The sequence below is a fragment of the Allobosea sp. P2_B12 genome (assembly GCF_056404835.1).
In genome coordinates this window covers 334,384-448,228 of record NZ_JBFUDG010000003.1, presented here as the reverse complement: position 1 = coordinate 448,228, position 113,845 = coordinate 334,384, and the positions used below count along the sequence as shown (strand labels likewise).

The 113,845-nt window shown below is 66.6% G+C and carries 97 protein-coding genes and 1 tRNA gene (2 of these 98 running past the window's edge); 55 read left to right on the top strand and 43 right to left on the bottom strand.

The genetic code is table 11. From position 1 onward, the window contains the following. The 5 genes from AC1DYU_RS10945 to AC1DYU_RS10925 form a co-directional block, all read right to left on the bottom strand. On the bottom strand, positions 1 to 1,473 hold the 5' portion of the coding sequence (locus tag AC1DYU_RS10945) for an ABC transporter ATP-binding protein (protein WP_476791631.1). It extends 156 nt beyond the left edge of the window; only the first 1,473 of its 1,629 coding nucleotides appear in the window; it begins with the start codon at positions 1,471 to 1,473; its stop codon lies beyond the left edge, outside the window. Continuing rightward, complete coding sequence (locus tag AC1DYU_RS10940) at positions 1,470 to 2,609, bottom strand: ABC transporter permease (protein ID WP_476791746.1); 1,140 nt, start codon at positions 2,607 to 2,609, stop codon at positions 1,470 to 1,472. Before AC1DYU_RS10940 ends, AC1DYU_RS10945 begins: the two co-directional genes overlap by 4 nt. Before the next feature lie 40 nt (positions 2,610 to 2,649). Continuing rightward, entirely contained in the window at positions 2,650 to 3,735 is a 1,086-nt protein-coding gene (locus AC1DYU_RS10935; protein WP_476791630.1) for a microcin C ABC transporter permease YejB, read from the bottom strand. Positions 3,736 to 3,877: 142 nt separating this feature from the next. Continuing rightward, positions 3,878 to 5,746 (bottom strand): extracellular solute-binding protein, encoded by a 1,869-nt coding sequence (locus AC1DYU_RS10930; RefSeq protein ID WP_476791629.1) that lies wholly within the window; start codon positions 5,744 to 5,746, stop codon positions 3,878 to 3,880. Between the two features lie 197 nt (positions 5,747 to 5,943). Beyond that, a complete protein-coding gene (locus tag AC1DYU_RS10925) occupies positions 5,944 to 6,483 on the bottom strand; it encodes a c-type cytochrome (protein WP_158485643.1) in 540 nt (179 codons plus the stop codon). Positions 6,484 to 6,704: 221 nt separating this feature from the next. On the opposite strand from AC1DYU_RS10925, the gene AC1DYU_RS10920 reads away from it, so the two are divergent. From AC1DYU_RS10920 to AC1DYU_RS10910, 3 genes are read left to right on the top strand one after another with little or no spacing between them, the layout of a single operon-like run. Continuing rightward, a complete protein-coding gene (locus AC1DYU_RS10920; RefSeq protein WP_476791628.1) occupies positions 6,705 to 7,445 on the top strand; it encodes a 3-deoxy-manno-octulosonate cytidylyltransferase in 741 nt (246 codons plus the stop codon). Between the two features lie 24 nt (positions 7,446 to 7,469). After that, positions 7,470 to 8,324 carry a prephenate dehydratase gene (locus AC1DYU_RS10915; protein ID WP_476791627.1) on the top strand — a complete coding sequence of 285 codons (855 nt, stop codon included), beginning with the start codon at positions 7,470 to 7,472 and terminating at the stop codon, positions 8,322 to 8,324. A 3-nt stretch (positions 8,325 to 8,327) separates the two neighbouring features. Then, entirely contained in the window at positions 8,328 to 9,005 is a 678-nt protein-coding gene (locus tag AC1DYU_RS10910) for a VOC family protein (protein WP_476791626.1), read from the top strand. On the opposite strand, the gene nudC is transcribed toward AC1DYU_RS10910, so the two are convergent. The 5 genes from nudC to AC1DYU_RS10885 form a co-directional block, all read right to left on the bottom strand. Then, a complete protein-coding gene (gene nudC / locus AC1DYU_RS10905; protein WP_476791625.1) occupies positions 9,002 to 9,958 on the bottom strand; it encodes an NAD(+) diphosphatase in 957 nt (318 codons plus the stop codon). The genes AC1DYU_RS10910 and nudC overlap by 4 nt on opposite strands. Before the next feature lie 78 nt (positions 9,959 to 10,036). Beyond that, the gene (gene mmsB, locus AC1DYU_RS10900; RefSeq protein WP_476791624.1) at positions 10,037 to 10,924 is read right to left on the bottom strand and encodes a 3-hydroxyisobutyrate dehydrogenase; all 888 of its coding nucleotides are present in this window, start codon (positions 10,922 to 10,924) and stop codon (positions 10,037 to 10,039) included. Positions 10,925 to 11,037: 113 nt separating this feature from the next. Further along, the gene (locus AC1DYU_RS10895; RefSeq protein WP_476791745.1) at positions 11,038 to 12,186 is read right to left on the bottom strand and encodes an isobutyryl-CoA dehydrogenase; all 1,149 of its coding nucleotides are present in this window, start codon (positions 12,184 to 12,186) and stop codon (positions 11,038 to 11,040) included. 19 nt (positions 12,187 to 12,205) lie between these two features. Continuing rightward, entirely contained in the window at positions 12,206 to 12,745 is a 540-nt protein-coding gene (locus tag AC1DYU_RS10890; RefSeq protein ID WP_158485649.1) for a hypothetical protein, read from the bottom strand. Between the two features lie 38 nt (positions 12,746 to 12,783). Further along, positions 12,784 to 14,280 (bottom strand): CoA-acylating methylmalonate-semialdehyde dehydrogenase, encoded by a 1,497-nt coding sequence (locus tag AC1DYU_RS10885; protein WP_158485650.1) that lies wholly within the window; start codon positions 14,278 to 14,280, stop codon positions 12,784 to 12,786. Positions 14,281 to 14,405: 125 nt separating this feature from the next. Between AC1DYU_RS10885 and AC1DYU_RS10880 the strand changes: the two genes are divergently transcribed. Then, positions 14,406 to 15,314 (top strand): LysR family transcriptional regulator, encoded by a 909-nt coding sequence (locus tag AC1DYU_RS10880; protein ID WP_476791623.1) that lies wholly within the window; start codon positions 14,406 to 14,408, stop codon positions 15,312 to 15,314. A gap of 64 nt (positions 15,315 to 15,378) precedes the next feature. Here AC1DYU_RS10880 and AC1DYU_RS10875 read toward each other — a convergent pair whose 3' ends face one another. Both AC1DYU_RS10875 and AC1DYU_RS10870 read right to left on the bottom strand, forming a co-directional pair. Further along, a complete protein-coding gene (locus AC1DYU_RS10875; RefSeq protein WP_476791622.1) occupies positions 15,379 to 17,124 on the bottom strand; it encodes an ABC transporter permease in 1,746 nt (581 codons plus the stop codon). After that, on the bottom strand, positions 17,121 to 18,110 hold the full coding sequence (locus AC1DYU_RS10870; protein ID WP_476791744.1) for an ABC transporter substrate-binding protein: 990 nt from the start codon (positions 18,108 to 18,110) through the stop codon (positions 17,121 to 17,123). Before AC1DYU_RS10870 ends, AC1DYU_RS10875 begins: the two co-directional genes overlap by 4 nt. 234 nt (positions 18,111 to 18,344) lie before the next feature. Here AC1DYU_RS10870 and tal point away from each other — a divergent pair, with 234 nt between their 5' ends. Continuing rightward, positions 18,345 to 19,301 (top strand): transaldolase, encoded by a 957-nt coding sequence (gene tal / locus AC1DYU_RS10865; RefSeq protein WP_476791621.1) that lies wholly within the window; start codon positions 18,345 to 18,347, stop codon positions 19,299 to 19,301. A 14-nt stretch (positions 19,302 to 19,315) separates the two neighbouring features. Here the strand turns inward: tal and AC1DYU_RS10860 are convergent, their stop codons facing one another. Both AC1DYU_RS10860 and AC1DYU_RS10855 read right to left on the bottom strand, forming a co-directional pair. After that, positions 19,316 to 19,819 (bottom strand): hypothetical protein, encoded by a 504-nt coding sequence (locus AC1DYU_RS10860; protein ID WP_476791620.1) that lies wholly within the window; start codon positions 19,817 to 19,819, stop codon positions 19,316 to 19,318. Between the two features lie 108 nt (positions 19,820 to 19,927). Continuing rightward, the gene (locus AC1DYU_RS10855; protein WP_476791619.1) at positions 19,928 to 21,604 is read right to left on the bottom strand and encodes a thiamine pyrophosphate-binding protein; all 1,677 of its coding nucleotides are present in this window, start codon (positions 21,602 to 21,604) and stop codon (positions 19,928 to 19,930) included. 60 nt (positions 21,605 to 21,664) lie between these two features. Here AC1DYU_RS10855 and AC1DYU_RS10850 point away from each other — a divergent pair, with 60 nt between their 5' ends. Both AC1DYU_RS10850 and AC1DYU_RS10845 read left to right on the top strand, forming a co-directional pair. Next, positions 21,665 to 21,934, top strand: a complete 270-nt coding sequence (locus AC1DYU_RS10850) for a type II toxin-antitoxin system prevent-host-death family antitoxin (protein WP_158485656.1) — start codon at positions 21,665 to 21,667, stop codon at positions 21,932 to 21,934. After that, on the top strand, positions 21,904 to 22,287 hold the full coding sequence (locus tag AC1DYU_RS10845; protein WP_158485657.1) for a type II toxin-antitoxin system VapC family toxin: 384 nt from the start codon (positions 21,904 to 21,906) through the stop codon (positions 22,285 to 22,287). The genes AC1DYU_RS10850 and AC1DYU_RS10845 overlap by 31 nt, the downstream gene beginning before the upstream one ends. Before the next feature lie 9 nt (positions 22,288 to 22,296). Here the strand turns inward: AC1DYU_RS10845 and AC1DYU_RS10840 are convergent, their stop codons facing one another. The 3 genes from AC1DYU_RS10840 to amaB all read right to left on the bottom strand — a co-directional run bounded on the left by AC1DYU_RS10840 (position 22,297) and on the right by amaB (position 26,459). Further along, complete coding sequence (locus AC1DYU_RS10840) at positions 22,297 to 23,475, bottom strand: CaiB/BaiF CoA transferase family protein (RefSeq protein WP_476791618.1); 1,179 nt, start codon at positions 23,473 to 23,475, stop codon at positions 22,297 to 22,299. A gap of 118 nt (positions 23,476 to 23,593) precedes the next feature. Continuing rightward, positions 23,594 to 24,811, bottom strand: coding sequence for an acyl-CoA dehydrogenase (locus AC1DYU_RS10835; protein ID WP_476791617.1), 1,218 nt, complete (start codon positions 24,809 to 24,811; stop codon positions 23,594 to 23,596). A gap of 127 nt (positions 24,812 to 24,938) precedes the next feature. Further along, complete coding sequence (gene amaB / locus AC1DYU_RS10830; protein ID WP_476791616.1) at positions 24,939 to 26,459, bottom strand: L-piperidine-6-carboxylate dehydrogenase; 1,521 nt, start codon at positions 26,457 to 26,459, stop codon at positions 24,939 to 24,941. A 240-nt stretch (positions 26,460 to 26,699) separates the two neighbouring features. Between amaB and AC1DYU_RS10825 the strand changes: the two genes are divergently transcribed. After that, complete coding sequence (locus AC1DYU_RS10825; RefSeq protein WP_476791615.1) at positions 26,700 to 27,614, top strand: LysR family transcriptional regulator; 915 nt, start codon at positions 26,700 to 26,702, stop codon at positions 27,612 to 27,614. 90 nt (positions 27,615 to 27,704) lie between these two features. After that, positions 27,705 to 28,928: an NAD(P)/FAD-dependent oxidoreductase gene (locus AC1DYU_RS10820; RefSeq protein ID WP_476791614.1), complete on the top strand. Its 1,224-nt coding sequence runs from the start codon at positions 27,705 to 27,707 to the stop codon at positions 28,926 to 28,928. Positions 28,929 to 29,029: 101 nt separating this feature from the next. On the opposite strand, the gene AC1DYU_RS10815 is transcribed toward AC1DYU_RS10820, so the two are convergent. Continuing rightward, on the bottom strand, positions 29,030 to 29,803 hold the full coding sequence (locus tag AC1DYU_RS10815) for an alpha/beta fold hydrolase (RefSeq protein WP_476791613.1): 774 nt from the start codon (positions 29,801 to 29,803) through the stop codon (positions 29,030 to 29,032). Positions 29,804 to 29,959: 156 nt separating this feature from the next. Here AC1DYU_RS10815 and AC1DYU_RS10810 point away from each other — a divergent pair, with 156 nt between their 5' ends. After that, positions 29,960 to 30,466 (top strand): DinB family protein, encoded by a 507-nt coding sequence (locus tag AC1DYU_RS10810; protein WP_476791612.1) that lies wholly within the window; start codon positions 29,960 to 29,962, stop codon positions 30,464 to 30,466. A 17-nt stretch (positions 30,467 to 30,483) separates the two neighbouring features. Here the strand turns inward: AC1DYU_RS10810 and AC1DYU_RS10805 are convergent, their stop codons facing one another. Then, positions 30,484 to 31,026 (bottom strand): hypothetical protein, encoded by a 543-nt coding sequence (locus AC1DYU_RS10805; protein WP_476791611.1) that lies wholly within the window; start codon positions 31,024 to 31,026, stop codon positions 30,484 to 30,486. Positions 31,027 to 31,190: 164 nt separating this feature from the next. Here AC1DYU_RS10805 and AC1DYU_RS10800 point away from each other — a divergent pair, with 164 nt between their 5' ends. Further along, positions 31,191 to 31,823 (top strand): LysE family translocator, encoded by a 633-nt coding sequence (locus AC1DYU_RS10800; RefSeq protein WP_476791610.1) that lies wholly within the window; start codon positions 31,191 to 31,193, stop codon positions 31,821 to 31,823. Between the two features lie 73 nt (positions 31,824 to 31,896). Here the strand turns inward: AC1DYU_RS10800 and AC1DYU_RS10795 are convergent, their stop codons facing one another. Beyond that, entirely contained in the window at positions 31,897 to 32,850 is a 954-nt protein-coding gene (locus AC1DYU_RS10795) for a hydrogen peroxide-inducible genes activator (protein WP_476791609.1), read from the bottom strand. 129 nt (positions 32,851 to 32,979) lie between these two features. Between AC1DYU_RS10795 and AC1DYU_RS10790 the strand changes: the two genes are divergently transcribed. From AC1DYU_RS10790 to AC1DYU_RS10780, 3 genes are all read left to right on the top strand, one after another. Further along, positions 32,980 to 34,485, top strand: coding sequence for a catalase (locus tag AC1DYU_RS10790; protein WP_476791608.1), 1,506 nt, complete (start codon positions 32,980 to 32,982; stop codon positions 34,483 to 34,485). 190 nt (positions 34,486 to 34,675) lie between these two features. Then, positions 34,676 to 37,444: a tetratricopeptide repeat protein gene (locus AC1DYU_RS10785; RefSeq protein WP_476791607.1), complete on the top strand. Its 2,769-nt coding sequence runs from the start codon at positions 34,676 to 34,678 to the stop codon at positions 37,442 to 37,444. A gap of 117 nt (positions 37,445 to 37,561) precedes the next feature. After that, positions 37,562 to 38,761: a M20 family metallopeptidase gene (locus tag AC1DYU_RS10780; RefSeq protein ID WP_476791743.1), complete on the top strand. Its 1,200-nt coding sequence runs from the start codon at positions 37,562 to 37,564 to the stop codon at positions 38,759 to 38,761. A gap of 167 nt (positions 38,762 to 38,928) precedes the next feature. Here AC1DYU_RS10780 and AC1DYU_RS10775 read toward each other — a convergent pair whose 3' ends face one another. Together AC1DYU_RS10775 and otsB are read right to left on the bottom strand one after the other, a co-directional pair. Continuing rightward, positions 38,929 to 40,770 carry a glycoside hydrolase family 15 protein gene (locus AC1DYU_RS10775; protein ID WP_476791606.1) on the bottom strand — a complete coding sequence of 614 codons (1,842 nt, stop codon included), beginning with the start codon at positions 40,768 to 40,770 and terminating at the stop codon, positions 38,929 to 38,931. Positions 40,771 to 40,772: 2 nt separating this feature from the next. Then, positions 40,773 to 41,567, bottom strand: a complete 795-nt coding sequence (gene otsB / locus AC1DYU_RS10770; protein ID WP_476791605.1) for a trehalose-phosphatase — start codon at positions 41,565 to 41,567, stop codon at positions 40,773 to 40,775. Between the two features lie 313 nt (positions 41,568 to 41,880). Here otsB and otsA point away from each other — a divergent pair, with 313 nt between their 5' ends. From otsA to AC1DYU_RS10740, 6 genes are all read left to right on the top strand, one after another. Then, positions 41,881 to 43,452: an alpha,alpha-trehalose-phosphate synthase (UDP-forming) gene (gene otsA / locus AC1DYU_RS10765; RefSeq protein ID WP_476791604.1), complete on the top strand. Its 1,572-nt coding sequence runs from the start codon at positions 41,881 to 41,883 to the stop codon at positions 43,450 to 43,452. A 235-nt stretch (positions 43,453 to 43,687) separates the two neighbouring features. Beyond that, positions 43,688 to 45,955 (top strand): phosphoenolpyruvate--protein phosphotransferase, encoded by a 2,268-nt coding sequence (ptsP, locus tag AC1DYU_RS10760; RefSeq protein ID WP_158485675.1) that lies wholly within the window; start codon positions 43,688 to 43,690, stop codon positions 45,953 to 45,955. Positions 45,956 to 46,009: 54 nt separating this feature from the next. Next, entirely contained in the window at positions 46,010 to 47,092 is a 1,083-nt protein-coding gene (gene prfA / locus AC1DYU_RS10755; RefSeq protein WP_158485676.1) for a peptide chain release factor 1, read from the top strand. Between the two features lie 70 nt (positions 47,093 to 47,162). Then, complete coding sequence (locus tag AC1DYU_RS10750) at positions 47,163 to 47,441, top strand: hypothetical protein (RefSeq protein WP_476791603.1); 279 nt, start codon at positions 47,163 to 47,165, stop codon at positions 47,439 to 47,441. 20 nt (positions 47,442 to 47,461) lie between these two features. Beyond that, on the top strand, positions 47,462 to 48,301 hold the full coding sequence (gene prmC, locus AC1DYU_RS10745) for a peptide chain release factor N(5)-glutamine methyltransferase (protein WP_476791602.1): 840 nt from the start codon (positions 47,462 to 47,464) through the stop codon (positions 48,299 to 48,301). Positions 48,302 to 48,667: 366 nt separating this feature from the next. Continuing rightward, entirely contained in the window at positions 48,668 to 49,723 is a 1,056-nt protein-coding gene (locus AC1DYU_RS10740; RefSeq protein ID WP_476791601.1) for a DUF4167 domain-containing protein, read from the top strand. A gap of 63 nt (positions 49,724 to 49,786) precedes the next feature. Here the strand turns inward: AC1DYU_RS10740 and AC1DYU_RS10735 are convergent, their stop codons facing one another. Both AC1DYU_RS10735 and AC1DYU_RS10730 read right to left on the bottom strand, forming a co-directional pair. Then, positions 49,787 to 50,572: an MOSC domain-containing protein gene (locus AC1DYU_RS10735; RefSeq protein ID WP_476791600.1), complete on the bottom strand. Its 786-nt coding sequence runs from the start codon at positions 50,570 to 50,572 to the stop codon at positions 49,787 to 49,789. Positions 50,573 to 50,654: 82 nt separating this feature from the next. Further along, on the bottom strand, positions 50,655 to 50,999 hold the full coding sequence (locus tag AC1DYU_RS10730) for a DUF2293 domain-containing protein (protein WP_476791599.1): 345 nt from the start codon (positions 50,997 to 50,999) through the stop codon (positions 50,655 to 50,657). A gap of 180 nt (positions 51,000 to 51,179) precedes the next feature. On the opposite strand from AC1DYU_RS10730, the gene clpB reads away from it, so the two are divergent. Further along, positions 51,180 to 53,801, top strand: a complete 2,622-nt coding sequence (gene clpB / locus AC1DYU_RS10725) for an ATP-dependent chaperone ClpB (protein ID WP_476791598.1) — start codon at positions 51,180 to 51,182, stop codon at positions 53,799 to 53,801. 112 nt (positions 53,802 to 53,913) lie between these two features. Here the strand turns inward: clpB and metW are convergent, their stop codons facing one another. Both metW and metX read right to left on the bottom strand, forming a co-directional pair. Continuing rightward, positions 53,914 to 54,537, bottom strand: coding sequence for a methionine biosynthesis protein MetW (metW, locus tag AC1DYU_RS10720; protein ID WP_476791597.1), 624 nt, complete (start codon positions 54,535 to 54,537; stop codon positions 53,914 to 53,916). Positions 54,538 to 54,541: 4 nt separating this feature from the next. After that, positions 54,542 to 55,711, bottom strand: a complete 1,170-nt coding sequence (metX, locus tag AC1DYU_RS10715) for a homoserine O-acetyltransferase MetX (RefSeq protein WP_476791596.1) — start codon at positions 55,709 to 55,711, stop codon at positions 54,542 to 54,544. Positions 55,712 to 55,899: 188 nt separating this feature from the next. Between metX and AC1DYU_RS10710 the strand changes: the two genes are divergently transcribed. The 6 genes from AC1DYU_RS10710 (at position 55,900) to AC1DYU_RS10685 (ending at position 61,545) form a co-directional block, all read left to right on the top strand. Next, positions 55,900 to 56,736 carry a chorismate mutase gene (locus AC1DYU_RS10710; RefSeq protein ID WP_476791595.1) on the top strand — a complete coding sequence of 279 codons (837 nt, stop codon included), beginning with the start codon at positions 55,900 to 55,902 and terminating at the stop codon, positions 56,734 to 56,736. A gap of 160 nt (positions 56,737 to 56,896) precedes the next feature. Beyond that, on the top strand, positions 56,897 to 57,997 hold the full coding sequence (gene hisC, locus AC1DYU_RS10705) for a histidinol-phosphate transaminase (RefSeq protein WP_476791594.1): 1,101 nt from the start codon (positions 56,897 to 56,899) through the stop codon (positions 57,995 to 57,997). Beyond that, positions 57,994 to 58,944 carry a prephenate/arogenate dehydrogenase family protein gene (locus AC1DYU_RS10700; RefSeq protein WP_476791593.1) on the top strand — a complete coding sequence of 317 codons (951 nt, stop codon included), beginning with the start codon at positions 57,994 to 57,996 and terminating at the stop codon, positions 58,942 to 58,944. The genes hisC and AC1DYU_RS10700 overlap by 4 nt, the downstream gene beginning before the upstream one ends. An 84-nt stretch (positions 58,945 to 59,028) precedes the next feature. Then, a tRNA-Thr gene (locus tag AC1DYU_RS10695) sits at positions 59,029 to 59,104 on the top strand. Between the two features lie 222 nt (positions 59,105 to 59,326). Then, on the top strand, positions 59,327 to 59,878 hold the full coding sequence (locus tag AC1DYU_RS10690) for an OmpA family protein (protein ID WP_476791592.1): 552 nt from the start codon (positions 59,327 to 59,329) through the stop codon (positions 59,876 to 59,878). 230 nt (positions 59,879 to 60,108) lie between these two features. Continuing rightward, positions 60,109 to 61,545, top strand: coding sequence for an amidohydrolase family protein (locus AC1DYU_RS10685; protein WP_476791591.1), 1,437 nt, complete (start codon positions 60,109 to 60,111; stop codon positions 61,543 to 61,545). Positions 61,546 to 61,594: 49 nt separating this feature from the next. On the opposite strand, the gene AC1DYU_RS10680 is transcribed toward AC1DYU_RS10685, so the two are convergent. Next, complete coding sequence (locus AC1DYU_RS10680; RefSeq protein ID WP_476791590.1) at positions 61,595 to 63,610, bottom strand: acetyl/propionyl/methylcrotonyl-CoA carboxylase subunit alpha; 2,016 nt, start codon at positions 63,608 to 63,610, stop codon at positions 61,595 to 61,597. An 8-nt stretch (positions 63,611 to 63,618) separates the two neighbouring features. Further along, the gene (locus AC1DYU_RS10675; RefSeq protein WP_476791589.1) at positions 63,619 to 65,196 is read right to left on the bottom strand and encodes an acyl-CoA carboxylase subunit beta; all 1,578 of its coding nucleotides are present in this window, start codon (positions 65,194 to 65,196) and stop codon (positions 63,619 to 63,621) included. 243 nt (positions 65,197 to 65,439) lie between these two features. On the opposite strand from AC1DYU_RS10675, the gene AC1DYU_RS10670 reads away from it, so the two are divergent. The 3 genes from AC1DYU_RS10670 (at position 65,440) to AC1DYU_RS10660 (ending at position 68,484) form a co-directional block, all read left to right on the top strand. Beyond that, on the top strand, positions 65,440 to 66,618 hold the full coding sequence (locus AC1DYU_RS10670; protein WP_476791588.1) for an acyl-CoA dehydrogenase family protein: 1,179 nt from the start codon (positions 65,440 to 65,442) through the stop codon (positions 66,616 to 66,618). A gap of 112 nt (positions 66,619 to 66,730) precedes the next feature. Next, positions 66,731 to 67,381, top strand: coding sequence for a TetR/AcrR family transcriptional regulator (locus AC1DYU_RS10665; protein ID WP_476791587.1), 651 nt, complete (start codon positions 66,731 to 66,733; stop codon positions 67,379 to 67,381). Positions 67,382 to 67,440: 59 nt separating this feature from the next. Then, on the top strand, positions 67,441 to 68,484 hold the full coding sequence (locus AC1DYU_RS10660; RefSeq protein ID WP_476791586.1) for a histone deacetylase family protein: 1,044 nt from the start codon (positions 67,441 to 67,443) through the stop codon (positions 68,482 to 68,484). 38 nt (positions 68,485 to 68,522) lie between these two features. Here the strand turns inward: AC1DYU_RS10660 and AC1DYU_RS10655 are convergent, their stop codons facing one another. Further along, the gene (locus tag AC1DYU_RS10655) at positions 68,523 to 70,076 is read right to left on the bottom strand and encodes an acetolactate synthase large subunit (protein WP_476791585.1); all 1,554 of its coding nucleotides are present in this window, start codon (positions 70,074 to 70,076) and stop codon (positions 68,523 to 68,525) included. Between the two features lie 246 nt (positions 70,077 to 70,322). Between AC1DYU_RS10655 and AC1DYU_RS10650 the strand changes: the two genes are divergently transcribed. The 8 genes from AC1DYU_RS10650 (at position 70,323) to AC1DYU_RS10615 (ending at position 78,523) form a co-directional block, all read left to right on the top strand. Then, positions 70,323 to 71,285: an ABC transporter substrate-binding protein gene (locus AC1DYU_RS10650; protein ID WP_476791584.1), complete on the top strand. Its 963-nt coding sequence runs from the start codon at positions 70,323 to 70,325 to the stop codon at positions 71,283 to 71,285. A gap of 221 nt (positions 71,286 to 71,506) precedes the next feature. Continuing rightward, complete coding sequence (locus tag AC1DYU_RS10645) at positions 71,507 to 72,280, top strand: ABC transporter permease (RefSeq protein ID WP_476791583.1); 774 nt, start codon at positions 71,507 to 71,509, stop codon at positions 72,278 to 72,280. After that, positions 72,277 to 73,056, top strand: coding sequence for an ABC transporter ATP-binding protein (locus tag AC1DYU_RS10640; RefSeq protein ID WP_476791582.1), 780 nt, complete (start codon positions 72,277 to 72,279; stop codon positions 73,054 to 73,056). The genes AC1DYU_RS10645 and AC1DYU_RS10640 overlap by 4 nt, the downstream gene beginning before the upstream one ends. 142 nt (positions 73,057 to 73,198) lie before the next feature. After that, on the top strand, positions 73,199 to 73,978 hold the full coding sequence (locus AC1DYU_RS10635; RefSeq protein WP_158482838.1) for a FadR/GntR family transcriptional regulator: 780 nt from the start codon (positions 73,199 to 73,201) through the stop codon (positions 73,976 to 73,978). A 79-nt stretch (positions 73,979 to 74,057) separates the two neighbouring features. After that, positions 74,058 to 75,029 (top strand): sialic acid TRAP transporter substrate-binding protein SiaP, encoded by a 972-nt coding sequence (locus AC1DYU_RS10630; RefSeq protein ID WP_158483006.1) that lies wholly within the window; start codon positions 74,058 to 74,060, stop codon positions 75,027 to 75,029. Between the two features lie 129 nt (positions 75,030 to 75,158). Continuing rightward, on the top strand, positions 75,159 to 75,743 hold the full coding sequence (locus tag AC1DYU_RS10625; RefSeq protein ID WP_158482839.1) for a TRAP transporter small permease: 585 nt from the start codon (positions 75,159 to 75,161) through the stop codon (positions 75,741 to 75,743). Between the two features lie 7 nt (positions 75,744 to 75,750). Next, positions 75,751 to 77,157 (top strand): TRAP transporter large permease, encoded by a 1,407-nt coding sequence (locus tag AC1DYU_RS10620; protein ID WP_476791581.1) that lies wholly within the window; start codon positions 75,751 to 75,753, stop codon positions 77,155 to 77,157. A 148-nt stretch (positions 77,158 to 77,305) separates the two neighbouring features. Then, positions 77,306 to 78,523 carry a class I SAM-dependent methyltransferase gene (locus AC1DYU_RS10615; RefSeq protein ID WP_476791580.1) on the top strand — a complete coding sequence of 406 codons (1,218 nt, stop codon included), beginning with the start codon at positions 77,306 to 77,308 and terminating at the stop codon, positions 78,521 to 78,523. A 31-nt stretch (positions 78,524 to 78,554) separates the two neighbouring features. Here AC1DYU_RS10615 and AC1DYU_RS10610 read toward each other — a convergent pair whose 3' ends face one another. Next, positions 78,555 to 79,694 carry a citrate/2-methylcitrate synthase gene (locus AC1DYU_RS10610; protein WP_476791579.1) on the bottom strand — a complete coding sequence of 380 codons (1,140 nt, stop codon included), beginning with the start codon at positions 79,692 to 79,694 and terminating at the stop codon, positions 78,555 to 78,557. A gap of 86 nt (positions 79,695 to 79,780) precedes the next feature. Here AC1DYU_RS10610 and AC1DYU_RS10605 point away from each other — a divergent pair, with 86 nt between their 5' ends. After that, complete coding sequence (locus tag AC1DYU_RS10605; protein ID WP_476791578.1) at positions 79,781 to 80,860, top strand: citrate synthase/methylcitrate synthase; 1,080 nt, start codon at positions 79,781 to 79,783, stop codon at positions 80,858 to 80,860. 107 nt (positions 80,861 to 80,967) lie between these two features. Here the strand turns inward: AC1DYU_RS10605 and AC1DYU_RS10600 are convergent, their stop codons facing one another. The 5 genes from AC1DYU_RS10600 to hutI all read right to left on the bottom strand — a co-directional run bounded on the left by AC1DYU_RS10600 (position 80,968) and on the right by hutI (position 86,979). Continuing rightward, a complete protein-coding gene (locus tag AC1DYU_RS10600) occupies positions 80,968 to 81,534 on the bottom strand; it encodes a HutD/Ves family protein (RefSeq protein ID WP_476791577.1) in 567 nt (188 codons plus the stop codon). 166 nt (positions 81,535 to 81,700) lie between these two features. Beyond that, positions 81,701 to 83,368 carry a urocanate hydratase gene (gene hutU, locus AC1DYU_RS10595; protein ID WP_476791576.1) on the bottom strand — a complete coding sequence of 556 codons (1,668 nt, stop codon included), beginning with the start codon at positions 83,366 to 83,368 and terminating at the stop codon, positions 81,701 to 81,703. A gap of 52 nt (positions 83,369 to 83,420) precedes the next feature. After that, positions 83,421 to 84,227 carry an N-formylglutamate deformylase gene (hutG, locus tag AC1DYU_RS10590; RefSeq protein WP_476791575.1) on the bottom strand — a complete coding sequence of 269 codons (807 nt, stop codon included), beginning with the start codon at positions 84,225 to 84,227 and terminating at the stop codon, positions 83,421 to 83,423. Next, on the bottom strand, positions 84,224 to 85,759 hold the full coding sequence (gene hutH, locus AC1DYU_RS10585; protein ID WP_476791574.1) for a histidine ammonia-lyase: 1,536 nt from the start codon (positions 85,757 to 85,759) through the stop codon (positions 84,224 to 84,226). Before hutH ends, hutG begins: the two co-directional genes overlap by 4 nt. Further along, entirely contained in the window at positions 85,756 to 86,979 is a 1,224-nt protein-coding gene (gene hutI / locus AC1DYU_RS10580; RefSeq protein ID WP_476791742.1) for an imidazolonepropionase, read from the bottom strand. Before hutI ends, hutH begins: the two co-directional genes overlap by 4 nt. A gap of 113 nt (positions 86,980 to 87,092) precedes the next feature. Here hutI and AC1DYU_RS10575 point away from each other — a divergent pair, with 113 nt between their 5' ends. Then, positions 87,093 to 88,460 carry a formimidoylglutamate deiminase gene (locus tag AC1DYU_RS10575; RefSeq protein WP_476791573.1) on the top strand — a complete coding sequence of 456 codons (1,368 nt, stop codon included), beginning with the start codon at positions 87,093 to 87,095 and terminating at the stop codon, positions 88,458 to 88,460. 20 nt (positions 88,461 to 88,480) lie between these two features. Continuing rightward, positions 88,481 to 89,230 (top strand): histidine utilization repressor, encoded by a 750-nt coding sequence (hutC, locus tag AC1DYU_RS10570; RefSeq protein WP_476791572.1) that lies wholly within the window; start codon positions 88,481 to 88,483, stop codon positions 89,228 to 89,230. A 74-nt stretch (positions 89,231 to 89,304) separates the two neighbouring features. On the opposite strand, the gene AC1DYU_RS10565 is transcribed toward hutC, so the two are convergent. Then, a complete protein-coding gene (locus AC1DYU_RS10565; RefSeq protein WP_476791571.1) occupies positions 89,305 to 89,856 on the bottom strand; it encodes a hypothetical protein in 552 nt (183 codons plus the stop codon). Positions 89,857 to 89,873: 17 nt separating this feature from the next. On the opposite strand from AC1DYU_RS10565, the gene AC1DYU_RS10560 reads away from it, so the two are divergent. From AC1DYU_RS10560 to AC1DYU_RS10545, 4 genes are all read left to right on the top strand, one after another. Then, positions 89,874 to 90,269 carry a PRC-barrel domain-containing protein gene (locus tag AC1DYU_RS10560; RefSeq protein WP_476791570.1) on the top strand — a complete coding sequence of 132 codons (396 nt, stop codon included), beginning with the start codon at positions 89,874 to 89,876 and terminating at the stop codon, positions 90,267 to 90,269. 247 nt (positions 90,270 to 90,516) lie between these two features. Next, the gene (locus tag AC1DYU_RS10555) at positions 90,517 to 91,407 is read left to right on the top strand and encodes a transglutaminase-like domain-containing protein (RefSeq protein WP_476791569.1); all 891 of its coding nucleotides are present in this window, start codon (positions 90,517 to 90,519) and stop codon (positions 91,405 to 91,407) included. A gap of 77 nt (positions 91,408 to 91,484) precedes the next feature. Next, positions 91,485 to 92,384 (top strand): diacylglycerol/lipid kinase family protein, encoded by a 900-nt coding sequence (locus AC1DYU_RS10550; RefSeq protein WP_476791568.1) that lies wholly within the window; start codon positions 91,485 to 91,487, stop codon positions 92,382 to 92,384. Between the two features lie 70 nt (positions 92,385 to 92,454). Then, positions 92,455 to 93,129, top strand: a complete 675-nt coding sequence (locus tag AC1DYU_RS10545) for a phosphatase PAP2 family protein (protein WP_476791567.1) — start codon at positions 92,455 to 92,457, stop codon at positions 93,127 to 93,129. Between the two features lie 15 nt (positions 93,130 to 93,144). On the opposite strand, the gene AC1DYU_RS10540 is transcribed toward AC1DYU_RS10545, so the two are convergent. Next, entirely contained in the window at positions 93,145 to 93,633 is a 489-nt protein-coding gene (locus tag AC1DYU_RS10540) for a pyridoxamine 5'-phosphate oxidase family protein (RefSeq protein ID WP_158482853.1), read from the bottom strand. 265 nt (positions 93,634 to 93,898) lie between these two features. Here AC1DYU_RS10540 and AC1DYU_RS10535 point away from each other — a divergent pair, with 265 nt between their 5' ends. Continuing rightward, positions 93,899 to 94,051 (top strand): hypothetical protein, encoded by a 153-nt coding sequence (locus tag AC1DYU_RS10535; protein WP_476791566.1) that lies wholly within the window; start codon positions 93,899 to 93,901, stop codon positions 94,049 to 94,051. Positions 94,052 to 94,079: 28 nt separating this feature from the next. Here the strand turns inward: AC1DYU_RS10535 and AC1DYU_RS10530 are convergent, their stop codons facing one another. Further along, positions 94,080 to 95,294: a polyhydroxyalkanoate depolymerase gene (locus AC1DYU_RS10530; protein WP_476791565.1), complete on the bottom strand. Its 1,215-nt coding sequence runs from the start codon at positions 95,292 to 95,294 to the stop codon at positions 94,080 to 94,082. A 181-nt stretch (positions 95,295 to 95,475) separates the two neighbouring features. Here AC1DYU_RS10530 and AC1DYU_RS10525 point away from each other — a divergent pair, with 181 nt between their 5' ends. Continuing rightward, the gene (locus AC1DYU_RS10525; RefSeq protein ID WP_158482855.1) at positions 95,476 to 96,132 is read left to right on the top strand and encodes a glutathione S-transferase family protein; all 657 of its coding nucleotides are present in this window, start codon (positions 95,476 to 95,478) and stop codon (positions 96,130 to 96,132) included. A 113-nt stretch (positions 96,133 to 96,245) separates the two neighbouring features. Beyond that, a complete protein-coding gene (locus tag AC1DYU_RS10520) occupies positions 96,246 to 97,691 on the top strand; it encodes an aldehyde dehydrogenase family protein (RefSeq protein ID WP_476791564.1) in 1,446 nt (481 codons plus the stop codon). 59 nt (positions 97,692 to 97,750) lie between these two features. Here the strand turns inward: AC1DYU_RS10520 and AC1DYU_RS10515 are convergent, their stop codons facing one another. Beyond that, complete coding sequence (locus AC1DYU_RS10515; protein ID WP_476791563.1) at positions 97,751 to 98,764, bottom strand: zinc-binding alcohol dehydrogenase family protein; 1,014 nt, start codon at positions 98,762 to 98,764, stop codon at positions 97,751 to 97,753. 98 nt (positions 98,765 to 98,862) lie between these two features. Between AC1DYU_RS10515 and AC1DYU_RS10510 the strand changes: the two genes are divergently transcribed. After that, positions 98,863 to 99,240, top strand: a complete 378-nt coding sequence (locus tag AC1DYU_RS10510) for a winged helix-turn-helix transcriptional regulator (RefSeq protein ID WP_158482858.1) — start codon at positions 98,863 to 98,865, stop codon at positions 99,238 to 99,240. Here the strand turns inward: AC1DYU_RS10510 and pobA are convergent. The 4 genes from pobA to AC1DYU_RS10490 all read right to left on the bottom strand — a co-directional run bounded on the left by pobA (position 99,219) and on the right by AC1DYU_RS10490 (position 107,357). Continuing rightward, positions 99,219 to 100,391 carry a 4-hydroxybenzoate 3-monooxygenase gene (gene pobA, locus AC1DYU_RS10505; RefSeq protein ID WP_476791562.1) on the bottom strand — a complete coding sequence of 391 codons (1,173 nt, stop codon included), beginning with the start codon at positions 100,389 to 100,391 and terminating at the stop codon, positions 99,219 to 99,221. The genes AC1DYU_RS10510 and pobA overlap by 22 nt on opposite strands. Positions 100,392 to 100,518: 127 nt before the next feature. Further along, the gene (locus AC1DYU_RS10500) at positions 100,519 to 101,397 is read right to left on the bottom strand and encodes a transglutaminase-like domain-containing protein (RefSeq protein WP_158482860.1); all 879 of its coding nucleotides are present in this window, start codon (positions 101,395 to 101,397) and stop codon (positions 100,519 to 100,521) included. After that, positions 101,394 to 103,955, bottom strand: a complete 2,562-nt coding sequence (locus tag AC1DYU_RS10495; RefSeq protein WP_158482861.1) for a circularly permuted type 2 ATP-grasp protein — start codon at positions 103,953 to 103,955, stop codon at positions 101,394 to 101,396. The genes AC1DYU_RS10500 and AC1DYU_RS10495 overlap by 4 nt, the downstream gene beginning before the upstream one ends. Before the next feature lie 9 nt (positions 103,956 to 103,964). Continuing rightward, the gene (locus tag AC1DYU_RS10490; protein ID WP_476791741.1) at positions 103,965 to 107,357 is read right to left on the bottom strand and encodes a transglutaminase family protein; all 3,393 of its coding nucleotides are present in this window, start codon (positions 107,355 to 107,357) and stop codon (positions 103,965 to 103,967) included. Positions 107,358 to 107,604: 247 nt separating this feature from the next. Between AC1DYU_RS10490 and AC1DYU_RS10485 the strand changes: the two genes are divergently transcribed. The 6 genes from AC1DYU_RS10485 to zwf all read left to right on the top strand — a co-directional run. Continuing rightward, entirely contained in the window at positions 107,605 to 109,209 is a 1,605-nt protein-coding gene (locus AC1DYU_RS10485) for an ABC transporter substrate-binding protein (RefSeq protein ID WP_476791561.1), read from the top strand. A 127-nt stretch (positions 109,210 to 109,336) separates the two neighbouring features. Further along, positions 109,337 to 110,401, top strand: coding sequence for an ABC transporter permease (locus AC1DYU_RS10480; protein WP_476791560.1), 1,065 nt, complete (start codon positions 109,337 to 109,339; stop codon positions 110,399 to 110,401). Between the two features lie 7 nt (positions 110,402 to 110,408). Next, on the top strand, positions 110,409 to 111,299 hold the full coding sequence (gene nikC, locus AC1DYU_RS10475; RefSeq protein ID WP_158482864.1) for a nickel transporter permease: 891 nt from the start codon (positions 110,409 to 110,411) through the stop codon (positions 111,297 to 111,299). Between the two features lie 5 nt (positions 111,300 to 111,304). Continuing rightward, positions 111,305 to 112,171, top strand: coding sequence for an ABC transporter ATP-binding protein (locus AC1DYU_RS10470; RefSeq protein ID WP_158483011.1), 867 nt, complete (start codon positions 111,305 to 111,307; stop codon positions 112,169 to 112,171). Continuing rightward, positions 112,159 to 112,935, top strand: coding sequence for an ABC transporter ATP-binding protein (locus AC1DYU_RS10465; RefSeq protein WP_476791559.1), 777 nt, complete (start codon positions 112,159 to 112,161; stop codon positions 112,933 to 112,935). The genes AC1DYU_RS10470 and AC1DYU_RS10465 overlap by 13 nt, the downstream gene beginning before the upstream one ends. A gap of 123 nt (positions 112,936 to 113,058) precedes the next feature. Further along, positions 113,059 to 113,845, top strand: the 5' portion of a protein-coding gene (gene zwf / locus AC1DYU_RS10460) for a glucose-6-phosphate dehydrogenase (RefSeq protein WP_476791558.1). Its footprint extends 716 nt past the window's final position; the window shows 787 of its 1,503 coding nt (coding positions 1-787); its start codon is at positions 113,059 to 113,061; its stop codon lies beyond the right edge, outside the window.

Here is a 113,845-nt window from a genome sequence, read left to right as displayed (position 1 = left end):
GGCCCGCACGACCTTGAGGTCGTGGCTGATGAAGAGATAGCCGAGCCTGCGCCGCGCCTGCAGGTCGCGCAGCAATTCGACGATCTGGACCTGGACGGACATGTCGAGCGCCGAGGTCGGCTCGTCCAGCACGATGAATTTCGGATCGAGCGCCATGGCGCGCGCGATCGCGATGCGCTGGCGCTGGCCGCCGGAGAATTCGTGCGGATAGCGGTCCATCGCGGAGGGATCGAGCCCGACATCGCTCAGCGCCTGCGCCACGACCTCGCGGCGTTGGCCGTAGCTCTGCTGCCTGGCCTGCACGGTCAGCCCCTCGGCGACGATCTCGGCGACCGACATGCGCGGCGACAGCGAGCCGTAAGGGTCCTGGAAGACGACCTGCAGGTCCTTGCGCTTGGGCCGCACAGCTGAGCTCGACAGGCCGTCGATGCGGTCGCCGAGGAAGACGATCGGCCCTTCCGAGGCGATCAGCCTGAGGATGGCGAGCCCCAGCGTCGTCTTGCCCGAACCGGATTCGCCGACCACGCCCAGCGTCTCGCCCTCGCGCACTTTGACCGCGATGCCATCGACCGCCTTCACATGGCCGGTCGTCTTGCGCAGGAACCCGGTCTTGATCGGAAACCAGACCTTGATCGGCCCGGCCTCGACCAGCGTCGCGGCATCGGCGGGCACCGGGGCGGGGCGTCCCGTCGGCTCGGCGGCGAGCAGGCGCTTCGTGTAGTCGTGCTGCGGGTTGCCGAAGATCTCGGAGACTGGCCCCTGCTCGACGATCTGGCCCTTCAGCATGACGCAGACCCGGTCGGCGATGCGCCTGACGATGCCGAGATCATGGGTGATGAACAGCATCGCCATGCCCAGCCGGGTCTGAAGTTCCTTCAGCAGCTTCAGGATCTGCGCCTGCACGGTGACGTCGAGCGCCGTCGTCGGCTCGTCGGCGATCAGCAGATGCGGCTCGTTGGCGAGCGCCATCGCGATCATCACGCGCTGGCGCTGCCCGCCGGAGAGCTGGTGCGGATAGGCGTCGAGTCGGCTGGCCGCATCGCGGATGCCCACGAGATCAAGCAGTTCGAGCGTGCGTGTTCGCGCGCCGTCGCCACGCAGTCCCTTGTGCAATTCGAGGATCTCGCCGATCTGCCGCGCGATCGTGTGCAGCGGATTGAGCGAGGTCATCGGCTCCTGGAACACCATGGTGATGTCGTTGCCGCGCACCTTGCGCATCGCGTCCTCATCGGCCGCGATCAAATCCTGGCCGTTGAACATCACCTTGCCGGACGGATGGTAAGCCGAGGGGTAGTTCAGCAGCTTGAGGATCGACAGCGCCGAGACCGACTTGCCCGAGCCGGATTCACCGACGATGGCGAGCGTCTCGCCCTTGGCGAGATCGAAGGAGACACGGTCAACGGCCAGCGTCTCGCGCCCGCCCTGGCGGAAGGCGACGGAGAGGTCCTGGACGGAGAGGAGGGGGCCGCTCATGCGAAGGTCTTCCGCGGGTCGAAGGCATCCCTGACCGCCTCGCCGATGAAGATCAGCAGCGACAGCATCAGCGCAATCACGACGAAGCCCGAGAGCCCGAGCCAGGGCGCCTGCAGGTTCGATTTGCCCTGCGCCAGCAATTCGCCCAGAGAGGGCGAACCCGGCGGCAGGCCGAAGCCGAGGAAGTCAAGCGAGGTGAGCGTGGTGATCGAGCCGTTCAGGATGAAGGGCAGGAAGGTCAGCGTCGCCACCATCGCGTTCGGCAAGAGGTGCTTGACCATGATGGCGCGGTTGGAGAGCCCGAGTGCGCGCGCGGCGCGGACATACTCGAAATTGCGCGCCCGCAGGAACTCCGCCCGGACCACGCCGACGAGCGCGACCCAGGAGAACAGCAGCAGGATGCCGAGCAGCACGAAGAAGCTCGGCGTGATGATCGCCGCCACGATGATCAGCAGATAAAGCGCCGGGATCGAGGTCCAGATCTCGATGACGCGCTGGAAGATCAAATCGGTCCAGCCACCGAAATAACCCTGGATCGCGCCGGCCGCGATGCCGATCACCGAAGAGATGCCGCACAGGATCAGCCCGAACAGGATCGAGATGCGGAAGCCGTAGATCAGCCGCGCGACGACGTCGCGGCCCTGGTCGTCGGTGCCGAGCCAGTTCCATTCAAGGTCGCGGCAGCCCGTGCTGCCGATGCGCTCGGCAATGACCTTGCACTGCTCATCCCGCAGCATCCAGGTCGGCGGGGCGGGCGCCGGCACCGGCAGGTCCAGATTGTGCGTCTGGAAGGAGTAGCGGATCGGCGGCCAGACGGCCCAGCCATTCGCGCCGATCTCCTTGGCGATGACGGGGTCGCGATAATCGGTGGTGGCGAGGAAGCCGCCGAACTTCTCTTCGGGATAGTTCACCGCGACGGGAAACAGCCACTCGTCCTTGTAGCGCACGATCAGCGGTCGGTCGTTGGCGAGGAACTCCGCGAAGAGAGACAGCACGAACAGCGTCAGGAAGATCCAGAGCGACCACCAGCCGCGCTTGTTGGCCTTGAAATTGTTCAGCCGGCGCCGGTTGATCGGCGAAAGCTTGAGCCAGCCCTGGCTCGCCTCTACGGGTGCGTGCGGCACATCGCTGCGCAGCGTGGCAGGCGGCGGGGCGTCGAGAAGCGTGTCGCTCAACTCAGGTCTCCCGCGTCTCGAAATCGATGCGGGGATCGACCCAGGTGTAGGTCAGGTCGGTGATGAGATGCACGAACAGGCCGATCAGCGAAAAGATGTAGAGATTGGCGAAGACGACCGGGTAGTCGCGATTGACGATCGCCTCGAATGACAACAGGCCGAGGCCGTCGAGCGAAAAGATCGTCTCGATCAGCAGCGAGCCGGCAAACAGCGCGTGCACGAAGGCGCCGGGAAAGCCCGCGATCACGATCAGCATGGCGTTGCGGAAGACGTGCCCGTAGAGCACCCCGCGCTCGGAGAGGCCCTTCATCCGGGCGGTCAGGACGTATTGCTTCCTGATCTCATCGAGGAAGGAGTTCTTGGTCAGCAGCGTCGAGGTCGCGAATGCCCCGAGTGCCATCGCCGTGACCGGCAGGGCGATGTGCCAGAGATAGTCCGCGATCTTCCCGAAGACACTCAGCTCCGAGAAGTTATCCGAGTAGAGCCCCCGCAACGGGAAGATCTGCCAGAACGAGCCGCCGGCGAAGAGCACGATCAGCAGGATCGCGAACAGAAATCCTGGGATGGCGTAACCCACGATCACGACCGCGCTGGTCCAGGTGTCGAAGCGCGAGCCGTCCTTGACCGCCTTGCGGATGCCGAGCGGGATCGAGATCGCGTAGGAGAGCAGCGTCATCCACAGTCCCAGCGAGATCGAGACCGGCAGCTTCTCCTTGATCAACTGCAGCACCGGCGCGTCGCGGAAATAGCTCCGGCCGAAATCGAAGCGGATGTAGTCCCACAGCATTTTGCCGAAGCGCTCATGGGCAGGCTTGTCGAAGCCGAACTGTTTTTCGAGCTCCTTGATGAAGGCGGGGTCGAGCCCCTGCGCGCCACGATAGGACGAGTCGCCCGACTGTGCGCCGGAATCGCCGCCCGAGCCGCCGCCGACCCGATCCGAAGCGCCGCTATTGGGGTTCTGGAGCTGCGAGATCACGCGCTCGACCGGCCCGCCCGGCGCGAACTGCACGATCACGAAGGAGATCAGCAGGATGCCGAACAGCGTCGGCACCATCAGGGCGATGCGGCGCGCGATGTAGCTCAGCATGCGGTGCGTCTGTCATGTCTGTGCGTCATGCTCGCCCTTGTGGCGAGCATCCACGTCTTTGTCATAGCGCTCGACGAGGGAAGACGTGGATGGTCGGGACAAGCCCGACCATGACGGAGAAAGCGGGCGAGAGCCAACGCCATCATGCCTTCCCGATCCGCTTCGCCTTCTCGGCGTCGTACCACCAGATCGACGGTGCGCCGGAAGAGTATTTCGGCTTGGTCTGCGGCCGGTCGAACATGTCCCAATAGGCCAGCCATTCGCTGGCGTTCCACCACATCGGGATCCAGTAGCGCCCGGCCCGCAGCAGCCGGTCGAGGCATTTGGCCGCCACCACCACTTCGGCATAGCTGTCGGCCTGGCCGATCGCCTCGATCATTGCGTCGATGGCGGGGTTGGCGACGCCGCCGGCATTGCGTGACCCACGCGTCTTGGCAGCTTCCGAGCCATAGACGATGCGCAAGGAATCGCTCGGGATCGAGCTGCCGCCGAGCGCCCGGCTGATGATGTCGAAGTCGAACTCGTCGAGGCGGCGCTGATACTGCGCTCCATCGACGATGCGCGAGGTCGCGTTGATGCCGAGCCGCTTGAGATTGGCCTGGAAGGGCTGGGTATGCGGCTGCAGCGCGCCTTGCGAATCGAGGAACTCGATCTCGAAGGGCTGGCCGTTGGGAAGCTTCAGCACGTTGCCGTCGCGCTTGCAGCCGGCGGCGCGCAGCATCTCGTCGGCGCGGCGCAGCAGGTTGCGGTCGCTGCCCGAGCCGTCGCTGACCGGCGGAAGATAGGGCTCGCCGAAAACCTCGTCGGGCACCTTGCCGCGAAACGGCTCCAGCAGCTTCAGTTCCTCGGGGGAGGGCAGGCCGACGGCCTTGGAATCGGAGTTCTCGAAATAGGAGGTCATCCGCGAGAAGGACGAGAACATGATGTTCTTGTTGGTCCACTCGAAGTCGAAGGCGAGGCCGAGCCCCTCGCGGATGCGCGGATCGGCGAACTTCTCGCGACGCAGGTTGAAGATCCAGCCCTGCGAGCCGATCGGCTCGGTCTTCGGCAGCGGCTCCTTCTTGACCTTGCCCTCCTTGATCGCCGGGAAGTCGTAGCCGGTCGCCCAGATCCGCGAGGTGAACTCCTCCTGGAAGGTGATGACGCCGCTCTTGAAGGCCTCGAACGCCACCTGCCGGTCGCGGAAATACTCCCAGCGCACGCGGTCGAAATTGTTGGTGCCGACATTCACCGGCAAATCCTTCGCCCAGTAGTCGGGCACGCGGTCGAATTCGATGAAACGGCCCTGTTCGAAGCGCCCGACCTTGTAGGCGCCCGAGCCCAGCGGAGCCTCCAGCGTCGAGGCTTCGAAATTCCGGGTCGACCAGTACTTTTCCGAGAAGACCGGCAAGCCTGCGACGACGAGATGGAGATCGCGGCTGCGCTTGGGCGAAAGCTGCGCGACGAAGATGTCGTCGCTCTCGGCGATAGCCGAGACCAGCTCGTTCAGCATCAGCCGGTAGGAGGGATGCCCCTTGGACTTGAGCAGGTTCATGCTGAAGGCGACATCCTTCGCGCTCACCCGCGAGCCGTCATGGAAGCGCGCCTCGGGCCGCATCCGAAAGCGGTAGGTCAGCTTGTCCTGGGAGATCGCGACGCTCTTCGCCAGCAGCCCATAGACCGTGTTCGGTTCGTCGCCCGAGCCGGCCATCAGGCTGTCGAAGCAGGCATCCATGCCCGCCGCCCCGTCGCCCTGCAAGACGAAGGTGTTGAGCGTGTTGAAGGTGTCGAAGCTCTGATTGCCGCCGGCGCGCTTGATCTGGACGGTCAGCGTGCCGCCCTTGGGGGCCTTGGGGTTCACATAAGGGAAATGCGGGAAATCCAGGGGCAGGCCGAGTTCGCCAAAGGTCGACAGCCCGTGGACCTCCGCGTCCTGAGCCATGGCGGGTCCAGTCAGGCTGGGCAGGCCGGCGCTGGCCGCGATCAGGCTCCCGGCTTCGATCAGCCTGCGGCGGGTGATGCGCATCGCCATGGTTCGGCTCACTCCCTCGATTCGCTACGTCCTATGTCGCCTGCGACGACTGCTACGGCAATGGCGCGATGTGCTGTCACTGTCGCGGCAGGATCAAGGCGACATAAGAGCAAGGCGGGCCATGCCGAGATGGGACATGCAAAAGCCGGGCACGAGGCCCGGCTTGCAATCGAAACGTGGGCCTGCGGCGGCCGTGGTCAGGGCTTCGGCAGGGGCTTGGGCGAATCCGACAGCGTGTCGAGATAGGCGATCACATCGGCGCGCGTATCGGGCTTGCTGATGCCGGCGAAGGCCATGATCGTGCCGGGCATATAGGCCTTGGGGTTCTTCAGGAAGCCGTCGAGCTGCTCGGCCTCCCATTTCTCGCTCGCCTTGCCCTTCATCGCAGCCGAATAGGCGAAGCCCTCGACTCCGGCCTTGGGCCGGGCATAGACGTCATAAAGATGCGGGCCGATCTTGTTGGGACCGCCCTTCTCGAAGGTGTGGCAGGCCTTGCAGGCGCCGACGGCCTTCTCGCCCCTGGCCGGATCGGCCTTGGCAAGGCGAACCGCGATCGGCTCGTCGGCTGCGGGAGCCGCTGCGCCCCCGGCGGAGGCCGGCTCGGCGCTCGGCAGATCGAAGCCCGGCACCGCCGGCTTGTGCGGCGCGAACACGATGCCGGCGACCATGTTGAGGCCCAGCACCACGAGCAGGGTGGAGAGAGCCGCACCGGCGATCTTGTTGGTTTCGATATCCATCGTATCCGAACCCTCGGCCGCCCTACGCCTGTGCGCAGGAGGCAAGACATCGCATTGGCCGGAGCCTGGAAGCACCGACAGCCGAGCGTTGCTTAACCGCTTTGCGCGCTGCATTGCAACTCGTATAAGCACCCTCCGCTTTGAGACCTTTTGACGCTTCACATCGCGCCTGCGCCCAAGACCCACGCCGCAGCGCGCACCGACGAGTTTCGCCGATTCCGATGTCAGACCCGCTGATCCTGATCCCGGCCCGCATGAAGGCCACGCGCCTGCCCGGTAAACCGCTCGCCGACATCCATGGCGAGCCGATGATCGTCCGGGTCTGGCGCCGCGCCGTCGCAGCGGGCATCGGGCCTGTCGCGGTTGCAACGGATTCCGCCGACATTCTTGCCGCTGTCGAGGCCGTGGGAGGCCGCGCCGTGATGACGAGCGTCGATCACCCCTCGGGTTCGGATCGCATCAAGGAGGCTGCCGACATCCTCGATCCGCAGCGGCGCCACGACATCATCGTCAATGTCCAGGGCGATTTCCCGACGCTCGAACCCGTGGCTATCGCTGCGGCGATCACCCCGCTCGTCGATTCCGCTGTGGACATCGCCACGCTCGTCGGCCTTATCACCGATGACGAGGAGAAAGCGGCGCCCAGCGTGGTCAAGCTCGTCGGCAGCCATGTCGCACCGGGCCGGCTTAGGGCGCTTTACTTCACGCGCGCGACCGCCCCTTACGGCGAGGGGCCGCTCTACCACCATGTCGGGATCTATGCGTATCGCCGCTCGGCGCTGGACCGCTTCGTGAGCCTGCCGCAATCCATCCTCGAGAAGCGTGAGAGCCTCGAACAGTTGCGGGCACTCGAGGACGGTATGCGGATCGACGCGATGATCATCGATCACGTCCCTCGCGGCGTCGATACGCCGCCCGATCTGGATCGCGCTCGCGCGATCCTCCAAGCCCACCTCAAGTAAGCCCGCGTCGGAGCCTGAAGTCCTATGCCCGTCATCGTGTCCTATCAGGGCGAACCCGGCGCCTTCTCCTCGCAGGCCGCGCTTGCCGTTTTCCCGGACTGTGAACTCCTGCCTTGCGCCACCTTCGAGGATGCTCTGGCGGCGGTCTCCGACGGTACGGCGCGCTATGGCATGATCCCGATCGACAATTCGATCGCCGGCCGCGTCGCCGACATCCATCATCTGCTGCCGCGCTCGGGGCTGCACATCATCGGCGAGCATTTCCTGCCGATCCGCTTCCACCTGATGGCGGTCAAGGGCGCGACGCTGGCGACGCTGAAGACCGTGCAGAGCCATATCCATGCGCTCGGCCAGTGCCGCAAGATCATCCGCAAGCTCGGGCTCAAGGCTGAGGTCGCCGCCGATACCGCTGGTTCGGCAAGGCAGGTCTCGGAGGCCGCCGATTTCAGCCGCGCCGCCATCGCCCCGCGCATCGCGGCCGAGGTCTATGGGCTCGATATCCTGATAGAGGATATCGAGGACGAGAAGCACAACACGACGCGCTTCGTGATCCTGTCGAAATACCCTGAGTTTGCCCGCCAGGGCGGCGCCAAGACCGTGACGACGCTGATCTTCCAGGTCCGCAACCTGCCGGCCGCGCTCTACAAGGCGATGGGCGGCTTCGCGACCAACGGCATCAACATGACCAAGCTCGAAAGCTACATGGTCGACGGGCATTTCTCGGCGACGATGTTCTACGCCGATGTCGAGGGGCATCCGGACGATCCGGGGTTGAGGCGGGCGCTCGATGAACTCGCCTTCTTCTCCAAGGAGGTCAGGATTCTCGGCGTCTACCCGGCCAACCCCTTCCGCGACAGTTTCGCCGAGGCCGGGGAGTAGGCCATGCTGCTTGCCGGCAGGGTAACAGCCGGGCAGGGACCATTGCTGCAGCTCGACCACATCACCGTCATCGCGCCGGATCTGGCCGAGGGCGTCGCCCATGTCCGGGCCTGCCTCGATCTCGACGTCCCCTTCGGCCAGCGCCACGGCTACATGGGCACCCACAACCATCTCCTGCAGCTCGGCGGCTCGGTCTATCTGGAGATCGTGGCGCTCGACCCCGAAGGTCGCCATCCCCGCCGTTCGCGCTGGTTCGGCCTCGATGATCAGAAGAGCGTCCGACGTGCGTGGGACGAAGGCCGCCGCCTGCGCGGCTGGGTCGCGCGAGCCGATGGCATCGACGCCGTCCTGGCTGGCCGCGAAGCCATTTTCGGCAGGAAGGTCGCGCTTCCGCCGATCGATTCGTCCTTCGATTTCGCGATCCCCGATGACGGCTCACTGCCGCTGGACGGGGCGATGCCCTGCCTCATCGACCGGCGCGGCAAGCCGCGCGCGATGGCGACGATGGCCGATCTCGGCGCAAGGTTGCGGTCGCTCGTCCTCGCCCATCCCGAGCCGGATACGATCGCGAAGCTCTACGGCGAACTGGTCATCGACCGCCCGCCCGACATCGTGCAGGGCTCGGAGCTTCGCTATCTGGCGCGGATCGAAACGCCGACGGGCCTAAAGGAACTGAGCTAGACCCGCTCGCCCTCGACCGCCCAGGCCTTGAGCAGTGTGTTGGCGATGGCGAGGTGCTGCGGGCTGGTGAAGCCTTCGGGATGGGCGCCCTCCAGCATCTGGATCGCCTCCTCGCGCGAGAACCAGCGGCCCGCTTCGAGTTCGGTCATGTCGAGCACGATCTCGTCGTTGAGCGCCTCCGCGATGCAGCCGATCATCAACGAACCCGGGAACGGCCAGGGCTGCGAGGCGATGTAGCGCACGGTGCCGACGCGCAGGCCGGCTTCCTCGAAGCTCTCGCGACGCACCGCATCCTCGAAGGTCTCGCCCGGCTCGATGAAGCCGGCGATGCAGGAATACATCCCCGGCGCGAAGCGAGCCTGCCGTGCCAGCAGGCAGGTCTCGCCGCGCGTCACCAGCATGATCACGACCGGGTCGGTGCGCGGGAAGTGCTGGGCGCCGCAGGCGCTGCATTCGCGCTTCCAGCCGGAGGCGCCGAGCGTCGTCGGGCTGCCGCACTGGGCGCAGAAGCGGTGGCGGGCGTGCCAGTCGAGCAGGGCCTTGCCTTCGCCGAGCGGGCCAAGCTCGTCCTCGGGCACAAGGCGCTTCAGCGCCACCGAGCGCAGGTCGGTGACGAACAGTTCCGGCCGTTCGCGCAGGGGCTCGACCTGTGCCCGGTCGAGCAGCCTCGCGAAGCGTGGTGTGCCGTCCGGCGCGAGGCCAAGAAAGGCCTCCTCGATCCCATCGCCGAGAAGCTGGGTCTCGCCATGGCTGAACCAGACCGACAGCGCCTCGCCGTCGAGCCGCTTGAGGATCGGCGTCTCGCCGGCGACCACCGCGATCCGCGTATCCGACCGATGGCGCAGCGCCGATACCGCGTCGGGCTCGTTGCGCAAATCCTCACGGCGATCGAGCCTGTTGACGGAAAAGCCCGTGAGGGCCGAGCGTTCGCGAGGGCGGGAGGCGTCGTTCATGGCAACCGTCCTAACCCCGCTCTACGCCGTCATGCAAGGGCGCTTCACGAGGCACGCGCGCTTGACGCGGCACGACACTTACGAAGCATCGCGCCCGCGTAGCAGATGGACGATGGCCGAGAAGTCCGCACCACCTTCGCCCCAGGCATTGTGGAGCCCGTAGAGCTGCGTTGCGGCCGCTCCGAGCGGCGTCGAGGCGCCCGCAGCCTGCGCCGCCTCCTGCGACAGCTTGAGGTCCTTCAGCATCAGCGCCGAGGCGAAGCCGGGCTTGTATTCGTTGTTGGCCGGCGAGGTCGGCACCGGGCCCGGCACCGGGCAATAGGTCGTCAGCGACCAGCACTGGCCCGATGAGGTGGAAGCCACGTCGTAGAGCGACTGATGCGACAGGCCGAGCTTCTCGGCCAGCACGAATGCCTCCGACACGCCGATCATCGAGATGCCCAGGATCATGTTGTTGCAGATCTTGGCCGCCTGGCCGTTGCCGGACGCGCCGCAATGCACGATGCGCCGGCCCATCGTCTTGAGCACCGGTTCACCCAGCGCGAAAGCCTCATCCGAGCCGCCGACCATGAAGGTCAGCGTGCCGCCCTTGGCCCCGCCGGTGCCGCCCGAGACGGGCGCGTCGAGTGACAGGCAGCCATGCTGCCCAGCCATTGCATGCGCCTTGCGCGCGCTCTCGACGTCGATGGTAGAGGAATCGATCAGCAGCGCCCCCTTTTTCACCGCAGGTAGAATGTCGGCCCAGACCGAGAGCACATGCTTGCCGGCCGGCAGCATGGTGACGACGATATCGGCATCCGCCACGGCTTCCTTGCCGGAGCCGGCGATGCCGACGCCAAGCTCGGCCGCCGCATCCTTCGAGGCCTGCACGAGGTCGAAGGCACGGACCTCATGCCCCGCCTTGACGAGATTGGCGGCCATGGGCCCGCCCATATTGCCGAGGCCGATGAAGGCGATGCTGCTCATGGTCCTGTCCTCTCGTCGCTCTTGGTGTCATCCCGGGCTGCGCGAAGCGCAGACCCGGGATCGTCATCAGAAAAAAGCATTCTCGTCCCGCGATCCCGGATCGCCCTTCGGCGTCAGTTTCCCTTCGCCCGGCCGACCAGCCCACGCGCCACGATCATCCGCATCACCTCGTTGGTCCCCTCGAGGATCTGGTGGACGCGCAGGTCGCGGACGATTTTCTCGATCCCGTAATCGGCGAGATAGCCGTAGCCGCCATGAATCTGCAGTGCCTGGTTGGCGACGGTGAAGCCGGTGTCGGTGGCGACGCGCTTGGCCATGGCGCAGAGTTTCGTGGCGTCGGGCGCCTTGGCGTCGAGCGAGGCGGCAGCTCGCCAGAGCAGGCTGCGGGCCGCTTCCAGTTCGGTCGCCATGTCGGCGAGCGTGAACTGCAGCGCCTGGAAATCGGCGATGCGCGAGCCGAAGGCCTTGCGCTCCTGGGCATAGGCGATCGACTTGTCGAGCGCGCCCTGCGCCCCGCCAAGCGAGCAGGCACCGATATTGAGGCGCCCGCCATCGAGCCCGGCCATGGCGATCTTGAAGCCGATGCCCTCCGGCCCGAGCCGGTTGGCGACGGGCACGCGGCAATTCTCGAAGATCACCGCCGCCGTCGGCTGCGCGTTCCAGCCCATCTTCTTCTCGTTGGCGCCAAACGAGAGACCGGGCGTGCCCTTCTCGACGACCAGGGTCGAGATGCCCGATGGGCCGGCCTCGCCGGTGCGCACCATCACGACATAGATGTCGGAGACGCCGGCGCCCGAGATGAACTGCTTCTGCCCGTCGAGCACATAGTGGTCGCCATCCAGCACCGCCTTCGTCTTGAGGGCTGCCGCGTCGGAGCCCGCGCCGGGCTCGGTCAGGCAATAGCTCGCCAGATGCTCCATCGTGCAGAGCTTCGGCAGGAAGGTTTTGCGCTGCGCCTCGTCGCCATAGCGGTCGATCATCCAGGCGCACATGTTGTGGATCGAGATATAGGCGGACACCGTGGGGCAACCGGTCGAGAGCGCCTCGAAGATCAGTGCCGCATCGAGCCGCGAGAGTCCCGAGCCGCCGACATCCTCGGCAATGTAGATGCCGCCCATGCCGAGGGCGGCGGCTGCGCGCATCTCCTCGACCGGGAAATGCTTCTCCTCGTCCCAGCGCATGGCGTTAGGCGCGAGCGTCTCCGCCGCAAAATCCTGGGCCATGTCGCGGATCGCGATCTGGTCCTCGCTCAGGGAAAACAGGCTCAAGGCTGGCGCCCTTTCAAGGTTGACGCTGCTGGCGGGGCGCGGGCGGTCGCGCCGGCCGCCGTTCGGGGAAGGCTCCGTCGAACTGCGTCGCGCGCGCCCGGTGCGGCGAACGCGGCGAATCGATCGCGACGAAGTCCTCCGGCGTCGCTGCCTCCATCGGCTTGCCGATGAAGACCCGCGGCCCGCGGTCGGTCACGACCACGTCGCCATAGGACAGGCTGCCGGCATCCATGAAGGTCTCGACGGTGACCGGGGGCGGTGGGGGAGGCGGGAGACTCGCTTCGCGCTCGCGCCTCTGCCGGTTTTCCTCGATCACCTGTCGGACGCGCTCCCGGTTGCGCCGGCGCGTCTCCTCGACCCGGCTCTGCCGAAACGCCTGGCAATGGCGCTGCTGGTCTTCGTTCAGGGCCACGCCTTCGCCCGGCTCGGCGTCACAGAGGGCGTCGCCGGCTGGCAAGGTTTGATAAGGCGCGGCCGGCTCCAACGCGGCCGCCTGCGCCGCTCCCGAGAGGAGCACGAGCGAGGATGCGATGATGCGCAGCGCTCGCCCCATGCTCTCCTCCGCCGATCCAGGCCCCGGTGTCGCGGGCCTCAGCTCATCGTCGGGATGACGAAGCTCGCGCCATCCTTGATACCGCTCGGCCAGCGCGCCGTCACCGTCTTGGTCTTGGTGTAGAAGCGGATCGAGTCCGGGCCGTGCTGGTTGAGGTCGCCGAAGGACGAGCGCTTCCAGCCGCCGAAGGTGTAATAAGCCAGCGGCACCGGGATCGGCACGTTGATGCCGACCATGCCGACCTGGACCTTCGAGGCGAAGTCGCGCGCCGCATCGCCGTCGCGGGTGAAGATCGCGGTGCCGTTGCCGTATTCGTGGTCGTTGGTCAGCTTCAGCGCCTCGTCATAGCTCTCGGCGCGGACCACAGAGAGGACCGGCCCGAAGATCTCCTCCTTGTAGATGCGCATGTCCTTGGTGACGTTGTCGAACAGGCAGCCGCCGACATAGAAGCCATTCTCATAGCCCTGCATCTTGAAGTCGCGCCCGTCTACCGCCAGCGTCGCGCCTTCGGCGAGCCCGATATCGATATAGGAGCGGATCTTCTCCTCTGCCGCCTTGGTGACGACCGGGCCGTAATCGGCGGCCATGTCGGTCGAGGGGCCGATCTTCAGGCTCTCGACGCGCGGGATCAGCCGCTTGACCAACTCATCGGCGGTGGCCTTGCCGACCGGCACCGCTACCGAGATCGCCATGCAGCGCTCGCCGGCCGAACCGTAGCCGGCGCCGATCAGTGCATCGACGGCCTGGTCCATGTCGGCGTCGGGCATGATCACCATATGGTTCTTGGCGCCGCCGAAGCACTGCACGCGCTTACCATTGGCGCAGCCGCGCGCGTAGATGTACTCGGCGATCGGCGTCGAGCCGACGAAACCGATCGCCTTGATGTCGGGATCGTCCAGGATCGCGTCGACGGCCTCCTTGTCGCCGTTGACGACGTTGAGGATGCCGGGAGGGCCGCCGGCCTCTATGAAGAGCTCCGCCAGCCGCATCGGCACGCCGGGGTCGCGCTCGGAGGGCTTCAGGATGAAGGCGTTGCCGCAGGCGATCGCGGGGCCGAGCTTCCACAGCGGGATCATCGCCGGGAAGTTGAACGGGGTGATGCCGGCGACGACGCCGAGCGGCTGGCGCAGCGAGTAGATGTCGATGCCGGGGCCGGCGCCGTCGGTGAACTCGCCCTTCATCAGGTTGGGCACGCCGAGCGAGAATTCGACGACCTCGACGCCGCGCTGGATGTCGCCCTTGGCGTCGGGAATGGTCTTGCCGTGCTCGCGGGCGAGCAGCTCGGCCAGCTCGTCGTTGTTCTGGGCGATCAGGTCGAGGAACTTCATCAGCACGCGGGCGCGGCGCTGCGGATTGACGGCGGCCCATTTCGTCTGGGCCTCGGCAGCGTTCTCGACGGCGGCACGCAGCTCGGCCGGGGAGGCCAGCGCGACCTTGCCGATCACCGTGCCGTCCATCGGCTGGTAGATGTCGGCGGTGCGGCCCGAGGTTCCAGCGACATGCTTGCCGCCGATGAAATGCCCAACCTGACGCATCGCGTCCTCCCCTACGAATGGTGATGTCTCGAAACTCAGGGCACCCCTACCATTCTCGTTTGCGCACGGCTATAGCGACGTTGGATCAGGCGTCGTGCGGAAACACAAATATCGAGGAGGGGCGCTTGGAGCGGTTCGACTGGGACGATCTGCGCTTCTTCCTGGCGGTCGCGCGCTCGGGCCGGTTGACGGCGGCTGCGCGCCGGCTCGGGGCCGACCATGCCACCGTCTCGCGGCGCATCACCTCGCTGGAAGAATCCCTCAAGGCCAAGCTCTTCGAGCGAAGGCCGCAGGGCTATACGCTGACGGCCCATGGCGAGAGGCTGCTGGCCCGGGCGGAAAGCATGGAGACCGACGCGCTGGCGATCCAGAGCGACATCGGCGGCGCCGACATGGCGCTGGCCGGCACGGTCAGGATCGGCGCGCCGGATGGCTTCGGCACGATCTTCCTGGCGCCCCGCCTCGCCGGGCTGGCAAGCGCCTATCCCGGCCTCGAGATCCAGCTCATCGCCATGCCGCGGCTGCTGTCGCTGTCGAAGCGCGAAGCCGATGTCGCGATCACGCTCGCCCCGCCCAAGGAGGGCAAGGTCGTGGCGCGCAAGCTCTCGGATTATCGCCTCGGCCTCTATGCCACGCAGGCCTATCTCGACTCGAGCCCGAAGGTCGAAAAGCCGGAGGATCTCTTCTCCCACCGCATCGTCGGCTATATCGACGACCTGATCTTCACGCCCGAGCTCGATTATCTCGACGAGGTCGCCAAGGGCCTGCGCGCGCAGGTCCAGAGTTCGAGCGTGCTGGCGCAGATGAATGCGGTCGTCGGCGGCGCCGGCATCGGCGTGATCCACCATTTCATGGCGCAGGATGAGCCGCGTCTCGTCCCGGTCCTGCCCGAGACGGTCTCGATCACGCGTTCATTCTGGCTCTTGGTGCATGCCGATCTGAAGGATGTCGCCCGCGTCCGCGCCATCGTCGATTTCGTCGTGCGCGAGGCCAAGTCCAGCCGCGCCCTGCTGATGGGCGAGGGCAGGCCCTAAAAAAACATGCCCTAAGCGCTGAGGACAAGGCGATGCGTCGCCGCGCCTGATGGGCGGGGCGCCCTCAGATCCGCCAGGGCAGCACGTTCTGCGGCAGCCGCTTCGCCAACAGGTCCAGCGTCAGCATCGCCACGAGGATGACCGCCGAGGCGCTGATCGCGACAGCTGCCGCCTCGCCGGCGAGCCCGGCCTCCTTCAGCGAGAACAGCACGACGCCGAGCGTCTCGGTGCCCGAGGACCAGAGCAGCGCCGAGACCGTCAGTTCGTTGAAGGCGACGAGGAAGACCATCAGCGCGCTGACGGTCGCTGCCGGGGCCAGGATCGGCGCGACGATGAAGCGTAGCATCTGCCACAGCGTCACGCCGTCGAGCCGCGCCGCCTCCTCGTGATGCGCCTCGATCTGCGCCATCGCCGCGACAGGCGCCTTCAGCGCCAGCGGCAGGAAGCGCGCGAGATAGGCGAACAGGATGATGAAGGGCGTGGCGTAAATGCTGACGCCGAGCAGGGGCAGCGGCTTCAGGAACATCAGGATGCAGGCGATGGCCAGCACCACGCCGGGCAGCGCGTAGGGCAGCTCGATGACGACCTCGACGACGCGCCGCAGCTTGCCCATGCGCCGCTCCAGCGCATAGGCGAAGGCGACCGAAACCAGCGCCAGGATCAGCGCGGCGCTGCCGGCGAACAGGAAGGAGTTGCGGAAGGCGCGCACCGTCACGTCCTGCCGCAGCAGCACCTCGACGAATTTGTCGAGCGTCAGGCTCTGCCAGGTCAGCGCGACGCCAAGCGCCGGCGTCAGAGCCTCGCCGAGCAGCGCCAGGAAGGGCAGGCCGAGCTTGATCGCAAGCAGCAGCCAGAGCCCGCCCGTCACGAAAGGGCGCGCCCGGCCAAGCTGCCAGAACGGCTGCAGCGGGCGCTCGATCTCGACCTTGCCGCCACCGCGCCGCGTCGCCAGCATGCCGGCGATGATGCCGAGCCCCGCCACCAGCGCGACCAGCACAGACAAAGCGGCGGCGTCGGGCAGACCGGCCGGCCCGAAGCTCGACAGGCGCCGATAGATCAGCGTCGGCAGCGTGAGATAGTTCACGGGAAGCCCGAGCAGCGCCGGAATCCCGAAATTTCCGATGCCCGCGACGAAGGCGAGCAGGGCTGCCGCGATGATCTGCGGCCGCAGCACCGGCAGCAGGATGCGCGTGACGATGGTGCCGGGCCCAGCGCCTTCCATCTGCGCCGCCTCGATCAGGGATTGCGGCACGCTGCGCAGGCCGGTCCAGAGCGTGATCGCGACCAGCGGCGCGTGATGCAGCGCCATTACCAGCGCGATGCCGCCGCGTCCGAGCAGCGGGTTCGGCGTGCCGGGCTCCGGCGACAGGCCGAACAGCGAGAGGATCGGCGAATGCGGCGCAAACAGGCTCAAGAAGGCTAGCGCCGCCACCTGCGGCGCGATCATCATCGAGAAGACCAGCGCAAACGCGATCGGCCGCTTGCCGCGCACATCGGTGACGCCGAGCATGATCGCGGCGGTGCCGCCGATCAGCAGCGCGCCGATGGCCGAGAGGCCGGCGGTCTCGAGCGTGTGCAGCGTCGCGTTGATCGCAGCCCGGCTACCGATTTCCGCCAGCGCCGCGTCGGGTGCGAACTGCCAGCCCGGCGCGAAGGCAGCCGCCGCCAGCCGCAGAAAGGGCAGGCCGCCGAGCACGATCGCGCAGGCCGCGACCAGAGCCGGCAGGCCGAGGCCAGCCGGAAGGCTCAGGCCCTGCCAGAGTGGGCGAGGCCTGGTCTCCTGCCAGTCCGTCTGGGCGGCCAGCGTCACTCGAAGATCGCGCTGAAGCGCTTGCGCGAGGCCGCCTCGTCGGCCAGCGCCTTGCCGGCGTCGAACGGCATCAGCTTGATCGCGCTGCGGTCGGGGTAGCCGGCCGGGAGGGCGACGTCGGGATGGGCCGCGACATAGCCCTGCTTCAGTGCAAGTTCCTGGCCGTCCTTCGAGATCAGGAAGTCGACGAAGGCCTTGGCGGCTTCCGGGTTCTTGCTGGACTTGAGGATGGCGACCGGCTCGCTGACGGCCGAGACACCCTCGCTCGGGAAGACGAACTCGACGGGCGCGCCCTTGGCCTTCTCGCGGATCGGCATGAAGTCGACGATCATGCCGTAGAGCTTCTCGCCCGTCGCGACCTGGCGCAGGATGTCGCCATTGGCGCCCGCCGCGAGCGCGCCGTTCTTCTGCAGGGCTTCATAGAAGGCCCAGCCGGTCGGCAGATTGCCGGTCAGGGTGATGGTGTGGATCATCGCCGCGCCGGAGTTCAGCGGGCTCGGCATCGCCAGCAGGTTCTTGGCCTCGGGCTTGATCAGGTCGAGCCAGTTCGTCGGCTTCATCGCAGCCTTGGTGTTGTAGACGATGCCGGTCGTGATCAGCTTGGTTGCGAACCAGAACTTGGCGGGGTCGTGCACGCCGGCCGGATAGGCCGAGGTCTCGGCCTTGTCATGCGCCAGCAGGCGGTTTTCCTTTTTCAGGCCTTCCATCGTCACCGCGTCGGCGATCAGCAGCAGGTCGGCCTGCGGCGCGCCTGCTTCGATCTCGGCGCGGAGCTTGGCCATCACGCGCGGCGTGCCGTCGCGGACGAAGCTGATGTCGACCTTGGGATACTTCGCCTTGAAGGCGTCGATGGTCTGCTGGGCGTCCGTGTTGGGCTGGCTGGTATAAAGCACGAGCTTGCCCTCGACGGACTGCGCCAGCGCATGCGGTGCGGCGAGGCTGCCGGCAGCAAGTACTGCCGTGATGATTGCGATCGACGCCTTGATCCGCATGAAACTCTCCTGTGCGCATGCCCGAGCCGGGCCTGCGCTGGCGGTAGTCTCCGCATATGACATATCCATGAAGGCGGCGTCATGAGGCTGAAGAGGTTCGGCTGCCATGAAAACGGCGGGACGTTGCGGCATTGACGCAGGACGGTCCTGCCGTCCGACGGCTTGACCCTGTCGGGCGCGCGCCCCACGTTCCGCCTGAATCCACGCATCCATCGCGACAGGACAGCCATGACCGCCTCCAAGCTCGACCAGCTCCGCAAGATGACCACGGTCGTCGCCGACACCGGCGATATCGAAGCGGTCCGCCGGCTCAAGCCCGTCGACTGCACCACCAACCCGACGCTGATCCTGAAAGCCGTCGAGACCCCGGCCTATGCCGGTCTCGTCGACGAGGCGATCGCCTGGGGCAGGAAGGCCGGCGGCGGCGACAAGGCCGTGCATGCGGTCTGCGACCGGCTCGCCGTCACCTTTGGCGCCGAGCTGACCAAGATCGTGCCCGGCCGGGTCTCGACCGAGGTCGATGCCGACCTGTCCTTCGACACCAGGGCGACGATCGACAAGGCGCGCGCCATCATCGCCGCCTATAAGGAGCGCGGCATCGAGAAGGACCGCATCCTGATCAAGATCGCCTCGACCTGGGAGGGCATACAGGCCGCCAAGGTGCTGCAGGGCGAAGGCATCGACTGCAATCTGACGCTGCTGTTTTCGCTGCCGCAGGCCGTGGCCTGCGCCGATGCCGGCGCTTTCCTGATCTCGCCCTTCGTCGGCCGCATCCTCGACTGGCACGTCAAGGCCGGGGGCGGCCCCTACACCGCCGAGACCGATCCCGGCGTCGTCTCGGTCGGGACCATCTACGCCTATTACAAGACCCATGGCATCGAGACGGTGGTGATGGGCGCATCCTTCCGCAACACCGGCGAGATCGAGGCGCTGGCCGGCTGCGACCGGCTGACCATCGGACCGGGCCTGCTCGACGAACTCGCCGGTGCGACGGGCGACCTGCCGCGCAAGCTCTCGGCCGACAAGCTCGGCGAGGCTCCCGCCAAGCTGACGCTGGACGAAAAGGCCTTCCGCTTCGCGATGAACGAGGATGCGATGGGCACCGAGAAGCTGGCGGAAGGCATTCGCGGCTTCGTCAAGGACCTGCGCGGCCTGCGCAAGCTCGTGGCCGCGAAGCTCGCCTGATCGCGAACCGAAGCTCAGGGCTTCGGCGCGACCTCGGCCTGCGCCGTGACATTCGGCTTCGGCGGCGGTGAGGCCGGGTCGAAGAAGCTGCGGCCGCCGGCGGCGGCCGTTTCGAGCTGGTGCTTCCAGCCCTTGGTGTCCTTGCCGCCGAGCGAGGCGAAATCTTCGCGACGGTTCATGTCGCTGCCGCGGCCCTGATAGACCATCACGCCATTGGCGGTGACGACGATGTCGCCGCGCCGCAGCGTCGGGTCCTTCAGATACCAGCTCGGATCGGTCGCCGGGTCGAGCTGCACGACCGGGGCCTTCGGCTTGGTCGACGCCTCGGGCGCCCGCTGACGCGGCGCACGCTGCATCGGCTCGTCATATTCGTAGATCGGTGTCGCCCGAAGGCGCGGACCGCCGCCGAAGATGGCGCGCCCCAGTTCCTCGAACAGATTGGCCGCTTGGGCTCCGGGCGCACCGGCGACGGCCATCGCCGCCACCATCGAGAACATCATCGCGCGCCGCACAACCATCACCGTCATCCCGAACCAACCGAAGCTTCAACGACTGATGGTCGCAAAAGGTTCAGCGCAGGTTCACCGACGCGGTTAATATATTTTAAGGAGCTGTGTCGGAGCGGCTCAGCCCTGCGCCGCGAACGCCTCCGCCCGGATCGCCGACAGCGATTTCGCCGGCGTGATCGCCTCCGGATCGAGCAGGCAATGGATGATCGCGGGCTTGCCCGAGGCGACCGCACGCTCGAAAGCCGGGCCGAACTCGGCGGTAGTCTCGACTCGCTCGCCATGGCCGCCGAAGGCCTTGGCGTAAGCCGCGAAATCGGGGTTCTTCAGCGTCGTCGCCGAGACGCGGCCGGGGTAATGCTTCTCCTGATGCATGCGGATGGTGCCGTACATGCCGTTATCGACCACGATGACGATCACGGGGAGGTCGTATTGCACGGCGGTGGCGAAATCCTGCCCGTTCATCAGGAAGCAGCCATCGCCCGCAAAGGCGATCACGGTGCGCTCGGGGAACAAGCGCTTGGCGCCGATCGCAGCCGGCACGCCATAGCCCATCGAGCCCGAAGTCGGCGCGAGCTGCGTCGCGAATTTGTTGAAGCGGTGGAAGCGATGCACCCAGGTCGCGTAATTGCCGGCGCCATTGCACATGATGGCGTCGTCGGGGAGCTGCCGGCGCAGCCAGGTCACCATCTCGCCGGGATGGAACGTGCCAGCAACCGGCGCGGGTTGGCCGCTCCAGCCGAGATAGCTCTCATGCGCCTCGGCGGCTGCGCCTGCCCACGCAATCGCCTGCGGCGGATGCACGGTCTCGAGCGCGGCGCAAAACGCGGTCGGCGAGGCGTTGATCGCCAGCGACGGCCGGTAGACCCGGCCGAGCTCCTCGGCATCGGGATGGACATGGACCAGCGGCCGGCCGGGATTGGGAATGCCGAACAGCGTGTAGGACTGGCTCGGCATCTCCGACAACCGCCCGCCGACGAGCAGCACGAGGTCGCTGTCCTGGATGCGCTTCAGCAGCTTCGGATTGGGGCCGATGCCGAGATCGCCGGCGAAATTCGGATGGTCGGCCGGAAACAGCATCTGCCGCCGGAACGAGACCGCGACGGGCAGGTCGAAACGTTCGGCAAAGCGCTGGAAGCGCGCGATCGCCTGCGGGTCCCAGCGCGAGCCACCGAGGATCGCGACCGGAGACTTCGCCGCCCAGAGCCGCTTCTGCAGGTCGATGGTCTGGAGCAGGGACGGGTGCGTCTCGGTGACCTGATAGGGCTCGGCGTCGGCGACATCGGCGAGGTCGGTCAACACGTCCTCAGGCAGGGCGATCACGACGGGACCGGGCCGGCCGGAGGTCGCGACATGGAAGGCGCGGCTGATGATCTCGGGGATGCGGGCGGCGTCGTCGATCTCGGTCGCCCATTTCGTCATGGTGCCGAAGACGGCGCGGTAGTCGAGCTCCTGGAAGGCCTCGCGCTCGCGCATGCCGCGCTCGATCTGCCCGACGAACAAGATCAGCGGCGTCGAATCCTGGTCGGCGATATGGATGCCGGGCGAGGCATTGGTGGCGCCGGGCCCGCGCGTGACGAAGCAGATGCCGGGCTTGCCGGTCAGCTTGCCGGCGGCCTCGGCCATCATGCAGGCGCCGCCCTCGGCCCGGCAGATGGTGACCTTCATCGACGCGTCATGCAGCGCGTCGAGCACGGCGAGATAGCTCTCGCCCGGCACGCAGAAGGCGTCGGTCGCGCCATGGAGGATCAGTTGGTCGACGAGGATCTGCCCGCCGCTGCGCATGGTTGTCGTCATTGACCTCGTCCGTGTAACTTAGCTAAGTTGGTCATATCGAAGGATGAGCTGGAGGCCGCCATGACGCGCGTCACCATCCATGAAGCCAAGACCCATCTGTCGCGCCTGCTCGAAGAGGTCGAGAAGGGCGGCGAGGTCGTGATCTCGCGGCGCGACAAGCCGATCGCGCGGCTGGTGCCGATCGAAGCCAAGCGGGTCGAGCGCAAGCCGGGGCGAATGCAGGGCATGATGGATGTTGGCAACGAGATATTCGATCCGCTGCCCGAAGATGAACTGCGCCTCTGGGAAGGACGTGACGATTGGGACTTCTTCTCGACTCCGCCACGCTGATCTGGTGGATTTACGACGCGCATCGGTTGTCGCCGCCGGCGGTTAGAGCGGTCAACGAAGCGGATCGCGTCGTTGTCAGTTCTGTGACCGCCATGGAGCTTGCGACCAAACTGCGCATCGGCAAGCTTCCGCAGGTCCGGCCTCTGGTCGCAAGCTTCGCCGAACATTGCGCGATCGACAACTTCGAGCTTCTGCCCCTTCGGCATGAGCATTCGATCTGCGGCGGCTCCATTCCCAGCGAGCATCGCGATCTCTTCGACCGCATGCTCGCTGGGCAGGCCATCGTCGAGAATCTGACGCTGGTTTCGCCCGACACCGCCTTCGACGCACTCGGCGCCCGCCGTCTCTGGTGAGCCGCGCATTCAGCCGCCTCCCCAGGCCGGATCGTTCAGGATCTCGTCGGCATGCTCGCCCAGTTGCGGGCTCGGGCGCGGCGACACCTGCCTGATGCCATCCATGACGATGGGCGAGGCGACGGTCGGGACGCTCCCGCCCTTGGCAACGTCGCTCGCCAGATCGACGCGGACGCCGCGCGCCAGAATCTGCGGATCGGCGAAGACTTCGTCGACGCCGTTGATCGGGCCGGCCGGCACGCCGACCTTTTCCAGCACCGCCAACAGGTCGGCCTTGAGGTAGCGCTGCGTCAGCTTGTGCAGATGTTCCGTGAGCGCGATGCGGTTCTTCACCCGCGAGCGGTTGTCGATATAGCCGGGCTGGTCGGCCAGCATCGGCTCGCCCAGCACCTCGCAGAGCTTGCGCCACTGCCCGTCATTGCCGGTCGCGATGATGATATGCCCGTCAGCGACCGGGAACACGTCATAGGGCACGATGTTGGGGTGCGCGTTGCCGAGCCGTGGCGGCGGATTGCCCGAGACGAGGTAGTTCATCGCCTGGTTGCCGAGCACGGCGACCTGCGCATCGAGCAGCGCCATGTCGAGGCTCGCGCCTTCGCCGGTGGCATCACGCCGGCGCAGCGCCGAGAGGATGCCGACCGAGGCGTAGAGGCCGGTATAGATGTCGGCGACGGCATAGCCCGCCTTCATCGGCGCGCCGGTCGGCTCGCCAGTGACCGACATCGGCCCGCCCATGCCCTGGACGAGGAAGTCGTAGCCGGCGCGCGGCGCATAGGGCCCGGTCTGCCCGAAGCCGGTGACCGAGCAGTAGATCAGCCGGGGATAGGCCGCCCGCAGCGAAGCCGCGTCGAGCCCATATTTCTCAAGACCGCCGACCTTGAAGTTCTCGACCACGACATCGGCATGGGCGGCGAGCCTGCGCACCAGCGCCTGGCCTTCGGGGGTGCGGAAATCGGCAGTGATCGAGCGCTTGCCGCGATTGGTCGAGTGGAAATAGGCCGCCGAGAGGTTTTCGCCGTCCTCGCCCTCGACGAAGGGCGGTCCCCATTTGCGGGTGTCGTCGCCCTCGGGTGCCTCGACCTTGACGACATCGGCGCCGAGATCGGCCAGCAGCTGGCCGATCCAGGGCCCGGCAAGAATGCGCGCGAGTTCGAGAACGCGCAGGCCGGCGAGGGGAGGGGTGGTCATGCGGTCATTCCGGCTTTGACACCACCGTCATGGTCGGGCTTGACCCGACCATCTCTTGGGAGGTTCGTTTGGCATGAGATGGTCGGGTCAAGCCCGACTATGACGGCAAGCGGCTGGCTCAGAAAAACGCCTGCAAGCCGGTGATCGCCCGGCCCAAAATCAGCGCGTGGACGTCATGCGTGCCCTCATAGGTGTTCACCGTCTCGAGGTTCGCCGCGTGGCGCATGACATGATACTCGATCGAGATGCCGTTGCCGCCATGCATGTCGCGGGCCTGGCGGGCGATGTCGAGCGCCTTGCCGCAATTGTTGCGCTTGACCAGGCTGATCATCTCGGGCGCCATCCGGCCGTCGTCGAGCAGGCGCCCGACGCGAAGCGAGCCCTGCAGGCCGAGCGAAATCTCGGTCAGCATGTCCGCCAGCTTCTTCTGGAAGAGCTGCGTCTGGGCGAGCGGCTTGTTGAACTGCTTGCGATCAAGCCCGTACTGCCGCGCTCGATGGAAGCAATCCTCGGCCGCGCCCATCACGCCCCAGGAAATGCCGTAGCGCGCGCGGTTGAGGCAGCCGAACGGACCTTTCAGGCCGGAGACGTTCGGCAGCAGGTTCTCTTCGGGAACGATCACGCCATCCATGACGATCTCGCCCGTGATCGAGGCGCGAAGCGAGAGCTTGCCGCCGATCTTCGGCGCCGACAGCCCCTTCATGCCCTTTTCGAGGATGAAGCCGCGGATCTGGTTGTCATGCGCAGCCGACTTCGCCCAGACGACGAAGACGTCGGCGATCGGCGAATTCGAGATCCACATCTTCGAGCCGGTCAGGCGATAGCCGTCGGCGACCTTCTCGGCGCGGGTCTTCATGCCCGCCGGATCGGAGCCGGCATCGGGCTCGGTCAGGCCGAAGCAGCCGATCCATTCGCCGGAGCCGAGCTTGGGCAGGTACTTCTTGCGTTGGCTCTCGTCGCCATAGGCGTAGATCGGATACATCACCAGCGAGGACTGCACTGACATCATCGAGCGATAGCCGGAATCGACGCGCTCGACCTCGCGGGCCACCAGCCCATAAGACACGTAGTTGGCGCCGGCGCAGCCATACTCTTCCGGCACGGTGACGCCGAGAAGGCCGAGTTCGCCCATCTCGTTGAAGATCGAGCGGTCGGTCTCCTCATTGAGATAGGCTTCGGCGATGCGCGGCTGCAGCTTCTCCTGCGCGAAGTCGCGCGCCGTGTCGCGGATCAGCCGCTCGTCTTCCGAGAGCTGGTCGTCGAGCAGGAAGGCGTCGTCCCAGGTGAATTCGGCCAGCTTGTGGCTGGGGGCGTGGCTGCGGGCGGCTTCTGCCATCTGATCTCTCCCTTGTCGTTCTGCCGTCATGGTCGGGCTTGACCCGACCATCTCGGAAACCAGCTATCTGGTCTAAGAGATTCTCAGGCTCGCGCTTCGCTTCGCCCGAGAATGACGCGCTATGGAATCACGCATCCACATCGAAGCTGACGCCCTGCGCCAGCGGCAATGTCGTGCCGTAGTTGAGCGTATTCGTGGCGCGGCGCATATAGGCTTTCCACGCATCCGAGCCGGCCTCGCGGCCGCCGCCGGTTTCCTTCTCGCCGCCGAAGGCCCCGCCGATCTCGGCGCCGGACGGGCCGATATTGACGTTGGCGACGCCGCAATCCGAGCCTTCCGCAGAGATGAAAGCCTCGGCCTCGCGCATGTCGAGTGTGAAGATCGAGGAGGACAGGCCGGCGCCGACATCGTTCTGAATCGCGATCGCCTGGTCGAGCGTCTTGTATGTCATCACGTAGAGGATCGGCGCGAAGGTCTCGCGCGAGACCGGCCCGCTCTGCGAGGGCATCTCGACGATCGCGGGTCGGACATAGAAGCCCCCCGTTCCGACACTGACCCGCTCACCGCCATGAACGGTGCCGCCTGCGGCCCTGGCCTCCGAAAGCGCGGTCTGCATGCCCTGGTAGGCGGCCTCATCGACCAGCGGGCCGACAAGCACGCCCGCTTCGCGAGGATCGCCGATCTTCACGCTAGCATAGACCTTGATGAGCTTGGGGATCAGCGCATCATAGACGCTCTCATGCACGATCAGACGGCGCAAAGTTGTGCAGCGCTGGCCGGCCGTGCCCATCGCCGCAAACGCGATGCCGCGCAGCGCGATGTCGAGATCGGCGGAAGGGGCGACGATCGCGGCGTTATTGCCGCCGAGTTCGAGGATGGCGCGGGCGAAGCGCGAGGCGAGCTTCTGGCCGACCTCCTTGCCCATGCGCGTCGAGCCCGTGGCAGAGACGACCGGCACGCGGTGATCCGACACCAGGATGTCGCCGATCTCGCGGCCGCCGATCAGGATCTCGGACAGGCCGGCCGGCGCCTCGGGGCCGAAGCGCTTCATCGTCTTCTCGACGATGGCCTGCACGGCGATGCCGGTCAGCGGGGTCTTCTCGGAGGGCTTCCAGACGACGCTGTCGCCGCAGACGAAGGCGAGCGCCGCGTTCCAGGACCAGACCGCGACCGGGAAGTTGAAGGCCGAGATCACGCCGCAGACGCCGAGCGGATGCCAGGTTTCCATCATGCGGTGGTTCGGACGCTCGGTCGCGATGGTCAGGCCGTAAAGCTGGCGCGAGAGGCCGACTGCGAAATCGCAGATGTCGATCATCTCCTGGACTTCGCCCAGTCCTTCGGAGGTGACCTTGCCGGCCTCCAGCGTCACCAGCAGGCCGAGATCGTCCTTGGCGGCGCGCAGCTCCTCGCCGAGCAGGCGCACGAACTCGCCTCGGCGCGGCGCCGGCACCTTGCGCCACAGCAGGAACGCCGACTGAGCGCGGCCGATGGCGGCTTCGGCTTCGGCCGCGCTGGTCTCCTTCAGCGTCGCGACGGTCTCGCCCGTGATCGGCGAATGGGCGCTCATGCCCTTGGTGGCGAAGACGGCATCGCTGACGCCGAGGCGCTTGAGCAGCGCGAGCGCATCCTTGGGAAGGGGAGAGGTCATGGTGCTGCCTGATCACTTCTGTCTATGAAACAAAGCCCTCATCCTGAGGAGCGCTCGGCACGAGCGCGTCTCGAAGGATGCTCCAGTTGGTTCCGGAGCCTCCTGGCGCATCCTTCGAGACGCTGCTGCGCGGCTCCTTAGGATGAGGGCTCGGGAAAGGTCGCCCGAGGATGCGAACAATGCCCCCTTCCGCCGTGCTCCGGCAACCGATATGTTCTCACCGCTTGATGAGAATAAGTCATGGGCTTCGAGATCGTTCCCAGCCGGCTTTCGGTCCCGTCGCTGTCGGCGCTGGCTGCCTTCGAGGCTGCCGCACGCCATGGCAGCTTCACGCGTGCGGCTGAGGAACTCAACCTGACTCAAGGGGCGATCAGCCGGCAGGTGGCGCATCTCGAAAAGGTGCTCGGCGTCGGGCTCTTCCAGCGCCTGCGCCAGCGCGTCAGCCTGACGCCGGCGGGGGCAGCCTACGCGGCCGATATCCGCGACGGGCTCTCGCGGCTGGCGGCGGCGACCGTCTCGACCATGGCGTTTCGCGGTGCGGCGGGCGTGCTCAACCTCGCCATCTTGCCGACCTTCGGCACGCGCTGGCTGATCCCGCGCCTGCCCCGCTTCACCGAGGCCCATCCCGGCATCACCATCAATTTCACCACGAAGCTCGTGCCTTTCGACTTCGGCCGTGAGCAACTCGATGCCGCGATCCATTTCGGCGATCCGGTCTGGCCGGGCGCCAGGCTGCATCGGCTGATGGGCGAGGAGATCGTGCCGGTCGCGGCGCCCTCGCTCGTCGCCCGCCTCGGCATGAGCGACCCCTCGGACATGCTGCGCGCGCCGCTGCTCCAGCAATCGACGCGGCCGCGCGCTTGGGCCGACTGGCTGGAACAGCAGGGCCTGCCGCCGCAGAGGGCGCTGATGGGCCCGCGTTTCGAGCAATTCGCCATGGTCTCGCAGGCCGCCGTCGCGGGGCTGGGCCTCGCCATCGTGCCGCGCTTCCTGATCGAGGAGGAGCTGCGCTCCGGCTCGCTGGTCATTCCCTTCGACCGGCCGGTCACAGGCTCCGAAGGGTATTATCTGGTCTATCCCGAAACCCGCGCCGAGCTTCCCGCGGTGATCGCCTTTCGTGACTGGCTGCTCGGCGAGTGCGCTGCGGCAAACTGACTCGACAAGCGCGTCACGGCGCGCCAATCATGCGTGGAGTTCACTAACCGGGATCGCGGAGCGCACCCGGCTCATGCCCCGGGATCCGCCATGCCGTCTTCCACCGAAAGCGCCGATGTCGTCATTTGCGGAGGCGGCGCTATCGGCTCCTCCGTTGCCTATCATCTGGCGAGCGATCCCGGCTTCAGCGGCAAGGTCGTGGTGATCGAGAAGGACCCGACCTATCGCTACGCCGCCTCGGCGCTGTCGGCGGCCTCGATCCGCCAGCAATATTCCAGCGCGGTGAACATCCGCATTTCGCTGCATGGCATCGACTTCATGCGCAACATCGGCAGTCATCTCGCCGTCGATGGCGAGGTCCCGGTGATCGATCTGCATGAGGGCGGCTACCTCTATCTCGCGGGCGAGGAGGGCGCGCCCGTGCTGGCCGCGAACCAGGCTTTGCAGGCCGCCGAGGGTGCCGATATTGCGCTTTATGCTGCAGCTATGTTGCGCAGCAAATTTCCCTGGATGAATGTCGAGGATCTTGCCTGCGGCACCTTTGGCGTCAGCGGCGAAGGCTGGTTCGACGGCTGGGGCGTCTTGCAAGCCTTTCGCAAGAAGGCGCGGTCTCTCGGCGTCGAATATCGTCAGGGCGAGGTGGCGCGTTATGTCGTCGAGGCCGGCCGCGTCACCGGTGTCGAACTGTCCGATGGCAGCCGCATCGCCTGCGGCGCGGCGGTCAATGCGTCGGGCACCCATGGCGCCAGACTCGCCGCCACGGCCGGCATCGCGATCCCGGTGCGGTCGATGAAGCGCTATGTCTTCTCCTTCCTCTGCAAAAGCGAGGTCGAGAACTGTCCGCTGCTGATCGACCGCACTGGCGTCTGGTGCAGGCCGGAGGGCAAGCGCGGCAACGACGGCCAACTCTTCATCGGCAGTTGCTCGCCGCTCAGCGCCGAGCAGGATGAGGAATGGATCGAGACCGACCCGTCCGTCGAGGATGTCGACTGGGGTTTCTTCGAGGAAACGGTCTGGCCGGCGCTGGCGCACCGCATCCCCGCCTTCGAGCAGATCAAGCCGGGCCGGGCCTGGGCCGGGCCCTACGACATGAACGAACTCGACCACAACGCTATCATTGGTCCAGCCGTCGGCATGGCCGGGCTCTACCTTGCTAACGGCTTCTCCGGGCACGGTCTGCAGCAGGCGCCGGCGGTGGGGCGCGGGCTCGCCGAGCACATCGTGCTGGGCCGCTATCGCACGCTCGATCTCGCCGATCTCGGCCATGAGCGTATCCTGGCCGGCCGGCCCCTGCTGGAGACCAACATCATCTGACGGAACGGCTGCGGAAAGCGTCGTCCCGCGCCTTCTGCTGCTTGTCTGCTGGAGGTCCGTCGCCCGGTCGGCTGTTTTGCCCGGCCGGCCCGGCTTCAGGCCTACCGCCCCGTGGCTGTCAGGATCAAGTCGCTGATTTCCGTAAAATGAGAGATCAGCGCCAGGTGGCTGCCCTTCACCTCGATGGTTTTGGCGCCCATGCGCTTGGCCATGAACCGTTGGAGATCGGGGTCGATCGTGCGGTCCTCGGTCGAGACGGCATAGAAACTGGGCTTCGACCGCCAGGCGGCCTGCGTGGTCTTCCCGGCGAGCAGCGCCCTGTTGAAAGGCTGTTGCACGGCGTGGAGTATCCTGGCTTTCGCGGCCGGAATGTCCCCGGCGAAGTCGCGCAGGAAGGCTTCCTCCGAGAGCCGGCCCTCGTCGCCGTCGAACAGAATGCCGGCTGTCGCCGGCGGCGTCGGGAAGGTCTTGGCCAGCGCCGTGTAGTCCTCCCCTGCATCCGGAGCGCGTGCGGCCACATAGACCAGCGCCGAGACGTTGGGGTGCATGCCGGCCTGCGTGACGATCATGCCGGAGAAGGAATGCCCGACGAGGACGGTAGGCCCGTCCTGCCGCGCCAGAACGCGGTCGGTCGTGGCGACGCTCTCGGCGAGGGTCGTCAGCGGGTTCTGCACCGACGTGACATTGAGTCCGGCAGCCTGCAGCTGGCCGATCACGTCAATCCAGCAGGAGCCGTCGGCGAACAGCCCATGGACAAGGACCACATTGCGGATGGTGGAGGAAACGGCCTGCGCTTGCAAACTCCGGCCTGACATCAGGGAGGCGGCCGCGCCAGCGGCCAGCGCCGCGGTGAAACTGCGTCTGTCGATCGCCATGGCAATTCTCGCTGCTGCTTGGGTTTCGATAAGCCATTATAGGTGTAGGGGCTGGTTCTGGCGATCATGCTTGGATATGGCGCCGTCATCTATCGGCGTTATAGATCGCCGCAGGCTTCCCTCGCCGGAGGTCAATGCCACCAGACGGAGCCGCGCGTGATCGATCCCGCCTTCGCCAGCACCATGGCACGCTACAATGCCTGGCAAAACGACAGCCTCTACGCGGCTGGAGCGACGCTCGACGATGCCGCGCGACGACAGGACCGCGGCGCGTTTTTCAGGTCGATCCATGGCACGTTGTGTCATCTGCTCTGGGCCGACCGGATGTGGCTTTCGCGCTTCGCCGGCACGCCGAAGCCGGCGGTTCCGGGCAGCGAGTCGGCCCGGATGATCGAGGCTTGGGAGGAACTCGCCGTCGAGCGGCGGATCACCGATGCGCTGATCGGCGAATGGGCCGCGACGCTCTCGCCGGACTGGCTCGCCGGCGACCTGACCTGGGTTCCGGGCATCTCGCGCCGCGAGCTCACCAAGCCGAAAGCCCTGCTCGTCGCTCACATGTTCAACCACCAGACCCATCATCGCGGGCAGGTCCATGCCATGCTGACTGCGGCCGGCGCGAAGCCTGAGGATACCGACCTGATGCTGGTCGACGCGGTGCGCTGAACCGCACTGAGGGCTGGTCAGGTCGAAACGACCGGCTGCTGGTTGGCGCGTCTCGAACGGCCCCCGGCCTGAGCAGTCGCTCGGTCCTCGTCCTCCTTCCCGTCCGCGCGGTCGGGCGGCACGGCGGCCGTTACGTTCTGGCTGAGCTTCTGGAACAGGCCGAGCCCGACCAGCGCCGTCACCGCGAGGAAGACCAGCAGGCCGGGATAGACAATGTTCCCCATTGTCTCGCGCGAGGTCTTGGCGATCAGCACGAGCGATTCCAGGCTCAGCGCCACGATCATGATCGTCATGAACTTCGTCAGCGATCCCCGCGCCTCGGCCGGACGGCGCAGTTCGCGGTCGGCGACGACCTCCTCCTCGAACAGGAACTTGCCGACATCGGCGACCGCGACCGCGATGATGATCAGGCCGATGCCATCCAGCATTGTTTCCAGTGCGTTCTCGCCGGTCCAGTAGCCGGTCGTCGTGCGCCAGACCGCGACGCCGATCAGCAACACCGCCGCCGCCATCAGCGCAAACGCGATCACCGAGTAGAGAATGCGGCTGAACAGAAGCATCGAAAATCCCCCTATCCCGGAATCCGGGTCAATTGGGCAACGGCCCTGAGGCGGTGTGGTTCCCCGCGGAGCCACGCAGGCGCTGCCGGGAGAGCCGTCATGCCGGCGCAGCAATTGTGCGCAGCGAAGCCATCTGCGAAGCGTGGTGGATTCAGGAGTCCGCCATGCCCGATACTGCACACCTCGCAGCCTTCGCCTTGATCTGCTTGGGCATGGTGATCACGCCCGGCCCCAACATGATCTATCTGATCTCGCGGTCGATCGCGCAGGGGCGCATCGCCGGGCTGATCTCGCTCGGCGGCGTGGCACTCGGCTTCGTCGTCTACATGCTGAGCGCCGCCTTCGGCATCACGGCGCTGCTCTTCGCGGTGCCTTACGCCTATGACGCGCTGCGCATCGGCGGCGCGCTTTATCTGTTCTGGCTGGCCTGGCAGGCGGTGCGGCCCGGCGGCAACTCGCCCTTCCAGCTTCGCGACCTTCCATTCGACCGCCCACGCAAGCTCTTCATCATGGGCTTCGTCACGAGCCTGCTCAATCCCAAGATCGCCATGCTCTATCTGGCGCTGCTGCCGCAGTTCATCGATCCGGTGGCCGGCGCCGTGCTCGGGCAGTCGCTGGCACTGGGCTCGATCCAGATCGTGATCAGCCTGAGCGTCAACGCGATGATCGCCTGCGCGGCGGGATCGATCGCGCTGTTCCTGCGCGAGCGGCCGGCCTGGTCGCTGGCCCAGCGCTGGCTGATGGGCACCATGCTCGGCGGCTTCGCGATCAAGATGGCGACCGAGGCGCAGCGCTAGTCCGGTCGCAGGCACAATCCGAGGCGCCCAAGGCCGTCGTCCAGGCGCTGGGCTCGGCGTCGTCCAGGACGCCTCAGCGGGTCGCAGGCAGGGTGATGACCTCGGCGCGGGCGGTTGCGATGAAGGAGGCGCCGGCGCTCCGGCCGATTTCGGCCAGAACCGCGCCCAGTGCCTCGAAATCCTGCCGCCGCGGCGAACTGCGCCGCCAGACCAGCCCGATCGCGCGGCTCGGACCCGGTGCGGCAAAGGCAAGCAACGTCACCGGCATCTCCGGCCGGAGTTCGATCGGCAGCGCCATCGCCGGCATCAGCGTCGTGCCGAAGCCGTTGGCAACCATCTGCATGATGGTCGAGAGGCTCGACGCGCCATATTGCCGGCGCGAGCCGCTGCGCGCCGGGCCGCAGAAGGAAAGCGCCTGGTCGCGCAGGCAATGGCCTTCCTCGAGCAGCAGCAGATTGTCGCCCGACAGCGCCTGCTCCGGCGTGAAGCCCGCGCCCTTCGGGCCAGCATCGGAGGGCATCACCAGCAGGAACGGGTCGTCGAAGAGCGGCAGCGTCTCGAGCCCGCTGCGGTCGACCGGCAGCGACATCAGCGCGACGTCCAGTTGTCCGTCTACCAGCTCATCGAGCAGCGTGTTGGTCTGCGATTCCCGCAGTCGCAGCGCGAGCGCCGGATGGCGCCGTTGCAGCATCGGCAGCGCGGCGGGCAGCAGATAGGGCGCGATCGAGGGGATGACGCCGAGGTCGAGCTCGCCGCTGAGAAGGTTGGGCCGGTGCCGGGCATGATCGACGAGGTCGCTCGCCTCCAGCAGGATGCGGCGCGCCCGTTCCGCGATCTCGCGGCCGGTTTCGGTCAGCGAGATCGCGCCGCGCTGGCGCTCGACGAGCTGGCAGCCGAGCTGCGCTTCGAGCTCCTGGATCTGCAGCGAGAGCGCCGGCTGGCTGACATGGCACTCCTGCGCCGCACGGCCGAAATGCCGGTGTCGCGCCACGGCGGCGAAATAGCGAAGCTGCTTCAAGGTGATCATGACGATTTGATAAACTTATCGTGGATGCCCGTAAACAGTATTGGACATCATCGTCACAAAGCGCTGTTAGTTCGACCAATTCGAAATTGGGCCAGGGGGGATCCCGCCCGGCGAATGATGGAGGACAGCATGTCGAAGAACCCGACCATGACGACCACGGCCGGCGCGCCGATTCCCGACAACCAGAATTCGATCACCGCCGGCGAGCGCGGCCCGGTCCTGCTGCAGGATTACCAGCTCCTCGAAAAGCTCGCCCACCAGAACCGCGAGCGCATTCCCGAGCGCGCCGTCCATGCCAAGGGCTGGGGCGCGCATGGCACGCTGACCATCACCGGCGACATCTCGAAATACACCAAGGCGAAGGTGCTTCAGCCCGGCGCGACGACGCCGATGATCGCGCGCTTCTCCACCGTGGCCGGCGAGATGGGCGCGGCCGATGCCGAGCGTGACGTCCGCGGCTTCTCGCTGAAATTCTACACGGAGGAGGGCAACTGGGACCTCGTCGGCAACAACACGCCGGTCTTCTTCGTGCGCGACCCCGTGAAGTTCCCCGACTTCATCCACACCCAGAAGCGCCACCCCAAGACCAATATGCGCTCGCCGACCGCGATGTGGGATTTCTGGTCGCTCTCGCCTGAGAGCCTGCACCAGGTGACGATCCTGATGTCGGATCGCGGGCTGCCGACCGATGTGCGCCACATCAACGGCTATGGCTCGCACACCTTCTCGCTCTGGAACGATTCAGGCGAGCGCTACTGGGTGAAGTTCCACTTCAAGACCCTGCAGGGCCACAAGCACTGGACCAACGAAGAGGCCGAGAAGGTCATCGGCAAGACCCGCGAATCGACGCAGGAAGACCTCTTCAACGCGATCGAGAACGGCGAATTCCCGCGCTGGAAGATGCAGGTCCAGATCATGCCGGAGCTCGACGCCGAGAAGACCTCCTACAACCCCTTCGACCTGACCAAGGTCTGGCCGCACAGCGAATACCCGGTGATCGACGTCGGCGTCTTCGAGCTGAACCGCAATGCCGAGAACTACTTCGCCGAGATCGAGAACGCGGCCTATTCGCCGTCCAACATCGTGCCCGGCATCGGCTTCTCGCCCGACAAGATGCTGCAGGCTCGCGTCTTTTCCTATGCCGACGCCCATCGTCACCGGCTCGGCACGCATTACGAGAACATTCCGGTCAACCAGCCGAAAGCCCCGGTCGCGCATTATCATCGCGATGGCCAGATGAACACCTATGGCGGCATCCGCACCGGCAATCCGGACGCTTATTACGAGCCCAACTCCTTCGGCGGGCCGGTCGAGGCGCCTTCCGCCAAGGAGCCGCCGCTGAAGATCTCGGGCGATGCCGACCGCTACAATCACCGCATCGGCAATGACGACTATTCGCAGCCGCGCGCGCTCTTCAACCTGTTCGACGCCGGCGAGAAGGAGCGGCTGTTCTCCAACATCGCAGCCGCGATGGGGGGCATCCCGCGCGAGATCGAGGAGCGCCAGCTGGCGCATTTCGACAAGGTCCATCCGGACTACGGCAATGGTGTCCGCCGCGCTCTGGCGAAGGCCGACGGCACCGAGCGTCCGGCCATCTCGGTGACCCCGAACACGCCGCAGCAGGCCGCCGAATAAGCCGGCGCGGCCACGGCTCGACGATGGGAAGGCCCGCTTGCAACCGCAGGCGGGCTTTTTTCATGAACCCAACGGTGGCTCGCCGCGACGGAGAAGAAGGGTAGACCGCCCCGGCATAACGTCTTCCTGTGGCTCATGTTACGTTGTCGCCGCGTCAACTGGCGGAATGCCGGGCATGAGGGAGGTTTCGATGGCCTGCTCCTACGCGCGGATCGGATCTCTGACCGGGTTCATGGTCGCGCTTGCCAGCGGCATCAGCGCCACCCCCGCTCTGGCCCAGAAGGCTGACCCGATCGCGCTCTGCAAATCCGAGAAGACCGAGAGGAGCATCGCCGCCTGCACGACTGTCCTGAAGGGGCGCGGCGATCTGAAGGTCAGGGCGTCGGCGCTGCTGGCCCGCGCCCAGGCCTATTGGGCGCTCAACCGTCTCGCGGAGGCCGAGAAGGACTACAACGAAACGATCCGGCTGGTGCCCAATTTCGGTGCGCTCTACCGCGACCGGGGGCAGATCCGCTTCGGCCTGAGCAATCAGCAGGGAGCGATGGCGGATTTCGACGTCGCCCTCGACAAGGACCCCTTCGACGCCGACAACCATGCCAATCGTGGCTATCTCAAGATGCTGCAATATGATTTCGAAGGCGCCCGCGAGGATTTTCGAAAAGGCATTTTCTGGCAGAAGGAGCATCCGCGCAGCCACTACATGATGGGGCTGCTGCATTACTCCACGGGCCAGTACCGTGAGGCGGTTGCGGCGATCGGGCAGGCGCGCGCGCTGGGCTTCAAGGGCAATGAGGCCTTCATCACCAAGGCTCGCAGCCACTTTTATCTCAATGCCTACGACCTCGCCGAAAGTGAAGCCTCGGACGGCCTGGCAGTTTTCCCGACCGTCTACGATTTGAGCGAGATTCGGGCGCGGGCGCGGCTGGCACAGAACAAGATGGCCGACGCCCTCGCCGATGCCGAAAGTGTTGTCCAGGTTGCACCGCGCTATGGCCGCGCCTTTGCGACGCGGGCGGCTGTCAAGCTCGCCATGAAGGATCTGACCGGCGCGCGGGCCGATGCAGACAAGGCGATCGAACTCGATCCGAATCTGTTCGACGCCACCAAGGTCAAGGCCGAGATCCTGCTGCAGGCCGGCGACAAGGCCGGCGCGCGGGCGCTCTATGCGCAATCGGCCGCGCGCACCGACGCGAAGATGGCCCATGACAAGACCTCGAAGGCCGTCGCGGCGGCCTGGGTGATCGAGCTCGACGCGCCGCCGCCGATCATCGTCGCCGAGCTTGGCGAGGCCGAACTGAAGACGCGCTGCGGCAACAAGGACGATCCGCTGCGGATGCAGTCCTGCGACCGGCTGGTTGAGACCGCGACCACGCCACCAGCAAAAGCCGACATGCTGCTCCTGCGTTCGAAGGCGCGACCCTTTGGCGAACGGCTCGGCGATCTCGATCTCGCCGTCGCGGCGGCCCCCGATTATCTGGTCGCAACTCTCGCTCGGGCACAAGGGCACCTGGCGTTATTCGCCTTTGGCACCGACCTCGGACCTTATGAGCGGGCCTGGGCAGATGCCAACAGCGTGGTGCGTCGCGCCGCCGCCGGGTCCAAGGAACGCGAGCAGGCGCTTGCGGTGCGCGCGCACGCATCGCATGGCAAGGGCGACTACGAGGCCGCGATCGTCGATCTGACGGAGATGGTCGCGCTCGGCGCCTCCGAGCCCTATGCGCTCGAAATGCGCGGCTCAGCGCTCTTGATGGCGGGCAGGCCGGCCGCTGCGCTGGCTGACCTGCGGGAGATGCGCCGGATCATCACCGACCGGCGGCGCCTTGTGGTTCAGCAGGGCGATTTCGTTCTGGCTCTCATCGAGAACGGCAATATCGACGAGGCTCTGACCGTGATCGAGGCCTGGGTGCGGGACGATCCGGGTGGGTCGTTCTCGCGCGATGCGTTGCGTGCGCGTGCGCTGCTGATGCGTGGCGACGTCACCGGAGCACAGGCGCTCGCCGCGACCGCTGTCGCCACCAATCAGCTCAATCTCGGCGCGCTGGCCGTCCGCGGCATCGCATCCGCGCGCCTCGGCAATGCGCTCGACGCGGTGTCGGACATCGGCGCGGTGATCGAGGCGGGGGCAAGCCCCTTCAAGGCGGCCACCAGCGGCCTGACACCGGGCTTTGTCGCCGAACTGTACCTGCAACGCGGCTTGGCGCGGGTTCAGCTTCGGCAAATTAACGCTGCCCGCGCCGACTTCAGTGAGGCAATTCGGCGCGCGCCCGATCTCGCCCGTGCTTACGCCGAGCGTGCCCGTCTCGCGCTGCGCGCCGACAACCCCGCCGCCCTGACCGACATCGCCATGGCGCTCCGGATCGAGCCCAACGAGCCGCGCTGGCAGGCGCTGGCGGCCCGCATCAATCTGGCAACTGGCGACAATGCCGCCGCCGAGCGCTTCGCCAACGCTGCGCTCGCCGCCCCCGCGCCTGAGCCCGACCTGCTGCTGCTGCGCGCCAGAGCGAGGATCGGCCTCGGCAAGTTCGGCGAGGCGGCGCAGGACGCGACCGCGCGGCTGGCGGCGGCCACGTCCGACACCGAGGCGCTGCTGGTCCGCATCGAGGCGCGGACGGGGCAGGGCGATCTCAAGGCAGCGCTGACCGACGCCGAGGCGGCGCGCGCGGTGCAGGGCGGCGATGCCCGCATCCTGCTCGCCTTGGCCGAGCTGAAGGCGCGCAGCGGCGACGCTCCCGGCGCGATCGGCGCTTTCGAGGAGGCCGCCGCCAAGCCCGACGCGGCGCTGCAGGCCAATAAGCGGCTGGGCGATCTCTATGCCGGTATCGCCTCGGACCAGTTGGCGCTCGGCTACTATGCCAAGGCGATCGAGCAGCCGGCCCGCAGGCCCGAGGACGAGGCGCTGAGGGCCGCCGCCCGAACGGCGCGCGATGCGCTGATCCGCAAGATGGCGGCGCCGAAATAGCGCGTTCCGCGCTTTTTGCGCAGGGCCGGTCGCATCGACGCGCTACCGGGCTCGCGCATCCTTGTCTAAGCTTCGGACTAGTCCCGTCCGGAACCATGAGACATCGCCATGAGCGCTATGACGCCTGAGGAAGCCAAGGTCAGCGCCTGGCTCGGAGACCGCAAGGAGGCGATGGTCGCGCTGCTGCGCGAGATGGTCGACACCGATTCAGGCTCCTACGACAAGGCCGGCGTCGATCGCGCCGGGCAGGTGCTGGCCCGCTTCCATGAAGGCAACGGGCTTGAGGTCGAGATCATCCCCGATGCCCGCTATGGCGACGCGGTCAAGGCGCGCCTGCCCAATCCGACCGCCAACGACCAGCGCCCGGTGCTGCTGCTCGGCCATCGCGACACGGTCTTCCCGCGGGGCGAGCCGACGCGGCGGCCCTTCACGATCAAGAATGGCCGCGCCTATGGTCCAGGCGTCGCCGACATGAAGGCAGGCCTGGTGATCGAGGCCTTCGTCGCGGCGGCCTTCGCGCAATGCGGCGGGTTGTCGGCGCCGCTGACGATGCTGACCACCAGCGACGAGGAGATCGGCTCGCCATCCTCGCGCCCGGTCATCGAGGCGGCGGCGCGCGAGTCGCGCTGCGTCTTCAACGCCGAGCCGAGCCGCCTGCCTGCTGGCACGGAGTTCGCGCGCGACCAGCGCCAGTCGATCACCAGCGGCCGCAAGGGCGGCGTCTTCATGCGCGCCGAGTTCACCGGCAAGCCGGCCCATTCCGGTGCGAATTACGAGAAAGGCGCCTCGGCTATCGTCGATCTCGGGCACAAGATCCCGAAGCTCCAGGGCCTGACCGACCTCGCCAGGGGTGTCACCGTCAATGTCGGGCTGATCGGCGGCGGCCAGACGGTCAACACGGTCGCGCCCAGCGCCTGGTGCGAGATCGACCTGCGCTATGTCACGGCCGACCAGCGCAGCGAACTCGTCGCCGCGATCCGCGCCATTATCGAGACGCCGATCGTTGAGGGCACAAGCGCCGCGCTCTCGATCAAGGGCGAATTCCTGCCGCTCGAAGGCACCCCCGAGTCGCGCAAGCTGTTCGAGACCTATCGCGAGGCGTCTGCCGGTTTCGGCATCGCGACCATCGCGGAGTTCACCGGCGGCTGCGCCGATTCAGGCTTCACGGCCGCACAGGGCATCCCCACCCTGTGCAGTGTCGGACCGATCGGCGGCATGGCCCATACGCCAGACGAGTTCCTGGAGGTCGAGAGCATCGTGCCCGCCGCGCAGGTGCTGGCGCTGGCGGTGATGCGGGCGGCGAAGCTGATGGAGTGAGGCCGAAGCCGTCATGCTCGGGCTCGACCCGAGCATCTCCATCCGGAAAGCCAACCTGATCCCGTCATGGTCGCCCTTGTGGCGACCATCCACGTCTTCCTTGGGCGCGGGCGGGGCTTAAGACGTGGATGCTCGGGACAAGCCCGAGCATGACGGGTTTGTCCGCCTCAGAACGCTTCTTCCCAGTTCCGGCTTAGCCGCATCGCCGAATTGATCATTCCGACATGGGAGTAGGTCTGCGGGAAATTGCCCCAGAGTTCGCCGGTTTTCAGATCGGCATCCTCTGAGAGCAGGCCGAAGCTGTTGCGGCGCTCGAGAATGCGGCCGAAGAGCTCCTTGGCCTCCTCGCGCCGACCGATCGCGTGCAGTGCATCGACATACCAGAAGGCGCAGATCAGGAAGCCGGTGTGCATGAACCCGAAATCGTCCTGGGTCGCATAGCGCAGCAAGAGGTCGCCGCGCGTCAGGTCGCGTCCGATCGCCTCGACCGTGGCGATGAAGCGCGAATCGTCCGGCTTCAGGAAGCCGATTTCGGCGAACAGCAGCAGGGTCGCGTCGAGCTCAGTCCCGCCGAAGGTCGAGACGAGATGGCCCTTCTCCTCGTTCCAGATCTGCTCGAGAATCACGGCCTTGAGCCGCTTCGCCTCGCCCTTCCAGTACTCCTTGCGGTCGGCGCGGCCGAGCGTTCCGGCGATCCGTGCGAGCCGGTCGCAGGCCGCCCAACACATCACGCTGGAAAAGGAATGCACGGCCTCCTTCTCGCGCAGCTCCCAGGGACCGGCATCGGGCTTGTCGAAACAGGTGATGGCGAGTTCGCCCATCCGTTCGAGCTGGCCGAACAACGATTCCTTGCCCGGCTGGATCAGGCGCTGGTCGAAGAAGGAATGCGTCGCGGCCAGCACGACTGCGCCATAGCCGTCGTTCTGGATCTGCGTCGCCGCGCCATTGCCGAAGCGCACCGGCTGATGGCCGCGATAGCCCGACAGATTGGGCGCCTCGAACTCGTCGAGCGTGCCGCCGCGCGTGATCGGATAGAGCGGCGGCAGATGCTCGGCACCGCTTTCCGTGAAGGTATCGACGATGTTGGTGATGAAGCCGAGATAGTCCTCCATCGTCCGCGTCGTGCCGAGTCGGTTGAGGGCATGGACGACGAAATAGGCGTCGCGCAGCCAGCAGAAGCGGTAATCCCAGTTGCGCTGCGTGCCCGGCGCCTCGGGGATCGAGGTGGTCAGTGCGGCGACAATCGCGCCTGTTTCTTCGAAGGCGCACAGCTTCAGCGTGATCGCGGCACGAATAACCTCGCGCTGATATTCGAAGGGGAGCGAGAGCGAGCGCACCCAGTCGCGCCAGTAATCCGTGGTCTTGTCGAGGAACTCGCGCGAGGTCTCCTCGATCTCGGCACGCAGAGCCTCGTCTGAGCCGATGAAGAACGAGAAAGGCCGGTCGACCGCGAAGGGAACGCCATCGACGACATAGGAGATCGGCGCATCCGTCGTCAGGCGGATGCTCTGGTCGGCGCCGACGAAGCGGACATGGTTCGAGCCGCGCGTGATCTCGTCGGGGTCCTCGCCGAGGCCCAGGCATGGCTTGACGACGACGCGGATGCGCGGCCGGCCCGAGATCCGGCGAACCCGGCGCACCAACTGGGGCGGGCGGAAGAAGCGCTCATAGCGGACGAAACGGGGCGCGAAATCGAGAATCTCGATGGCATTGCCGTGATCGTCGGAGAGCACCGAGGACAGGATCGCCGTGTTGTCGAGATAGCTCTGCTCGCAGAGCGTCATGCCGACCAGCTCGATCGCGAAGACGCCCTTGCGGGGCATCGCGTCGCCGTCCGCAATCTGGTTGTCGATCAGCGCGCAGAAGACCGGATCGCGATCGAAGCGCGGAAAGCAGCCCCAGACGATGCGCGCGCGCCGGTCGATGAGCGCCGCGATCGAGCAATTGCCGATCACGCCGAGGTCGAGCGAGGCCGAGAGCGGCCCCGCATTCGTCATCGAAACTGTCATCGTCACTCTTGTGAAAAGCTGGAGGCGGTCAGGCTGCCGCGTTCGGCGGCGTCGAGCAGAATGGCATGCAACGAGGTCGGCGAGCCAATCCGAAGCTTTGCCTGCGTCTCGCCTTCGCCGATGCGGATCGTAAGCCCGCCAAGCGCGTTGACCGCCTCGAAGCCGTGCTCGTCGGTGATGTCGTCGCCGATAAAGACAGGAAGGCGCCCGGCATATGGTGCCAGCTGCATCAACTGGGCGATGGCCGTGCCCTTGCTGGCTTCGGCTGGAACAAGTTCCGCGACGGACTTGCCTTCCTGAAGCCGAATGCCCGGCCCCATGCGCGCCGCGACAGCGCGCATCAAGTCGAGAGCCTCATCCTTGAGCTGCGGCGCGAGCCGCCAGTGCAGCGCAGCCGAGATTCGCTTGTCCTCGACGATGATGCCGACATGGCTGTTGGCGAACCGCACGAGATCGCGCAGCGCGCCGCGCATCTCATCGGGAACGGCCGATTGCGAGCGGATCTCGCCGTCGAGCCTGATCTGGGCGCCATGCAGGCCCGCCGTGTCGAAGCGGTAGGGCTCGAGCGCCGCATCGAGAAACGAAACCGGCCGGCCGGAAACCAGGGCGAGCGCCCCGCCCAGGCTCGTGCGCAGGATGTCGAGAGCGGCCGGCAGGCGCCGGTCGACCCGGACCTCATCGGGCGAGGGGGCGATTTCGACGAGCGTGCCGTCGAAGTCGAGAAAGAGCGCGATCTCCCGTGCCGCGGCAGGCAGGTCCAGGGTCTCGTCTATGGTTTCCGGGTCGCTCAGTGTCATCATCCTGGCCTGTCTGGACACCAAAACCGGCGGAAACAGGGCGCTGGAACGATGCCGATCCGTCTCGTCTGTTCGGCTCTCGGCATAAACGACGATCCTGTTCTCGACCTCGCCACAGTTTGCCTTCAATCTGCCGTCGTGGCCTCGATTTTAACGCAAGGCCGACATCGCGTTGCCGGAGATCGGCGCGCGCTCATGGAAACATTACGTTCGCAGCAGCGTTCTGTTCCTGCCCCGGTGTCGAAATTCGGGCACTCGAAATTCGGACACCTGCCAAATTCTGGCATCGGCCGACAGGGAGAACCGTTCCGCCATGCGTCTTGTGATCGTCTCGAACCGAGTCACCATCCCGGAGCGCCAGGAAAAGGCCGCTGCCGGCGGCCTGGCGGTGGCTCTGCGCGAGGCGCTCGAAAAGCAGGGGGGCCTCTGGTTCGGCTGGAGCGGCGGTGTCAGCGAGGCGGCGGCGGAGCCGCGCGTCGTCCAGCGCGGCAAGGTCACTTACGCCGTCACCGACCTGACCGAGGCCGAGCGGCAGAGTTATTATCTCGGCTTCTCCAACCGAGCGCTATGGCCGATCATGCATTATCGGCTCGGCCTGACCGAGTTCTCCCGCGCCGATTACGCTGGCTATCTCGGCGTCAACCGGCGCTTCGCCAAGGCCCTGATGGCGCTGCTGCAGCCCGACGACATCATCTGGATCCACGATTACCATATGATTCCGCTGGCCGCGGAACTGCGCCGGCGCGGCGTCACCAACCGCATCGGCTATTTCCATCACATTCCCTGGCCGCCGGCCGAGGTCATCGGCGCGCTGCCCTTCGCCGCCACCCTCGTCAACACGCTCGCCTCCTACGACCTCGTCGGCATGCAGACCCCCCTCGATGTCCGCAACCTGATCGCCGGCCTCGTCTCCATGTGCGGTGCCAACAGTGATGGCCGCAAGGTCAGGGTCGGTCGCCGTGAAACCATCGTCGAGGCCTTCCCGATCGGCATCGACGTCGAGGCCTTCCGCAAGCTGGCGGCGGCGTCCGTGCGTTCGGCCACGACCCCGCTGAAGACGACCCGGCAGTCGCTCGGCGAGCGCAAGCTCGTCGTCGGCGTCGACAGGCTCGATTACTCCAAGGGGATCGTTCAGCGCCTAGAGGCTTTCGGGCAGTTCCTGCGCAGCCATCCTGAGCAGCGCGGCCGCGTCGGCATGCTCCAGATCGCACCGCCTTCGCGCTCCGACGTTCCCGAATATGCCGAACTCGACAGGCAGTCCGACGAGGTCGCCGGCCGGCTGAACGCGGCGCTCGGCGAATTCGACTGGACGCCGATCCGCGTCGTCAAGAAGACCTATTCCCGCAATGCCCTGGCGGGCTTCTACCGCCGCGCGCAGGTCGGGCTGGTGACGCCGATGCGCGACGGCATGAACCTCGTCGCCAAGGAATACATCGCAGCGCAGGATCCCGCCGATCCCGGCGTGCTGGTGCTCTCACGCTTTGCCGGTGCGGCCCAGCAGATGGGAGAGGCGCTCATCGTCAACCCCTATGACACCCACGAGGTCGCGGAGGCGATCCGAACCGCGCTCGCCATGCCGAAGTCCGAACGCATCCGCCGCTTTGAGCGCCTCTACGCCACGATCGACGAGACCGATATCGACTGGTGGACGAAGCGCTATCTCGACGCGCTCTCCGGCCTGGGCATGACGCAGACTGAGATCGCGCCACCGGCGAGGGCGAAGCCCAAGCCGGCCGTGGCGGCGCGCGGGCGCAAGTCCGCCCAAGCCAAACCGGCCAAGGCCAACTCAGCCAAGCCCGGGTCCGTCGACAAAACTCCGGGAGGCAAGAGGGCGACCAAGACTGCGCGCACCGCTGCGCTCACGGGCACGGCGGCGCCGTCCTGACGATCCCGGTCCCGTTCTCTCCACGCTTCATCCCCCAGAAAGATTGTCCGACGGAGCCGGCGGATCGCGCGGTATCCTTTCCCTTTTCGCAGCCGGGCTTGCCGAACCCCGGCTTGCCTCGCTAGAAGGCGGCGGAAGGCCGGAGGCCGCTTGCGACTCGGCTGCGACAGGTGTCAGGGTCTGCAATGGTCTTCGGCCGCGACGGCCGGGGCGGCAGGCGGAGGACGTGAGATCGATGCGAGGCGCTCACGGAGGATCGGGCGTTCTGCTGCGCCGCCTCCGCGAGGTGATGGCGGCGTCGATCAGCCCGCAGGAGCGGCTGGACCGGCTCGTCGTCCTGATCGCCGGCAATCTCGTCGCCGAGGTCTGCTCCGTCTATGTCCTGCGTGAGGATGGCTCGCTCGAACTCTATGCCACCGAAGGCCTCAACCGCGAGGCCGTCCACCTCACCACCATGCGGGCGGGTGAGGGCCTCGTCGGCCTGATCGCGCGCGAGGCCGAGCCGCTTGCGCTCTCCGACGCGCAAAACCACCCCGCCTTCTCCTACCGTCCCGAGACGGGCGAGGAGATCTACCGCTCCTTCCTCGGCGTTCCGATCCTGCGGGGCGGCGCCGTGATGGGTGTGCTCGTCATCCAGAACCGCGCCTCGCGTCTCTACAGCGAGGAGGAAATCGAGACCCTGCAGACCACCGCCATGATCATGGCGGAGATGATCGCGGCCGGCGGGTTGAAGTCTCTGGTTCAGCCGGGGTCGTCGATCGGCCTCGACCGGCCGATCCATGGCATCGGCGTCTCGCTCGCCGACGGTGTCGGCCTGGGCCATGCCGTGCTGCACGAGCCGCGCGTCGCGATCACCAACCTGATCGCCGAGAACCCCGCCGCCGAGGTGCAGCGGCTTGAGGCCGCCATCGCCCAGATGCGCGCCTCGATCGACGAGCTGATCGAGCGCGGCGACGTCGCGCATATCGGCGAGCATCGCGACGTGCTCGAAACCTTCCGAATGTTCGCCCATGACCAGGGCTGGCTGCGCCGCATGCGCGAGGTCGTGCTGACCGGCCTGACCGCCGAGGCCGCCGTCGAGCGGGTCCAGTCCGACACCCGCGCCAAGATGCTGCGCCAGACGGACCCCTATCTGCGCGAACGCCTGCATGATCTCGACGACCTCGCCAACCGCCTGCTGCGGACGCTGGTCGGCAAGGCCAATGGCGTCGCCCGCGAGGAACTGCCCGAGAATGCCATCCTGATCGCGCGCTCGATGGGCCCGGCCGCGCTGCTGGACTACGACCGCGCCCATCTGCGCGGCCTCGTGCTGGAGGAGGGCGGCCCGACCAGTCACATCGCCATCGTGGCGCGCGCGCTCGGCATTCCTGCCGTCGGCGAGATCGTCAATGCGACCGCGCTGATCCAGTCGGGCGACGCCGTCATCGTCGATGGGCAGGCGGGCGAGGTCCAGATTCGTCCCCAGCCCGACGTCGAGAACGCCTACAAGGACAAGGCGCGGCTGCGGGCCCGCAAGCAGGAGCAGTACCGCAAGCTCAAGAGCCAGCCCGCCGTCACCAAAGACGGCGTGCCGATCGTGCTCCAGATCAATGCCGGCCTTCTCGTCGACATGCCCAATATCGAGGCCACGGCCGCGGCCGGGATCGGCCTGTTCCGGACCGAGCTGCAGTTCATGGTGGCCGAGCATATGCCGACGACCGCCGAGCAGCAGGCGCTTTACGCCGCCGTGCTCGAGCAGGCGCAGGGCCGGCCCGTGACCTTCCGCACACTCGACATCGGCGGCGACAAGGTGCTGCCCTATATGGAGCGCATCGAGGAGGAGAACCCGGCGCTGGGCTGGCGCGCCATCCGCATCGGGCTTGACAGGCCGCGGCTGCTGCGGGCGCAGGTCCGGGCCCTGCTGCGGGCCGGCTCGGGCCGCGACATGAAGATCATGCTGCCGATGATCGCAACCGTGGACGAGTTCCAGCGCGCCCGCACCATCGTCCGGCGCGAGCAGGCGATGCTGGAGAAGCAGGGTCACGTCCCGCCGCTGAGCCTCCAACTGGGCGTGATGGTCGAGGTGCCTTCGCTGCTGTTCGAGTTGCCCGAGATCGTGCGCGAGGCGGATTTCCTTTCGATCGGCACCAATGACCTGATGCAGTTCCTGTTCGCGGCCGATCGCGAGAACAAGCGCGTCGCCGACCGTTTCGACCCGCTGGGCGTCGGCGCGCTGCGGGCGCTGCGAAGCATCGTCGACGCCGCGGCGGAGGCGAAATGCCCGATAACCGTCTGCGGCGAGATGGGTGGCAAGCCGCTGGAGACGATGGTGCTGATCGGCCTGGGCTACCGCGCCTTCTCGATGTCGGCGGCCTCGATCGGCCCGGTCAAGGCCATGCTGCGCGCGCTCGATGCGGGCAAGCTCACCGAGCGGCTCGACTGGATGCTGGCCGCGGGCGAGGGCGCCACCAGCCTGCGTCCACAGCTCGCGGCCTTCGCCGCCGAGTTCAAGGTTCCGGTCTAGCGACGCTCGCGCCGCTGCCCGAACCCTTCGATTTTTACGTTTCCGAGTTTTGTAATGTCTCTTCAGCTTCCGCAGGATCGCCTAGACGCCATCGTGGCCCGCCATGCCGCCGCCTCGGCCGAGATCAACACGGCGACGGAAGCCGTGCGCACCGTCGAACTCGCCAAGGAGCTGTCCGAGCTCGATCCCGTGGTCGCCGCCATCGCGACCTGGCGCCAGGCGCAGACCAGCCTCGCGGAGGCGCAGGCGCTGATCGATGATCCCGCGACCGACGCCGATTTCCGCGAGCTCGCCTATGAGGAGCGCGAGGCCGCCCGTGTCGAAATCGACGCCCGCGCCCGCGAGATCCTGATCGCGCTGCTGCCCCGGGATGCCGCCGATGAACGCGGCGTCATCCTCGAAATCAGGGCGGGCACTGGCGGCGATGAGGCGTCGCTCTTTGCCGGCGATCTGCTGCGCATGTACCAGCGCTACGCCGCCCAGAAGAACTGGAGCGTCGATATCCTCTCCGAGAGCGAGGGCACGGTCGGCGGCTTCAAGGAGGTCATCGCCGAAATCGCGGGCAAGGGCGTCTACGCCCGGCTGAAATACGAATCCGGCGTGCATCGCGTCCAGCGCGTGCCCGACACCGAGACGAGCGGACGCATCCACACCTCAGCGGCGACCGTCGCCATGCTGCCGCTGGCCGGCGACGTCGACATTGTCCTCAACGACAGCGAGATCCGAATCGACACGATGCGTGCCGGCGGCGCTGGGGGGCAGCACGTGAACAAGACCGAATCGGCGGTGCGCCTGACCCATATCCCGAGCGGCATCGCCGTCGTCGTGCAGGACGAGCGCTCGCAGCACAAGAATAAGGCCCGCGCCTATGACCTGTTGCGGGCGAAGCTTTATGACATCGAGCGTGGCCGGGTCGATGCCGAACGCTCCGCCGACCGGCGCTCCCAGATCGGCTCCGGCGATCGCTCGGAACGCATCCGCACCTATAATTTCCCGCAGGGGCGCGTCACCGACCACCGCATCAACCTCACGCTCTACAAGCTCGACGAGATGATGCAGGGGCTGGTGCTGGACGACATCATCGACGCCCTGACCGCCGAGCATCAGGCCAGGCTGCTCGCGGACACCATGGGCTGATCCGCGATGAAACCTATTCGCCCCATGCGCGTTGTTCCATCACAGGAAACACGAGAGGGGGAGCCCCACCATGACCAGGATTTTTGCAAGCCTCGCGATGGCCGGATTGATGGCAGGCATGATGGCAATGCCGGTCCAGGCCCAGAGCACGGCCACCAAGGTCGAGCGCTCGATGCAGGGCGGCCTGAAGACCGCGACGTCCGGCCAGCCGGCGAAGCTGCAGGGCGCGATGACGCAGTCCCAGGCGCGCCGCGTCTGCCAGCAGCAGATGGCGGGGACGCGCGAGAGCAAGTCCGCGATCCGCACCAAGATGAAGTTCTGCATCAACGAGCAGATGCAGGGCCGCTAATCCCAAGCGAAGCGGGCGTTGTGTCGACGATTGCCGACACGCGCCGCCAGCTTGCGGAGAGACTGCGCGAGGGCGGCAGCGAAAGCGCCGCCCTCGACGCGCGCGTGCTGATCGAAGGCGTCGTCGGCGAGCGCGATCCCGACCCTTTCGCGACACTCGATGCCGAGGCCGGCGCCCGGCTTGAGGCTTTTGCCCTGCGGCGTCTGGCGGGCGAGTCAGTCTTTCGTATCATCGGCGAGCGCGAGTTCTGGGGGCTACCCTTCACCCTGTCGGCCGCAACGCTGGAGCCGCGACCCGACAGCGAGACCATTGTCGAGGCGGCGCTGGAGAGTCTGGCCGAGCGCCGGCAGGAGCCGTTCTCGCTTCTCGACCTAGGAACCGGCACTGGCTGCCTGCTGATTTCGGTCCTGAGCGAGTGTCATCTCGCGACCGGGCTGGGCATCGACCTCTCACCAGAGGCCTGCGCGACCGCACGCCACAACGCGGTCGTGAACGGCGTGTCCGATCGTGCCGTCTTCCAGCAGGCCTCCTGGACGACAGGTCTCGACCGGCACTTCGATCTGATCCTGTCCAACCCGCCCTATATCCCGAAGGGCGAGATCGCAACGCTCGACGTCTCCGTGCGCGATCATGATCCGGCGCTCGCGCTCGATGGCGGCGATGACGGCCTGGCTCCCTATCGCATCTTCGCCAGGACGCTGCCCGATGTCCTGGCACCGCGCGGGACGGTCGTGCTGGAGATCGGCGCGGGGCAGGAGGCCGATGTGATCGCGCTGATGACGGAGGGCGGCTTTGTCTGGCGTGGTTCCCGCCGCGATCTCGGAGGGCACGCGCGCGCGGTGATTTTTGTTCTGCGCTGAAATAACGCGGTCATTTTGTGCGATTTTGCTTGGAGCAACGTGCAAAAGCCGCTATGCACCATCTCAGCCGAAGCTGGTGTCGTCAGCACGGAGCCGTGGGTCATGCCATCGGCGACCGGTCGTTCCTTCCGGACATGTCCGCGGATCGATGGAACTGACAAGCCGGATTGGATACCGAAGGCGTCGAGGCGCCAATCGGCTCATGGGACTAAAGGTCCCTTTTTGGAAAGAGCGCGTGAAGACCAGGAACGGCGTAACGCCACTTCAGGTCACTCTTACCCGGTGCAGCGCCGCAACCCGCTGTGCACCGGAACGCGCATGATGACTCCACGGTTGCCTTGAGCATAGAGCGCGAGATTCACGCGAATGAGACCAGGTCAGAACCGGCGCATGCGCGGCCGTAACAACAATAATAACAATAGCAACAACAATAGTGGCAACCGGAAAGCGCCAAATCCGCTGCAGCGGAGCTACGAGTCGAACGGTCCGGACGTCAAGGTCCGTGGTACCGCTCAGCACGTCGCGGAAAAATATCTGCAGTTGGCGCGCGATGCTCAATCATCGGGCGATCCGGTCGCTGCCGAGAACTACTTCCAGCATGCCGAGCATTATTATCGGATTCTGCTCGCTGCGCAGGAACAGATGGCCCAGCAGTTCGGCCACAGCTTCCCGCCGAATCGCGCCTTCAACGATGATGGCGAGGACGGCGAGGAAGAGGGCGACGATGACGGCCAGTCGTTCCAGCAGGGCGGCCCGCAGCCCGATATCCGCAACGCCCCGCAAGGCGTGAACGGCAACGGTAACGGCTACAACGGCAATGGCGGGCAGCAGCGCCACGAAGGCGAGGCCGGCGACGGCCAGGCCAATGGCCAGCGCTTCGACCGCCAGCCGCGCAACAATGATCGGCCCAATAACGATCGCCCCAATGGCGACCGCAACAACAACGATCGCAACAACAACCGCCGTTTCGACCGGAATGACCGTCCCGAGCGTCCTCGCTTCGATCGTCCCGAGGGCGGGCAGAACGCGCAGGGCGGATATGCCCCGCGTCCCGATGCGCCGCGCTCGGACATCCCGGTTCCCGGCGAACAGCCCGAGCTTGCGCCGCAGCCGGCCCAGGCCGAACGCCGCTTCGAGCGTCCCGAGCGTGGGCCGCGGCCGGAGCGTCGCCCGCGCCGCGAGGTCGAGGCCGATGCGGACCAGAGCGATGATGTGGCGACCGCGTTGCCATCCTTCCTGACAACGCCGGTGCGTGTGCCGGTCGCGGCCGCGGAGCCCGTTCCCGTTGCGGTCGAGGCAGCCCCCCAGGATGCGCCCGAGGCAGTTTCGACCGAAGGCGCTCCCAAGCGTCCGCGCCGTCGCCGCTCGCCGCGCGAGGTCATGGACGCGCTCGGTTCCGAGACGGACGGCACGCCCGAGTGATCAGCGGCGACGCTGACGACAAGATCAATCAAAGGGGCCCGTGAGGGCCCCTTTTTCTTGGGGCTATACAATGCCGAGCGCGGCCGGCACGTCTTCGATATCGAGTTGCTCGCCCTCCGCCAGTCGGCCACCACTGAGAATCCGGCAGTAGATGCCGCAATCAAAATGGCCGAAGGCGGTCATCAGCGCCTTGGGCAGTTGCAGGTCGCGGGCGCCAGTCTGCGGATCGACATTGGTCGCCGCGCAACGCTCGATCCGCTTGATGACCTGCAGCCTGACGCCCGAAGCGGTTGTCAGTTCGCGGCCGGCCAGATCGAGTTCCGCCCAGGCTTCAAGCCCCTCGACCATGACATTGCCGCGGAAGCGCAGCGGATCGATCGGGAGACCGATGCGCGCTTCGAGATCCGCGACACTGGCGAGGTTGATGATCGAGACGAATCCGGAGCGGGAATCGGTGAAGCGGTAGCCCTTGGGTGCCTGCAGCAGGCGTGGCGTGCCGCGCAGTGCGCCGGGCATGAAGCTCTCGAAGAAGGCGGTGATCCGCTCGCGTCCCTCCGGCGTCGCCGTGCTGGCGCGCAGCATGTCGTTTCCGGCTCCGGCGATGACGAGGTCCCCGCTGGCGTCGTCATAGCGCGTGCGCAACGTCGCCAGCACCTCTTGGCGCATCAGCATCAGGTATTTGATCTTGGGCTGGTGCACCGGCTCCGCCGGGTCGAAACCCGACGGCCCGTTCTCGATCGCAAACAGCCGGTCACCGGGGAAATACGCCCCCTCTTCGAGAACGGTGGCGGTCAGGCGTTCCGGCGAGAGACCCTTGACGGGGTAGCGATAGAGCGAGGCGATGCGCATGGAGAAAATCCGCAAGTCGATCGAAACGGCAGGATAGCGCGAGAGCCAGGCGGGGATCGATCAAATCCTCGCATGGATGCGATCAGCTCCGGGAATTCCGGGTCCGGATCGCTTCTTCTTCCACCTCAGGCAGATCGGCGACCGAGCGCTGGCAGCCCCAGCCGGCGAGCACGGCGTCGGTGTCGTCCACCACGAAGAAGCGCGCCGCCTCGCGGTCATAACCATCGCTCAGCAACTGCTCGTAGTCGGTGTGGACGTGGCGAACATGGCTGCCGAGCGCCAGCCAGAGCGCGGTCGTCGGCGGCAGGTCCTTCATGTGCCGGCGCTCGGCCAAGGCGACCACGGCCTGCGCATCGGCGAGCGGAATGCCAGGCGCCAGCGCCCGGAGCGCCTTGCGGATCGACTGCTGGCGTTGGGTTCCGGCCATGTCGAGAAAGTGGGCCTACGATTTGATGCTCGTCAATGCTTTGCAGGTCGCCGCCCCTTACGTTGCGCAGATGCCACACCTATCTCTGATGGCGAGGGGCGGCCCAGACGGGAGCTCCATCCTGACAAGAGGCAACCGGTTCACGCTGCTACGGGGCGTACCGGTGGGCGGAGTGATGAGATGAACATCGAGAAGTACACCGACAGGGCCAAGGGCTTCCTCCAGGCGGCGCAGACGATCGCGCTGCGCGAAGGCCATCAGCAGTTCACGCCGGAGCATTTGCTCAAGGCGCTGCTCGACGACAACGAAGGCATGGCGGCAGGCCTGATCGACCGCTCGGGTGGCAATGCCAAGCTCGCGCTCCAGTTGACGGACACCGCGCTGGCGAAGCTGCCAAAGGTCAGCGGCGGCGGATCAGGAGGGCTGAACCTGACGCCAGGCCTCGCCCGTGTCTTCGATACGGCCGAGAAGGCCGCCGACAAGGCCGGCGACTCCTTCGTCACGGTCGAGCGGCTGCTGTTGGCGCTCGCGATCGAGAAGGAGACCGAGGCCGGCAAGGCTTTGTCCAAGGCTGGGGTCAATCCGCAGAATCTGAACACGGCCATCGAGGCGATTCGCAAGGGCCGCACGGCCGATTCCGCCAGCGCCGAGCAGAGCTACGACGCACTGAAGAAATACGCCCGCGATCTCACGGCGGCGGCGCGCGAGGGCAAGCTCGACCCGGTGATCGGCCGTGACGAGGAGATCCGCCGCACCATCCAGGTGCTGTCGCGCCGGACCAAGAACAATCCCGTGCTGATCGGCGAGCCCGGCGTCGGCAAGACCGCGATCGCCGAGGGCCTCGCCCTGCGCATCGTCAATGGCGACGTGCCCGAAAGCCTCAAGGACAAGGAGCTGCTCGCGCTCGACATGGGTTCGCTCATCGCCGGCGCGAAATATCGCGGCGAGTTCGAGGAGCGGCTGAAGGCGGTGCTGAACGAGGTCTCCGCTGCCGAGGGCGGCGTCATCCTGTTCATCGACGAGATGCATACGCTGGTCGGCGCCGGCAAGACCGATGGCGCGATGGATGCCTCGAACCTGCTGAAGCCGGCTCTGGCGCGTGGCGACCTGCACTGCGTCGGCGCCACCACGCTCGACGAGTACAGGAAATATGTCGAGAAGGACGCCGCTCTCGCCCGGCGGTTCCAGCCCGTCTTCGTCGACGAGCCCTCGGTCGAGGATACGATCTCGATCCTGCGCGGGTTGAAGGAGAAATACGAGCAGCACCACCGTGTCCGCATCACGGATTCGGCGCTGGTCTCGGCCGCGACGCTGTCGAACCGCTACATCACCGACCGCTTCCTGCCCGACAAGGCCATCGACCTGATGGACGAGGCCTCGGCGCGGCTGCGCATGCAGGTCGATTCCAAGCCCGAGGAGTTGGACTCGATCGACCGCGAGATCGTGCGCCTGCGCATCGAGCAGGAGGCGCTGAAGAAGGAGAGCGACCCGGGTTCGAAGGAGCGGCTGAAGCGGCTCGAATCCGAGCTTGCCGATCTGGAGACCCGCTCGGCCACGATCACCGCGAAATGGAAGGCCGAGAAGGACAAGCTCGGCGCCGCCGCCGAACTGAAGACCAAGCTCGACAATGCCCGCAACGAACTGGCCCAGGCGCAGCGCAAGGGCGAATATCAGCGCGCCGGCGAACTGGCCTATGGCGAGATCCCGCAGCTCGAGAAGACGCTGGCCGAGATCGAGGCCATCGGTGACTCCTCGGGCATGGTCGAGGAGGCCGTCACCGCCGACCATGTCGCGCAGATCGTCAGCCGCTGGACCGGCGTGCCGGTCGACCGGATGCTGCAGGGCGAGAAGGAGAAGCTGCTGCGAATGGAGGAGGTTCTCGCCGCCCGCGTCGTCGGCCAGCGCGAGGCGGTCGAGGCCGTCTCGACGGCTGTCCGGCGGGCTCGTGCGGGTCTTCAGGACCCCAACCGCCCGATCGGCTCCTTCATGTTCCTCGGCCCCACCGGCGTCGGCAAGACCGAGCTGACCAAGGCGCTGGCCTCCTTCATGTTCGACGACGACACCGCGATGGTCCGCCTCGACATGTCCGAATATATGGAGAAGCACTCGGTCGCCCGGCTGATCGGCGCGCCTCCCGGCTACGTCGGCTATGAGGAGGGCGGGGCGCTGACCGAGGCCGTGCGCCGCCGGCCCTATCAGGTCGTGCTCTTCGACGAGGTCGAGAAGGCCCATCCGGACGTCTTCAACGTGCTGCTGCAGGTGCTCGATGACGGGCGCCTGACCGATGGCCAGGGCCGCACCGTCGATTTCCGCAACGTGCTGATCATCATGACCTCGAATCTCGGTTCGGAGTATCTGGTGAACCAGCCCGAGGGGCAGGATTCGGAAGAGGTTCGCGACGAGGTCATGGGCGTGGTCAGGCAGGCCTTCCGGCCGGAATTCCTGAACCGCATCGACGACATCATCCTGTTCCACCGGCTGCGGCGGGAGGATATGGGCGCGATCGTCGACATCCAGATGGCCCGTCTCGCCAAGCTGTTGACCGACCGCAAGATCGTGCTGGAGTTGTCGGACGATGCCCGCCAGTGGCTGGCCGACAAGGGCTACGACCCGGCCTATGGCGCGCGCCCGCTCAAGCGCGCGATCCAGAAGTCGGTTCAGGACCCGCTCGCGGAGTTGATCCTCGCCGGCAAGATCGGCGATGGCGAGACCGTGCCGGTCACGGTCGGTCCGGCGAGCCTAATGCTGGGCGACATCGCGGCGGTGAAAGAGAAGCGCCCGGCGAATGTGGTGTTGAACTGACGCGCCTTGGCTGCGTCATCCTCGGGCGGCGCGCAGCGCCGACCCGGGGATATCGGGCCGGATGAATCTCCGGCAAGAGATGCTCGGGTCAAGCCCGAGCATGACGCCCTCATTATCCCCGCTTCAGCAAAAACACCGCCTGCGCGCCAAAGAGGTTCCAGAACCACCACGGCGCGCTGACGCCGACGCGGCCGCCTGCCGCGTCGAGCGCCACCGCGCGCTCTTTCACAGCGCCGATCGTGTCGCAGAGCGTGACGAAATCGCGGATCGTGCAGAAATGGATATTGGGCGTATCCCACCAAGAATAGGGCAGCGAATCCGTCACCGGCATGCGACCCAGGAAGAAGACTTGGCTGCGCATCCGCCAATGCCCGAAATTCGGGAAGGAGATGATGGCGCGACGACCGATCCGCAGCATCTGCTCCAGTACGAGGCGTGGATCGCGTGTCGCCTGGATCGTCTGGGACAGGATGACGTAATCGAAGGAATCGTCGGGATAGGCGGCAAGGTCGGTATCGGCATCGCCCTGGATCACCGACAGCCCGCGCGCGACGCAGCCCGCCACGCCCTCGCGCGACAACTCGATCCCGCGCGCATCGACATTGCGGCTCTCGGCCAGCAGCGCCAGCAACTGCCCGTCGCCGCAGCCGACATCGAGCACGCGCGACCCCGGCGTCACCATCTCGGCGACGAGCTTCAGGTCGATGCGATTGGTGTGGAGGTCGGGCAGGGTCATGGCGTCAGATCCCCCGCGCCCGTGCCGCCGAGCCGATGAAGCCGCGCGTCGTGGCGAACAGGTTCGGCTCCTCAAGCAGGAAGGCGTCGTGGCCCTTGTCGCTTTCCAACTCGACGAAGGAGACTGAAGCGCCGGCCGCGTTCAGCGCATGCACGATCGCGCGGGAATCCACGGTCGGGAACAGCCAGTCCGAGGTGAAGGAGGCGACGCAGAAGCGTGTCTTCGTGCCCGCGAAGGCCTTGGCCAGCACCCCGTCATGGTCGGCGGCGAGGTCGAAATAATCCATCGCCCGCGTCACGTAGAGATAGGAATTGGCGTCGAAGCGTTCGACGAAGGACAGGCCCTGATAGCGCAGATAGCTCTCGACCTGGAAATCCGCGTCGAAGGAGAAGGTCGGCGCCTCGCGGTCCTGCAGCTTGCGGCCGAATTTGCGGTGCAGCGCCGGCTCCGAGAGATAGGTGATATGCGCGCCCATCCGCGCCACCGAGAGCCCTTTGGAAGGCCGCGTGCCCTCTTCGAGATAGCGCCCGCCGCGCCAGTCCGGATCGGCCATCACCGCCTGCCGGCCGACCTCGTGGAAGGCGATGTTCTGGGCCGAGTGCTTGGCGGCGGTTGCCAGCGGCAGCGCCGAGAACACACGGCTTGGATAGCTCGCAGCCCATTGCAGCACCTGCATCCCGCCCATCGAGCCGCCCGCGACGCAAAACAGCGTCTCGATGCCAAGCGCATCGACGAGGTGCCGCTGTGCCCGCACCATGTCGCGGATCGTCACCATCGGGAAGGAGAGCCCCCAGGGCTTGCCCGTCTCGGGGTTGGTCGAGGCCGGCCCGGTCGTCCCCGTGCAGCCGCCGACGACATTGGCGCAGATCACGAAGAAGCGGTCGGTATCGATCGGCTTGCCCGAGCCGACCATCGCGGTCCACCAGCCATCCTTGCCGGTGATCGGATTGCGGCTCGCGACATGCTGGTCGCCGGTCAGGGCGTGGCAGACCAGGATGGCGTTGGACTTCGCGGCGTTCAAAGTTCCGTAGGTCTGGTAGGCGATCTGCCAGTGATCGAGCGCGACGCCGCAATCCATCAGCAGCGGCGTCTCGGGGCCGAAGCGCACCACCTCGCTGGTGGGTTCGTTGGCTTCCTTCAGCGGATCGGCCAGGCTTGCAGAAAAATCGCTCATTCTTGTCCGCTTCGACGGGATAGTTTGTCTTGCCGGTCAGCTTGTTCGAAAGATCGAACTCTAGCGATGCCGCGACACGCGCCTTCTGTCAACGCGGCGATGCGCCCGGCGGCTTTGCCAAGGGGCGAAGGGAGCGCTAAGAGCCTAGCCCAAATCCTCGGGCTTTTCCTCGCAATCGCGCTGCCATCATGACCGAAGCCGCTCCGACGACCCTTGCCGATCTGCGCGCCGAGATCGACCGCATCGATGCGGAGATGCATGCGCTGCTGATGGAGCGTTCCTCGATCATCGAGACGCTGATCTCGGTGAAGAAGACGCAGGCCTCGGGCTCGGCCTTCCGCCCCGGCCGCGAGGCCGACATGATGAAGCGCCTCGCCTTGCGCCATAAGGGCCTGCTGCCGCTCGACACCATCGAGGGCATCTGGCGCATCATCATCGCGACCTTCACCTATGTGCAGGCGAACTACGCGGTCCATGCCGATGTCTCCGGCGGCGATGCGGCGATGCGCGATTCCGCCCGCTTCCATTTCGGCTTCACCGTGCCCTTCGTCACCCATGAGGATGCGCGCGCCGTCATCCGCGCGGTGGCGGAGTCCGCCGGCGATCTCGGCATCTTCCGGATGGATCAGGGCGCCAGCGCCGGCATCTGGTGGCGCGACCTGATCGGCGCTGACGCGCCCAAGATCATCGCGCGGCTGCCCTTTATCGAGCGCCCGGACCACCCCGCCGGCACACCGGTCTACTGCATCGCCAAGCCCCTGGCCGACGCCGCCATGCGCGAGATCGTGCTCTATGCCGCCCGCGTCGAGCGCTGGTCGGAGCCGTTGCGCGCCGGCCTTGCCCAGCATCTTGCCGAGGTCTCGGCATCGGCGGCCGACGGCTCGCATCTCTCGCTGCTGGTCGCGGCGTCGGGTGAGGTCGACCAGGCCACGATCCGCCGCTCGCTGGAGCCCGCCGGCTTGAGCGACTTCGCCGAGATCGGCAGCCACGCCGCCCGCTTCGCCTTCAAATCCGTCCGTTCGTGAACCGCTTCTGATGTCCTCCTGAACCGCCACCGTCATCCTGGACGTCGCGCAGCGGCGCTCCGGGATCCATCGTAGAGTGCGAAGCCCTCCGACGGATCCCGGGCCGAACTTCGGTCGCCCAGGATGACGGTGCGGTTGCTAGAACCGAGAGAGCAACACCATGTCTATCGCCTCCCGCCCCATGCCCCGTCCCGGCGTCCTCGATATCGAGGCCTATGTCCCCGGCAAGTCGGCCGCTCCGGCCGGCGTCAAGCTGCACAAGCTCTCCTCCAACGAGACCCCGCTCGGCCCGAGCCCGAAGGCCGTCGAGGCCTATGGCAGGATCGCCAGCAAGCTTGAGCTCTATCCTGACGGGTCCTCGACCAAGCTGCGCGAGGCGATCGCCGGGCGCTACGGCCTCGATGCCGGCCGCATCCTGTGTGGCACCGGCTCGGACGAACTGCTTCAGCTCATCACCAAGGCCTATCTCGGCGACGGTGACGAGGGCGTCTTCACCGAGCACGGCTTCCTTGTCTATCGCATCGCGATCCTTGCCGCCGGCGGCAAGCCGGTCGTCGTCAAGGAGACCGGCTTCAAGGCCGATGTCGACGCCATCCTCGCCGCGGTGACGCCGCGCACCAAGATCGTCTTCCTCGCCAACCCCAACAACCCGACCGGCACCTACATCCCGTTCGACGAGGTCAAGCGGCTGCAGGCCGGCCTGCCGGCCGACGTGCTGCTGGTGCTGGATGCGGCCTATGCCGAATATGTCCGCCGCAACGACTATGCGTCGGGGTTGGAGATGGTCGCCGAGAGCGAGAACGTCGTGATGACGCGCACCTTCTCGAAGATCTATGGCCTCGCCAATCTGCGCATCGGCTGGATGTACGGCCCCGCGCACATCATCGACGCGCTGGAGCGCATCCGTGGCCCGTTCAACGTCAACGGCGCGGCGATCGAGGCCGGTGCCGCCGCCATCGCCGACGAGGCCCATGTCGCGGCCGCCAACGAGCACAACGACAAGTGGCTGGCCTGGACCACGGCCGAACTGGAAAAGCTCGGCCTCACCGTCACGCCCTCGGTCGGCAACTTCGTCCTGATCCATTTCCCGACGACACCGGGCAAGACGGCGAAGGAGGCCGACGCCTTCCTGACGCAGCGTGGGCTGATCCTGCGCGGCGTCGGCTCCTATGGCCTGCCCGGCGCGCTGCGCATGACCATCGGCGCGGAAGAAGCCAACCGCCTCGTCGTGGCGGCGCTCGCCGAATTCCTGGCCGCATGATGGCGCCTGTTCCGGAAAGTTTCGTCCCGCGCCGCGAGGAGCCGCTTTTCGCGCGTCTCGCGGTCATCGGCGTCGGGCTGATCGGTTCCTCCATCGCCCATGCGGCGAAGGATCTGAACCTTGCCGGCCGCGTCGTTCTCTATGATCGCGACGAGGCCGTGCGCCAGCGTGCGCGTGAACTTGGTCTCGGCCATGAGGTCGCGGACAGCGCTGCCGAGGCCGTGCGCCATGCTGACCACATCGTGCTCTGCGTGCCGGTCGGCGCCTGCGGCACGGTCGCGGCCGAGATTGCGTCCTCACTGAAGCCGGGCGCGATCCTGTCCGATGTCGGTTCGGTCAAGAACGCCGTGGTCGAGGCGGTCTTGCCGCATCTGCCCGACGGCGTGCATTTCGTCCCGGCCCATCCGGTCGCTGGCACCGAGAACTCCGGCCCCGATGCCGGCTTCCCGAGCCTGTTCCTCAATCGCTGGTGCATCCTGACGCCGCCGGACGGCACCGACGAGACCGCGATCGCCCGCACCCGCCAGTTCTGGGAGGGCATGGGCGCGATCGTCGAAATCATGACCGCGACGCATCATGACCTCGTGCTCGCCGTCACCAGCCACCTGCCGCATCTGATCGCCTACAACATCGTCGGCACGGCCGAGGATCTGGCGGCGGTGACGCAGTCCGAGGTGATCAAGTTCTCGGCCGGCGGCTTCCGCGACTTCACCCGCATCGCGGCCTCCGACCCGACGATGTGGCGCGACGTCTTCCTGCACAACAAGGATGCGGTGCTGGAGATGCTCGGCCGCTTCAGCGAGGACCTCGCGGTGCTGACGCGGGCGATCCGCTTCGGCGACGGCGAGACCCTGCACAAGCACTTCACCCGCACCCGCGCCATCCGCCGCGGCATCGTCGCGCTCGGCCAGGAGAAGCCGGAGACGGAAAAGCTGCGCAAGGATTAGCGGGGCCAAACATGGATCGTAGGTCGCATCGACCCGCTCTTCGTCTTGCCAAGAATCGGCCGTGCTGATACAGCCCCAGCCGTCGCCGCTTTAGCTCAGCTGGTAGAGCACCTCATTCGTAATGAGGGGGTCGGGGGTTCGAATCCCTCAAGCGGCACCACTCCTGCATTCTGAGACGTCCTCAGCTGTCCTGAAAGGGCTGCAGACCATGGCCCGTCGCGCGATGATCCGCGTCGATCGCCCCTTTCCTCGCCGCTGTAAGGTTGGAATGTCCGCGCTCCATCGAAATGCGGCGGGTCATTCGAACGTGGGAAGCGGCAGTCGTTTTGATCGTCCATCGTCGTCTGGACAGAAGATCCAGATTTCGCCCCGGAGGACGATCATGCGCATGCCATCCGCTTACTGTGCCGCCGCCGCGCTCGCCGTTCTGAGCTTTGGTCCCGGCGCCGGTGCGCTGCAGGCGCAGACCTACAAATCCGACGACATCGTCAGGCATTTCCAGCCGGCGATGCCGGAGCCCGCTCTGACGCGCACAATGTGCATCGGGACGGAGGCCGACTGCAGCCGCGCTGGCCAGACCGTCAAGACCGCCTCGGTCGCCGCCTTCGATCTCGTCGTGCGGTTCAGGTATAATTCCGACGTGCTGGAGCCCGACGCAAGAATCAACCTCGATGAGTTTGCCGAGGCACTCAGGACGCCGCAACTCGGCGCGGCGCGGTTCGTCGTCGAAGGGCATACCGATGCAGCCGGCAGCCCCTCCTATAATCTCGATCTCTCCCAGCGACGCGCGGATGCCGTGGCGCATTATCTCGGCGAGAGAGGGATCGCAGCCTCCCGGCTGCTGGCGCGCGGCTTCGGGCAGTCGCGGCCCATCGCGGCCAACTCCCTGGCGGGCGAGAATCGCCGGGTCGAGACGCGGTTGAGCAGCCAGTGATCATTCCGCGATCGGTTGGATAACTGCCTGTCTCTGAGCTGTGCGGGGCGGCATCGCAAGGCTTCATGGCGGGGCTTGTGCGATTGCCCGGGACATAGCTTTGATGCCATGAACTGGTTCCGGGAAGAACCAGTTCATGGCCAACTGCCCCATGGTTCGACCATGGTGGCGCTCGCCGTCCGGCCGCGTTTTTCCCCGGCGCCTTGTTTCGCCCTGCCGGAGCCCAGCCCATGCCGATCACCCTCATTGCGAACGCCAGCTGGATCGTCGCCTATGACGCCAGGGCGAAGGGCCATGTCTATCTGCGCGATGGCGACGTCGCCTATGACGGCGACCGGCTGATCCATGTCGGTGGGCCCTTCAAGGGCAAGGCCGATGCGACCATCGACGGGCGCGGCAGGATGGTCATGCCCGGCCTCGTCAACATCCACTCCCATCCCTCATCGGAGGCGATGACCAAGGGCTGGAACGACGAGCTCGGCAGCGCCAAGATGTATGGCACCTCGCTCTACGAGTTCATGCCGCTGTTCCGCTGCGATGCCCAAGGAGTCAAATCCTGCGCGCAGGTGACCTATTCGGAATTGTTGATGTCGGGCGTCACCACGCTGGTCGACATGTCCGTCGCCTGGGATGGCTGGTTCGAGACCTTCAAGGCGTCGGGACTGCGCGCCGTGTTCTCGCCGATGTACCGCTCGGCGCGCTGGTACACCGACAACGGCCATCTGGCGAAATATGAATGGGACGAGAAGGCCGGCGAGGCCGCGATGGCGGCCGCCATGACGCTGCTCGACCAGGTCGCGGCCGACGACAGCGGCCGGCTCTCCGGGATGGTCTCGCCCTCGCAGATCGACACCTGCTCGGCCGAGCTGATCCAGGCGAGCTATGCGGAGGCCGAGAAGCGCAAGCTTCCCTTCCAGATCCATGCCGCCCAGAGCATCGTCGAGTTCCACGAGATCACCCGCCGCCACGGCATGACGCCGGTCGAATGGCTGGAATCGCTCGATGTGCTCGGGCCGTTCTCGATCATCGGCCACGGCATCTTCCTCGACCATCACTCCTCGGTGAAATGGCCGGCGACGGACGATCTCGGCTGTCTCGTCGAGACCGGCACCAACGTCGCCCATTGCCCGATCGTATTCCAGCGCCGCGGCATCGCGATGCAGAGCTTCGGGCAATATGTCGCCGCCGGCGTCAATGTCGGCATCGGCACCGACACCTATCCCCACCACATGCTGGAGGAACTGCGCGCCGTCTGCATCGGCTCGCGCATGATGGCGGAGGACGTCTACGATCTCCGAACCTCGGATGCCTTCAACGCCGCGACGCTCGGCAGCACCAAGGCGCTTGGCCGCGACGATATCGGCCGCCTCGCCAAGGGCGCCAAGGCCGACATCGTCATCGTCGACGTGACGCATCCGATGATGCGCCCCTTGCGCGACCCCGTCCGCAGCCTGATCTATGCGGCGGGCGAGCGCGCCGTGACGACGGTCATCGTCGATGGCGTCACGGTGGTCGACAACGGCAAGGTCCTGACGATGGACTACGCTGCCGCTGCCGCCGATCTGGAGGAGGCGCAGCGCCGCGCCGAGCCGAAGGTGCAGGGGCTCGACTGGGCCAAGCGCGACCATCTCGAGATCTCGCCGCTGACCTTCCCGACCAAGGGCTGAGCCCGGGGCATCGCTGGTCGCGGCTTCGCGGCGACGCCTGTTCCGGGCGCTAAGTGACGGGCGTCTCCGCAACCTCGATCGCGATCAGCGTCTCGCCGGCGGCGACCGTGGCGCCGGCCTTGACCGCGACCCGCGCGACGGTGCCGGCGGCCGGGCTCTTCAGCTCCATGAACAGCTTCATGGATTCGAGCACGACGAGGATCTGCCCGGCCACGACCGCGTCGCCCTCGGTGACGTGGATCGCGGCGACGGTGCCCGGCATCGCTGCGCGCAGCACGCCGCTGCTGTCGCCGCCTGATGTTCGTGTCGCAGCCTCTGCGTCGACCGCGAGCACGACGCCCACCCGGCCCTCGAAACCTCGATAGCGCAACAGAAGGCCGTCGCCGTCGCGCAGTGCATATGCCGTCGTGCCGAGGCCGTCGCGCGTGACGATCCAGCTTTGGCCGGCTGCTCCGGGCCGGCAGGCGATGTCGCAGGGCCCGTCGATACTCTGCATCCGCAGGAAGCCGTCACGGCTTTCGACCCGCAGCCGCGCCCGATCGTCGCCGATGGATACCGAGAGGTCGGTCGTGGCGTGGCGACCGGCCGGCGCCAGCAGCCGGAAACCCGTCAGGGACCGCCATGGCCCCGCGCCGCGTGCTGTGCCGGCGGCTTCTCCGGTGGCAAGCCAGAGCGCGGCGGCGACGTCCCGCAATTCATCGTCATGCGCGCGCGCCGGCTGCCAGCCCTCGGGCCAAAGCTCCTTGAGGAACAGCGTCGTCGCGCGGCCCTCGACGAAGCCCGGCTGGCGCAGCGCATCGATCAGGAACGGCCGGATCGTCGCAGGCCCGAGCACGACCATCCGGTCGAGCCCTTCCGCCAGCTTGCGCACGGCGCCGGCACGATCCGGGGCATGGGCGATGACCTTGGCGAGCAAGGAATCATAATGCGTCGAGACGATGCCGCCGGTCGCGACGCCGCTGTCGACGCGCAGACCCTCGGGCTCGCTCCAGAGCGCGATCCTGCCCGTATCCGGCCGGAATCCTTCATCCGCGCGTTCGGCCGTCAGCCGCGCCTCGATGGCGTGGCCGGTGCAGGCGATCTGGTCCTGGCGCAGCGGCAGCGTCTCGCCCGCCGCGATCCTGATCTGCCATGCGACGAGGTCGAGTCCCGTGATCGCCTCCGTGACGGGATGCTCGACCTGGAGCCGCGTGTTCATCTCGAGGAAAAACACCGCCTCGCTTTCCGCATCGACCAGGAACTCGACCGTGCCGAGATTGTCGTAGGAGATCGCGCGCGACAGCCGCAGCGCGTAGTCATGCAGCGCGGCGCGCGTCTCGGGCATCAGGTTCGGTGCCGGCGCTTCCTCGATCAGCTTCTGGTTGGCGCGCTGCACGGAGCAATCGCGCTCGAACAGATGCACGAGGTTGCCGTGCCGATCGCCCGCGACCTGCACCTCGACATGGCGCGGCCGGGTCACGAACTTCTCGATCAGCAGGCGCCCGTCTCCGAAGGCGGCCTGCGCCTCGCGGGCTGCGGCCAGAATCGCGCCGTCGAGTTCGGCCTCGTCCTCGACCTTGCGGATGCCCTTGCCGCCACCGCCCGCCGAGGCCTTGACCATGACTGGCAAACCGATGCGCAGGGCCTCCGTCCGCAGGACCTCGGGCGACTGGTCGGCCCCGTCATAGCCGGGGACGCCGGGCACGCCCGCGTCCCGCGCGATCTGCTTGGAGCGGATTTTGTCGCCCATCGCGTCGATCGCGGCAGTGGAGGGCCCGATGAAGACGATGCCGTTGGCCTCGCAGGCGGCGATCAGGTCGAGCCGCTCGGAGAGGAAGCCGTAGCCCGGATGAATCGCCTGCGCGCCGGTGGCGAGCGCCGCTTCGATGATGCGGTCGGCGCGCAGATAGCTTTCGCGCGCCGGGGAGGGGCCGATCCGCACGGCGCTGTCGGCCAGCCGCACATGCAGCGCATCCCTGTCGGCATCGGAATGGACCGCGACGCTACGGATGCCGAGCGTCCGGCAGGTCTTGATGATGCGGCAGGCGATCTCGCCGCGATTGGCGATCAGGATGGTGTCGAACATGGTGGTGATCACATCCGGTACACGGGCCGCGGGCTGGTATCGCGCGGCTCGCCCGCTGCCAGCGCGAGGCACAGCCCCAGCACGTCGCGGGTCTGGCCGGGCTCGATGATGCCGTCGTCCCAGAGCCGCGCGGTGGCGTAGTAGGGGTCGCTCTGCTCCTCGAACTGGGCCCGCGTTCTGGCGTCGAGTTCGGCGATGGCGGCCTCATCCGCGGCGCCCTTAAGCGATTGCCGCCGCAACTCGGTGACGACATTGGCCGCGACCTCCGGGCTCATCGTCGCGATGCGGGCATTGGGCCAGGAGAACAGGAAGCGCGGCCGGAAACCCCGCCCGCACATGCCGTAATTGCCGGCGCCATACGATCCGCCGATCAGCACGGTGTATTTCGGCACCCGCGCATTCGAGACGGCATAGACCAACTTGGCCGAGTGCTTGGCGATGCCGCCGCGCTCGGCCTGCGTGCCGACCATGAAGCCGGTGATGTTCTGCAGGAACAGCAACGGAATCTGGCGCTGGTCGCAGAGCTCGATGAAATGTGCACCTTTCACCGCCGACTCCGAGAACAGCACGCCGTTATTGGCGATGATCCCGACGGGGTGGCCGTGGATGCGCGCGAAGCCTGTTACCAGCGTCGCGCCGTAATCGGGCTTAAAGGCGTTGAAGGCGCTGTCGTCGACGATCCGGGAGATCACCTCGCGCACATCATAGGGCCGGCGCAGATCGGTCGGGACGAGGTCGATCAGTTCCGTCGGGTCGAGGCGGGGCGGGGCGGGCGCATGCGGCGGCTGCCTGAGCAGGCCGGTCTCGCCGAGCGAGCCGACGATCTCGCGCAGCTTCGCCAGCCCCTCCATCTCGGTTGCCGCGAGATGGTCGGCGACGCCCGAGACCTGCGTGTGCATCTCCGCGCCGCCCAGCGTCTCGCCATCGACGATCTCGTGGATCGCGGCCTTCACGATCGGCGGGCCGCCAAGATGGATGCGGCCGGTGCCCTTGACCATGATGACCTCGTCCGACAGCGCCGGAATATAGGCCCCGCCGGCGGTCGCGGCCCCGAAGACGATCGAAATCTGCGGAATGCCTGCCGCCGACATCCGGCACTGGTTGTAGAAGGAGCCGCCGAAATGGTCGCGGTCGGGAAAGACCCGGTCCTGTTCCGACAGGAAGGCGCCGCCGCAATCGACCAGATAAAGGCACGGCAGACGATGCTCCTCCGCGATCTCCTGCGCCCGCAGATGCTTGCGCACGGTCTCGGCAAAGAAGGAGCCGCCCTTCACCGTCGCGTCGTTGGCGATCAGCATGCAAGCGCGGCCCTGCACGATGCCGATGCCGGTGACGATGCCGGCGCCGGGCACCTCGTTGCCGTAGAGCCCCCAGGCGGCGAGCGGCGACAATTCGAGGAAAGGCGCCTGCGGATCGAGCAGCAGGTCGATGCGCTCGCGCACCATGATCTTGGCCCGCGACTCGTGGCGCGCCCGCATCCTGTCGCCACCGCCGGCCGCGACGAGCGCGTGGCGCTCGCGCAGCATCTCGATCATCGCGGAGAGCGGGGGAGGGGGCGCAGAAACGGTCTGGGTGGTCTCGGACATGCGGTTCCCCTTGTGCCGGCGTCTTCTTTTCAGCCCTCATCCTGAGGAGCAGCCGCAGGCTGCGTCTCGAAGGATGCTCCAGCGCGCACTGGAGCCTTCTGGAGCATCCTTCGAGACGCCGCGTTCCGCGGCTCCTCAGGATGAGGGCTGTGGGAGGCAGGGACTTGATCTCGCTGCCTCATTCACCTACCGTCCGTTAGGTAGGCGGTTCCGGCCGCCGAGGTCAAGCGCAGGAGAAACGCCATGTCGGCTGTGGAGAAACTTGGGGGAGAAGCCCTGCGCCGCTCCCCCTATTTCACCGAGGAGCACGAAGCGCTGCGGACCCAAATCCGCCGTTTCGTCGAAACTGAGATCAAACCGCATGCGCTGGCCTGGGAAGAGGCCGGCTTCGTCCCGCGCGAGGTGCTGCGCAAGATGGGAGCGCTCGGCTTTCTCGGCATCCGCTACCCCGCCGAATATGGCGGCTCGGAAATGGATACGATGGCAACCGTCGTCTTCGCCGAAGAGCTTGGTCGCTCAACCTTCTCAGGCGTCGCGATCACGGCGCTGGTCCACACCGACATGGCATCGGTCCACATCGCCAATGCCGGCAGCCAAGCCCAGCGCGACCGGCTGATGCCGGCGATCATCGCCGGCGAGACAATCGTCGCGGTCGCGGTGACCGAGCCCGATGCCGGCTCCGACGTGAAGGGCATCCGCACGACGGCGCGGCGCGAGGGCGATTCCTATGTGCTGAACGGTGCCAAGATGTTCATCACCAACGGCGTCCATGCCGATCTCTACTGCGTCGCGGCCAAGACGGACCTTGCGGCAAAACCCTCGCAATCGGTCTCGATCTTCCTGGTCGAGAAGGGCACGCCCGGCTTCACGGTTTCGCGCGCGCTCGACAAGCATGGCTGGCGCTCCTCGGACACCGCCGAGCTTGTCTTCGAGGATTGCCGCATCCCGGCCGAAAACTTGCTCGGGCAGGAGGGGCGCGGCTTCTACGCAATCATGAGCAACTTCCAGAACGAGCGCACCGTGATCGGCGCCATGGCGATCGGCGAGGCGCAGGCCGCGATCGACCTGACGCTCGATTATGTGAAGACCCGAAAGGCCTTTGGCGCGCCGCTCTGGGACAAGCAGGCGATCCGCCAGAAGCTCGCCATGCTGGCCGCCAAGGTCGAGGCGGGGCGCCAGCTCGTCTACCACGCCGCCTGGCTCGACGCGCAGGGGTTCGACGCCACCCGCGAGGTTTCGATGGTCAAGGCGCTCTGCGGCGAACTGGTCAACGAGGTGATGTATGCCTGCCTGCAGTTCCATGGCGGCATGGGCTACATGCGCGAAAGCACGATCGAGCGCATGACCCGCGATGCCCGCGTCCAGTCAATCGGCGGCGGCGCCACCGAGGTCATGCTGGAAGAGGTCGCGAAGCGGCTGTGACGCTTGTGCGCGCCTCCCTCACCGTCATGCTCGGGCTTGACCCGAGCATCTCCGGCAAGAGATCCTCGGGTCTGCGCGTCGCTCCGCCCGAGAATGACGCGAGGTGTGTGCGGTGAGGGTCGTAACAGAGCGCGCCGCCAAGGACGTGGAAGGTGGCTCCCGCCGCCTCATCCTCGACACCGCGGCGCGCCTGCTACGCTCCGGCGGCTATCACCAGACGACGCTCCGCGAGATCGCCGAGGCGGTCGGCATCCGCAAGGCCAGCCTCTACTACCATTTCGCTTCGAAGGAGGAGATCGTCGAGGCCGTCGTCAATGACGGCGTGCGCTTCGTCCATGAGGCGGTGGTCGCGGCGCTTGCCGCCACCGAAACCGCGCCGCCGCGCGACCGCCTGCAGGCCGCGATCGGCGCCCATCTCACCGCGCTGCACGGCAACAGCGACTACACCTCGGCCAGCATCAAGGTCTTCACCTTCGGCCAGACGCCGACGCCCGAGAGCGTGCGCGGCGTCCGGCGCGCCTATGAGGATGTCTGGCGCGAGCTGATCGCCGAATTGCAGACCTCGGGCACGCTTTCGCCGGAGCGTTCGCCCGATGCGCTGCGCCTGTTCCTGCTCGGGGCGCTCAACGGCTCGATCGACTGGTACCGTCCCAACCGCTTCGATGTCGCGGCGCTGGCGGGCGAATTCACCGCCCTGATCGCGCATGGAGAACAGGGCGCTGCGGCGTTCTTTGGCGCTGACGCATCGGCCGCGAGCCGCTAGCCTGCGCTGAGGCGGGTGCGCATGGGGGCGCCTCCGCGATCAGAGGACACCAAGCCGGCATGCGCGCTTTCTATCATCCCGATCAGTCGCTTCACGATCCCAAGCAGTATCTGCGCTTCGGCGCCGTCGTCGCGCCCAAGGACCTGCCGGAGCGCACGGCGCGCCTCCTCGGCGCGCTCGAAAAGCATGGCATCACGCCGGAGCTGCCCGCCTCGCACGGCACCGCGCCGATCCTTGCGATCCATGACGCCGGCTTTGTGAAGTTCCTCGAAACCGCCTGGGCGAACTGGCAGGAACTCCCCGCCGAGCGCGGCCCCGAGGTCTGGCCCAGCACCTTCCCGTATTGGAGCGGGCGTCCCGACGAGGATGTCCGCCCGCCCTGCCGCCCGACGGGCTTCATCGGCCAGCTCGGCTGGTATCTCGGCGACATGTCGGTGCCGATCGGCGAGCATTGCTGGCACTCGACGCTGCTCTCGGCCGAGACCGCGATCACCGCGGCCGACGCCGTCATCGCCGGCGACAGGGCCGTCTATTCGCTCTGCCGTCCCTCAGGGCACCATGCCCGCGCCGACCGCGCCACCGGCTTCTGCTACCTCAACAACACCGCGATCGCAGCCCAGCGCCTGCGCTCCAAATTCGCCAAGGTCGCGGTCCTCGATGTCGATGCCCATCACGGCGACGGCACGCAGCAGATCTTCTATCGTCGCAACGACGTGCTGACGATCTCGGTCCACGCCGATCCGTCGAACTACTACCCCTTCTACACCGGCTATGAGGACGAGCGCGGCAACGGCCCGGGCGAAGGCTTCAACCTCAACCTGCCGCTGGCCCATGGCGCGGGCGGCGCCGAGATGGCGGCGGCCGTCGACCGGGCCGGGCAGGCGATCCGCGAGTTCGGCGCCGACGTCGTCATCGTGGCACTCGGCTACGATGCCCACAAGGACGACCCGATCGGCGTCCTCAAGCTGGACGCCGCCGATTTCGGCACGATTGCTGAAAAGATGAAGGGCTTCGGTCTGCCGACGCTGGTGGTTCAGGAGGGCGGCTACGCCATCGAGGCGATCGGCGAATGCCTGGATGCGTTTTTGGGCGGGTTTAAGTAGCGCCCTCTTCCTTCTCCCCTCGGGGGAGAAGGAAGAGGTCAAATCACCGCCTCGATCAAAAACGGCCCCTTGCGTCCGAGCGCGCCCTTGAACAGCCTGGTGAACTCCTCGGCGGTCGTGGCGCGCGCGGCTTCCACGCCCATGCCGTGCGCCATCGAGACCCAGTCCAGCGCCGGCTCGTCGATGTTGAGCATCAGCGTGGCGTTGCGACCGAAATCATTGACGCCCACCGCGCGCATCTCGCCATGCAGGATCGCATAGGTCCGGTTGGCGAAGATCACCGTGACGATGTCGAGGTTCTCGCGCGCCTGCGTCCACAGCCCTTGCACCGTGTACATGCCCGAGCCATCGGCCTGCATGCCGATGACCTTGCGGTCGGGGCAGGCCACGGCGGCGCCGACGCACATCGGGATGCCTTCGCCGATCGCGCCGCCGGTCAGCTGCAGATAGTCGTGCTGCGGTGCGTTGTGGCATTGCTGGTAGAAGACCCGACCCGACGAGACCGACTCGTCGCAGATGATCGCATTCTCCGGCAGGAGCCGCGCGACGATGGTGCAGACCTTGTCGGCGTCGAGGTCGCCGGTCGGAAGCGCTGTCTCGCTCTGCGACCTGGCGATGAAGGCGGGCTCGACCCTGGTTGCGCCGGTTTCCTCGGAGAGTGCCGCGAGCGCGCCGTCAAGATCGTCGCCCATGACGCCGAGCGCGGCGACGATGCAGCCATCATGGATCAGCCGGCCGGGTTTGCCGGGATAGGCGAAGAAGCCGACCGGGATCTGCGCGCCGACCAGCACCAGCAGGTCGATATCCTTCAACTGCTCCAGCGCCATGTCGATGGGGTAGAACACCTTGGGGATGGCGACGCGGCCGGCGCCGCGCTCGATGCGCCCGTTCGACATCTGCCCGTACATCTTGCAGCCGGTCGCCGCGCAGATCCGCGCCGCCGTCTCCAGCGGCCCCTCGCGCAGCGACGAGCCGGTCATCATCAGCGCAGCCCGCGCGCCATGCTGGCGCAGCGCAGCCGCAACCTCGCGCACGGTCTCGGGCGCGACGGCCTTGAACGCAGGCACCGGGGTCGCAGTCACCTCGGCCGGCTCGACGCTACCCCAGGCGCAGTCGCCCGGCAGGATCACGGTTGCGACGCCGGGCAGCGACATCGCGGCGGCATAGGCCTCACCGATCGCCGGCCCGACATCCTCAGGCGTCGTGATGCGATGGACATAATGCGACATCGGCCGCGCCAGGCTTTCAATGTCGCTGGTCAGCGGCGCGTCGTGCTGGAGATGATAGGTCGCGTGGTCGCCGACGATGTTGAGCATCGGCGTCCAGGCGCGCCTCGCATTGTGCATGTTGGCAAGCGCGTTCGCCATGCCCGGCCCGCAATGCAGCAGCGTCGCCGCCGGCTTGTCGGCCATGCGGGCATAGCCGTCGGCCGCGCCCGTGACCACGCCCTCGAACAGGCCGAGCACGCAGCGCATCTGCGGCTTGCGGTCGAGCGCCGCGACAAAATGCATCTCGGAGGTGCCGGGATTGGCGAAACAGACATCCACGCCGTTGACGAGCAGCGTGTCGCAGAGGCGGTCGGCACCGTTCATTCGGATGATTCCTGGACGAAGAAGAAACAGGTCGTTCGGAGAGGGCTCAGGGGAAGGGATGTCCCGGCGCCTGTCAAACAAGAGAATGTCATGGCCGTCCCCAGCTATGGTGATCGGCTGCTTGACGGATTTGCATATGCATTTAACGTCGGCTGGAACGAAGGTTGCATCTGGCTGCGCCATGCGGCGCGACGGATTCTTGATCCTCGCACGAAGCCGGACATCACTTAAGGGGAAGGGCCCGTCATGACAGGTTTGAAGCGTTTCGGAGCGGTGGCGGGCCTTGGCCTGGCGGCGGCATTGGCGGCCGGCGGCGCGCAGGCGCAGACTAAAATCTCCATCGGCATTTCCGGCTGGACCGGCTTCGCGCCGCTCGTCCTGGCCAAGGAATCGGGCATCTTCGCCAAGAACGGCCTCGACGTGACCATCAAGAAGATCCCGCAGAAGGACCGCCACCTCGCCATGGCGTCCGGGGACATCCAGTGCGCGGCGACCACCGTCGAGACCTGGATCGTCTGGGACGGCGCGGGCGTGAAGACCAAGCAGATCTTCCAGCTCGACAAGAGCTATGGCGCCGATGGCATGGTGACGCGCAACGCCACCGCCTCGATCAAGGACCTCAAGGGCAAGACCGTCGCGGCCTCCGCGCCCGGCACTTCGCCCTATTTCGCGCTCGCCTGGATGCTCAAGGAAAACGGCATGTCGGTGAAGGACGTGACCGTCGTCAACATGGAGCCCGGCCCGGCAGCGCAGGCCTTCATCGCCGGCCAGAACGACGCCGCGCTGACCTATGAACCCTATCTCTCCGCCGTCCGCGACAAGCCCGAGGCCGGCAAGATCATTGCCACCACGCTCGACTATCCGATGGTCATGGACACCGTCGGCTGCACCCCGGCCTTCCTCGCCGCCAACGACACGGCTGCCGCCGCCATGGCCAAGAGCTATTTCGAGGCTCTGGAGCTGATCAAGGCCGACAAGGACAAGGCCTTCGGCATCATGGGCGCCGACGTGAAGCAGACCGGCGAGCAGTTCGGTAAATCGGCCGCGTTCCTGCGCTGGTCGGACGAGGCCGGCAACAAGGCCTTCTTCTCGGGCGAGTGGCAGGCCTTCTCGGCCAAGGCCGCCGACCTCCTGCTGGAGATCGGCCTGATCAAGGCCAAGCCCGATCTCAAGGATCTGGTCGAGACGAAATACGTCGTCGGTAAGTGAGCTGACGGGCTCGACGCTGGTCCAGCCAGGCGCGGGGAACCCTCTCCCATAGGGAGAGGGCAGGGTGAGGGGACGGCCGTTTGACGGCGAACCTCTGACCTCACCGCTGCGCCGCTTGAATGTTGGCTCCATATCGTCCAACGGCCGACACCTCACCCCTGCCCCTCTCCTTGCAGGAGAGGGGTTCCCCGCGCCTTTCGTGGCACGCGAGTGACTGATCCATGAAACCCCTCCAGCCGGTCTCCGCCCCCGCTCGCATCGGCTACGGCATCGCGTTTTTCGCGCTGTTCGTCGCGCTCTGGTCGGTCGCGACCTTCGGCGGCTATGTCCAGAAGCTGTTCCTCGCCGATCCGCTGACGATGGTGCGGGAAGGCTACAGCCTCCTCGTCCAGTATGGCTTCGCCTTCGACATCGGCATGACCATCTGGCGCGTCGTCGGCGGCTTCGTGCTGGCCGTGATCGTGGCGCTGCCGCTCGGCATCATGATGGGTGCCTACAAGCCGATCGAGGCCTTCCTGGAGCCCTTCGTCTCCTTCGCGCGCTATCTGCCGGCCTCGGCCTTCATCCCGCTGCTGATCCTCTGGGCCGGCATCGGCGAGGCGCAGAAGCTGCTCGTCATCTTCATCGGCTCGGTCTTCCAGCTCATCCTGATGATCGCGGTCTCCGTCGGCTCGATCCGGCGCGATCTGGTCGATGCCGCCTATACGCTGGGCGCGACCGACACCTCCGTCGTGCGCCGCGTGCTCCTGCCCAACGCCGCTCCCGAGATCGCCGAGATCTTCCGGCTCGTGCTCGGCTGGGCCTGGACCTATGTCATCGTCGCCGAGCTGATCGGCTCGTCTTCGGGCATCGGCCACATGATCACCGACAGCCAGGCGCTGCTGAACACCGGGCAGATCATCTTCGGCATCATCGTCATCGGCCTGATCGGGCTGGTCTCGGATTTCCTGTTCAAGGCGGTCAACCAGCGCCTCTTTCCATGGGCGCAAAGATGAGCAAGCTCCTCGTCGAGAATGTCGGGAAGATCTTCCCGGCTCAAGCGAACGGCCAGCCGACCCGCGCCTTGATGCCGACCTCGCTTGATGTCGGCGACAACGACTTCATCGCGATCCTGGGCCCCTCCGGCTGCGGCAAGTCCACCCTGCTGCGGATCATCGGCGGGCTGGAGACAGCCAGCGAAGGCAAGATCATGCTCGACGGCGTACCGGTCTCGGGGCCGGGCGCCGATCGCGGCTTCGTCTTCCAGAGCTACACGCTGTTCCCCTGGCTGACGGTGGCTGAGAATATCGCCTTCGGACTGCGCGAGAAGGGTGTGGCGGAGCGTGAACGCCTCGACATCGCCCGCGGCTGGGCGGATCGCGTCGGGCTGTCGAGCTTCGTCGACCATTTCCCCAAGCAACTCTCCGGCGGCATGCAGCAGCGTACCGCGATCGCGCGTGCGCTCGCCAACGATCCCAAGATCCTCCTGCTCGACGAGCCTTTCGGCGCGCTCGACAACCAGACCCGCGCCCTGATGCAGGAGATGCTGCTCGGCATCTGGGAGCGCGAGCGCAAGACCGTGCTCTTCGTCACCCACGACATCGAGGAGGCGATCTTCGTCGGTTCCCGCGTCGTGGTGATGAGCGCCCGGCCCGGCCGCATCAAGGCCGACATCGCCGTCGACCTGCCCCATCCGCGCCCCTACACCATCAAGACGAGCCCGGAATTCGTTGCGCTGAAGGAGCGGCTGGTCGAGGAAATCCGTTCCGAGGTGATGGCGAGCGCCCACTGAACCGGCCGCAGCCGAAGGTCGCGATCTACACGCGATTGACAGCCCGTCGCGAGAATGCTTGTTTCTGCCGCAATTGGCCTGACCACATGGCCAAAACGAGCTCCCGTCCAAGGGAGCCGGGGATGGAAACCGGGAGCAGACTGTGCCGCTCGAAGCTGTCGAGTCGCCACGCCTTTATCGCCAGATCGCCGACCAGCTCCGCCATCTCATCGATCGGCGCGAGTTTCCGGTGGGCGGCCGGCTGCCGCCCGAGCGCGAGCTTGCGGAAAAGCTCGGCGTCTCCCGCCCCTCCGTCCGCGAGGCCCTGATCGCGCTCGAGGTCGAGGGCCTGGTTCGCATCCGCATGGGCTCTGGCGTCTATGTCATCGAGAGGCCTGCCGGCCCTGCGGCCCTCGCCGTGGTGGCTGACGAGGCGCCGGAAGGTCCCTTCGAGGTTCTCAAGGCCCGGGAATTGGTCGAGAGCGCGGTTTGCGCCGAAGCCGGCGCCTGCGCCGGCCCAAACGATATCGCCGCGCTCGACGAAATTCTCGCCCGCATGGAAACGCCCGGCCTGACCAGCGACGAGTTGGTCGCGCTGGACCGCGCCTTCCATGTCGCGATCGCCTCCATCCTCGCCAATGGGGTGCTGGCACGTTTCGTCGGCATGCTGTTCGACCAGCGCATCAACCCGTATTTCCGCCAGCTCGCGAGCTATTTCGAGAATGCCGAATCCTGGCGGCAGGCCGTCGCCGAGCACCGCGAGATTCGCGATGCGATCGCGGCGGGAACGGGCGAGGGCGCGCGGGCGGCGATGCATCGCCACCTGCAATGCTCTCAGGAGCGTTTTTCACAAAGCTTCGGCGAGGGCCTTCCGAATGGAGGATCCAACGGCCGTGGAAGCGGGCGGGGGAGCGTCGTCTCCCGTCTTGCCAAAAGGAACTGACGCGCGAAGAACTGACGCAAGAAGAAGACCTGACTCAAACGACGGCAACATGATCGATCCCATGGGAGGGACCAAAGCGATGAAGACCTATCTGACGATGGCGGCGGTAGCCGCGAGCCTGATCGTCGCCGGCGCGCCGGCACAGGCGCAGACCAAGCTGAAATGGGCGCATGTCTACGAGACGTCCGAGCCCTTCCACACAGAATCCGTCTGGGCGGCCGACGAGTTCAAGAAGCGCACCAATGGCCGCTACGAGATCACCGTCTATCCGGCCTCGCAGCTCGGCAAGGAAACCGACATCAACCAGGGCCTGACGCTCGGCACCGTCGACATCATCATCTCCGGCTCGAGCTTCGCCGCGCGTGCCTTCCCGCCGATCGGCGTGACCTATTACCCCTTCACCTTCCGCGGCCCCGACCATCTGCTCGCCTACACCAAGAGCGACGTCTTCACGGACATGGCCAAGGGTTACCAGGAGAAGAGCGGCCACCAGATCGTCTCGGTGACCTATTACGGCACGCGCCACACCACCTCGAACAAGCCGATCAAGAGCTGCGCCGACATGAAGGGCCTGAAGATCCGCGTGCCCGACGTGCCGGCCTATCTCGCCATGCCGCGCGCCTGCGGCGCCAATACCGCCCCGATCGCCTTCGCCGAGGTCTATCTCGCGCTGCAGAACGGCACCGTCGAGGCGCAGGAAAACCCGCTGACCACGATCGAGGCCAAGAAGTTCTACGAGGTCCAGAAGCACATCGTCCTGACCGGCCACATCGTCGACCACCTCAACACGGTCGTCGCCAAGCAGCTCTGGGACAAGCTCTCGCCTGAGGATCGCAAGATCTTCAGCGAGGTCGCCCAGGAGGCTTCCGCCCGCGCCACCAAGCAAATCCAGGCTGATGAGGTCAAGCTGGTGCAGTTCTTCAAGGACAAGGGCCTGACCGTGACCGAGATCGACAAGGCCGATTTCCTCGCCAACGTCCAGAAGAACGTCACCTTCGAGCAGTTCGGCTACCGCAAGGCTGACTGGGACCGCATCCAGGCGATCAAGTAAGCCATAACGAACAACCTGGCGGCGAGACGCCGCCAGGTCTTGGCTACATGTCCACCACGCCCGGCGGCGGAACGCCCCCGGGCTCCTGCCCCTACGGCCCCGCTGCGGCCGGTTTCATCGAGGTCTGCCGTGGCCACTGACACGACGCCGGAAGTCCACATACCGGTCACCAGCGAGGAGCTTGCCCATGTCTTCGACGAGGCGCCGCCGCCGGCCGATCTGAGCGGCTACGGCATCGAGGACTGGATCACGCTCGCCGCCTTCTGGGTCATGGTCGGCTGCGTCATCCTGCAGTTCTTCACCCGCTACGTCCTGAACAATTCCTTCGCCTGGACGGAGGAGATTGCGATCTACGCACTGGTGGTCGTCGTCTTCCTCGGCGCCTCGCTGTGCGTGCGTGCCTCGCGGCACATCCAGGTCGATTTCCTCTACCGCTACATGTCGCCCGGGCTCGGCCGGATCATGGCGACCTTCGTCGATGTCGTCCGCATCGGCTTCTTCGGTTACGGCACCTGGCTGATGTACAAATACGCCTCTCTCATTCCCGATGAGATGATGACGACGATCGATTTTCCGAAGTCGTTTATCTTCAACGCGGTCGTCCTCGCTTTCGCGCTGATGACGCTGCGGGCGCTCCATGTCGCCTGGCAGAACTGGCGCCGTGGCTATTCCGTGCTGGAGAAGCCGGAAGCTTTCGACGGCTCGGAGGCCTGAGACCAACATGCTCGTCCTGCTCGGTTCCTTTCTCGCCCTGATGATCCTCGGCGTGCCGGTGGCAATCGCCATGGCCGTCGCCTCTCTCGCCTTCATCCTGATTTCGGGCACGGTGCCCGATGTCATCCTGGCCCAGCGCATGATCGCCGGCGTCGAGAGCTTTCCGCTGCTCGCCGTGCCGTTCTTCATCCTGGCCGGCAATCTGATGAACATCGCCGGCGTCACGGGCCGCATCTATGCCTTTGCGGTTTCGCTGGTCGGCTGGATGCGTGGCGGCCTGGCGCAGGTCAACATCATCGGCTCGGTGATCTTCTCGGGCATGTCCGGCACTGCGATCGCGGATGCCGCCGGCATCGGCACGATCGAGATCAAGGCGATGAAGGACCATGGCTATTCCGCCGAGGTCGCCGTCGGCGTCACGGCGGCGTCGGCCACGCTGGGGCCGATCATCCCGCCCTCGCTGCCCTTCGTCATCTACGGTATGATGTCGAATACCTCGATCGGTGCGCTCTTTCTCGGCGGCGTCATCCCCGGTGTCGTGATGACGCTGTTCATGATGGCGACCGTCGCGATCTTCGCCCGCATCTACAAATGGGGTTCCGACGCCGCCTTCTCCTGGCATGAGATCGGCACCGCCGGCATCGAGGTCGCGGTGGTGCTCGGCTTCCCCGTTGTCGCCTATGGCCTGATCTGGGCCGGCCTGTCGGATAATCTCGCGATCGGCCTCGCGCTGGCGGTGCTGCTGGGCCTCGACTACTATTTCGACTTCTCGGCCGTGATGGCGCTGATGACGCCGGTCATCCTGATCGGCGGCATGACGATGGGCTGGTTCACGCCGACGGAAGCTGCCGCCGCGGCGGTGATCTGGTCGCTGTTTCTCGGCCTGGTGCGCTATCGCTCGATGACGCTGCGGACGCTGACCAAGGCGACCTTCGACACGATCGAGACCACGGCCTCCGTGCTCTTCATCGTCACCGCGGCTTCCATCTTCGCCTGGCTTCTGACGGTCTCGAACACCGCGCAAATCATGTCGGACGCGATCCTCAGCCTGACCCAGAACAAATGGGTCTTCCTGATCCTGGTGAACCTGCTGCTGCTGTTCATCGGCTGCTTCCTCGACACCATCGCCGCGATTACCATCGTGGTGCCGATCCTGCTGCCGATCGCCCTCAAGCTCGGCGTCGACCCGATCCATTTCGGGCTGATCATGACGCTGAACCTGATGATCGGCTTGCTGCATCCGCCGCTCGGCATGGTGCTGTTCGTGCTCTCGCGCGTCGCCAACCTGTCGGTGGAGCGCACCACCATGGCGATCTTGCCCTGGCTGATCCCGCTCTTCGCGGCCCTCTTCGCGATCACCTTCATCCCCGAGCTGACGCTCTGGCTGCCGCGCACGATGGGGATGATCAGATAGGGCCAGGTCCGGCCGCGACGACGTCCGCCATAACTGAAGTCTGCCATGCCTCCGGCGTTGACCTGCCTTGCGCCGGGGCGGGAGTTGCGGACGCATCGCCGGTACACCATTCTCTCGACAAAGGGGTGCTGCCAGTGAGGTGGGACCGATGGACGCCTTTGTTGCCAGGATGCTGTCGCGGCTGATCAAGGAGCCGCGGATCGATGTGGTTTTCCCCGACGGAACGTTGCAATCCGTCGGCAAGGGCGATGCGCCCGCGATCCGCATGCGGATCGTCGATCGCCCGACCGAACTGAAGCTCGCCCTCAATCCCGAACTGGCCCTGGGCGAGGCGATGATGGACGGGCGGGTCGTCGTTGAGAAGGGCTCGCTCTACGATCTGCTCGACCTTCTGATCGCCGGCCTCCACAAGGCGCGGCCGGATGGCTGGAGCAAGACGCTGGCGGGCCTGCGCACGGCCGTGCGCCGCTTCCACCAGCACAACACCCCGGCGCTGGCGAAGCGCAACGTCGCGCATCACTACGACCTGCGCAGTGACTTCTTCCGCCTCTTCCTCGACGAGGACATGCAGTATTCCTGCGCCTATTTCGCGCGGCCCGACATGACGCTCGCGGAAGCCCAACTCGCCAAGAAGCGCCACATCATTGACAAGCTCGCGCTCGAGCCGGGCCAGAGCGTCCTCGATATCGGATGCGGCTGGGGCGGGCTCGGCCTGACCATCGCCGGCGAGGCGGGCGCTCACGTCACGGGCATCACCCTGTCGGAGGAACAGCTCGCGGTCGCCAGGGAGCGCGGCGCGGAATCCGGGCTTCCGGTCGAGTTCCGCCTGCAGGACTACCGCACGGTGAGCGGTCCGTTCGACCGCATCGTCTCGGTCGGCATGTTCGAGCATGTCGGCGTCGGCTATTACCGGCCGTATTTCCGCAAGATCGCCGAGCTGCTGACCGAGGACGGCATCGCGCTGATCCACACCATCGGCCGCAGCACGCCTCCGGGCGCGACCAACCCTTTCATCGCCAAGTACATCTTCCCGGGCGGCTACATTCCGGCGCTCTCCGAAATGACGGCGGCGGTCGAGAAGGAAGGACTGATCATCACCGATGTCGAGGTGCTGCGCCTGCATTACGCCGAGACGCTGAAGGCCTGGCGCGAGCGCTTCCTCGCCCGCCGTGCCGAGGTCGTGGACATGTATGACGAGCGCTTCGCCCGGATGTGGGAGTTCTACCTTGCCTCCTCGGAAGCAAGCTTCCGCCACGACGATCTCGTCGTCTTCCAGCTCCAGATCGCCAAGCGCCTCGACACGCTGCCGATGACGCGAGACTACATCACGCGGCAGGAGGGTTCCGTTCCCCGGCAGTCGCCGTGAAGGCGAGTGGGGCAGGACGGCGTCAGCGCGCTCAGCCCGGCTCCGGCCCGGTATAGCGGGCGCGCGGGCGGATCAACCGCCCGGTCTCGAACTGCTCCAGCGCATGCGCGATCCAGCCGGTGCAGCGCGCGGCGGCGAAGAGCTGGAATGGCGCATCCTCGCCGAGGACCAGCCGCGTCGCCAGTGCGGTGAGGGCGAAATCGATGTTCGGCGCTTCCCCGGTCAACGCTGCGATGGTGCGTTGCGCCCGGGCATAGGCGGGCAGCGGCTCGAAGGCGGCGAGCAGCGCTGCCGCCCGCGGGTCGCCGTCCGGATAGAGCGGGTGGCCGAAGCCGGGCAGGGGCGTGCCGGCGGCGAGGCGTGCCGCAACCACCTCCTCGATCCCCTCCCGCTCGGCCTCGCGCATCAACATCAGCACCCGCCGCGCCATTCCGCCATGCAGCGGCCCGGACAGGGCCGAAAGCCCGGTCATGACACAGGCTGCCAGCGAGGCGCCGGTCGAGGCTGTGACGCGCACGGCGAACGTCGAGGCGTTGAGCTCGTGATCGGCGAGCAGCACCAGCGCCCGGCGGACCAAATCGGCGCCCTTGCTGTCGCATCCCCAGGCTTGGGCCAGTCGCGCATGGATCGGCCCTTGGCCGGGACGGCCGGCGATGGCGTCCACCAGGGCGTCGAGCACCGAGGCCGCTTCGAGATAGAGCGTCTTCTTCGTTCGTCCGGCCATGGCCGCGTCGCCGGCCGCGCGCTCGGCAAGGACGGCGAAGATCCGCTGCCGGGCCGGACCCTCCGGCACCAGGGTGAAAAGCGGCGGGAAACGCTGCGTCCCGCAATCCCACAGCAGCCGTGCAATGTCTTCGAGCTTCGCCGTCCTCGCCAATTCCGCGGCATCTTGTCCGCGATACCAGAGCCGGTCGCGCAGGATCGTCGTGATGTCGGAGGACAGGACCGGCTCGCCCCAGGCGATCGCATCCTCGGCGATGGCCGCCGGGCGTCGGCCGCGTTGCTTGCGGTGCTCGAGCCGGCCGACATCGACGGCGCGGTAGAGCCTGCGGCGTGAATCGCTGGGATCCGCCCGCGCTTCGATCAGCCCGCGGCTGACATAGGCGTAGAGCGTCTGCGGCTTCAGCCCGAGCCGGGTCATCACGTCCGTTGCCGTCAGCCAGTCGCTCATTGAAATACATTGATTATATTGTTCAAGATTGATTCTAGCGATGAAGCTTCCAATTCTCAAGCCATCATCATGCAGGAGAGATCGCCATGTCCGATGGCCTTGAAGATGTCGTCGCCGCCCATACCATCCTGTCGGAAGTCGACGGCTCGGCCGGCCGCCTCGTGATCCGCGGCCACAGCCTCGACGAACTGGCCGGCCATACCTCCTTCGAGGCGATGGCGGCCCTGATGCTGGACGGGCTGCTGCCTGGCCTGCCGGCTGGGCGGGAATTTGGCATGGCGCTGGGGCAGGCCCGCTCGCAGATCTTCGACGCCGTCGTCGTGCCCGCTGCACTCCCGGAAAGCCTGTCGCCGATCGAGGCCCTGCGCGCCTGGACCGCACTGATTCCGGACGGGGAGGATGCCGGCACCGCCTTGAAACTCCTCGCCGCGCCGGCTGTCTTCACGGCGGCGGCCGCGCGCCGGGATCGCGGTCTTCCCCCGCTTGCGCCCGATCCGACCCTGTCGCAGGCGGCCGACATGCTGCGGATGACGAGCGGTCGCGCGGCTGGCCCCGGTCAGGCCTCGGCGCTCGACAGCTATCTCGTCACCGTCGCCGATCACGGCCTCAACGCCTCGACCTTCGCGGCGCGCGTCGTCGCCTCGACGCGCGCAGGGCTGACATCCGCCGTGCTGGCCGGGATCAGCGCGCTGAAGGGGCCGCTTCACGGCGGTGCGCCGGGCCCGGTCATCGAGATGCTCGATGCGATCGGCGAGCCGGCCAACGCACGGGCCTGGCTGGAAGCTGCGCTCGATCGCGGCGAGCGGCTGATGGGTTTTGGCCATCGGATCTACCGGGTGCGCGATCCGCGCGCCGATGCGTTGAAGGACGCGCTGCGGCGGCTCGGCGCCGATTCCGCGCGGCTCGCCCTTGCCGAGGCGGTCGAACAGGCGGCGCTCGCCATCCTTCGCGAACGCAAACCGAACCGTCCGCTCGAAACCAATGTCGAGTTTTATACGGCGCTCTTGCTGGAGGCGCTGGGCTTCCCGCCGGATGCTTTCACCTGCGTCTTCGCCATGGGCCGCACGATCGGCTGGCTTGCCCATGCGCAGGAGCAGATCGCCGGCGGCAGGCTGGTCCGCCCGCAATCGGTTTATGTCGGGCCGAGGCCCAAGCAGGCGGCGTGAGATGACCCGTCATTGCGAGGAGCGCAGCGACGAAGCAATCCAGCGGGACGTGGAGCGCTACCGCCTCTGGATTGCTTCGCTGCGCTCGCAATGACGGGGGCGCGCGATCATCGTTCGGGTAACAGCCGGATCGCATAAAGCGCGCGCCCGGCATCATCGGAGACGCAGGCCATCTCGTCCTGCCCTTGGATGATGACGCTGTCGCCTGCCGACAGCGTCGCGTCATCGACGCTCCAGCCCCCTTCCGGCGCGACCAGCACGAAGACGGCCCTGCACGCGATGCGGTGTTCGCCCGGGCCGGTGAGCCGCTCGACGCTGTGCGTCCACGCGCCGCGCCGGCTCATCACGTTGAGATCGACGATCGGCCCGTCGACCAGAACGCCGTCGACCGCCCGGTCGGCTGCGAAGGGGAAGGGCGCGGAGGCCGCGTCGAGCATCACCGTCTCGCCATCGCCGAAAGCCAGCCGGATGCCGTGGCCGCTCAGCACCGACAATGTTCGGTCGAGTCCGGGAAAGGCGGAGAACGGCCCGTCCGCCCCGACCTGCGCCATCGAGATCCGCCAGTCGAAATCGCTCAGGGAAGCACCCGCTGGAGAAACAACGATCTCGGTCGTCGTCCCTCCGCCGTTCTTCCACGGCATGGTCCGGCAATCGGCGGCGCGGATGATGCGCATGGGGTTCCTTTGCATGCGGACGTTTTGTCATTCCGGGGCTCCGCGCAGCGGAGAACCCGGAACCCACGACTGGGCGACGACATCCATATTTGCCGAGGGGGCTGGCTGGTTCACCCGGTCGTGGGTTCCGGGTTCGCCCTTCGGGCGCCCCGGAATGACAGTGGGCTCACCCCAGAATCCCCGGCAGCTTCAGGCCCTTCTCTCTGGCGCAGTCCACTGCGATCTCGTAGCCCGCATCGGCGTGGCGCATCACGCCGGTGGCCGGGTCGTTCCAGAGCACGCGCTCAAGCCGCTTGGCCGCTTCCGGCGTGCCGTCGGCGACGATCACCACGCCCGAATGCTGCGAATACCCCATGCCGACACCGCCGCCATGATGCAGCGAGACCCAGGTCGCGCCGCCGGCCGTGTTGAGCAGGGCGTTCAGCAGCGGCCAGTCGGAGACCGCGTCCGAGCCATCCTTCATCGCTTCCGTCTCGCGATTGGGCGAGGCGACCGAGCCTGAATCGAGATGGTCGCGGCCGATCACGACGGGGGCCTTGAGCTCGCCCTTGGCCACCATCTCGTTGAAGGCGAGGCCGAGCCGATGTCGATCACCGAGGCCGACCCAGCAGATCCGCGCCGGCAGACCCTGGAACTTGATCCGCTCGCGCGCCATGTCGAGCCAGTTGTGCAGATGCGCGTCGTTGGGCATCAGCTCCTTCACCTTGGCGTCGGTCTTGTAGATGTCCTCGGGATCGCCCGAGAGCGCGGCCCAACGGAACGGCCCGACGCCCCGGCAGAACAGCGGCCGGATATAGGCCGGCACGAAGCCGGGAAAATCGAAGGCATCAGTGACGCCCATGTCCTTGGCCATCTGGCGGATGTTGTTGCCGTAATCGAGCGTCGGCACGCCCATGCGATGGAAATCGAGCATGGCGCCGACATGCACCGCCATCGACTCCTTCGCCGCCTGGATCGTCCCGGCCGGGTCGCGCTCCCGACGCTCCTCCCATTCGGACAGCGTCCAGCCCGCCGGCAGATAGCCGTTAAGCGGATCATGCGCCGAGGTCTGGTCGGTCACGACGTCGGGCCGGATGCCGCGCTCGACCATGTCGGGGAAGACCTCGGCCGCATTGCCGAGCACGCCGACCGAGACGGCCTTCCCGGACTTGTGGGCGCGCTCGATGATCTCCAGCGCCTCGTCGACGCTGTCGGCTTTCTCGTCGAGATAGCCGGTGCGCAGGCGGAACTCGATCGACGAAGGCTTGCACTCGACGGCAATCATCGAGGCGCCCGCCATGGTCGCGGCGAGCGGCTGAGCCCCGCCCATGCCGCCGAGCCCGCCGGTCAGCACCCATTTACCCTTGAGCGAGCCGCCGAAATGCTGCCGGCCGACCTCGACGAAGGTCTCGTAGGTCCCCTGAACGATGCCTTGCGTGCCGATATAGATCCAGGAGCCGGCCGTCATCTGGCCGTACATCATCAGCCCGAGCTTATCGAGATGGTGAAAATGCTCCCAGTTGGCATAGGCCGGCACGAGGTTGGAGTTGGCGATCAACACGCGCGGCGCGTCCGGATGCGTCTTGAAGATGCCGACCGGCTTGCCCGACTGCACCAGCAATGTCTCGTCGGCTTCGAGCGAGCGCAGCGAGGCGCAGATGCGGTCGAAATCCTCCCAAGTCCGGGCGGCGCGGCCGATGCCGCCATAGACCACGAGTTCGCCTGGCTTTTCGGCGACATCCGGATCGAGATTGTTCATCAGCATCCGCAGCGGCGCTTCGGTGAGCCAGCTCTTGGCGGACAACTCCGTGCCGTGCGGGCTGCGGATGACGCGGCTGTTGTCGATGCGGGTCATGGACGGTTCCGTTCGGGGCAGGGCGGTTTAAGAAATAGGGCGCGGATGGCCGTCAGCCGAGGCCGACGGACTCGACCATCGCGGCAGAAAGCGCCGCATCGATGATGCTTTCGAGCGCGGCCTGAAGCGGGCGCGCGCGGGCGGCATCGAAATGCCAGGGCGGCGCTTCCTCTGCGAGATAGGCGCTCAGCGCGATCTCCATCTGGATCGCGTGGACGCCATCCTGCGGGCGGCCGTAATGCCGCGTGATCCAGCCCCCCTTGAAGCGGCCATTGACGATCTGCGTTAGCTCGTGGCCGGCCATCGCGGCAGCAGCAGCCGTCTCGACCGCGGGCGCGCAGCTTTGGCCCGAATTCGTGCCGAGATTGAGCGTCGGCAGCATGTTCGGGAAGAGCCGTGGGATGACCGATTTGATCGAGTGGCAGTCCCAGAGCAGGCACCAGCCATGCGCGTTCTTGGCCCGCGCGATCTCGGCAGCGAGCGCATCATGATAGGGCTGGAAATAGACCTCGCGCCGCCTTGCGATCTCGGCCTCGTCGGGCGGCGTCGTCCAGATCGCCTCGCCGTCAAAAGTCGTCGTCGGCACCAGCTCCGTCGTCGCCTGGCCGGGATAGAGCGAGACGCCCGACGGGTCGCGGTTGAGGTCGATGACATAGCGCGAAAGCCCGGCCTCGACGATGGTCGGCTGGAAGCGCTCCGCGAAGGCGTAGAGCTGGCGCATATGCCAGTCGGTGTCGGGCACGGCCCGGCCGGTCTCGTTCAGCGCGGCATGAACCTCAGGCGGCAGGCCGGTGCCGGGATGCGGCATCGACAGGATGAGCGGGGAGGGGCCCCGGGTGACGGTGACGATGTCGGTCACGCTCCGAACTCCATGAAGCAATCCAGTCCAGCCGCCTTGCCGACAGCCCCCGACAGCACGAACGCCGTCGCCGCGGCGAGGTCGGGCGCAAGATAGCGATCCTCGGTCAGCGGCGCGATCTGGCTACGCAGCAGCGCGAGCACCGGCTCCAGCCTCGGGCTTGTCGTCATCGGGCGATGATGCTCGATCGCCTCGGCCGCCGCCATAAGCTCGACGCCGATGATGCTGGCGGCATTCGCAGCCATGTCGAGCAGGCGATAGGCGCCATGCGTCGCCATCGAGACATGGTCCTCCTGATTGGCGGAGGTCGGGATCGTGTCGACCGAGGCCGGATGGGCCTTCTGCTTGTTCTCCGACGCCAGCGCGGCCGCCGTCACCTGCGCGATCATGAAGCCGGAATTGAGCCCCGCATCGCGCGCCAGGAAGGGCGGCAGACCGCTCATCACCGGATCGACCAAAAGCGCGATCCGGCGCTCGGACAGATTGCCGATCTCGCACAGCCCCATCGCCAGCATGTCGGCGGCGAAGGCGACCGGCTCGGCGTGGAAATTCCCGCCGGAGACGATCTCGCCCGGCCCCAGCACCAGCGGATTATCGGTGACGGCATTGGCCTCGATCGCAAGCGTCGCTGCGGTGTTGGCGAGCAGGTCGCGGATCGCGCCCATCACCTGCGGCTGGCAGCGCAGCGAGTAGGGGTCCTGCACCTTTGAGTCGCCGAAGCGATGGCTGTCGCGGATTTCGCTGGCGGCGATCAACTCGCGCAGGATGGCGGCGACGCGGATCTGGCCGGGCTGGCCGCGCAGGCTCTGGATGCGCGGATCGAACGGCGTGTCCGAGCCCTTCAGCGCATCAACCGAGAGCGCGCCTGCGACCAGCGCAGCGTCGAAGACACGAGCCATCGCGCTGAGTCCCGCGAGCGCCAGAGCGGTCGAGACCTGCGTGCCGTTGATCAGCGCGAGCCCCTCCTTGGCGCCGAGCACGAGCGGCGCCTGGCCGATCCGCGAGAGCGCCTCTGCGGCGGGCATCACCTCGCCCTTCAGCCTGATCTCGCCAACGCCCATCAGCGCGGCGGTGAGATGAGCAAGCGGCGCCAGATCACCAGACGCGCCAACCGAACCTTTCGCCGGCACTACCGGCAGCGCATCCGCCGCGAGCGCCCCGACCAGCGCTTCGACCACGACAGGCCGAACACCCGATGCCCCGCGTGCCAGGCTCGCCGCCTTCATCGCGAGGATCAGCCGCACGACGCTGTCGGGCAAAGCAGGGCCGGTGCCGACCGCATGCGACAGGATCAGGTTGCGCTGGAGCGTGGCGAGATCGGCATCGGCGATGCGCACGCTGGCGAGCTTGCCGAAGCCTGTGTTGACGCCATAGGTCACGGTTCCCGCCGCGACGATGTCGTCAACGATCGCCTGCGCCGCCGCGATGGCCGGCCCGCTCGCCGCCGAGAGCGAAATCGAGGCGCCGTCGAGCACCTCGCGCCATTGCGGCAGGACGGCATCGCCGGGTTCGATCGGCAGGGGCGTGCTCATTGTCCGTTCCAGATCCGGGCGTGAAGCGGGTTGAAGCCGATGCGATAGGCCAGTTCGGCCGGGCGCTCGATGTCCCAGATCGCGAGGTCGCAGGCCTTGCCGGCCTCCAGCGTGCCGATCTCGTCAGCCAATCCGAGAGCCGTAGCGGCATGGCGCGTCAGCCCCGCCAGCGCCTCCTCCGGCGTCAGCCGGAACAGGGTGCAGGCCATGTTCATCACCAGAAGCGGCGAGGTCAAAGGCGAGGAGCCGGGATTGGCATCGGTCGCCAGCGCGATCGCGACGCCATGCTTCCGCAAGAGCTCGATCGGCGGCTTCTGCGTCTCGCGCAGGAAATAGAAAGCGCCGGGAAGCACGACCGCGACCATGCCGGCCAGCGCCAGCGCGATCACGCCGGCCTCGTCGAGATATTCGAGATGGTCGCCCGACAGCGCGCCCATTTCGGCCGCGAGCGCGGCACCGCCGAGATTGGAAAGCTGCTCGGCGTGGATCTTGATCGCCAGCCCCTTGGCCTTCGCCGCCGCGAAGACGGTCCGTGTCTCCTCCGGCGAGAACGCGATCCCCTCGCAGAACACATCGACCGCATCCGCCAGCCGCTGCGCCGCGATGGCATCCAGCATCGGCCCGACAACCAGATCGACATACTCACCCGAGCGGCCCTTGAACTCGGGCGGAACCGCATGCGCACCGAGGAAGGTCGTGCGGATCCTGACCGGGCGCTCCCGTCCCAGTTGCCGTGCCACCGCCAGTTGCTTGATCTCGGCCTGCTGCTCCAGCCCGTAGCCGGATTTGATCTCGACGGTGGTGACGCCTTCCGCCATCAGCGCCGAAAGCCGCTTGTCGGCGCTTGCGAACAATTCCGCTTCGCTCGCCGCCCGCGTCGCCTTGACGGTAGAGAGGATGCCGCCGCCGGCACGTGCGATCTCCTCATAGCTCGCGCCCTGCAGGCGCAGCTCGAATTCATGGGCGCGGTCGCCGCCATAGACGAGATGGGTGTGGCAATCGATCAGGCCGGGCGTGATCCAGCGCCCGCCGCAATCGATCGTTTCGGTGGCGCGGAAAGCCGGCGCATCGCTGCGCGGCCCGGCATAGACGATCCGGCCGCCGCTTGCCGCCACGACCCCGTCTTCGATCGCGCCATAGGGAGCGGAAACGCCGGGCGACATCGTCGCCAGACGCGCCTGCGTCCAGAGCCTGTCGCAGGTCGGGGCCTCGCCGGACATCGTCGCCACGTCAGCTCCTCTCGACTATCCTTCGCGTTCGAATATGCTATCTAATTGCATATGCAAATGGCAAGAGTTTAATTGCATATGCAATTGGCGAATGGAGCGATGCCGTGACACTGACCCTGCATCTGGAGCAAGCCCTGCTGCCGCAAGGCTTTGCCGATCATGTCAGGCTCACCGTCGCGGACGGGACGATCACCTCGGTCGAGGCCGGTGTCCCGGCCGGCGCCGATGATATCCGGCTTTCGGGTCTCGCGCTGCCCGGCATGCCGAACCTGCACAGCCACGCCTTCCAGCGCGGCATGGCGGGCCTGGCCGAGCGTCGCGGCGCGGGCGAGGATTCCTTCTGGACCTGGCGCGAGGTGATGTACCGCTTCCTCGACCGGCTCGACCCCGACGATGTCCAGGCGCTTGCCGCCCAGGCCTTCGTCGAGATGCTGGAGGGTGGCTTCACCGCGCTCGCCGAGTTCCACTATCTCCACCACGACAAGGACGGGCGCCCTTACGAGAACATCGCCGCGATGGGCGCAGCCATCGCCGCCGCCGCCGAGGAAGCCGGGCTCGGCCTGACGCTGCTGCCAGTGCTCTATCGTTTCGGCAATTTCGGCCAGGCTCCTTCGGTCCATGGCCAGCGCCGCTTCGTCAACGACCGCGACTCCTATCTCAGGCTGATCGAGGCGAGCGAGGCCGCGATCCGCCATCTCCCCGACGCCAAGTTAGGGCTCGCCCCGCATTCGCTGCGGGCGGTGGCGCTCGACGATCTCGGCTGGCTCGCCGCGTTGCGCCCCGATGGGCCGCTGCACATCCATGTCGCCGAGCAGATGCGCGAGGTCGAGGACAGCGTCGCGATCATGGGCCGCCGCCCCGTCGCGCTGCTGAATGAGACCATCGAACTCGACCGGCGCTGGTGTCTGATCCACGCCACCCATCTCGACGATGCCGAGCGCGATGCGATCGCCGCAAGCGGCGCCGTCGTGGGCCTGTGCCCGATCACCGAGGCTAGTCTGGGGGATGGGATCTTCGATGGCGTGCGCTACCGGGCCGGCGGCGGCCGCTATGGCGTCGGCAGCGATTCCAACATCCAGATCGATGCCGGCTCCGAACTGCGCCTGCTCGAATATTCGCAGCGCTTCCGTGATCGTCGCCGCGCTCTCCTGGCCGAAGCCGATGCCTCGACCGGCGTCGCTCTCTGGCGCACTGCGGCGGCAGGCGGCGCCCAGGCTTGTGGACGCGCGCTAGGCGCGCTCGCGCCGGGCCTGCGCGCCGATCTGGTGACGCTGGACGCGGACCACCCCGCCATCATAGGCAAGACCGGGGAAGCGGCGCTGGACAGCGCGATTTTCATCGGCAATGCACTGCCCGTGCGGGACGTCTTCGTCGGCGGCCGCCAGGTCGTCGTGGATGGACGCCATCCGGCGCGCGCCGCGGTTAAGGAACGCTTCGCCGCCGTCATGCGCAAGCTGCTGGCCGCGCTGTGACTGCCACGCCGCCGGAAGCAATGGCGCAGACCCGTCTCGATGCGGTGAGGCTCGATGGCGCAGGCCCGATCTACGACCAGATTCGGCGCGCGATCCGCGATCTCATCCTGGGCGGAACCTGGCCGCCGGGGACGTCGGTGCCGCCTGAACATGCGCTGATGGAGCAACTCGGCGCCTCGCGCATGACCGTGCATCGCGCTCTGGTGCAACTTGCTCGCGAGGGCCTGATCACACGCCGCCGCCGCTCGGGCACCATCGTCGCGAGCCCGCCGGCGAGCCACGCCATGCTCGACATCCTCTCGATCCCCGAGGAGGTCGAGCGGCTCGGACAGCGCTATACTTATGAGGTTCTGTCACGCGAGGACGGCCGCCCCTCGGCCGAGCTCGCGCTGCGCTTCGGTTTGAAGCGGGGCGAGAAGGTCGCGCATCTCGTCACGCTGCATTGCGCCGACGACAAGCCTCATGTCCTAGAAGAGCGGGTAATCCATCTGGCGACGGTGCCGGCGGCAGGCGAGGAGGATTTCAGCCGGACGCCGCCGGGCGACTGGCTGCTTCGCAACAGCCTGTGGTCCCAGGCCGAGCATGCGATCAGCGCCGTTCCCGCCGAACTGGACGACGCACAACTTCTCGGGATCGGGGCAGGCCAGCCCTGCCTCCTGATCGAGCGCAGAACCTGGAACCAGGGGGCGCCGGTGACGGCTGTGCGCCTGCTTTACCCCGGCTCGCGTCACCGCTTCGTCGGTCGCTTCGGACCCTACGGAGCCGTCTGAACTGCCCAAGGTCACTAAGCTTGCAAGGCCACGACAACCGGGCCGCCTCGAAGGGCAGCCCGGCATCGTGTCGATCAGCAATCGTAACGGAAGCGCTGGCCATACTCGTCCCGGCCGACGCAGGTGCGGGTCGGCGAAGTGGCCCCACCGATCGCGCCGCCAGCGACGCCGCCGATCGCCGCACCAGCGAGGGCGCCGCCTGCACGTCCTGTGGCCAGGCCGCCGATGACTGCGCCAGTTCCGGCGCCGATCAGGGCGCCGCCGCCGACGCGCTCTTCCTGCTGCGTACAGGCACCAAGCGATGCCGCGATGGCAGCGATGATCATGATTTTTTTCATTGGAACTGTCCTTGGCGCTTCGAGGTTCACAAGCAATGGCCGCAGGCGCCTGAATTCGGGCGCCTTGGTGTCGCGGCCATTGCTGACCGTCTCCGGACAACGGTTGCAGCTCCCACAAGTTCCTCCCGAACGTTTCGCCTCGGCTTGTCCACCCCGGCTACGCTCCACGGTTTCGCTAAAACGGTCCCCGACGCTGCGACAAAACGGCTGACCAAACCGGTATTTGGCGCGGAACCTTCCCCGGCAAGACACGTTGATCCGGCAATCCCGCAGCTTGCCCAGCTGCACAGCCGGAGGATCCGCACATGACCCTGCACGACACGTCTTCGGCCCTTGGGGCCAGGCCCTCGTCGAACCCGCTCATCGCCGGTGCGCGCGTCGCTGGCACGGAGGTCTACAACACCGCGGGCGACCATCTCGGCGAAATCTATGACGTCATGCTCGACAAGCAGACGGGCAAGGTCGCCTACGCCATCATGTCGTTCGGCGGCTTTCTCGGGCTCGGCGAGAAGTATCATCCGATTCCGTGGAGCGTGCTCGATTTCGACAGCGACCGTGGCGGCTACGTCGTCCCGCTGACAAAGGACAAGCTCGAGGCCGCCCCCATGTACGACAGCGAGGGTGAGCCCGACTGGGACGACAAAGCCTATGGCAAGCGCGTCCATGATTACTACGGCACGATGCCCTACTGGATGATGTAGGCACGCCCAGACGCTGGTCGCGGCGGTTGCTATCCCCCCAGCCGAACCGTCGTGGCGGCGGGATGCGGGCCGAAAGGCCCGCATCTTCCGTTTTATGAGAGCACCACTCTCAAGCCGTGTGAGTGAGACGGGCGCGCCGATGGCGCATCTATCCTGTGAACGAGCAGACGAGCACCAGCAGGCTCCGGACCGCTGCGTCCGGCATCGACGGCGGAAGGCCATTCGATGCGAACCCCATGAGAGCGTTATGCACATCCGCTACGGCTACAACATCGAGATCGTCTGCCAGCAGGAATTGCCGCTCATCACGCTGCTCGACGTGCATCCCTCGCGCCGGCACGATCTCCTGACGCCGGGCGAGATGATCGTGACCTCGCTGCTCGATCCGTCGCGGCGGATCGAGGCGACGCAGCATATTGACCCGTTCGGCAACATCTGCCGCCGGATCACCGCGCCGGCGGGTGGTATCGCCTTACGCGCCGAGGGCCTCGTCCAGGATTCCGGCGAGCTCGATCCGGTCAATCAGGCTGCCGGCGAGGTGCCGCCTGCGCGTCTTCCAGATGAGGCATTGGTCTACCTCCTGGGCAGCCGCTACTGCGAGACCGACAAGCTCTCGGCGCAGGCCTGGAGCCTGTTCGGCCATATCCCGGCGGGCTGGCAACGCGTTCAGGCGATCGTCGATTTCGTCCATAACCACCTGACCTTCGGCTACCATTTCGCCCGCAGCACGCGCACGGCGGCGGAGGCTTTCGAGGAGCGTATCGGCGTCTGCCGTGATTTTGCGCATCTCGCGGTCGCGCTGTGTCGCTGCGTCAATATCCCGGCGCGCTACTGCAACGGCTATCTCGGCGATATCGGCGTGCCGCGAGATCCGGCGCCGATGGACTTCAACGCCTGGTTCGAGGTCTTCCTCGGCGGCCGCTGGTACACCTTCGATGCCCGCCACAACATGCCGCGCATTGGCCGCGTCGTTATCGCAAGAGGGCGGGACGCGACCGATGTGGCGATGGTCAGTTCCTTCGGCCCGCATACGCTGCGGCGCTTCGAAGTGACGACCGAGGAGGTCGAGGAGCCGCTGGTCGATATCGCCATGCGGACGCCGGCGAACGCCCGGCGGATGGTGTCGGCGAGCATCTGACCCTATATCTCGGGGCGGCGGTGGATTGATCGCATCGCCATCCTGCCCCGGAACGGGGTCCTCTTTCGCGTCGCCTCATGCATCACGTCGTTATCGTCAATGCCCGCGCCGGTACCGTGCTCGAGGCAGGGCCGGAGGCTTTTGCCGCGCGTATTGTCGCTGCCTTCGAGGCCCATGGCTGCTCTGCCGACGTCAGGCTGGTGCATCCGCGCGAACTCGATGACGCGCTCTCGCTGGCGATCGAGGACGTCGATTGCGTGCCGGTGATCGCCGGTGGCGACGGCACGATCAACGGCGTTCTTCCTGTCCTGCTGCAGGCGGACAGGGCAGTCGGCGTCCTGCCGCTGGGCACGGTCAATGTACTCGGGCGGGATCTCGGTCTGGCCGGTGTGCTCGAAAACCAGATCGCCGCGCTCTGCAAGGGCGAGCCGGTGGTCATGGATGTCGGCAGCGTCAACGACCGGCTGTTCCATTCGATCTCGGGCATGGGATTCTTCAGCCTGATGGCGCGAGAGCGCGAATATGCCCGCCGCCGCTTTCCGTTCAGCCGGGCGGTGGCGTTCATGGTCGCTGCGACGCGCTCGATCCTGTTCACCCGGGCAATCACCGTCGATGTCGGCATCGGCGAGGAGCGCCGCGTCGTCGAGGCCGATGCCGTGCTGGTCACGGTCAACAGCTTCGACGGCGCCGAATGGCGGCGCGAGCGGCTGGATGGCGGCGTTTTCGAGGTCCATATCCTCAATGCCGGCGGGCTCTATTCCCGCTGCAAAGCGGCGTTCTCGATCGTTTCGGGCAAATGGCGCAACTCCCGCGACCTGATGTCCTTCACTGGCTCGGAGGTGACGTTGACGCGCCGCGACAAGCGTCGCGGCCACATAACCTTCGACGGTGAGGTCGAGCGCAAGGCCGGCCCGCTGGTCTATAAACTGCTTCCTGGCGCCATCCGGTTGATCGCGGCACGCAAACAGTCTCTTTGAAAGCGCGGGTGCAGTGTCTATCTGCGATGTCCGTCCTGGACCCGATCCATCGCCCGGAGTCGCCGTCTCCTTGCTTCAGCCGCGTCTGCTTATCCCCGTTGCTGCCGCCTTTGCCTTTCTGGGCCTTGCGCTGTTCATCTCCTCCGGCCGGAGCTTTGCGTTCGATCGCAGCCTGGTGCTGCTTTTCCGCGAGAGCGGCGACCTGTCGGTTCCGCTTGGACCCGCCTGGTTTCGCGAGGCGATGCGCGATGTGACCGCGCTCGGCAGCTTTGTCGGGTTGGGCATGATGACGATCGCGGCCAGCCTGACGCTGTGGCTCTGCCGCTACCGGCATCTCGCGGTCGGCCTGGCCGTCACGGTGATCTCGGCGACGCTGGTCAGCACCTGGCTGAAGATCGCGATCGGCCGGGAGCGGCCCGATATCGTCGAGCACGCCGCGCTGACCTTCACAGCGAGCTTCCCCAGCGGCCACGCCTTCCTGTCGGCGGCCACCATGCTGAGCATTGCCGGCTTCATCGGCCTTGCCTCGCACCGGGACGACATCACGCGGCTCTGCATCTGGCTGGCCTGGGTGATGATCGTCCTGATCGGCGTCAGCCGCGTCTATCTCGGCGTGCACTGGCCGACCGACGTGATCGGCGGTTGGTGCCTGGGCATCGCCTGGTCGAGCCTCGCGGTGGCGTTGCTTGGCCGGAGAATGGCGGAAGCCGATCCGCCCGATGCCGGGCCGGCAGCCTCCGGGTGACAGGACGGGCCGATCCTATCGCATGTCGATCGTCGCGTTGACGCCAAGATCGGGCTGGCGGCCCAGAATCTTGGCCGTCGCCAGCTTGAAGGCGACGAGCACGCCGCTCGACGGGCCGTTCCAGATCTCCGCCGAGAGCGGCGTCAGCGCCAGCAGCATCGCGTCGGGATCGTCGGGGCCATCGGGAAACCAGGCGCCCGTCATGGGTGTCCAGATCTGCCGGATCAGGTCCCGGTCGTCGATCTCGGCGGCCGTGCAGTCGATCGCCGCATAGAAGTTGCGGTCCTCCTCGCTGATCGCGATCGAGACCGTGGGCGAGCGCAGCGCCTCGGCGAGCGCCCCGGTATGGCGATGGGTCACGAACAGGAGGCGGTGGTTCTCACGGTCGATATGGCCCGACATCGGCCGCGTCCGGATCGCCCCATCGGCGACCGTCGTGACCATGCAGACCGGGTGACGGTCGATCGCGGACCAGATCGTCTGCTGGAGTTCGGTTTCCGGCATGGCGCGCCCTCCTGATGCAACGATGGCGGCGGCAGCTAACGATGAAACGCTGACGCTCGCATGACGTTCCCCATCAGGGTGCCAGCCCGTCCGGCTGTCAATCGCGCTCTTCGAGCCCAGCCGTTTGCCTGGTTTCGAATTGGAGTCGTCGAGCGTCGGCGCGGTCGTGATCCTTGCAGCCGACCATGCTGCGCTGCGGGAACATAACCCCGCATTGCGGGTTCACAACGCGCCGCATCATCAGCGGTTCTCACCCGGAAGTCTCATGCCCGCATCCCGCAATCTGCTTGTCGCCCTCGTCGTGGTCCTCGTTGCCGGCCTCGCCGTCACCGCCTACGCGCTCTATCAGGAAAAGAAGCAGCCCGAGGGCGTCGAGATCTCCGTCGGCAAGAACGGGCTATCCATCAAGGAGAAGTAAGCGGTCCGGGTCTGACCCGCGCCGCTCTTCAACTGTTGGCGAGGATCATGTTGCGGACGATCGGATAGATTTGCCCGTCCCATTTGCGGCCCGAGAACACGCCGTAATGCCCGACGCCCGCCTGCATGTGATGGCGCTTGCGGAAGGGTTTGAGCCCCGAGCACAGATCATGCGCCGCCGACGTCTGCCCGAGCGCGCAGATGTCGTCGCGCTCGCCCTCGACCGTGAGCAGCGCCGTCTTGCGGATCGCCCGGCAATCGACGGTCTCGCCGCGATAGGTCAGCGTGCGCGCGGCCAGCCTCGCCTCCTGGAAGATCCACTGCACGGTCTCGAGATAGAACTCCGCCGGCAGGTCGAGCACAGCGAAGTACTCGTCGTAGAACGACTTGATCTTCTGCGCCTCCTCCGTGTCGCCGGTCGCGAGGTGGGTGAACAGGTCGATATGGGCGTTGATGTGCCGCTGCATGTTCATCGCCAGAAAAGCGCCGAGCTGGACGAAGCCCGGATAGACCTTGCGGCCGCCGCCCGGATAGCGCGACGGCACAGTGGCGATCAGGTTCTTCCGGAACCACTCGATCGGCTTGTCGCTGGCGAGCCTGTTGACCGTCGTCGGGTTGACCCGGGTATCGACCGGGCCCGCCATCAGCGTCATGCTGCGCGGCTGGAAGGCGCTTCCCGCCTGCGCCATGACGGCCGCGGCAGTGAGCACCTGGACGCAGGGCTGGCACACCGCGACGACATGGGTCTGGTCTCCCAGCGTTTCGATGAAGCGGATCAACGTATCGACATAATCGTCATAGCCGAACGGGCCGTGTTCGAGGCTGACATCGCGGGCGTTGTGCCAGTCGGTGATATAGACGTCATGGTCGCGCAACAGCGTCGCGACCGTGCCACGCAGCAACGTCGCAAAATGGCCCGACATCGGCGCCACCACCAGCACCTTCGCCTGGGGCGTGTCGCTGTCCTTGCGGAAGCGTAGCAGGCTGCCGAAGGGGAGGGTCAGCACGACCTCCTCCGCGACGGGGACGTCGCGGTTGCCGTCGCGCGCAGTGTCAATGTCATAGGGCGGGCGCTCATGTGTCAGCCCCGCGCGCGTCACCATCTCATAGGCGGCCGAGACCGCGCGCAGATCGACGGGCTGGCCCGCCATCGCCCGGGCGCCGAGCGCGGCCAGCGCCCCTTGCGCCAGCATCTTGGCCGGATTCATGAAGTCGGACTGGGCCTGATAGGCGAGATAGAGCATCAGTATGCGACCTCGGGCGGGCAAGGCATGGCCGCCTGCCGGCGGCGATGCCGACAGGCGGCGTCCTGCAGCCGTCATGTTGCACCGCAAAATTCGGTTTCCGCAAGAATCTTTCTATAATGCGGCGCTCATTGGAACATCTCTTGCTATGCTGGGAGCTTCTTCGCCGAGGACGACGCCCATGACCGCCGCGACCCTCACCATCAGCAGCAGGAATTATTCCTCATGGTCGCTGCGCGGCTGGCTGCTTTGCGTGCTGGCCGGGCTGGAGGTCGAGGAGCACATGCTCTCGGTCGACGACCCCTCCGCCCGCGCGGAACTGCTGCTGTTGTCGCCTTCCTTCCTCGTGCCTCGACTGACCCATGACGGCATCAAGGTCTGGGATACGCTCGCGATCGCCGCCTATCTCGACGAGATCAAGCCGGATGCCGGGCTGCTGCCGAAGGACGCCGCGGCGCGGGCGCATTGCCGCGCCATCTGCGGCGAAATGCATTCGGGCTTTGCCAATCTGCGTTCGGCCTTGCCGATGAACCTCAAGGCGCATTATCCGGGCTTCAAGGTCTGGGCCGGCGCCCAGGCCGATATCGACCGCGTCACGGAGATATGGCGCGAATGCCTTGCCAGCCATGGCGGGCCCTATCTCTTCGGCAAATCCCTGACCATGGCCGATGCGATGTATGCGCCGGTCTGCCTGCGCTTCCTGACCTATGACGTCCCGCTCGACGCGCAATGCCAGGCCTATTGCAAGGCGATCTCGGCCTGGCCCGCTCTCAAGCGCTGGATCGAATCGGCGAAATCCGAGCCCGAGGAACTGGAAGAGCTCGACGCCGAGTTCTGAACACCCGGTCCATCATGCACCAACGGACTTGAGCGATCCCCCAGCGGCATTGGTCATCCCGCACCAAAGACGCTAAACCCCCCACGAGCACGAAATGCCGTGGGAGGCCGTCAATGACCGAGATGTTCAAGAACCTGATCGCTGGCGAGTGGGCCGGAGCCGCGAATGCTTCGCGCAACATCAATCCGTCGAACACCAACGATGTCGTCGGCGAGTATGCGCAAGGCTCCGTCGAGCAGCTCAACGATGCGGTCGCCGCCGCCAAGGCTGCGTTCCCCGCCTGGAGCCGTTCCGGCCCGCAGGAGCGCTACGAGATCCTGAAGAAGGCCTCCGACGAGATTCTCGCCCGCAAGGAAGATCTCGGCCGCCTGCTCTCGCGCGAAGAGGGCAAGACCCTCGCCGAGGGCATCGGCGAAGCCGGCCGCGCCGGCCAGGTCTTCGCCTTCTTCGCCGGCGAGTGCCTGCGCCTGACCGGTGAGATGCTGCCCTCCGTGCGTCCGGGCGTCGGTGTCGAGATCACCCGCGAGCCGGTGGGCATCGTCGGCATGATCACGCCCTGGAACTTTCCGATCGCGATCCCGGCCTGGAAGATCGCGCCTGCGCTCGCCCATGGCAATTGCGTCGTCATCAAGCCGGCCGATCTCGTGCCGGGCTCGGCCTGGGCGCTGGTCGACATCCTCCAGCGCGCCGGCCTGCCCAAGGGCGTGCTGAACCTCGTCATGGGCCGCGGCGCGGTCGTCGGCCAGGCGCTGCTGCAGCACAAGGACGTGCACGCCATCTCCTTCACCGGCTCGGTCTCGACCGGCCGCAAGATCGCCGAGGCCTGCATCGCCTCCTCGCCGATGAAGAAGGTCCAGCTCGAGATGGGCGGCAAGAACCCGCTCGTGGTGCTCGACGACGCCGATCTCAAGGTCGCGGTCGAGGCCGCCGTCCAGGGCGCCTTCTTCTCGACGGGCCAGCGCTGCACCGCGTCCTCGCGCCTGATCGTCCAGGCCGGCATCCATGACCGCTTCGTCGAGGCCTGCGTCGAGCGGCTGAAGGGCGTGGTCGTTGACGACGCGCTCAAGGCCGGTACCCATATCGGCCCGGTCGTCGACCAGAGCCAGCTCGACCAGAACCTGAAATACATCCAGATCGCCAAGGACGAGGGCGGCAAGCTCGCCTGGGGCGGCGAGCTCCTGAACCGCGAGACGCCCGGCTTCTATCTCCAGCCGGCGCTGTTCACCGAGACGACGAACGCCATGCGCATCTCGCGCGAGGAGGTCTTCGGACCCGTCGCCAACATCATCCGCGTCAAGGATTACGAGGAGGCGCTCAGCGTCGCCAACGACACCGAGTTCGGCCTGTCCTCGGGCATTTGCACGACCTCGCTGAAGCATGCGACGCATTTCAAGCGCAACGCCGAGGCCGGCATGGTGATGGTCAACCTCGCCACCGCAGGTGTCGATTACCACGTGCCCTTCGGCGGCCGGAAGGGCTCGAGCTACGGCGCCCGCGAGCAGGGCGCCTACGCCAGAGAGTTCTACACCACGGTGAAGACCGCCTACACGCTCGCCTGAGTCAATCGCTCCAGACCGCTTTTGAAGGGCCGCGCCATGAAGGCGCGGCCCTTTTTGTCTCAGAAGCCTTCGAGCACGATCTTCCCCATGGTGCGGTGGCTCTCGATCATAGCGTGCGCCCGCTTGAGATTGGCGGCGTTGATCGCGCCATAGGTCTCGGTCAGCGTCGTGCGGATCTCGCCGGCATCGACCAGTCGCGCGACCTCGCCCAGCAGATCGCCCTGCGCCTGCATGTCGGCGGTCTGGAACAGCGAGCGCGTGAACATCAACTCCCAATGCGTGGAGATGCTTTTCGCCATCAGCGGCATGATGTCGAGGCTTGGCGGATTGTCGATCAGCGCGAGCCGGCCCTGCGGCGCGATGAACGCGTTGATGTCGTGGAGATGGGTGTCGGTATGGGTGGTCGAGAAGACCAGGCCCGGCGCGCCGATCCCGAGCTCGGCAATCTGCGGCGGGAGTGGCCGAGTGTGATCGATGACATGATGCGCGCCGAGCGAAAGCGCCCATTCGCGTGTTTCGGATCGCGACGCTGTCGCGATCACGGTCAGGGGTGTGAGCTGCCTTGCGAGCTGGATCGCAATCGAGCCCACGCCGCCGGCGCCCCCGATGATGACGATGGCGTCCGCAGCCCCGGGCACGGGCTTGGCGACATCGAGCCGATCGAACAGGGCTTCCCATGCCGTGATCGCGGTGAGCGGCAGTGCCGCCGCTTCCGCGAAGTTCAGCGCCCGCGGCTTGTGAGCGACGATCCTTTGATCGACCAGGTGAAGCTCGGCATTGCAGCCGGGTCGGTCGATGGCGCCGGCATAGAAGACCGTGTCGCCTGGTTGGAACCGGGTCACCTGCGGCCCTGTCGCGCGGACGACTCCGGCCGCGTCCCAACCCAGAACCCGGAATTCGGTTCCTTCGGGCAAAGGCCGCATTCGGGTCTTGGCGTCGGCGGGATTGATCGAAATCGCTTTGATCTCCACCAGCAAGTCCTGCCCCGTCGCCACCGGGTCGGGGAGTTCGATCTCGATCAGGCTGGTTTCGGCGGTGATGGGATGCGGTTCGCGAAAGCCAATGGCGCGCATGGGTGTCTCCTGCATTGCAATGCAGGCGAGATGAAAGCTAGCATACCAATACGCAAGTACGCACAATTTCCGCCGATAGTATCGAAAAGGATACCGTGATGCCGCCGCGTTTCCAGGAACCCTACGGCTCGCCAGGCTGCCCCGTGGACGCGGCGCTGAGCCTTATTGGCGGCAAATGGAAGGGTATCCTGCTCTATCATCTGTTCGAGGGCACACTGCGCTTCAATGCCATCCGCCGCCGACTGCCGGGTCTGACGCAGCGCATGCTGACCACACAACTGCGTGAGCTGGAGGCGGATGGGCTGGTCGTCCGGGTTGTCTTCGCCGAGGTGCCGCCGCGCGTCGAATACAGCCTGTCGGCGAAGGGACGCACGCTCGAGCCCGTCATCATGGCGCTGAAAGCCTGGGGCGAAACGCATGTGATGACCGGCGGCCCCGCCAAGCCGCCTGAGCCTCAGTACGGCAGCCCGACATAGTTCTCCGCCAACGCCGCCATGGCATGCTGCGAGGAGACGAGATAATCGAGTTCGGCCTGCTGGATGCGCTGCTCGAACGGGCTCTGCTCCGGGAAGACGTGCATCAGCGAGGTCAGCCACCACGAGAAGCGCTCGGCCTTCCAGACCCGCGCCAGCGCGCGCTGTGAATAGGCGTCGATGCCGGCCTGCGAGCGCTCGACGAAGAACTCGGTCAGCGCCTCGAACAGGTAATGCACGTCGCTGGCGGCGAGGTTCAGCCCCTTGGCCCCCGTCGGCGGCACGATATGGGCTGCATCGCCAGCCAGGAACAGACGGCCGAAGCGCATCGGCTCGGCCACGAAGGAGCGGAGCGGCGCGATCGATTTCTCGATCGAGGGGCCGGTCACCAGAGCCTCGGCCGAAGCGGGATCGAGCCGGCGGCGCAACTCGTCCCAGAAGCGCTCATCCGACCAGGCATCGACGCGCTCGCCCTGGTCGCACTGGATGTAATAGCGGCTGCGCGTGCCCGAACGCATCGAGCACAGCGCGAAGCCGCGCTCGCCGCGGGCATAGATCAGTTCATGCGAGACCGGCGGCACATCGGCCAGGACGCCGAGCCAGCCGAACGGATAGATCCGCTCGAAGATCTGCAGCGCGCTCGCGGGAACGCTGGCGCGCGAGACGCCGTGATAGCCGTCGCAGCCGGCGATGACGTCGCAGTCGAGCCGCCGTGTGATGCCATCCTCGACATAGGTCACGAAGGGGCTGGTGCCGCCGAAGTCGTGCAGCGCGACATCGCCCGCCTCGAAGACGGTCTTGCCGTTCTGCGCGGCGCGCTGGTCCATCAGGTCGCGCGTCACCTCGGTCTGTCCGTAGATGGTGACGTGCTTGCCGCCGGTCAGGCGGTCGAGCGCGATGCGGTGCCGCTTTTGTCCGAAGAGCAGGTCGAAGCCGTCATGGGACAATCCCTCGGCATGCAGCCTCGAGCTCGCCCCTACCTTGTCGAGCAGGCCGACGGTGCCCTGTTCGAGGACGCCGGCCCTGATCCGCGACAGCACGTAGTCATGGCTCCTCCGTTCCAGGATGACGCTGTCGATGCCGGCTTGGTGCAGCAATTGTCCAAGCAGCAGCCCCGCCGGTCCGGCTCCGATGATGGCGACCTGCGTCCGCATGCGTCCTCCCGGCTCGCGCCTTGCCCGGCGCAATCAGCCGGCGGCGTCTTCATCGAACAAGTTGCCATGGCAACCATTCAAAGAGAAGCGTTATCTGAGCGGGGCCGAGCCACCGCGGGAGGCTTCGTTAGACCACCGGAATGACGTCGACGGCGATGCCGACCTTTTGCGAGCCGGGCCCGACCAGCACGCCGTCGAGCGGCGAGACGTCGGCATAATCGCGGCCGAAGGCGGTGACGATATGGTCGTCGGCGACGATCAGGTCGTTGGTCGGGTCGAGCCCGATCCAGCCGGTCTCGGGTCCGCACCAGAGCATCACCCAGGCGTGGCTGGCATCGGCGCCTTCGAGACGCTTCTCGCCCGGCGGCGGGATGGTGCGGATATAGCCGCTGACATAGGCCGCCGGCAGCCCGAGGCCGCGCAAACCCGCGATCATCACATGCGCGAAATCCTGGCAGACGCCATGGCGCTCGCGGAAGGCCTCCTCCAGCGGCGTCGAGACCTCGGTCGCGTCGGGATCATAAGTGAAGTCGCGGCGGATGCGCGCCATCAGCTCGCTTGCCGCTTCCAGCACGGGGCGCAGCGGCGGGAAGCTCGTGCGGGCATAATCGGTCACAGCCGTGACGGGCGGCACCAGCCGGCTCGGATAGAGATGATGGGCCGGGGAATCCGGCGCCAGGCTGTCCGAGGCCAGCGCCAGCGTCGAGACCTCCTCCCAGTGCCGCGTCAGGCCGGGGAAGGGCGGGGGCGTCCGGTTCACCTCGACGCGCGCGCGCATCTCGACCTTGAGTTCGCGATGCGGCTTGGCGATCGTCAGCGTGGTCATCCGGTTGCCGAAGAAGCAGATTCCGTCGAGACGCTCGGCCGGGCGCGGCGTGATGATGAGCTCGCTCGTCCGAACGCTCTGGCCGCCATCGTTGCGCGGCTGCAGGCGCAGGATGCAGCGCGCGAACGGGACCATGCGGCTGTAGCCGTAGGTCGTGATGTGCCGGACGTCGTAGATCACGCGATGCCTGTCAGCCGGGAGCCTTCCGGGCCGCTGTTCTGGAGGAAGTAGCGGTCGGCGATGGCGCTCGAAAGCCCCATGAGCAGCTGCTCGAACAACAGGATGCCGGTGCGGTCGAGCCGGGCCGCCTCGGCCGTGCGGCATTCGGCTGCAAGCTTCAGGACCAGCCGGCGCGGCGCCTCGAGCATGCCGTCCTCGGTCAGGGAAGGCAGGTCCCGGATTTCGGTGTCGAGGCGATCGACCTGGAAGGCGACCGAGCGCGGATTATACGGGTCGAGCATCACGAGATCGACCACGGGCTGAAGGCTGGCGCCGACCATGTAGCGCGAGCGATAGGTGATCTGGGAATCGGTCAGGTCGAGCAGCGCGTCGAGTCCGTCGCTCGGCGCATTCGCTTCGGCAAAATGGCGGGCGAAACGGCAGGTCGCGATGCCGCGCTCGATCCGGCGGCCGATGTCGAGGAAGCGCCAGCCCGGCCCGCGCACCATGTTCTCCTGGCTGAGCCCCGAGAAGGCGGCGAGCGTCTTCAGGGCGCGGTCCGCGACCTCGTAGACTTCGCCTTCGCTCGGCTGCCGCCCCGGTTCGAGCGTCAGCTGGCGCAGCAGGTCGCCGAACAGCCGCCAGGCGTCGATGGAGAGCCGCTCGCGGATGACCGAGGCCGTGCGCCGGGCTTCTCCGACATTGGCGCGCGCCGAGCCGTATTCGGCGGCGTCGTAAAGCGCGGCCGTCGCCTGCGCCAGAATCGGCGAGAGCTTGCCGGCAGCGGGGCCGCGCGCCTTCGAAGCCACCCCTTTGCCGCTGGGCGCGGCGCCCCAGGCGACCAGGATATTGGCCAGCCGCCGCACCGTGTCGGGACGGGCCGGATTTGTGACGTCGGCGTCGATCAGCCGGCCAAGCAGCGCCCGCACCAGCCGCAGCGTCGCCTCGGTGCGTTCCAGATAGCGCCCGAGCCAGAACAGGTTGTCGGCAGCGCGGCTCGGCAGCGTGCCGGTGACGCGGTGGATCGTGATGCGGTCCGGTGTCGGCAGCAGCGTCACCGGGTCGACCGGCCGGTCGGACGTCACCCAGACGTCGCTGGAGCGCACGCCGCTTCGCATGCTGACGGCGCGCGCATCGGGCTCGTCCGAGATCCGGCAGAAGCCGCCGGGCATCACCTTCCAGCCGTCCGGCGTGGCGGCGGCGAAGACGCGCAGAGTCATCGGGCGCGGCTGCAGGCGGCCGTTCTGGAAAACCGGCGTCGTCGAAAGCCGCACGACCTCCTGCCCGACATAGTCCATGCCGCGCGCCTCGATCCGGGCCCGCAAGGCGTCCCGCTCCCCGGAAGGCAGGTCGGCGACCACCACCGGGCCGGTGTCGAGCCCACCGCCCGCGCTGCGGAAGGCCGGCGCGATGCTCATCTCGTCGAGACGGTCGAGCACGGCGGCGCGCTCGCGCGGCTGGCCACACCACCAGGTCGCGACATTGGGCAGGATCATCTCCTCGCCCAGCAGCCGCTCGCCCAGGGCCGGCAGGAACCCCATCAGCGCCCGCGCCTCGACGACGCCGGAGCCGAGCCCGTTGGCGATATGGACGCTGCCCTTGCGCACGGCCTGGACGAGGCCGGCGACGCCGAGTGCCGAATGCGCGTTGAGTTCCAGCGGGTCCGAGAAATCGCCGTCGATGCGCCGCCAGATCACATCGGCGCGCTTCAGCCCGGCGATGGTGCGGACATGCACGCGTCCCTCGCGCATGACCAGGTCGCCGCCCTCGACCAGGAGGAAGCCGAGATAGCGCGCCAGATAGGTCTGCTCGAAATAGCTCTCGTTGAGCGGGCCGGGCGTCAGCAGGCAAATGCGAGGCTCGACGCGCTTCGAGCTGGCCACGAGGCCGGCGCGGAAGCCCTGGAAGAAGGCCGCCAGCCGCTCGATGTTCATGCTCCGGAACATGTCCGGGAAGGCACGGGACAAGGCGAGCCGGTTCTCCAGCGCATAGCCGGTACCCGAGGGCGCCTGCGTGCGGTCCTGCAGCACCCACCAGCGCCCATCCGGCCCGCGCCCGAGATCGGCGGCATAGAGCTGCAGCGCCCCACCGCCCGGCGCGCCCTGCAGCGGCCGCAGATAATCCGGGCTGCCGGTGAGGACGGAAGCCGGCAGGAGCCCGTTCGCGATCATCTCGCCCGGGCCGTAGATGTCGTCGAGCAGCGTGCCGAGCAGTTGCGCGCGCTGCGCCACGCCGGCCGCGATCGTCTCCCATTCCGCGCCGGTGATCACGAGCGGCACATGGCTCAACGGCCAGGCCCGCTCGCCCGCTGCGGGATCGTGTTCGTCGAGATCGCCATGGACGCGGTAGGACACGCCGGTGTCGTGGACATGCCGGTCGGCGAGGCCAAAGCGCTGGTTCAGCTCCTCGGGCGAGAATGCGCACCACTCCGCCAGGAACGGCTCCCATTGCGGGCGCACCTGGCCGTCGCGACCGATCAGCTCGTCATGCACGCCCGGTAGCGGCCGATATCCGGCCAGCAGCGCGTTGCGCCGCTCCGTTCTGGTGCGTGCCGACGGTGATCGCCCCTGCAATGCCATCGCTTGCGTCTACACTCCGGGGGGACGCCTCAAATCCAGGGTGAGCGGGAATTCGGCGCTGCGCTCTTCAGGCGGAATCGCCAGCGCGCCGGGAGTATGACCGATCGCTTCGAAACGTGCGAGCCGGCGCGCCTCCGCTTCGTAGGAATTCACAGGCGGAGTCTCATAATTGCGACCGCCGGGATGGGCGACATGATAGACGCAACCGCCGAGCGAGCGTCCGACCCAGGTATCGACGATGTCGAAGGTCAGCGGCGCATGCACCGGAATCGTCGGATGCAGGCCCGACGCCGGTTGCCACGCCTTGAAGCGCAGTCCCGCGACGCTCTCGCCCGCGCCGCCCGCAGGCGTCATCGGCAGGCGCCGTCCGTTGCAGGTGATCAGGTGGCGGCCGGGCACGAGCCCCTTCGCCTTGACCTGGAGCCGCTCCACGGAGCTGTCGACATAGCGCACCGTGCCGCCGATCGCCCCTTCCTCGCCCATGACATGCCAGGGTTCGAGCGCCTGCCGGATCTCGATCTCGACGCCGCCATGCTCGACCTTGCCGAAGAACGGGAAGCGAAACTCCGCCTGCGCCTCGAACCAGACGGGATCGAAGGCATAGCCGGCGCGACCGAGATCGCCGAGCACGTCCTTGAAATCCTGCCAGACCATCTCGGGAAGCATGAAGCGGTCATGCAAGGTGGTGCCCCAGCGCACCAGCCCGCCGGTCTGCGGCTCGCGCCAGAACCAGGCGATCAGCGCCCGCACGAGCAGTTGCTGCGCCAGGCTCATGCGTGAATCCGGCGGCATCTCGAAGCCGCGGAACTCGATCAGCCCGAGCCGCCCCGTCGGCCCGTCGGGCGAATACAATTTGTCGATGCAAATCTCGGTGCGGTGGGTGTTGCCGGAGACGTCGACCAAGAGGTTGCGCAGCAGCCGGTCCACCAGCCAGAGCGGGATCGCAGGCTCGCCCGGCTGCGGGATCTTGGCCAGTGCGATCTCGAGCTCGTAGAGCGCGTCGTGCCGGCCTTCGTCGATGCGCGGCGCCTGGCTGGTCGGGCCGATGAACAGGCCTGAGAACAGATAGGACAGCGATGGGTGCCGGTTCCAGTAGAGCACGAGGCTCTTGATCAGGTCCGGCCGGCGCAGGAAGGGCGAATCGGGCGGTGTGGACCCGCCGAGCACGACATGGTTGCCGCCGCCAGTGCCGGTATGGCGCCCGTCGACCATGAATTTCTCGGCGCAGAGCCGCGATTGCCGCGCCTCCTCATAGACGCCGCGCGTGATCTCGACCGCCTCGCGCCAGTTGCGCGCCGGGTGGATGTTGACCTCGATCACGCCGGGGTCGGGCGTCACCTTGACGACGTTGAGGCGCGGGTCGCTCGGCGGCGGATAGCCTTCGATATGGACGGGCTGGCCGCGTTCTCGCGCCACCTGCTCGACGCTGGCGATCAGGTCGAGATAATCCTCCAGCCGCTCGACCGGCGGCAGGAAGACGCACAGCACGTTGTCGCGGATTTCGAGGCTGATCGCGGTGCGGACATGCTCGCCGCCGATCTCCTGCTCGGTCCGGTCCTGCGCGCTGGCGCCCGCCGTCTCGACGGAGCGCGACATCTGTTGCGGAGAGGGCGCTTCCACGCGGATCGGCGCAGCCTGCGCCGGCGGGTCGGCCGCCTGAGCGAAACCGCCGGCCGAACGCGGCAGCGGCGCGCGGTCCTCCATCGGGTCCTGCGGGTGGATATGCGGATACTCGGCTTTCGGCACGACCGGCAGCGAGCCGAGCGGCAGGCGATAGCCGACAGGCGAGTCGCCCGGCACGAGGAAGAGCTTGCCCCGGCGCAGTTTCCACTTCTCCGAGCGCCAGCGCTTGTCGCCGGCCTGGCTCTGCCAGCGCTGCACCGGAATCACATAGCCGCGCGGCTTGCCCAGCCCGAGCTGGAAGACCTGCTGCATGCGGGCCCGCTCTTCCGGGTCGGCCAGGCGCGGGTCGAGCGGGTCGACATTGTCGGGAAGCTGGGCCTCCTTCAGCAGCCAGTAGCCGGTGTCCTCATAGGCCGGCACGACATAATCGGCGCCTAAGCCCAGCTTGTCGGACAGGCCGGCCGCCAGCGCCTCGGCCTCGGCGATCGTCGCGCCGGCTTCCAGCTCGCGGTCTCCGCCGGTGGGCGCGCCCGGTTCGCGCGCGATCAGCGCGGCATCGCGCCAGATCGGCTCGCCGTCCTGCCGCCAGTAGAGCGCGAAGGCCCAGCGCGGCAGGCTCTCGCCCGGATACCACTTGCCCTGGCCGTAATGCAGCATGCCGCCGGGTGCGAAGCGCTCGCGCAGCTTGCGGATCATGACGTCGGCGCGCTGGCGCTTGGTCGGCCCGACGGCGGCCGTGTTCCATTCCTCGCCGGTCTGGTCGTCGATCGAGACAAAGGTCGGCTCGCCGCCCATGGTCAGGCGGACATCGCCGGCCTGGAGGTCGGCCTCGACCTGCTCGCCGAGCGCATCGAGCCGCTGCCAGGATTCGTCGGAGAAGGGCAGGGTGATACGCGGCACCTCATGCACGCGCGATACAGTCATGTCGAAGTCGAAGGTCGTCTCGGCATAGCTCGCGACGCCCGAGACCGGCGCGGCCGAGCGGTAATGCGGCGTCGCTGCCAGCGGCAGATGGCCCTCGCCGGTCAGCAGCCCCGAGGTCGGGTCGAGCCCGATCCAGCCGGCGCCGGGAATATAGACCTCGGCCCAGGCATGCAGGTCGGTGAAGTCCTTGTCGGTGCCGCGCGGGCCTTCCAGCGGATCGATATCCGCCTTCATCTGGATCAGGTAGCCCGAGACGAAGCGTGCCGCGAGGCCCAGATGGCGCAGGATCTGGACGAGCAGCCAGCTCGAATCGCGGCAGGAGCCGGATTTGATATCGAGCGTGTGCTCTGGCTCCTGCACGCCGGGCTCCATGCGGATGCCATAGGCGACATAGCCCGCCAGCCTCGCATTGAGATCGACCACGAAGTTGACGGTGTTGGTCGGCTCGCGCGGGATCGTGGCGAGGAAGGCTTCCAGCAGCGGCCCGGCCGGCTCGGTGACGAGATAGGGCGCGAGCTCGGCCCGCAGCTCTTCCGGATAGGTGAAGGGGAAGATCTCGGCGTCGGTCTCGACGAAGAAGTCGAACGGATTGATGATCGAAAGTTCGGTGACGAGATCGACCTCGATGCGGAACTCGGTGACCGGCTCCGGGAAGACATAGCGCGCCAGCCAGTTGCCGCTCGGATCCTGCTGCCAGTTCACGAAATGCTCGGCCGGCGTGACCTTCAGCGAATAGCTGTTGATCGCGGCGCGGCAATGCGGCGCCGGCCTCAAGCGAATGATCTGCGGCCCGAGCGTGACCGGCCGGTCGTAGCGGTAATGGGTGAGATGATGGAGCGCAGCGATGATGGCCAAGGGCTTGAGCACCTGCATGTCGTGGGCAAGGCGGAAACGCCAGGCCGCCTCACGTTAGCGGCGCGCGGGAGGCTCGCAAAGCAGCATCTCGCCCGAGCTTGCATCATTGAAAAAACCCGATGCACAAGAACTGTGCATCGGACGCTGGACTCCGGCTGCGCTCTGCTGGACAGAAGCCGCCAACTGGTTCCACATTGGACCGAACGGCCGCGCCGATGGCCGCAAACCTGAACAGATGGGGATTTCCATGCGTCACGTTGCGAAATTGATGGTGGCGTCGGCCTTCAGCGCGCTGCTGGCCACGACCGCCCACACCACCGTGGCCTTTGCCCAGACCCCGAAGGACACGGTGGTCATGGCCAAGCAGATCGACGACATCATCACGCTCGACCCCGCCGAGGCCTTCGAATTCTCCGGCGTCGAGGTTGTTACCAACGTCTACGACAAGCTGATGGGCGTCGATCTCGCCAAGAACAACGAGCTCGTCCCCGAGATCGCCCAGAGCTGGAGTGTCACGCCCGACAACCTGACCTACACCTTCAAGCTCCGTCCCGGCGTGAAATTCCACTCCGGCAATCCGCTGACCGCGGCTGACGTGGTCTATTCCTTCCAGCGCGCTGTGACGCTGAACAAGTCGCCGGGCTTCATCCTGGCGCAGTTCGGCTTCACCAAGGACAACGTCCTGGAGAAGGTGAAGGCGACCGATGACGGTACTCTGGTCATCACGGTCTCCAAGCCCTTCGCGCCGACCTTCTTCCTGAACTGCCTGACCTCGGGCGTTGCCTCGATCGTCGACACCAAGCTGGTCAAGGCCAATGAGAAGGACGGCGACTGGGGCAATGGCTGGCTGAAGCTCAATTCGGCCGGCTCGGGTGCCTACAAGGTCCGCGCCTATCGTCCCAACGAGCAATATGCGCTCGACGCCAATGAGAGCTGGTACAAGGGTGCGCCGAAGAGCAAGCGCATCGTCGTGCGCCATGTCGCCGAGCCGGCCTCGCAGCGCCTGCTGCTCGAGAAGGGCGACATCGACATCGCCCGCAATCTCTCCAAGGACCAGCTCGCCGCCGTCAAGACCAACAAGGACGTCGAGATCGTCCAGGGCGACAAGGGCTACATCCTCTATCTCGGCCTGAACCAGAAGAACCCCAATTTCGCCAAGCCGGAAGTGCGCGAGGCGCTGAAATATCTGGTCGACTACGCCTCGATCGAGCGCAACATCGTCGAGGGTACCTACAAGGCCCATGAATCCTTCCTGCCCAAGGGCTTCCTCGGCGCGATCGACGACAAGCCCTACAAGTACGATCCCGCCAAGGCCAAGGAGCTGCTCGCCAAGGCCGGCCTGCCCAATGGCTTCACGGTCACGATGGACGTCCGCTCGGTCAACCCGATCACCGACATTGCGCAGGCGATCCAGTCGAGCTGGGCCCAGGCCGGCATCAAGCTCGAACTGATCCCGGGCGACGGCAAGCAGACGCTGACGAAGTACCGCGCCCGCACGCACGACATCTATATCGGCCAGTGGGGCCCGGATTATCTCGATCCGCACACCAATGCCGAGACCTTCGCCATCAACGAGAACAATGGCGAGGACGCCAAGTCCAAGACGCTGGCCTGGCGCAATGCCTGGGACATCCCGGACATGACCAAGATCACCCAGGCCAACGTGCTTGAGACCGACGCCGCCAAGCGCGCCGCCGTTTATGGCGCTCTCCAGCGCGAGCACCAGAAGATCTCGCCCTTCGTGATCATGTTCCAGCAGGTCGAGGTCTCGGCCGATCGCAAGGGCGTCAAGGGCTGGGTCATCGGGCCGAGCTCGGACACCAACTTCTACGCGCCGATCACGAAGAACTGAGGTTGCGGCCATCAGGCCCCGCCACGGCTCTCAGGGCCGCGGCGGGGTTTTTGCTTCGAGGCGGGCTCGATTTTGCCCGCCCTACGACAAGACCCTGCACGACAACAAGAAACGGACACTGTCGATCATGACGAGTGTGGCGCAAACCCCGGTTCGCAGGCGTTCATGGGGCGACACGGCGAAGGCCTGGGCGAAGATCGCCTCGCGCGAGCTCAGCACGGTCGCGATCACCATCTTCGGCCTGCTGCTGATCACCTTCTTCATCGCCCGCGTCATCCCGATCGACCCCGTGCTCGCCGTGGTCGGCGACAATGCGCGGCCGGAGACCTATGAGGCGGCGCGGGTCGAACTCGGCCTCGACAAGCCGCTCTGGAAGCAATTCGCGGTCTATACCGGCAAGGTCTTCACCGGCGATCTCGGCCGCTCGGTCCTCACCTCCAACACCGTGGTCGACGACATCAAGCGCGTCTTCCCCGCGACGCTGGAACTCGCCACGCTGGGCACCCTGATCGGCTGCCTGCTCGGCATTCCGCTCGGCGTACTCGCAGCCGTCTATCAGGGCCGCTGGCCGGACCAGATCGCGCGCGTCATCGGCCTGTTCGGCTATTCGATTCCGGTCTTCTGGCTCGGCCTGATGGGCCTGCTGTTGTTCTACGCCAAGCTCGGCTGGGTCGGTGGTCCCGGCCGGGCCGGCGTCGCCTTCCAGGACCTGATCACGCCGATCACCGGCATTCTGGTCATCGACGCCGCGATCGAGGGCGACTGGGAGGCGTTCCGCGACGCCTGGTCCCATCTCATCCTGCCATCGGCCGTGCTCGGCATCCTCAGCGTTGCCTATATCAGCCGCATGACCCGCAGCTTCATGATCACCGAGCTGCAGCAGCAATACGTCATAGCCGCACGGGTGAAGGGGCTCTCGGAATTCCGCGTCGTCTGGCACCACGCCATGCACAACGCCTTTGTGCCGCTGGTGACGGTGATTGCCGTCTCCTACATGCATCTGCTCGAGGGTTCGGTCCTGACCGAGACGATCTTCGCCTGGCCAGGCCTGGGGCGCTATCTCACCCATTCCCTGCTCAACGCCGACATGAACGCGGTGCTCGGCGGCACGCTGGTGATCGGCGCGGTCTTCATCGGCGTCAACCTGCTGTCCGACATCCTCGGCCGGCTCGTCGACCCCCGGACGCGATGAGGCCGGCATGAGCACCTGGACAGACTATCTCCTCACTGATTCACCCGAGTCGCGCCGTCAGGCGCGGCTTGGCCAAGCCTATCGGAAATGGCTTGCCTTCCGGCGCAATCCGCTCGCCATGGTCGGGCTCGCCATCATCGTCGCGCTGCTGCTGGTCGCGGCCTTCGCGCCTGTGATCGCGACCGCCGATCCGCTGGCGCAGAATCTCGACCGCCGCCTGCTGCCGCCCTCTGGTGGCAACTTCTTCGGCACCGATTCACTCGGCCGCGACATCTTCAGCCGCATCGTCTACGGCACCCGCGTCACGCTGGTGATCGTGCTGCTGGTCGTCATCACGGTCGGCCCCATCGGCCTCCTGATCGGTGCAGCCTCGGGCTATCTCGGCGGCTGGGTCGACCGGCTGCTGATGCGCATCACCGACGTCTTCCTGGCCTTCCCACGGCTCGTGCTGGCGCTCGCCTTCGTGGCTGCGCTCGGCCCTGGACTGGAGAACGCCGTCATCGCCATCGCGATCACGGCCTGGCCGCCTTACGCCCGCGTCGCCCGTGCCGAGACGCTGATCATCCGCCAGCAGGATTATATCGCCGCGGTTCGCCTGCAGGGCGCCTCGCAATGGCGCATTGTCTGGAAGCATGTCGTGCCGATGTGCCTGCCCTCGCTGATCGTACGCACGACGCTGGACATGGCCGGCATCATTCTGATCGCGGCGGGCCTCGGTTTCCTCGGGCTGGGCGCTCAGCCGCCGATCCCGGAATGGGGCGCGATGATCTCGGCCGGCCGCGAGCAGATCTTCGACCAGTGGTGGGTCGCGACCTTCCCCGGTCTGGCGATCTGCGTCGTCGCGCTCGGCTTCAACCTGCTCGGCGACGGCCTGCGTGATGTCATGGATGCGAGGTGAGCGCCATGAATGAGAGCACCAGGGAACACCCCCTCCTCGAACTCGACAATCTGCGCGTCGATTTCCACACCCCGACCGGCATCGTCCAGGCGGTGCGCGGCCTGTCGTTCACGCTCGGCCGCGAACGGCTGGGCATCGTCGGCGAATCCGGCTCCGGCAAGTCGATGACCGGCCGCGCCATCCTCGACCTCATCCCGCATCCCGGCGAGGTGAAGGCCGACCGCCTGACCTATCGCGGCCAGGATCTGTTGACGATGGACAAGCGCGCCCGCCGCAAGCTGCGCGGCCGCCATATCTCGATGGTGATGCAGGATCCGAAATTCTCGCTCAACCCGGTCCGCACGGTCGGCGACCAGATCGCCGAGGCCTATCGCGTCCACCACAAGGCGAGCGCCCGCGAGGCGAAGCAGCGCAGCCTCGCCATGCTGGAGCAGGTCCAGATTCGCGAGCCGGCGCGCGTCTACGAGCTTTATCCGCATGAGGTCTCGGGCGGCATGGGCCAGCGCGTCATGATCGCGATGATGCTGATTGCCGAGCCGGATATCCTGATCGCCGACGAGCCGACCTCGGCACTCGACGTCACCGTGCAGCTCCAGATCCTGAAGATCCTCGACGATCTCGTCACCCAGCGCGGCATGGGCCTGATCTTCATCAGCCACGATCTGCATCTGGTGCAGTCCTTCTGCGACCGCGTCATCGTGATGTATGGCGGCAAGGCGATGGAGACCATGCCGGCCGCCGAACTCGCCGATGAATCGGCCCGCGCCCGGCGTCATCCGTATACGCTCGGCCTGCTCGGCTGCCTGCCCGATCTCGACCATCCGCGCGAGACGCTGGCGACCCTGAACCGCGATCCGGCATGGCTGGCATGACAATGGCTGGCATGAACCCGCAACCCACTATCCTCGTCGAAAAGCTCAACGTCTCCTTCGGCGATTCCCATGTCGTGAAGGACCTCTCCTTCACGGTCTCCCCCGGCGAGAGCTACGGCATCGTCGGCGAATCCGGCTCGGGCAAGTCGACCGTGCTGCGCGTGCTCTCGGGGCTGAACCCCGACTGGAGCGGCACGGTCGCGATCGACGGGCAGGTGCAGCCCAAGCGCCGCGACAAGGCGTTCTACCGTGCCGTGCAGATGGTCTTCCAGGACCCTTATGGCTCCCTGCATCCGAAGAAGACGGTCGATGACGCGCTGGCCGAGCCGCTTGCCATCCACGGTATCGGCGATGCCGAGAAGCGGATCGGGCGGGCGATGTCCGAGGTCGGCCTGCCGGCCTCCTTCCGCTTTCGTTATCCGCACCAGCTCTCCGGCGGCCAGCGCCAGCGCGTCGCGATCGCGCGTGCGCTCGTGCTCGAGCCCTCGATCCTGCTGCTCGACGAGCCGACCTCCGCGCTCGACGTCTCGATCCAGGCGGAGGTGCTCAACCTGCTTCAGGCCCTGCGGCAGGAGCGAAAGCTGACCTATATCCTCGTCAGCCACGATCTCGCGGTCGTCGCGCATATGTGCCAGCGCCTGCTGGTGATGCAGTTCGGCCGCGGCGTCGAGGAGATGACGGCGGCGACGCTGGCGGCCCGCAACCCGCAGACCGCCTACGCGCAGCAATTGCTGACCGCGAGCGAGGGCTTCCGGCGCGCCTGAGGTCGGCCGGCCCCGCTTGCAAAGCGTTTGGCAATCACGCGTCTTGGTCGCATTCTCGTCGCAAGTCCGGAGTCCTGATGGACGCCGCTCGGATATCGGGACCGGGCATGGAGAATGAGAGATATGGACGCTATCGTTAACCCCGCCCTCCGGCCCGAGACGATCCCCGAGCGGACGCCGGTTCCGGCTTTCGACCTCGTGATCTTCGGCGCGGGCGGGGATCTTGCCTTGCGCAAGCTCTTTCCGGCGCTGGCCCAGCGCAACCGCGAGGGCGTCCTGCCAGCTGAAAGCCGCATCCTCGGCATCGTCCGCAAGGCCGAAGACGTTGAAGGCCTGCCGAAGCAGGTCGCCAAGAGACTGGCCGAGGAAGGTCTGTCTAAGGCCGATGTTCAGGCCTTCCTGCAGCGTCTCACCACGGTGCTGCTCGATGCGGTCAAGCCCGAGACCTATGGGGCGCTGAAGAAGGAGCTCGGCGACAACGGCCGCGTCCGCTCCTTCTATCTGTCGACGCCGCCGGACCTGTTCATCCCGATCTGCGAGAACCTCGCCGCGGCCGGCATCCTGACGCCGACCTCCCGCGTCATCCTGGAAAAGCCGCTTGGGCGCGATCTCGCCTCGGCCCGGGAGATCAACGACGCGGTCGCGCGGATTCTGCCGGAAGACCGCACCTACCGGATCGATCATTATCTCGGCAAGGAGACGGTTCAGAACCTGTTGGTGCTGCGCTTCGCCAACACGCTGTTCGAGCGCTCCTGGTCGAGCCGCGATATCGACCATGTCCAGATCACGGTGGCCGAGACGGTCGGTCTGGAAAGCCGCGCCGGCTACTACGACAAGTCCGGGCACATGCGCGATATGGTGCAGAACCATCTCATGCAGTTGCTGACGCTGTTTGCGATCGAGCCGCCGA

What these genes read in the sequence shown, in the direction of transcription:
- nikC (WP_158482864.1), top strand. Translation starts at nt 110,409, where the DNA reads ATGAGCACCTGGACAGACTATCTCCTCACTGATTCACCCGAGTCGCGC.
- AC1DYU_RS10735 (WP_476791600.1), bottom strand. Translation starts at nt 50,572, where the DNA reads ATGCGCATCGCCTCGCTCTATCGCTACCCCGTCAAGGGTCTCTCGCCG.
- AC1DYU_RS10495 (WP_158482861.1), bottom strand. Translation starts at nt 103,955, where the DNA reads ATGGCATTGCAGGGGCGATCACCGTCGGCACGCACCAGAACGGAGCGG.
- AC1DYU_RS10670 (WP_476791588.1), top strand. Translation starts at nt 65,440, where the DNA reads ATGTCGGCTGTGGAGAAACTTGGGGGAGAAGCCCTGCGCCGCTCCCCC.
- AC1DYU_RS10620 (WP_476791581.1), top strand. Translation starts at nt 75,751, where the DNA reads ATGCTCGTCCTGCTCGGTTCCTTTCTCGCCCTGATGATCCTCGGCGTG.
- AC1DYU_RS10515 (WP_476791563.1), bottom strand. Translation starts at nt 98,764, where the DNA reads ATGCGCGCCATTGGCTTTCGCGAACCGCATCCCATCACCGCCGAAACC.
- AC1DYU_RS10560 (WP_476791570.1), top strand. Translation starts at nt 89,874, where the DNA reads ATGACCCTGCACGACACGTCTTCGGCCCTTGGGGCCAGGCCCTCGTCG.
- hutH (WP_476791574.1), bottom strand. Translation starts at nt 85,759, where the DNA reads ATGAGCACGCCCCTGCCGATCGAACCCGGCGATGCCGTCCTGCCGCAA.
- AC1DYU_RS10840 (WP_476791618.1), bottom strand. Translation starts at nt 23,475, where the DNA reads ATGACCACCCCTCCCCTCGCCGGCCTGCGCGTTCTCGAACTCGCGCGC.
- hutC (WP_476791572.1), top strand. Translation starts at nt 88,481, where the DNA reads ATGGCGCAGACCCGTCTCGATGCGGTGAGGCTCGATGGCGCAGGCCCG.
- AC1DYU_RS10470 (WP_158483011.1), top strand. Translation starts at nt 111,305, where the DNA reads ATGAATGAGAGCACCAGGGAACACCCCCTCCTCGAACTCGACAATCTG.
- AC1DYU_RS10690 (WP_476791592.1), top strand. Translation starts at nt 59,327, where the DNA reads ATGCGCATGCCATCCGCTTACTGTGCCGCCGCCGCGCTCGCCGTTCTG.
- AC1DYU_RS10520 (WP_476791564.1), top strand. Translation starts at nt 96,246, where the DNA reads ATGACCGAGATGTTCAAGAACCTGATCGCTGGCGAGTGGGCCGGAGCC.
- AC1DYU_RS10800 (WP_476791610.1), top strand. Translation starts at nt 31,191, where the DNA reads ATGCCCGATACTGCACACCTCGCAGCCTTCGCCTTGATCTGCTTGGGC.
- AC1DYU_RS10855 (WP_476791619.1), bottom strand. Translation starts at nt 21,604, where the DNA reads ATGACGACAACCATGCGCAGCGGCGGGCAGATCCTCGTCGACCAACTG.
- AC1DYU_RS10645 (WP_476791583.1), top strand. Translation starts at nt 71,507, where the DNA reads ATGAAACCCCTCCAGCCGGTCTCCGCCCCCGCTCGCATCGGCTACGGC.
- AC1DYU_RS10615 (WP_476791580.1), top strand. Translation starts at nt 77,306, where the DNA reads ATGGACGCCTTTGTTGCCAGGATGCTGTCGCGGCTGATCAAGGAGCCG.
- AC1DYU_RS10930 (WP_476791629.1), bottom strand. Translation starts at nt 5,746, where the DNA reads ATGGCGATGCGCATCACCCGCCGCAGGCTGATCGAAGCCGGGAGCCTG.
- amaB (WP_476791616.1), bottom strand. Translation starts at nt 26,459, where the DNA reads ATGACCTCTCCCCTTCCCAAGGATGCGCTCGCGCTGCTCAAGCGCCTC.
- clpB (WP_476791598.1), top strand. Translation starts at nt 51,180, where the DNA reads ATGAACATCGAGAAGTACACCGACAGGGCCAAGGGCTTCCTCCAGGCG.
- otsB (WP_476791605.1), bottom strand. Translation starts at nt 41,567, where the DNA reads ATGACACTGAGCGACCCGGAAACCATAGACGAGACCCTGGACCTGCCT.
- AC1DYU_RS10925 (WP_158485643.1), bottom strand. Translation starts at nt 6,483, where the DNA reads ATGGATATCGAAACCAACAAGATCGCCGGTGCGGCTCTCTCCACCCTG.
- AC1DYU_RS10750 (WP_476791603.1), top strand. Translation starts at nt 47,163, where the DNA reads ATGACCAGGATTTTTGCAAGCCTCGCGATGGCCGGATTGATGGCAGGC.
- AC1DYU_RS10785 (WP_476791607.1), top strand. Translation starts at nt 34,676, where the DNA reads ATGGCCTGCTCCTACGCGCGGATCGGATCTCTGACCGGGTTCATGGTC.
- tal (WP_476791621.1), top strand. Translation starts at nt 18,345, where the DNA reads ATGACCGCCTCCAAGCTCGACCAGCTCCGCAAGATGACCACGGTCGTC.
- metX (WP_476791596.1), bottom strand. Translation starts at nt 55,711, where the DNA reads ATGAGCGATTTTTCTGCAAGCCTGGCCGATCCGCTGAAGGAAGCCAAC.
- AC1DYU_RS10600 (WP_476791577.1), bottom strand. Translation starts at nt 81,534, where the DNA reads ATGCGCATCATCCGCGCCGCCGATTGCCGGACCATGCCGTGGAAGAAC.
- AC1DYU_RS10780 (WP_476791743.1), top strand. Translation starts at nt 37,562, where the DNA reads ATGACGCCTGAGGAAGCCAAGGTCAGCGCCTGGCTCGGAGACCGCAAG.
- AC1DYU_RS10465 (WP_476791559.1), top strand. Translation starts at nt 112,159, where the DNA reads ATGGCTGGCATGACAATGGCTGGCATGAACCCGCAACCCACTATCCTC.
- AC1DYU_RS10525 (WP_158482855.1), top strand. Translation starts at nt 95,476, where the DNA reads ATGACCGCCGCGACCCTCACCATCAGCAGCAGGAATTATTCCTCATGG.
- AC1DYU_RS10920 (WP_476791628.1), top strand. Translation starts at nt 6,705, where the DNA reads ATGTCAGACCCGCTGATCCTGATCCCGGCCCGCATGAAGGCCACGCGC.
- pobA (WP_476791562.1), bottom strand. Translation starts at nt 100,391, where the DNA reads ATGCGGACGCAGGTCGCCATCATCGGAGCCGGACCGGCGGGGCTGCTG.
- AC1DYU_RS10790 (WP_476791608.1), top strand. Translation starts at nt 32,980, where the DNA reads ATGTCGAAGAACCCGACCATGACGACCACGGCCGGCGCGCCGATTCCC.
- AC1DYU_RS10630 (WP_158483006.1), top strand. Translation starts at nt 74,058, where the DNA reads ATGAAGACCTATCTGACGATGGCGGCGGTAGCCGCGAGCCTGATCGTC.
- AC1DYU_RS10710 (WP_476791595.1), top strand. Translation starts at nt 55,900, where the DNA reads ATGACCGAAGCCGCTCCGACGACCCTTGCCGATCTGCGCGCCGAGATC.
- AC1DYU_RS10540 (WP_158482853.1), bottom strand. Translation starts at nt 93,633, where the DNA reads ATGCCGGAAACCGAACTCCAGCAGACGATCTGGTCCGCGATCGACCGT.
- AC1DYU_RS10535 (WP_476791566.1), top strand. Translation starts at nt 93,899, where the DNA reads ATGCCCGCATCCCGCAATCTGCTTGTCGCCCTCGTCGTGGTCCTCGTT.
- AC1DYU_RS10555 (WP_476791569.1), top strand. Translation starts at nt 90,517, where the DNA reads ATGCACATCCGCTACGGCTACAACATCGAGATCGTCTGCCAGCAGGAA.
- mmsB (WP_476791624.1), bottom strand. Translation starts at nt 10,924, where the DNA reads ATGAGCAGCATCGCCTTCATCGGCCTCGGCAATATGGGCGGGCCCATG.
- AC1DYU_RS10605 (WP_476791578.1), top strand. Translation starts at nt 79,781, where the DNA reads ATGTCCGATGGCCTTGAAGATGTCGTCGCCGCCCATACCATCCTGTCG.
- AC1DYU_RS10885 (WP_158485650.1), bottom strand. Translation starts at nt 14,280, where the DNA reads ATGCGTCAGGTTGGGCATTTCATCGGCGGCAAGCATGTCGCTGGAACC.
- AC1DYU_RS10680 (WP_476791590.1), bottom strand. Translation starts at nt 63,610, where the DNA reads ATGTTCGACACCATCCTGATCGCCAATCGCGGCGAGATCGCCTGCCGC.
- AC1DYU_RS10480 (WP_476791560.1), top strand. Translation starts at nt 109,337, where the DNA reads ATGACGAGTGTGGCGCAAACCCCGGTTCGCAGGCGTTCATGGGGCGAC.
- AC1DYU_RS10935 (WP_476791630.1), bottom strand. Translation starts at nt 3,735, where the DNA reads ATGCTGAGCTACATCGCGCGCCGCATCGCCCTGATGGTGCCGACGCTG.
- AC1DYU_RS10655 (WP_476791585.1), bottom strand. Translation starts at nt 70,076, where the DNA reads ATGAACGGTGCCGACCGCCTCTGCGACACGCTGCTCGTCAACGGCGTG.
- AC1DYU_RS10700 (WP_476791593.1), top strand. Translation starts at nt 57,994, where the DNA reads ATGATGGCGCCTGTTCCGGAAAGTTTCGTCCCGCGCCGCGAGGAGCCG.
- otsA (WP_476791604.1), top strand. Translation starts at nt 41,881, where the DNA reads ATGCGTCTTGTGATCGTCTCGAACCGAGTCACCATCCCGGAGCGCCAG.
- AC1DYU_RS10675 (WP_476791589.1), bottom strand. Translation starts at nt 65,196, where the DNA reads ATGTCCGAGACCACCCAGACCGTTTCTGCGCCCCCTCCCCCGCTCTCC.
- hutU (WP_476791576.1), bottom strand. Translation starts at nt 83,368, where the DNA reads ATGACCCGCATCGACAACAGCCGCGTCATCCGCAGCCCGCACGGCACG.
- AC1DYU_RS10740 (WP_476791601.1), top strand. Translation starts at nt 48,668, where the DNA reads ATGAGACCAGGTCAGAACCGGCGCATGCGCGGCCGTAACAACAATAAT.
- hisC (WP_476791594.1), top strand. Translation starts at nt 56,897, where the DNA reads ATGTCTATCGCCTCCCGCCCCATGCCCCGTCCCGGCGTCCTCGATATC.
- AC1DYU_RS10825 (WP_476791615.1), top strand. Translation starts at nt 26,700, where the DNA reads ATGGGCTTCGAGATCGTTCCCAGCCGGCTTTCGGTCCCGTCGCTGTCG.
- AC1DYU_RS10795 (WP_476791609.1), bottom strand. Translation starts at nt 32,850, where the DNA reads ATGATCACCTTGAAGCAGCTTCGCTATTTCGCCGCCGTGGCGCGACAC.
- nudC (WP_476791625.1), bottom strand. Translation starts at nt 9,958, where the DNA reads ATGAACGACGCCTCCCGCCCTCGCGAACGCTCGGCCCTCACGGGCTTT.
- AC1DYU_RS10835 (WP_476791617.1), bottom strand. Translation starts at nt 24,811, where the DNA reads ATGGCAGAAGCCGCCCGCAGCCACGCCCCCAGCCACAAGCTGGCCGAA.
- AC1DYU_RS10860 (WP_476791620.1), bottom strand. Translation starts at nt 19,819, where the DNA reads ATGGTTGTGCGGCGCGCGATGATGTTCTCGATGGTGGCGGCGATGGCC.
- ptsP (WP_158485675.1), top strand. Translation starts at nt 43,688, where the DNA reads ATGCGAGGCGCTCACGGAGGATCGGGCGTTCTGCTGCGCCGCCTCCGC.
- AC1DYU_RS10660 (WP_476791586.1), top strand. Translation starts at nt 67,441, where the DNA reads ATGCGCGCTTTCTATCATCCCGATCAGTCGCTTCACGATCCCAAGCAG.
- AC1DYU_RS10685 (WP_476791591.1), top strand. Translation starts at nt 60,109, where the DNA reads ATGCCGATCACCCTCATTGCGAACGCCAGCTGGATCGTCGCCTATGAC.
- metW (WP_476791597.1), bottom strand. Translation starts at nt 54,537, where the DNA reads ATGACCCTGCCCGACCTCCACACCAATCGCATCGACCTGAAGCTCGTC.
- AC1DYU_RS10530 (WP_476791565.1), bottom strand. Translation starts at nt 95,294, where the DNA reads ATGCTCTATCTCGCCTATCAGGCCCAGTCCGACTTCATGAATCCGGCC.
- AC1DYU_RS10640 (WP_476791582.1), top strand. Translation starts at nt 72,277, where the DNA reads ATGAGCAAGCTCCTCGTCGAGAATGTCGGGAAGATCTTCCCGGCTCAA.
- AC1DYU_RS10815 (WP_476791613.1), bottom strand. Translation starts at nt 29,803, where the DNA reads ATGGCGATCGACAGACGCAGTTTCACCGCGGCGCTGGCCGCTGGCGCG.
- AC1DYU_RS10775 (WP_476791606.1), bottom strand. Translation starts at nt 40,770, where the DNA reads ATGACAGTTTCGATGACGAATGCGGGGCCGCTCTCGGCCTCGCTCGAC.
- prfA (WP_158485676.1), top strand. Translation starts at nt 46,010, where the DNA reads ATGTCTCTTCAGCTTCCGCAGGATCGCCTAGACGCCATCGTGGCCCGC.
- AC1DYU_RS10910 (WP_476791626.1), top strand. Translation starts at nt 8,328, where the DNA reads ATGCTGCTTGCCGGCAGGGTAACAGCCGGGCAGGGACCATTGCTGCAG.
- AC1DYU_RS10485 (WP_476791561.1), top strand. Translation starts at nt 107,605, where the DNA reads ATGCGTCACGTTGCGAAATTGATGGTGGCGTCGGCCTTCAGCGCGCTG.
- AC1DYU_RS10915 (WP_476791627.1), top strand. Translation starts at nt 7,470, where the DNA reads ATGCCCGTCATCGTGTCCTATCAGGGCGAACCCGGCGCCTTCTCCTCG.
- AC1DYU_RS10550 (WP_476791568.1), top strand. Translation starts at nt 91,485, where the DNA reads ATGCATCACGTCGTTATCGTCAATGCCCGCGCCGGTACCGTGCTCGAG.
- AC1DYU_RS10890 (WP_158485649.1), bottom strand. Translation starts at nt 12,745, where the DNA reads ATGGGGCGAGCGCTGCGCATCATCGCATCCTCGCTCGTGCTCCTCTCG.
- hutI (WP_476791742.1), bottom strand. Translation starts at nt 86,979, where the DNA reads ATGTCCGGCGAGGCCCCGACCTGCGACAGGCTCTGGACGCAGGCGCGT.
- AC1DYU_RS10510 (WP_158482858.1), top strand. Translation starts at nt 98,863, where the DNA reads ATGCCGCCGCGTTTCCAGGAACCCTACGGCTCGCCAGGCTGCCCCGTG.
- AC1DYU_RS10820 (WP_476791614.1), top strand. Translation starts at nt 27,705, where the DNA reads ATGCCGTCTTCCACCGAAAGCGCCGATGTCGTCATTTGCGGAGGCGGC.
- AC1DYU_RS10805 (WP_476791611.1), bottom strand. Translation starts at nt 31,026, where the DNA reads ATGCTTCTGTTCAGCCGCATTCTCTACTCGGTGATCGCGTTTGCGCTG.
- AC1DYU_RS10730 (WP_476791599.1), bottom strand. Translation starts at nt 50,999, where the DNA reads ATGGCCGGAACCCAACGCCAGCAGTCGATCCGCAAGGCGCTCCGGGCG.
- AC1DYU_RS10610 (WP_476791579.1), bottom strand. Translation starts at nt 79,694, where the DNA reads ATGAGCGACTGGCTGACGGCAACGGACGTGATGACCCGGCTCGGGCTG.
- AC1DYU_RS10850 (WP_158485656.1), top strand. Translation starts at nt 21,665, where the DNA reads ATGACGCGCGTCACCATCCATGAAGCCAAGACCCATCTGTCGCGCCTG.
- AC1DYU_RS10650 (WP_476791584.1), top strand. Translation starts at nt 70,323, where the DNA reads ATGACAGGTTTGAAGCGTTTCGGAGCGGTGGCGGGCCTTGGCCTGGCG.